The sequence below is a fragment of the Streptomyces sp. MUM 203J genome, from assembly GCF_022414595.1.
Lineage (GTDB): Bacteria > Actinomycetota > Actinomycetes > Streptomycetales > Streptomycetaceae > Streptomyces.
On sequence record NZ_JADWYO010000023.1, the window covers coordinates 1 to 84,552 of the forward strand.

Below are 84,552 nucleotides of genomic sequence, written 5' to 3' on the forward strand. Positions count from 1 at the left end.
GCCCAACGGCCACGGTCCTCGCAACTCCCACAGATCGCGGGTGTTGCGAGGACCGTCAGAACCCAAGACCGGGTGCGGGGGCCCGCCCATGTTCACGAAGTCATGTGAAACATTCTCGGACGGTCACCGCGTCGATGGGGTGAAGGACGACAGCGGGGCGAAGGGGAGGGCATGAGACAGACCCGCACGGAGGAGTTCCTGGAGTTCGCCCACGGGCGGACCGGACAGCTCTTCCGCTCGGCCTGCCTGCTCACCAGCGGCGACAGGCATCTCGCGGAGGACCTCGTGCAGGAGACCCTCGGCCGGATGTACGCCTTGTGGGGCCGGACCGGCCTGTTCGGGCGCACGGCACGGATCGAGAACCCGGCCGCGTACGCGCAGACGGTGCTGGTCCGCACGTTTCTCAGCCACCAGCGACGCCGCTCGGCGGCCGAGCGGCCGGTGGGCGAGCTGCCGGAGTCCGGCCACTCGCCCGCCGCCCGCGACGATCCCGCGCTGCGGGTCGCGCTGCTCGACGCGCTGGCCGAGCTGCCACCGAAGGACCGGGCGGTCATCGTCCTGCGGTACTGGGAGGACCGCAGCATCGAGGAGACCGCGCAGGCCATGAGGGTCAGCTCGGCCGCGGTACGCACCCGGTCGACACGGGCGCTGGCCCGGCTCAGGGAGCGGCTCGGCGGCAGCCTCGTCGAGTACGTCTCCTGCTGAATCGTTCACGCACGTCCGCTCATGAACCGCCTTGGGGGTTCGGTATGTCCACAGACGAGAGGTTCGAGGAGGATCTCATGGCCGCATTGCGCCGCACCGGTGACACGTTCGCGTCCGACGACGGAAACCGACTGGTGACCGGGGGAGTGACCATGGGCCGCCGCCGGGTGGCCGCCCGCCGGGCCGGGGCGATCACCGGTGGTGTGCTGGCCATCGCTCTGGTGAGCGTCGGCGGCGTCTACGCGGTCGGCGCGGTCGGCGGCGGGGCGGGAGGGGCGGGTGACCGGGGGAACGGGGGTTCCTCGGTCGCCGCGCCCGCCGTCCCCACGCCCGGCGGGTCCGCCCGGGCCGACGCGTCCGCCCCGCCCGCCGGGGGCCTGAGCGGCGAGGAACTGGCCGCCGTCTTCGAGAACCTGACGCCCGAGGGCAGGCTGACCGAGCCGGTGACGCGGGGCACCACACACGAACGCGGGCCCCTGGTCAGCGGTGTCTACGACGACGGCAAGGGCAAGGCGGCCGTCAGCATGGGCTTCTACCGCAACGGGCCGGAGGCCCTGGAGTGCCCCGACAAGGTGTTCACCCCGTACGACGCCTGCTCCGTCGAGAAGCTGCCGGGGGACGCGACCCTGATGGTCTTCCAGGGCTATGAGTACCCGGACAAGCGTGAGCCCACCAAGCTGTGGCGGGCCACGTACGCCAAGGACGGCGTCAGCATCGACCTGAGCACCTGGAACGCGCCCGCCGAGAAGGGCGCCCCGGTCTCCCGTACGGACCCGCCGTTCAGCCCGGCGGAGCTGAAGCGGATCGTCACCGCCGAGGAGTGGAAGCCCGTCGTCGCCGCTGTGCCGGACTCGTCCGAGGACCGGGGGACGACCCTTCCCGAGGGGGCCGACCCGGGGAACCGGGACGACGCCGGGAAGCAGGGCGGCTCCGGGGAACAGGACGGCCCTGCGAAGCAGGACGAGCCGGGGAAGCAGGAGGACACCGGGAAGCAGGACGACCCGGGCAAGCCGACCTCTCCCGAGCGTGACTACGCGTTCGACGCGGCCGCCGTCCGGTCCACGTTCCTGTCCCTGCTGCCCGGGGGCCTGGAGGTGACGGCCAAGAGCGAGGACGGCAGCGAGTACGCGTACGCCGTCGTCGACGACGGCAAGGGGGCCACGCTCGTCGAGGTCAACGCCCAGCCGAACATGAAGGACGTCGAGGGCCAGCTCTTCTCCGGCGAGTTCGAAACCCTGCCGGACGGCACCAAGGTGACGCTCCGGCAGAAGCGGGGCGACAAGCCCGGCGAGAAGTGGTGGACCGTCGACACCATGCGGCCCGACGGTTACCGGGTCGTCGTCTCCGCCTGGAACAAGGCCACCGCACACGGCGACCTCACCCGCACCGAGCCCGCGCTGAGCATGGAGCAGCTCAGGGCCATGGCCACCAGCGAGAAGTGGCTGGCGCTGAAGACACCGGCGAACTGACGCCGTACGGAGTCCGCCCAGGCGCCGGTTCCGACGCCTGGGCCGGCGCCTACTTCGCGTCCGAGTAGCGCTGCACCGTCGCCGTCGTGAACGGGAAGCGCACCGGCGTCGTGCCGAACGTGATCCGCCCGGCCAGGTCCCCGGCCGCGCGGATCGCCTCGGCGACCGCCTCCGCCTCTTCCGCGGGACAGTGCACGATCACCTCGTCGTGCTGGAAGAACACCAGCTCCGCCTTCATCCCCGCGGTCGCCCGGCGCAGCGCCGCCAGCATCAGCAGCGCCCAGTCCGCAGCGCTGCCCTGAACCACGAAATTGCGGGTGAACCGCCCCCGCGCGCGGGCGTTCAGCGACGCGTAGCCGGGCGTGTAGCCCTCGCCCCCCTCGTACGGGGAGGCCTCGGGCTCCTGAGGGAGGCCCGCCTCGCCGGACTCGCCCGCGCCCGCCGCCGGGGGGCTGGTCCGGCCCAGCCAGGTGCGGACCAGCCGCCCCTCCTCGCCCGCCCGCGCCGCGTCGTCGACGTACGCCACCGCGCGCGGGAACCGGCGCCGCAGCGCCGCCAGGTTCTTCAGGCCGTCCCCGCTGGTCTGCCCGTAGACCGCGCCCAGCAGCGCCAGCTTCGCCTCCTCCCTGCTGCCCGCGAACGCCCGGTCCGACAGCCGCGTGTACAGATCCCCCGCATGCCCGGCCACCTCCATCAGGCCCGGGTCCCGGGAGACCGCCGCCAGCACGCGCGGCTCCAGCTGGTCGGCGTCCGCCACCACCAGGCGCCAGCCGTCGTCCGCCATGACCGCCCGCCGGATCACCTTCGGGATCTGCAACGCGCCCCCGCCGTTGGTCGTCCAGCGCCCGCTGACCGTGCCCCCCGGCACGTACTCCGGCCGGAACCGCCCGTCCCGCACCCAGTCCTGCAGCCAGCTCCAGCCGTGCGCCGTCCAGATCCGGTACAGCGTCTTGTACGCGAGGAGCGGCTCCACCGCCGGGTGGCCGACCTCCGCCAGCTCCCAGCGCCGGGTCGACCGCAGCCGGACACCCGCCTGCCCGAACGCCTTCACCACGTCCGCCGGGAGATCCGGCCGTACGCGCCGCCCGAACGCCGCCGACACCTCGTCCGCCAGCTCCGCCAGCCGCCGCGGCTCGCCCCCGCCCGCGTACCGCTCGCCCAGCAGCTCCCGCAGCACCTCCCGGTGCACGTCCGCCCGCCAGGGCAGCCCCGCCCGGTGCATCTCCGCCGCCACCAGCGTGCCCGCCGACTCCGCGGCCGTCAGCAGCCCCATCCGCTCCGGGTGCTCCGCCGCCCCGTGCCGCCGCCGCTGGTCGGCGTACACCTCCAGCAGCCCCTCGAACGGCACCCCGGGACCGGACGGCCGCGCCTCGAAGAGCGAGGACTGCGCCCCCGGGTCCGCCGCCCTGGCCGGGGGATCCGGCGGTACGGGACGGTGGTGCAGCCGTGCCCAGGCCGCCGCCGCCGACCGGGGTTCCCCCAGCCGCCCCTCGTGCCCGAGCAGCAGCTGCTCCGCCGCCTCCACGTCGTAACACCGCTCCACCCGCACTCCGCCCGCCAGCAGCCGCGGATACACACCCGCCGTGGCCCGCCACACCCAGCGCCCCACCCCGGGCCGTGAGCGCACCGCCTCCACCAGGTCCGGTTCCACGACCACCGGCCCGGCGGGCAGCCCGTCCCGCCCGAGGGGGACCAGCCGCGCCCCGCCCCCCTCGGCCTCGTCCAGCGCCCAGCGTTCGCTCACGCAGGCGAGTCTCGCACCCGCCACTGACAGCGCCGCCGAGCCGCGATCAGCCCGGCGCGCGGATCACCCGCGCGGGGTCTCCCGGCCGGCCGCCCCGCCGCCTGCGCTCACCCGTGGCCGCCCCGGCCTGCCCGCACGGCGCGCGTGTAGACGTCCAGCGCCGGCTGCGGGGCACGGCCCAGCAGGGCCCGCAGGTCGCCCGGCCGCCCGCTCCCCTCCAGGAAGCCGTGCGCGACGGCCGAGCACGTGCCCACCAGCATCGGCACCTGGAACGGCGCCGCACCCGACGCCGCCACCGCGGCCCGGGCCTCCCCCAGCGCCGCGGGCGTGTACGTCCCCGCCACCGCCGCCGCCAGGTCGGCGCCGCCCAGCGCCACCTCGCCCACCAGCTCGTACACCCGGCCCCCGTGCGGAGCCGGGTCCGACGCGACCCGGAACGCGGCCTCCGCCAGATCCGCCCGCGCCACCGCCGCCAGCCGCCCCTCGCCCAGCGGCGCGGTGATCCGCCCCTCCGAGTCCGGCGCGGCGAGCACGGCCAGCAGCTCGGCGTACAGGCCGTTGCGCAGCACCGTCCACGCCAGCGGCGAGCGGCGCAGCCGCCGCTCGGTCCAGCGATGCGCGAGCGCGTACGGGAGGTGGTCGCCGTCGCCGGACAGGCTCGTGTACACCAGATGCGACACGCCCGCCTTCTCGGCGGCGGAGACGGCGGCCTCGTGGCGGGCCGTGACCGTGTCGTCCTCTCCGTACCCGGCGGAGATCATCAGCAGCGTGTCCACGCCGGCCATGGCCTCGGGCAGGGAGGCCGGGTCGTCGAAGTCCAGCCTGCGGGACCCCGGCAGATCCGGTGACCGCGTCCCCAGGAGAACGTCGTCCCGGCCTGCCGCGTGTTCCGCGACCAGCTGTCCGAGTCCGCCCGAGGCACCGGTGATGAGCAGCATGGATGAGCCCCCCTTGGGTGGTCCTGTTCGCTGCGACCATGGTGGGGGCCGGGGCCACGCGTGCGTAAGGAGGCACATCCATGTCGGTGGGGCACATCGGGGTAACCACGGAGCCGGAGCCGAGCTGCGAGGAGGACTGCGGGATACGGGACGTGCAGGACCGGCTCGGCGACAAGTGGACCGTGTACGTCGTCGTCGAGCTGGCCGGTGGCATCCGGCGCTTCCGGGAACTCCAGCGGCTGGTCCCCGGCATCTCGCAGCGCATGCTGACCCTGACCCTGCGCCGCCTGGAGCGCGACGGGCTGGTCACCAGGACCGTGCACCCCACGGTCCCGCCGCAGGTCGAGTACGAGTTGACGCGGACCGGCCGCAGCATGACCGGGCTCATCAAGGCCCTCGCGGACTGGTCGCTCGCCCACCGCGGCGTCATCGCGGAGGCGCGCCGTGCCTACGACGAACGGCAGGGCGGGGCATGAGCACATCGACGGCCGGGCGGGCCCTGGCCGCCGCCCTGTACGGGGACGACGACGCCTCGCTCGACGCCGGTGCCTCGATGCTCGCCGCCGACCCGGGCGCGGACGCGGAGCTGGCCCGGCACGGGGAGGAGCTGCTCACGCGCGCGTGGCGGCGGGGGTGGCAGCCCGCCGATGTGGTGCGCTGCGTCGGACGGGAGCTGGAGGAGCGTCACGTACGGCTGGTGGCGGCGATGATCCGCGACGAGACGGGTGGGTACGCGCGTCTGCCGCCGCGGTGGCCGGAGCAACTGGAGGCGCTTGCGGCCGTGCCCGGCTGGGCGGCGGACCGGTTCTCCTATGCGACGGGGGTGCTGGAGCTGTACCGGCTGCTCGCCCGGCTGCCCGCGCTGGAACCGGTGGGTCCGGCTCCTGGGGGCGCCCCGGTGGCCGGACCGGTGCCGGGGGAGTCGCGGATGCTGGCCCGCATCCGGGCGCTGCTCGCCAAGGCGGAGGCCACCGGGTACCCGGAGGAGGCCGAGGCGCTCACCGCGAAGGCCCAGGAGCTGATGGCCCGCCACAGTCTGGACGAGGCGGCGCTGGCGGGCGCCGCCGGGCCCCGGGGGGACGAGCCGGGAGCCGTACGGATCGGGGTGGACGCCCCGTACGAGACGGCGAAGGCGATCCTGCTGGACGCGGTCGCGGGCGCGAACCGGTGCCGCGCGGTGTGGAACGAGGGGTTCGGATTCTCGACGGTCGTCGGGTTCGCCTCCGATCTGGAGGCGGTGGAGGTGCTGTACACCTCGCTGCTGGTCCAGGGGGACGCGGCGATGACCAAGGCGGAGGCGGCGCAGAGGGCCGGGGGCCGGAAGCGCACGAAGACGTTCCGGCAGTCGTTCCTGCTGGCGTACGCCCAGCGGCTGGGCGACCGGCTGGCGTCGGCGACGCGTCGGGTCACCGCCGGGGAGCCGACGCTGCTGCCCGTGCTGGCCGCGCGGGACGTGGTGGTCACGGACCATGCGGAGCGGATGTTCCCGGAGACGACGAGGACCCGGGTGCGGGGCGCCACGGACCCGGTCGGCTGGGACCACGGAACAGCCGCGGCCGACCGGGCGCACGTGGCGCCCTCCTGAGGGTTACGCCCCCTGCGTACGGCGGCGGTGACGCCCGGTGCCGACGGCGAACGCCGCGCCCATGGCGAGCGTGACGGCGGTGCCGCCGACCGCCCATGTGGTGGCGGAGTCGGCGCCGGTCTCGGCCGGCTGCCCGCCGACGGCGCTGCCGCTGCTGCCGGTGCGGCTGACCGGCCGGGTGCTGCCGCTGCCGCCGGTGTCTATACGGGAGGGGCTACGGGGTCGGCGGGAGGGCCGGCAGTTCGATGCCGGTCGGGAGGTTCGTGGGCAGGCCCCCCGTCGGGAGGCCCGTGGGCAGGCCGGAGGACGTCTTGGTGAGCGTGTCCTGCGCTCCGCCCTCCCACACCACGACGAGGGCCTTCCCGTCCGCGGAGTCGATCTCACCCTTCGTCCGGCCGCCGGCGTCGCCGTTGTTGCAGGTGAGCTGGAGCATGACGTTCCTGGCCGGCGTGGCTGCGCCCTGGCAGACGGCGCCTTCCGCGACGAGTACGGCCTGGGCGTCGCTGACGGTCAGGACGACGGGCTTGCCGCCCGCGCCCGGGCTCGTGGCCCAGGAGCCCTGGACGTCGCTGAGGCCCACCCCCTCGCTGCCGCTCTCGTCCCCGGCGGAGGCACCGGCCGACGGGGTGGCGGCGCCCTTGCCGGTCTCCCCGTCCCCGTCCGAGCCACAGGCGGTCAGCGCGGCGGCCGAGGCCAGCGCGGTCACGGCCACCGCGCCGTTCCGCAGGCTCTTCCTGACGAGCTCACGCACGATCAAGTCCCCCTTATGGGTTGAAAAGACCGCGCCAAGCTACCAGGGGCGGATTCCGTCCGGGTGGAGCGCGGGTGAGGCCTACCAGGAGGACTTGCGCACACCCGGCAGGAAGCCCGCGTGCGCCGCCTGCCGGAGGCTCACCCGCGACATGCCGAACTTCCGCAGGTGGCCGCGCGGTCGCCCGTCCACACTGTCCCGGTTGCGTACCCGTGTGGGGCTCGCGTCGCGCGGCTGGCGGCGCAACTCGGCCTGTGCGTCGCGGCGTTCTTCCTCCGAAGTGCCCGGGCGGCGGATCAGCTCCTTCAGTTCGGCGCGGCGGGCCGCGTACCGCTCGACGACGGCCTTCCGGTGCTCGTTGCGTGCGATCTTGCTCTTCTTCGCCATCAGACCTTCACCCCGCGTGCGCGGATGCGGGCCACGGCGGCCTCGATGCCGATGCCGTCGACCGTCTTGACGGCCCTGGCGCTGAGCGTGAGGCGGACGTGCCGGCCCTCGCTCGGCAGCCAGTAGCGCTTGCGCTGGATGTTCGGGTCGAAGCGGCGCGACGTGCGCCGGTGCGAGTGCGAGACGCGGTTGCCGAAGCCGGGCCGGGCGCCGGTCAGCTGGCAGTGGGCGGACAAGGGTGACCTACCTCTCCGAGGATTGCTTTGGGAATGGAAACCATTTTCATCTATCTTAGCCGCATGGCCCGCAACGAGCTCCGTCCGATCATCAGACTCCGGTCCACCGCCGGGACCGGCTACACCTACGTCACCCGCAAGAACCGCCGGAACGACCCCGACCGCATGACCCTGCGCAAGTACGACCCGGTCCTCGGCCGGCACGTCGACTTCCGAGAGGAGCGCTGATCTCGCCGATGAAGCCCGGAATCCACCCCCCGTACGGCCCGGTCGTCTTCCGGGACCGGGCGGGCGGCTTCGCCTTCCTCACCCGGTCCACCCTGAGCAGCGACAAGACGATCGAATGGGAGGACGGCCGCACCTACCCCGTCGTCGACGTAGAGATCTCCTCCGCGAGCCACCCCTTCTACACGGGGCACGCGCGCGTGGTGGACACCGCCGGGCGCGTGGAGCGCTTCGAGCGGCGTTACGGACGGCACGAGGCGCGCTGATGCCGTCCGTTCCCCTGTCCGTCGCGATCGTCGGCGGGCTTCACTCCGACGCCCGCCGGGCCGCCGTCGAGCGGCTCCTCGCCACTGTCCCGGGAAGTGTGGCGCTGCATCACGACCTGACGCCCGCAGCCGGGCGCGGCCGGGTCCTGCGTACCGTCCGGGACGCCACCGGCGTGCTCTCCAGCGGTGAGGCGCCACTCGTCAACGACTGCGCGTGCTGCGCCCTGCGCGAGGACCTGGTGCCCGAGCTGGAGCGGCTGGCGGACGCCGGGCTGACCCGGCTCGCGGTCGTCGAGCTGTGGGACTCCGTCGAACCCAGGGCCATGGCCGAGGTGGTGGCCTCCGCCGGACTCGACCTGACCGGGGTCGTCACCGCCGTCGACCCCTCCCTGGTCCTGCCGTACCTCGGCAACGGCGACGACCTGGCGGACGCCGGGCTCGCCGCCGCCCCCGCCGACCAGCGGACCGTCGCGGACACCTGGGCGCGCCAGCTGGAGTACGCGCCCGTGCTCGCCGTCCTGGACACCGGCGACGCCGACGACGAGGACCGCGCGCTGCTCGCCCAGCTCCATCCCACGGCCCGTCACATACCGCTGCCGGACGGTGACCTGGCCGCCGCCGTGCTGGCCGGGTTCGACGTGGCGGCCGCGGCTGCGGCCCAGCACCCGGCCAGCGCCCTGCTCCCGCAGGAGGCCGAGGAGGCCGGTGTCGGCACGTACGTGTGGCGCGGACGGCGCCCGTTCCACCCCGGGCGGCTGTACGCGGCGCTGGAGGACCTGACCTGCGCGGCGGCCCGCAGCAGGGGCCGGTTCTGGCTGGCCGACCGGCCGGACACGCTGCTGCACTGGGACGCCGCCGGGGGCGCCCTGTGCGTGGAGAGCGCCGGGCCGTGGCTGGCCTCCCTGCCGGACGCCGCCTGGGAGATGGTCCCGCCGGTACGGCGCGCCGCGGCGGCCCTGGACTGGGACCCGGAGCACGGGGACCGGGGGCAGCACCTGGTCTTCACCTCGCCCGGAATCGACCGCGAGGGGCTCTCCGAACTGCTCGGCGCATGCCTGCTCACCGACGCCGAGTACGCCGCGGGCCGCACGGCCTGGAAGCGGCTCCCGCCCGCCTTCGACACCCTTCTGGAGGTCTGACCCCATGTCCCCGCGCCGCCCCGCAGAACGGAAGCCCGCCAGGTCCCGCCCCAACCCGCTGGACAGGGCCGGGATCACCTACATCGACTACAAGGACACCGATCTGCTGCGGAAGTTCGTCTCCGACCGGGGCAAGATCCGCAGCCGACGGGTGACCCGGGTCACCGCGCGGCAGCAGCGGCAGATCGCCCGCGCGGTCAAGAACGCCCGGGAGACGGCCCTGCTTCCGTACGCGCCGTCGGCCCGCTGACCGGTCCGGAACCCCTCCCCTCCGGGCCTCAAGGGGCCCTTGTGACCGCCGCCGCGGCCGCAAGGGCCCCTTTTTCCGCTCCCGGGCGGGCGGAGGGATCCACGAGGGCTCCGGACGCGTCTGAGTGGGCGAAGGACCGTAGTCGGAGGAACACCCCCCGTGCACGTGCATCTGCTCATGCATCCGCAGGTGAACGCGACTATGATCGCGAACAGTTGGCACCTGCAACATCACTGACTCATGTAACTCGTGTGACTGGGGGAGCGTCCTGTGCACCACGTGTACAACGGCATGGCAGCCACAGAGATTCACGGGGTCGTCTGGCAGAAGAGCCGGCACAGCAACTCCCAGGGATCCTGTGTGGAGTTCGCCAAACTGCCCGGGGGCGGTGTCGCCGTGCGCAACTCCCGCTTCCCCGAAGGGCCCGCGCTCGTCTACACGCCCGCCGAGATCGAGGCGATGCTGCTGGGCGTGAAGGACGGGGAGTTCGACCACCTGCTGGACGGCTGAGTCCGGACGCGCGTGAACGAGGGGCCCTCGTGCGGAGCCCCTCTTCGTTCGGGCGGGACCTCGGCCGCTATGCCGCGTCCGGCAGCCGGAACATCGCCCAGACCACCTTCCCGTGCAGTGTCCCGGCCAGGGGGTGCCAGCCCCAGCTGTCGCTGAACGACTCCACGAGGAACAGCCCGCGCCCGGACTCCGCCGAGAAGTCGTCCTCGGCGGCTTCCCGCGCCACCGGGCTCTGCGGGCTCGGATCACGGACCGCGCACACCAGCCGCCCCGCCCAGCGCATCAGGTGCAGCCGCACCGGAGGATCGAGCGGGCGGTCTCGCGGCGTGTCGGCCGGCAGCGCGTGCCGCAGGGCGTTCGTGACCAGCTCCGACACGACGAGCGCCACGTCGTCGAACCGGTCACCGAGATTCCACTGCGTCAGGGTCGTGTTCGTGAACTGCCGCGCACCGCGCACGGCCTCGTACCGGGCGGGCAGCGCGCAGGACGCGGAACTGGAGACGGACGCGGCGTCGATCGGAGGAAGCCCCTGCCTTAACGGCGCGAGCATGGTCGATCCATTCGTCCCCATGCGAGGCACTCCCCGGTTTCGCGGCTGTGGTGCTACAACACGAACGGCTACGCAGGTGCGCGAGGACCATGGTTGCGAAATGAGGGGGCGGATGCAAGGGCAGATGCACGTGCACGCGCCCGGACTGTCCGCTCCCGTGACGGTTGCCGACCATATCTTCCTCGGGCCCAACTTGCGGCAGTGGCCGAAGAGTTACTCATTCTGTAATCGTTCGAGTACGGGGTGAAGCGTTTTGGTGGCAGAATCCGTTTCCTCGGGGCTTGGGGGCGCTCCGTCGTACACATCAGCGATGGGGAGGGTGGAAAACGTGAGCGGGAAGGAATCGGGCGGCTCCCTCGTACGCCGCATACTCCTGGGCTCGCAGCTCCGGCGGCTGCGCGAGTCGCGGGGCATCACGCGCGAGGCCGCCGGCTACGCGATCCGCGCGTCCGAATCCAAGATCAGCCGTCTGGAGTTGGGCCGGGTGAGCTTCAAGGCGCGGGACGTCGAGGACCTCCTGACGCTCTACGGGGTCACCGACGGCCAGGAGCGCGAGGCGCTGCTCGGGCTCGTGCGCGAGGCCAACATCGCGGGCTGGTGGCACAGCTACGGCGATGTGCTGCCCGGATGGTTCCAGACGTACATCGGGCTCGAAGGGGCCGCGTCCCTGATCCGCATCTACGAGGTGCAGTTCATCCACGGCCTGCTCCAGACCGAGGCGTACGCGCACGCCGTCGTCACCCGGGGCATGCCCGGCGCGCCCGCCGCCGAGATCGACCGCCGGGTCGCGCTCCGGCTGGAACGCCAGAAGGTGCTGGTCTCCGAGCGCGCCCCGCGATTTCACGCCGTTCTCGACGAGGCCGCGCTGCGCCGCCCGTACGGCGACCGGGCCGTCATGCGGGAGCAGCTGAAGCACCTCATAGAGGTGTCGGAGCGGCCCAACGTCACGCTCCAGGTCATGCCGTTCAGCTACGGCGGGCACGCGGGCGAGAGCGGTGCCTTCACCATGCTGCGCTTCCCGGAGTCGGACCTCTCCGACATCGTCTACCTGGAGCAGCTCACCGGCGCCCTGTACATCGACAAGCGGGAGGAGGTCGCCCAGTACGACACGGCGATGGACCGGCTGTCCGCGGACAGCCCCGGGCCCGAGGAGAGCCGCGACCTGCTCCGCGGGCTCCTCCAGCTCATCTGAGGTCTTCTGTGACAGCCCAACTCGGCTGTCACAGAAGTAGGATGACGTCCCATCACAAATGCGTGAGGCTGCGCCTTCGGAAGGGATGGCATGTCCTACTTCACAGACCTGGCCCAGCAGTACATCGACGGCGAGTGGCGGGCCGGCGGCGGCTCGTGGGACATCATCGACGTCAACCCGTACAACGAGGAGAAGCTCGCCTCCATCACCGTCGCCACGGTCGGCGAGGTGGACCAGGCGTACCGCGCGGCCGAGCGGGCACAGCGCGCCTGGGCGGAGACCAACCCGTACACGCGGCGCGGTGTCTTCGAGCGGGCCCTGCGGCTGATCGAGGAGCGAGAGGCCGAGCTGGCCGAGGCGATCGTCGCGGAGCTGGGCGGCACCCGCACCAAGGCCGGGTTCGAGCTGCACCTGGCCAAGGAGTTCATGCGGGAGGCGATGGGGCTCACCCTGCGGGCCGAGGGGAAGATCCTGCCGTCCCCGATCGACGGCAAGGAGAACCGGGTCTTCCGTACGCCCGTCGGGGTCGTGGGCGTGATCAGCCCGTTCAACTTCCCGTTCCTGCTGTCGGTCAAGTCGGTCGCCCCGGCGCTCGCCCTCGGCAACGGGGTCGTGCTCAAACCGCACCAGAACACCCCGGTCCTCGGCGGCAGCCTGGTCGCGAAGATATTCGAGGACGCGGGGCTGCCGCCCGGCCTGCTCAACGTCGTGATCACCGACATCGCGGAGATCGGGGACGCGCTGCTGGAGCACCCGGTCCCGTCGGTCATCTCCTTCACCGGCTCGGACCGGGTCGGCCGCCACGTCGCCCAGGTGTGCGCCACCCACTTCAAGCGGGCCGTCCTGGAACTGGGCGGCAACAGCGCGCTCATCGTGCTCGACGACGCGGACCTCGACTACGCCGTCGACGCCGCCGTGTTCAGCCGGTTCGTGCACCAGGGGCAGGTGTGCATGGCCGCCAACCGGGTCCTGGTGGACCGCTCCGTGGCCGAGGCCTTCACCGAGAAGTACGTCGCCAAGGTGCGGACCCTGAAGAGCGGCGACCCCGCCGACCCGGCCACCCACATCGGGCCGCTCATCAGCTCCGCCCAGGCCGAGGCCGTCACCGCGGTCGTGGACCAGACGGTGGCGGCGGGCGCGACGGCGCTGGTGCACGGCCGCACCGAGGGGAACGTGGTGTCCCCCAGCGTCCTCACCGACCTGCCGGAGGGCGCCCCCGCCCTGACCCAGGAGATCTTCGGGCCGGTCGCCCTGATCATCCCGTTCGACGGGGACGACGAGGCCGTACGGATCGCGAACGACACCCCGTACGGGCTGAGCGGCGCCGTTCACACCGGGGACGTCGAGCGCGGGGTACGGCTTGCCCACCGGGTGCGGACCGGCATGATCCACATCAATGACGGCACGGTCCACGACGAGCCGATCGTCCCCTTCGGAGGCGAGAAGCACTCGGGTGTCGGCCGGCTGAACGGGGAAGCGACCGTGGACGCCTTCACCACGTACAAGTGGATCTCGATCCAGCGGGGCCGCAGCGGGTTCCCCTTCTGAGGGACGCCACGCGCGGAACTCCGGCCAATGGGGACAGCGACTGGCCTAGTTGGCTCGTACGGTGAGGCAGTCAGAGCGCGGCGGGGGACGCCCGCCGCGCTGCACGGCCGACGGAAGGCGGACACTCATGGCAGGTCTCGTTCCCGCTGAGGCGCACGGCGACGAGCGCGGCGCCCTCCTCTCCTACATCGAGGGCCAGCGTGCCGCCCTCCGTGAGCAGGCGGAGGGGCTCACCGAGGAGCAGGCGGCCCGGCGCACCACGGTCAGCGCGCTGTCCCTGTCCGGGCTGCTGAAGCACGCGTCCGAGGTGGAGCTGGGCTGGCTGCGGATGGCCCAGCAGAAGCCCAACGAGCACCCCGAGCAGGAAGGGTCCAGGGAGAACGGGTTCGCGCTCACCGACGGCGAGACCATCCCGCAGGTGCTGGAGTTCTGGGACGGCGTCACCAAGGAACTGGAGGAGTTCGTCCGCGCACTGCCCAGCCTGGACGAGACGTTCCCGCTGCCCGAGGCGCCCTGGTTCCCCAAGGGCGCGGTCGTCTCCGTGCGGTGGATGCTGCTGCACCTGGTGGAGGAGTTCGCCCGGCACGCCGGGCACGCGGACATCATCCGGGAGTCGCTGGACGGCCGGACCGTGATGTGAGGGCAGGGCCCCTGCCCGTACTCTCGTCAAAGTTGACGAGAAGGTGCGAAGGGACGGGCAGGGGCATGTCTGCGATCCGGCTGCTGGTTCTGGGGGCCGTGCGTCGGCACGGGCGGGCGCACGGCTACCAGGTCCGCAACGACCTGGAGTACTGGGGCGCCCACGAGTGGTCGAACGCCAAGCCGGGCTCGATCTACCACGCGCTCAAGCAGATGGCCAAGCAGGGGCTGCTGCGGGCCCACGAGACCGCGCCCAGCACGGCCGGGGGCCCGCCGCGCACCGAGTACGAGATCACCGAGCAGGGCACGGACGAGTACTTCACACTGCTGCGGAACGCGCTGACCGCGTACGACCAGCGTCCCGACAGCCTCACGGCCGCAGTCGGCTTCCTCGTGGACCTGCCCCGGGAGGAGGCCGTCCGGCTGCTGCGGCAGCGCATCGAGAGCCTGCAGCGGTGGCGTACGGCGGTCCTGGAGGACTACATCCCGGAGGGCGGGCCCGAGCAGCTCGGCCACATCGGGGAGATCATGAACCTGTGGCTCCACCAGGCGGACTCGGGCGCGGCCTGGACGCGCGGGCTGATCTCCCGCATCGAGGCCGGCGCGTACACCTTCGCGGGGGAGGGAGAGCCGTTCGTGGGCGTCCTCGCGGAGGGCGAGCCGAACCCGTACGCGACCGGCGTCCCGCACCCGGGCGACCAGGACTGACGGTTCCCCCCGGGCCCCCTCCCGGAACCGGGGCCCGGCCCCGGACCCCGCAGCCGCTCCACGGGCTCTTCGAGCAGGAGACACCCCGGGGCCGGTCAGTGTCCTACTGGAGTCGGCAGACCGCGAAGGACCAGCTCAACCAGTCCAGGGAAGACGACGAGCGTGAGGTGCGCCAGCAAGCGGCTCAGGTCACCTTCTGGGTTGAGAAACCCCTGGCCTCTTCCTCTTCGGGCCGGATCCCCATGGTCGACCGGCCGCCGGATGCGGCCCCGGCGGGGACACGCCGTTGCTCCTCCTGTCGCCGGGCGTCACCGGCGTAGCGCCGCCGTCAGCATCGGCAGGGCGTGGCGCAGTTCCCTGTGGCCGTAGGTGCCGCTGTGCCCACCTGGATAGATGTGGGTGGTTACGGGTGCGCCCAGGGACGTGAGACGGTCGCGGAGCATCCGTGTCTCCTCACCGCATACGGCTTCGGTGACGGATACGACTCCGTCGTCGGCGAGCGCGACCCATTTCTCGGTGCCGGGGATGTGGGGATCGGGCTCGTCGCCGTCGAGCGGACCGGGCGTCCCGTCACCGGAGGCGAGGTAGACGGGGGTGTGACGTAGCCCCCGGGCGTGATGGTACGGATCCCAGTCGAGCCAGGTCTTCCACTGCTCCCACGGGTCACCGAAGATCGCGTAGCCGTCCACGCCGACGAACTTCGCGCCGGAGAGCCACATCTCCGGGTGCCGGACCGGGTGCACGGGTGCCCCGAAAGCGGCGACGGCGCCGAACAGTCCCGTGACACGAGCGGCCAGTCCCAGGGCACCGAATCCGCCCTGGGACTCGCCGGCCGCCGCCCTGCTGGGCCCGGCGCCGTAGTTCCGCTCCACCAGAGGAACGACTTCACGGAGGAAATAGGTACGTACCTGGGGGGAGCCTCCTTCGCCGTAATTCCACCAGTCGGTCCAGAAGCCGAAGAGCGGCATGCCCGGCATCACCACCAGGACATCACGCAGCTCTGCCAGGTCCTGCACCTTGAACAGGCTTGTCCAGGTTGTGTGGTCGCCGTCTCCGCCCGCGAACAGATAGAGAGTGGGCCAGCGGTCACGGGGGCTGCGCCGGTCCCAGCCGCGCGGTGTGAGCAGAGCCACCGTGCTCCGGCCGCCGAGAGCGGCGGAGTCCATGGTCAGCTCGACCAGCCGGTCGCTCAGGCGGTGTTCGGTAAGGACTCCGCCGGCGGTGCCGGTCGGGGCGGCGGCGCCAAGAAGAGTTCCCGCGCCCAGCAGAAGCCCGGTCGTGAGAGCGGTACGGCGTGTGCGTGCGTGCGACATGTACCGGTTATCGGCCCACGGCGCTGCCGCCTTGACCCGCCCCTTCTGTGGGCGGCCGCGTGGTGCCAAGGGGATCAGAAACAGCCTCTGAGCTTGTTCTTCAAGGCCGGACCGGGCAGTGGCGACATGCGCAGCGGGTCACCAGCCGCCCCGAGCACATCCCATGGCACCGACAGCCTTCCGACGACAGGACTGCACCGGTCACCGCCGACCGGCCGGCTCCTCCAGCCGGTACGGGACCCGTGCGCCCGCGACCTCGTTCTCGGCTGTGCGGACATGCACACCCTGGTCGCCGGCCTGGTTCTGCCCGGCGATGCGTCGATGTACGTCATGAGCGCGCTGGAAACCTCCCGCGAGCTCATCCGGCACGCCTGCTACCGGTACGAGGCGGCCACCGTCGCCGCCACGCATTCCCTCTTCGCCCTGGAGCACGTCCTTGCCGAGCGTCCGGCCATGAACGAACCGCTCCAGAACCTGATCGAGCGGGCCACCGACGCAGGGCTCGTCACGGCTGGACTCGCCGCCGAACTCGAGGCAGCCGACTGCTCCGTGACCCCCTCACGCAGGGCGCCGAGTCAGGTGCCGCCCTCCGCCCGGTCCGGGCCGTCGCAGTGGTGCGTGCCGTCGTCGATGCGGTCTCCCTGCTCCCTCGCCCACCGTCTGCGGCAGGGACGGCGGCCCCGACGTGGGCAGAGCACAGCCCGGAGACGGACTCGCCCGGCTGTGGGAGGACCACCTGCGCGTACCGTTCCCCGACGGTTTCCGCGGCGTGGAATCCGACGGCGTAGATCCGGTCCTCCTGGACGCCGACATCGCCGGCCTCGTGCAGAGGGAGCTGAACGGCGGACTCGACGACAGCGGTATCGCTCATCTCTGGGGGTGCATCACCGACCTCGACAAGATCGTGCCCCTGATCAGCGAGGAGTGCTGCGCCTCCTGCTTCACGAAGCCTCGGACGACGGCCCAGGTCGCAGCAGCGCCCCGGATCCCCGCTAGCCCCTGCGCGCCGGGTCGGCGGTGTGGCCCGGCTGGCCCGCATCCGGCGCGGGCACACGTGCGTGCCGCCCGCGGCGTGCGGTCGGCGCGTCGGCCTCACGCCGCGCCTTCGCCCGGTGCTCCACCACCAGTACGGCGACCACGACCAGCGCGCCCACCGCCGCCAGCGCGAACGTCAGCCCCACCTCACCGCTCGGCGCGAGCAGCGTCCGCTCCTCGTCCTGCCACGGCCACAGGGCCCGCAGCGACCCCGCCATGAGCCCGGTCATCACGACCAGCGTGATGTGGTGGTAGTTCTCCAGCAGCCACTTCAGCAGCTTCACGAACAGCGCGAGCCCGAAGACGCAGCCCAGCGCGAAGGATCCCAGGTAGAGGAAGTCCCGCTCGTTCACGGCGTCGATCGTCGGCTCGTACAGGCCCAGCGTCAGCAGGATGAACGACCCGGACACCCCGGGCAGGACCAGGGCGCAGATCGCCAGCGCCCCGGAGGCCATCACGATCACCGGGTTGGTCGGCACATGGGCGGGCGGCAGCCCCGTCAGCACGAAGCTTCCGGCCGCGACCGCGAGCCCCAGCACGTAGTGCAGCGGCCTCCACCGCTGCCCCGAGCTGGAGTACGGCACCCACAGCGACGCCAGCACCAGACCGAAGAACACCGCGTACGCGAACTGCGGCTCCTCCTTGATGACGGGGGAGAGCAGCTTCGCGGCCAGTACCAGAGCCGCGCCCATGCCGATGAGCAGGGGCACGAGGACGCCCCAGTCGACCTTCCGCACCTCGGCGGCGGCCCGGCTCCCGCCCCGGCCGCGCGGCAGGTCTGCCACGGCCAGCCGAGCGGCGCTCGTCAGATGGCCCGCGCCGCCGATGAGCTTCTCGTACACGCCCGTGATCAGGGCGACCGTGCCGCCGCTGATCCCGGGCACGGCCTCGGCGGTCCCGATCAGGGCACCACGGAACACATTGAAGAACTGGGGGCCGGCCGGCTTGGGCATGGTCTCCCGTTTCTGAGAGTGCGGGTTCGAAGTGAGCAATCATCCTATGGGGTGCTCCTGTCGGATCCCTGTGGGGCGCCCGCCCGCAGCCACGCCCCGTCAGAAGCCCCTCGTCCGCTTCGCCGCGCGGCGCGACGCCGCCGACCCCGGGGCACGGATGAACATGCGGGCCAGCTCGCCTCCCAGGTTCACCCCGATCGCGATGGCCAGAGCCAGCGCCGCAGCCCGCGCCAGCGAGGTGAAGCCCGCGTCCATCCTGCTCTGCGCGATGGCCAGCACGCCGTAGTACATCGCCGAACCCGGCAGCAGCGGACCGATCGCCGCCGTCACGTACACCAGGGACGAGGTGTGCTGGTAGCGGGCCATCAGCTGCCCGAAGAGACCCACCAGCCCGGCCGCGAGCGCCGTCGCCATCACCGCCGAGCCCTCCGCCGTGAAGGTGATCGCCGCGAACACCACCCACGCCACGGCGCCGTTGCACACCGCGAACAGCACCGTGGTCCGCTCCTGCTGGAGCAGGATCGCGAAGCACAGCGACAGCACCATCGCCGCCGCGATCTGCGTCAGGGGCCGCTCCACCAGCTCGACCGAACCCTCCGGGTTCAGCTTCGCGCCGAGCTGCACACCCATGTACAGCGCGGTCAGCACGCCCACCACGATCGCCACGAACAGGTACCCGACCTCCAGCAGCCGCGCCGACGCCGTGATGTAGAAGCCCGTCAGCCCGTCCTGCACGGACGCCACCAGCGCCCGCCCCGGGATCAGCGCGAACAGCCCGCCGGTGATCACCGCCGACGGCCGCAGCCCCGCATGCAGCAGGCTCACCGTCACCCCCAGCGCCGCCGGCGGCACCGCAGCCAGCACGAACTGGTAGAACTCGGGCAGCCCGCGCCCCGCCGCCAGCCACGCCAGCCGGTCGCCCAGCATCGCCCCGGCCGCCGCGATCAGGAACACCGCCACGCCACCGCCCAGCAGCACCGACGCCGCTCCGGCCAGGCCACCCGCCGCCAGCGTCAGCGCCCAGCCCGGATACGGGTGCCGGTTCCGGCGGATCAGTGCCAGCCGCCGGTACGCCTCCTCCAGCGTCACCTCGGAGTCGTCCGCGTTGATGTCGGCGATCAGCTGGTACACCGCGGTCAGCCGGGTGTAGTCCGTGCCGCGCCGCCGCACCGTCCGGCTCACCGTCACCGGGTCGTCCACCAGCGACGGCTGGTGCGTGACCGCCAGCAGCGTGAACGTGACCGTCGGCTCGCAGCGGTCCAGCCCGTACGCGCGGCAGATCGCGAACATCGCCGCCTCGACGTCCTCCGCTCCCTCACCACCCGCGAGCAGCAGCTCCCCGATACGCAGGGTCAGGTCGAGCACACGCGGCACCGCGGGGCCCTCGCCCTCCTCCTGCCGCAGCACCGGCTCCGCCACCGGCCGCTCGTGCACCGGCATCCGCAGCATCGTGCGCATGTGGTCCTGCCAGGGCGCGTCCTTCGCGAGCCGCATCGCCCGTGTGCCCTGCGCGGGCGTGTACGCGGGATGTGCGAAGCGCGTGTCGAAGGCGGCGGACGAGGACGGCGGAGCGAAGGCCGAGCCCTCGGGCTCGTTCGGGGGCTCGGTCGCCAACCCCTCCGGAACCGCGAACTCCGAGGTCGGCTGGTCCTCCTCCGGGAGACCCGGAGGTTCCACACCGGCCGGCGGGGTGAAGGCGCTGTGCGCCTCGTCCGACTGCGGTTTGCGGTCCTCCTCCGGACCGTGCGGCTGCTCGGCCACCACGCGCGCCCTGCCCTTACTCCTGTCGTGTGCTTCCTGTGCGCCCCCCGCATCCCCTCACGCCCCCGTCCGCCCAGTATGAGCACGACGAGTCCCGTATACGAACAGCGGGCGGCGCACCTCACAGGTGCGCCGCCCGCCGCAGAGTCCTGGAACGTGGCTCAGTGAGCCCCGCCCTGCTCCTTCAGGCGCTTGACGGAGGCCTCGATCTCGGCCTCGGCCTCGGCGCGGCCCACCCAGTCCGCGCCCTCGACCGACTTGCCGGGCTCCAGGTCCTTGTAGACCTCGAAGAAGTGCTGGATCTCCAGGCGGTCGAACTCCGGCACGTGCTGGATGTCCCGCAGGTGGTCCATACGCGGGTCGCCGGCCGGGACGCACAGCAGCTTGTCGTCGCCGCCGGCCTCGTCGGTCATCCGGAACATGCCGACGGCGCGGCACTTCACCAGGACGCCCGGGAAGGTCGGCTCGTCCAGGATGACCAGCGCGTCCAGCGGGTCGCCGTCCTCACCCAGGGTGCCCTCGACGAAGCCGTAGTCGGCCGGGTAGACCGTCGACGTGAACAGGTGGCGGTCGAGACGGATGCGACCGGTCTCGTGGTCCACCTCGTACTTGTTCCGCGAACCCTTCGGAATCTCGATGCAGACGTCGAACTCCACGGGTGGCTCCTCCAAGGATCAACACGGTGTCGGGTGAGGGACCGCCGGGATCACTGCGATGTCCGGCGGGTCGTGCTCATGGCCCAGGTCAGTGGTTAAGTGTCCCTCACGCAACCAAGTGATCGCGAAAGGGGCTGGTCAGCCGTGCTGGAGCGGAAGGCCCTGCACCTCGCGGCGGGCTCCACCGCCCTCGGACTGGTGCTGGCCGCCACGGCGGCGGGGCTGGCCGGACCCTGGGACGGGGGCCAGCGTAAGGCCGAGCGGCTCCGCGCCGCCGCACTCGCCCCCACCAGTGGCGCACATCACGAGCCGGACGCCCCCGACGCGAGCCCCGCGCCCGCCGCGGCCCCCGCACCCGCCCCCAGCGCGCCCGAGGTACTCGCCGTGCTGAAGGCCCCCTCGGGCCAGGTCTCCCCGGGCAAGGCCGCCCCCGGACCGGCCCGGGTGCTGGACCCGCTGCTGCGGGACCCCGGCCTGGGCCCGCTCCGCACGGCCGCCGTCGTCGACACGGCCACCGGACGGCAGCTGTACGGCAACGGCGCCACGACCCCGCTGACCCCCGCCTCCACCGTCAAGCTCGTCACCACGGCCGCCGCCCTCTCGGCCCTGGGCCCCGACCACCGGCTCACCACGACCGTGGTGGCCGACCCGGCCCACCCCGGGCACCTCACCCTCGTCGGCGGCGGCGACCCCACACTCACCCGGGCCCGCCTCAAGGCACTGGCCAAGGACACCGCCCGCGCCCTCCCCGCACGGAAGAAGCCGGATGACGGTGGCGAAGGGGCGCCCCGAAAGGTCACCCTCGCGTACGACACGTCCCTGTACTCCGGTCCGGTGCGTCACCCCATCGGCGTCAACGACAACCTCGCCCCCGTGACGGCGCTCATGACCGACGAGGCGCGGCTCGACAAGTCCGTCTCCGGGCCCGCCCCGCGCGCCGCCGACCCGGCCGGTGACACCGCCCGCACGTTCGCCGCACTGCTCAAGGCCCAGGGCGTGCGGGTCACCGGCGCGCCCGCGCAGGCCCGGGCCCCCAAGGGCGCCGGGGAACTGGCCCGCACCCACTCCGCGCCCGTGTCCGCCCTGGTCGAGCGCACCCTCACGTACAGCGACAACGACCTGGCCGAGGCGCTGGCCCGGCACACCGCCCTCGCCACCGGCCACCCGGCGTCCTTCGACGGCGCAGGCAGGGCCCTGCGTGCACAGCTGGCCGCACTCGGCGTTCCGCCGGACGGGGCGCGGTTCCACGACGGCAGCGGCCTGGACCGCCGCAACCGGGTCTCCGCGCGGGTGCTGACCACCGTCCTCACCCGCGCCGCCGACCCGGAGCGCCCCGCCCTGCGGTCCGTCCTCACCGGCCTGCCCGTCGGCGGCTTCACCGGCACACTGAAGACCCGCTACGGGTCCGACTCGCCGGGCGCCGGGCTGGTCCGCGCCAAGACCGGCACGCTGACCGGCGTGAACGCCCTGTCGGGCCTCGCCGTCACCCCGGACGGACGCGTCCTGGCCTTCGCCTTCCTGGCAGCCGACACGCCCTCCCCGTGGAGCGCCCGGCCCGCCCTGGACGCGCTGGCCACCGCGCTCATCGGCCTCTGAGTACCCCTCAGGGGGCCGACGGGCCCCGCACACACGCGTGAAGGGGCTCCCTGCGGCTTCGTCCAGTGCCCTCACCGAAGGGGCCCCGAGCACGTACGGTTGACGCATGACGAGCATCGGTGGTGCGGCAGCTTCGGGGATGGTCGACTGGAACCTCGCGGTGGCGACCGCGACCCGGCTCGTACGGCCCGGGCCCGAGGTGAGCCGGGACGAGGCCCGCCAGGTCGTGGCCGAGCTGAGGCGGCACGCCAAGGCCTCCGAGGAGCACGTCAGGGGCTACACGCGCATGATCCCCGAGGACCAGGAGCGGGTGGACACCCCCGTCCTGGTCGTCGACCGGCCGGGCTGGATCCGCGCCAACGTCGCGGGCTTCCGCGAGCTGCTGAAGCCGCTGCTGGAGAAGATGGCCGAGCGCCGGTCGGGCAACCCCGGGGGAGCCGTCATCGGCGCGGTCGGCGGCAAGGTCACCGGGGTCGAGCTGGGCATGCTGCTGTCCTTCCTCGCCGCCCGGGTCCTGGGCCAGTACGAGACCTTCGCCCCGGCCACCGGCGAACTCCCGGCAGCCCCGAACGGCGGCGGGCGGCTGCTGCTGGTCGCGCCGAACATCGTCCATGTGGAGCGCGAGCTGGCCGTGGACCCGCACGACTTCCGGCTGTGGGTCAGCCTCCACGAGGAGACCCACCGCACCCAGTTCACCGGCGTGCCCTGGCTGCGCGACCACCTCCAGGGAGAGATCCAGGCGTTCCTGGGTGCCACCGAGGTCGACCCGATGACCGTCCTGGAGCGGTTGCGCGAGGCCGCGCAGGCATTCTCCGGCGCCCGGCCGGAGGGCGAGGAGGAGGACGGCGGGCACTCGCTCGTCGAGCTGGTCCAGACGCCCGAGCAGCGGGAGATCCTGGCCCGGCTGACCGCCGTCATGTCCCTGCTCGAAGGGCACGCCGACTACGTGATGGACGGCGTCGGACCGCAGGTCGTGCCGTCCGTCGTCGAGATCCGCGAGAAGTTCCAGCAGCGCCGTGCGCGAGGCGCCTCCCGGCTCGACCTGGCGCTGCGCAAGCTGCTCGGCCTGGACGCCAAACTCCGGCAGTACCGGGACGGCGAGCGGTTCGTGCGGTCCGTGGTGGACCAGGTAGGCATGGACGGCTTCAACCGGGTGTGGACCTCCCCCAACACGCTGCCCACCAAGGCCGAGATCGCCCGGCCCGAGGACTGGGTCGCGCGGGTGCACCGCAAGGCGGACTGAACGGTCGGGGCCCGTCCGGCACCCGGAATATACGATTCCGGTCGGGTCGGGCCGGAGGGACGCCCTTCAATCACCCATCCGAGGGACCGTGGGAGAGGGATAGGCGTGCGATCCTCGGGAAACGACCGGGTTCTGTCACCATTGACGCACGCTGAGTGACGACCTGAGTGACCGAACCCCCCGTTCCGATCGTTAAGACTCCGACCGAGGCACCCCAACTTCCACGAAGGGCACCGGACATGGGTCCCCATCCTGCGGTCGCGGCGATACGCTTGGCGGTTCGCCGCGTACTCCACGACGTACTCAACGAGCACTCCACGACCACCACCGCGGCGGCGGACGGCGGTGAACCCCCGCTCGTGCTGGTCGCCTGCTCCGGCGGCGCCGACTCCATGGCACTCGCCTCCGCACTCGCCTTCGAGGCGCGCAAGCTCGCCGTCCGCGCCGGCGGCATCACCATCGACCACGGCCTCCAGCCCGGCTCCGACCTCCGCGCCGCCGAGGTCGCCTCCCGGCTCGCCGCCCTGCGGCTCGACCCGGTCGAGGCGATCCCCGTCACCGTCGGCCGCGACGGAGGGCCCGAAGCCGCCGCCCGCGACGCCCGCTACGCCGCCCTGGACGAGGCGGCCGAACGGCTGGGCGCCGCCGCCGTGCTGCTCGGGCACACCCGCGACGACCAGGCCGAGACCGTACTGCTCGGCCTCGCCCGCGGCTCCGGCATCCGGTCCCTGTCCGGCATGGCCGCCGTGTCCGGCGCCGCCGACCGCTACCGCCGCCCCTTCCTGCAGCTCGACCGGCAGACCGCCCGCAAGGCGTGCCTGGTCCAGTCCCTGCCCGTCTGGGACGACCCCATGAACGCCGACCCGGCCTACACCCGGTCCCGGCTGCGCCACGAGGGTCTGCCTGCCCTGGAGAAGTCCCTCGGCAAGGGTGTCGTCGAAGCCCTCGCCCGCACCGCGCAGCTCTGCCGCGACGACGCGGACGCCCTCGACACCTGGGCCGCCCAGGCCGACGCGACCGTACGGGACGACGCCGGGCTGCTGGAGTGCGCCAAGCTGTACACGCTGCCGCCCGCCGTGCGCCGCCGGGTCCTGCGCCGCGCCGCCATCGCGGAGGGCGCGCCCGCCGGTTCGCTGTTCGCCCGGCACATCGAGGAACTCGACCGGCTGATCACGAGTTGGCGCGGGCAGGGAGCCATCAATCTGCCCGGCCGGGTCGTCGCGCGGCGGCAGGGTGGCAGACTGGTCATCCGGCAAGGCTGACCGAAGGCCGCCGCAGGCCGCAACGAAAGTGACCCGGGTGAACCAGAACGACATGGGCGCCGACCTCGCGTCGGTGCTCATCACCAAGGAAGAGATCGACGCGAAGCTGGCCGAGCTGGCCGCCAAGATCGATGCCGAGTACGCGGGCAAGGACCTGCTCCTCGTCGGTGTCCTCAAAGGCGCCGTGATGGTGATGGCGGACCTGGCGCGCGCCCTGTCCACCCCCGTCACCATGGACTGGATGGCCGTCTCCTCGTACGGGGCGGGCACCCAGTCCTCGGGTGTCGTCCGGATCCTCAAGGACCTGGACACCGACATCAAGGGCAAGCACGTCCTGATCGTCGAGGACATCATCGACTCGGGGCTGACCCTGTCCTGGCTGCTGTCGAACCTCGGCTCGCGCGAGCCGGCCTCCCTCGAGGTCGTCACCCTGCTCCGCAAGCCCGACGCCGCCAAGGTCGCCATCGACGTGAAGTGGATCGGCTTCGACATCCCGAACGAGTTCGTCGTCGGCTACGGCCTGGACTACGCGGAGAAGTACCGGAACCTGCCGTTCGTCGGGACGCTCGCCCCGCACGTCTACGGCGGCTGATCCGGCGGCTGATCCGGTGGACATGCCCACGGCGGCCCGGGAACCCTGGCCGCCTTCCCGCCGTTGGAGGAGGGGAAGGCGGCCACGGTCGGCGATGCTGGGGTACCGTCCGAAGCACAGCCAATCAACAGCATTCCCCACACCAGTGCTGATCCAGACGGCACCGCTTAGTCTCACAGCAGCACTCACAGCAGCATTTACCTACGGGCAGGAGGGACGGGGCGGCATCGCTCCGTATGGATGGACGTGAAGCGATACTTCCGTGGGCCGGTCATGTGGATCGTGCTGGCCGTCCTCGCCGTGGTCGTGTTGATGCAGGTCGTCGGCTCGGGCAGTGGCTACAAGACGGTGGACACCGGCAAGGTCGTCCAGGCGATCGACAAGAACCAGGTCGACCAGGTCAAGCTGACCACCGGCGACGAACAGATGATCAAGGTCGACCTCAAGGACGGCCAGAAGATCGACGGCAGCGACAAGATCCAGGCGAGCTACATCGGCACGCAGGGATCCGACCTCGCCGCCACGCTGCAGCAGAAGTTCGAGGCGGGTGAGATCGACAAGGGCTACACCGTCTCCCCGACGAAGCAGAGCACCATCGTCTCCGTCCTGCTGTCGCTGCTGCCGTTCGTGCTGATCGTGCTGGTCTTCCTCTTCCTGATGAACCAGATGCAGGGCGGCGGCTCCCGCGTCATGAACTTCGGGAAGTCCAAGGCCAAGCTGATCACCAAGGACACCCCCAAGACCACGTTCTCGGACGTGGCCGGATCCGACGAGGCCGTCGAGGAACTCCACGAGATCAAGGAGTTCCTCCAGGAGCCCGCCAAGTTCCAGGCCGTCGGCGCCAAGATCCCCAAGGGCGTCCTGCTGTACGGCCCGCCCGGAACCGGCAAGACGCTCCTCGCGCGCGCCGTGGCCGGCGAGGCGGGCGTCCCCTTCTACTCGATCTCCGGTTCCGACTTCGTCGAGATGTTCGTCGGTGTCGGCGCCTCCCGGGTCCGCGACCTCTTCGAGCAGGCCAAGGCCAACGCACCAGCGATCGTCTTCGTCGACGAGATCGACGCCGTCGGCCGGCACCGCGGCGCCGGGCTCGGCGGCGGCCACGACGAGCGCGAGCAGACCCTGAACCAGCTCCTCGTCGAGATGGACGGCTTCGACGTGAAGGGCGGCGTCATCCTGATCGCCGCCACGAACCGGCCCGACATCCTCGACCCCGCCCTGCTGCGCCCCGGGCGCTTCGACCGGCAGATCGCCGTCGACCGCCCCGACATGCAGGGCCGTCTGGAGATCCTCAAGGTCCACCAGAAGGGCAAGCCGGTCGCCCCCGACGTCGACCTGCACGCCGTCGCCCGCCGCACCCCGGGCTTCACCGGCGCGGACCTGAGCAACGTCCTCAACGAGGCCGCGCTGCTCACCGCCCGCAGCGACAAGAAGCTCATCGACAACCAGATGCTGGACGAGGCGATCGACCGTGTGGTCGCGGGCCCGCAGAAGCGGACCCGGATCATGTCGGACAAGGAGAAGAAGATCACCGCGTACCACGAGGGCGGACACGCCCTGGTCGCCGCGGCGTCCCCGAACTCCGACCCCGTCCACAAGATCACGATCCTGTCCCGGGGCCGCGCCCTCGGCTACACGATGGTCCTGCCGGACGAGGACAAGTACTCGACCACCCGCAACGAGATGCTCGACCAGCTCGCCTACATGCTGGGCGGGCGGGCCGCCGAGGAACTGGTCTTCCACGACCCGACCACCGGCGCCGCCAACGACATCGAGAAGGCCACCACCACGGCCCGCGCGATGGTCACCCAGTACGGCATGACCGAGCGGCTCGGCGCGATCAAGTTCGGCGGCGACAACACCGAGCCCTTCCTGGGCCGCGAGATGGCGCACCAGCGCGACTACTCCGAAGAGGTCGCCGCGCTGGTCGACGAAGAGGTCAAGAAGCTCATCGAGGCCGCCCACAACGAGGCCTGGGAGATCCTCGTCGAGAACCGCGACGTCCTCGACAACCTGGTCCTCGCCCTCCTGGAGAAGGAGACCCTGGGCAAGGAGGAGATCGCGGAGATCTTCGCCCCGATCGTCAAGCGTCCGTCGCGCCCGGCCTGGACCGGTTCCTCGCGGCGTACGCCGTCGACCCGCCCGCCGGTCCTCTCCCCGAAGGAGCTGGCCCTCACCAACGGCTCGACTCCCTCGACCGCCGCCACGGCGTCCACCACCCCGGTGGACACCACCAAGGCCCCGGAGCCGGCCCCGGCCCCGGAGGAGCGCCCAGAGGTCTGATCTCCCGCCCACGGGCCCGGCTCCCCCCGGCCCCGGAATGCATGCCGCGCCCCCCAGGTTCTAGCCTGTGGGGGCGCGGCATTTCTGCACTTCACGCACGTCAGGTACTTCAGGCAAGACGGAACGAGGCTCACATGATCGACCCGGTGACGCTGGACGGCGAGGGCACGATCGGCGTTTACGACGAGAAGCGCGCCGAGAACGCCGTACGCGAACTGCTCATCGCGGTCGGTGAGGACCCCGACCGCGAGGGCCTGCGCGAGACACCGGCGCGGGTGGCGCGGGCGTACCGGGAACTGTTCGCGGGGCTGTGGCAGAAGCCCGAGGACGTTCTGACGACGACGTTCGACCTGGGGCACGACGAGATGGTGCTCGTGAAGGACATCGAGCTGATGGCCACCTGCGAACATCATCTTCTCCCGTTTCACGGAATTGCCCACATTGGCTACATCCCGGCTGAAACGGGCAAAATCACAGGTCTGTCGAAGCTGGCCCGGCTCGTCGACGTCTTCGCCAGGCGCCCGCAGGTCCAGGAGCGGCTGACGACGCAGATCGCCGACTCGCTCATGGAGATCCTGGAGGCGCGCGGCGCGATCGTGGTCATCGAGGCCGAGCACATGTGCATGTCGCTGCGGGGCGTCCGCAAGCCGGGGGCGAAGACGACGACGTCGGCGGTCCGCGGGCAGCTGCGGGACTCCACGACGCGCGCCGAGGCGATGAGCCTGATAATGGCGAAATAGCAGGACAGAACGGCTGTACGCCCTTGGTGCCCCGTACCCTCTCGGCCAGCGGATCCGATCGCTGACCGAGAGGGCTGTCCGGTACCTGTTGCGGGCTGACCGGCAGGTTCCACAGCTGTCGCCTCGACCCGCACCCTGGCCCACCGGTGAACGGGCAGGTCGCGTGCGAGTCCGGGTGGCGAGGCCCCCTACGCCGTCGTCGTGGAGGCCCCCGGGGGCTCCTCGTCCTCCGGGAGCTTGCAGACGCGCTCCAGGAACAGCGCGGCCGCGACCACCCCGGCACCCGCCAGGACCGCGAGGCCCGCGTAGATCGCCTGGTCGCGGCGGGCCGGGACGTCCAGGAAGCTCAGCAGGAAGACGCCCGCACCGCCGTACATGCCGCTGACGACGGCCGTCACCAGGGCACTGGCCTGGCCGAAGACGACCGCGCGGGCCGCCATCATCGGCTCGACGCCCTTCGCACCGGGGCGGCGCTCGCGCTGGGCCTTCAGCCGGGAGCGCAGGGACAGCGCCGTCGCCAGGAGGACGGCGGCGATCACCGCGAGGACGATCGGCGCGGCCAGAGGCACGCTCGGCAGCGTGCCGAGCGCGTCCCACAGCCGGGCGCCCGCCCAGGACAGGACACCCGCCACGACGAACAGGCCGATCAGTACCTTGACCCGCAGTTGCTTCACCGGTGTCCTTCGCGTGCTCGGAGCGGTAGGTGCCGTACGGACAACGGTCAGTCGGGCAGACGGAGTTCCAGGTCGGCGCGCGGGGTCACGCCCGCCTCGCCCACCGCGGCCAGCAGGTCCGCGACCCGGCCGGCGCCCGGCAGTGTCGCGTCCGGCTCCACGTCCAGCCAGGGCCGCAGCACGAACGCCCGCTCGTGGGCGCGCGGGTGCGGCAGGGTGAGCACCGGGTCGTCGGAGACCCTGTCCGCGTACGCCACGATGTCGACGTCCAGGGTGCGGGCACCCCACCGCTCCTCGCGGACCCGGTCGAACGCCTCCTCCACCGCCTGCGCCCGCTCCAGCAGGCTCGACGGGGGGAGCGTCGTCTTCACGATCACGACCGCGTTCAGGTACGAGGGCTGGGAGCCCGGCTCGACGCCCCAGGGCTCCGTCTCGTACACCGGCGACACGGCCTTCACGCGGAGCCCGGGTGTGTCCTCCAGGGCGTCGATGGCGCCCTGGAGGTTCTCCAGCCGGTTGCCGAGGTTGCCGCCGAGGGACAGGACCGCCCGGCGGGGGTTGGACAGGGTGCTGTCGGCCGCGTCGACCTGCGCCGTGACGGAGGCGGGTACGGGCTGGACCGTCGGGTCGCTGGGCGTGCGGTTCATACGCGGCTCCGGGTGATCGTGACGGTCACGTCGTCGAACGGGACGGTGATCGGGGCGTCCGGCTTGTGGACGCACACTTCCACCTCCTGCACGCCGTCGTGCTTCAGGCACTGCTGGGCGATGCGCTCGGCGAGCGTCTCGATCAGGTCGACCGGCTCGCCCTGGACCACGTCGACGACCTCCTCTGCGACGATGCCGTAGTGCACCGTCTTCGCCAGGTCGTCGTCGGCGGCGGCGGGCCGGGTGTCGAGGCCCAGCACCAGGTCCACGATGAACGTCTGGCCCTCTTCCCGCTCACGGGGGTAGACACCGTGGTGCCCGCGGGCCTTCAGGCCGCGCAGCGCGACACGATCCACGCGAATCACTCCTGCTGTCGTAGGTGGGGCGACACCCGGCCGGGTGCGGTCGGTCCGGTTGTCGCCCGTCGAATCTACCTGCGAGCACTGACACGGCCCGCGCACGGGGCCGCCTCGCGGTCCCTCACGGCCTCGCCTACCCATTCACGGCCGTTACACCGCGTCCTCGCCGGTCTCGTCGTCCTCGTCCTCGTCGGATTCCGCCAGGACGGGTGAACCATGGTGCGACCAGACCTTCCAGCCGTCCGGGGTACGGCGGAACACGTTCGTCGCGACGACCAGCTGCCCCACCAGGGGGCCCAGCTCGGCGCCGTCCTCGGCGGGGCCCCCGCTGAGGATGTTCTCGGTGCAGGTCACCACGGCCGTGTCGGCGGCCACGGACACCTTCACGTCGGTGAGGAAGAACTGGATGTAGTCGGTGTTCGCCATGATCAGCGCGTACGAGCGGAGCACCTCACCGCGGCCGGACAGGACCGGCCAGCCCGGGTGGACACAGGAGATCTCGCCGTACCGCTCGTCCAGCCACAGCCCGGCGACCTCCTCGAAGTCGCCACGCTCCACCGCCTCGTAGAACCCGGTGTTGGCCTGCTCGACCGCCTCGGTGTCGGTGTGCGCCTCGCTCACGAGGCGGCGCCCTCGATGGCTCGGGCAACGCGGACGGCGTCCGCGGTCGCCCGCACCTCGTGCACGCGGACCGCCCAGGCGCCCTCGCGGGCGGCGATCGCGGACACCGCGGCGGTGGCCGCGTCCCGTTCACGCGCGGGTGGCGGGGTGTGGCCCTCGCCGGCCAGGATCCGGCCGAGGAACCGCTTGCGGGACGCGGCGACCAGGAGGGGGCGCCCGAGGGCGCGCAGGGCGTCCATGCGGGCCAGCAGCGCCAGGTCGTGCTCTGCGTGCTTGGCGAAGCCCAGGCCGGGGTCGACGATCAGCCGTTCCGGGGCGATGCCGCCGTCGACCACGGCCTCCACGCGTGCGTGGAGCTCGTTCACGACCTCGGTGACCACGTCGTCGTACACGGCGAGGCTGTTCATGTTCTCGCTGAAGCCGCGCCAGTGCATGACGACGAACGGCACGTCCGTGGCGGCGATGGTGGGGACCATCCGCGGGTCGGCCTGCCCCCCGCTGACGTCGTTGACGAGTACGGCTCCGGCCTCCACGGCCTGCCGGGCGACGGAGGCGCGCATGGTGTCGACGGACACGGTGACACCCTCGGCGGCCAGGCCCCGGACGACGGGGACGACGCGGCGCAGCTCCTCGTCCTCGTCGACCCGGGTGGCGCCGGGCCGGGTCGACTCGCCGCCGACGTCGACCAGGTCGGCTCCCTGGGCGACCAGCTCAAGGCCGTGCTTGACGGCCGCGGTCGTGTCGAACCACCGCCCGCCGTCGGAGAAGGAGTCGGGCGTCACGTTGACGACGCCCATGACCGCGCAGCGGTCCCACTCCGCGATTCCCTGCACCGTGCCCCGTCCACGCAACGTACTCATACCCCCCAGCCTAGGCCCGCCCCGGCGCCCGGGCGGCGCGCGGTCCCGGCCGACGGCTGCTCCCGGCGGGGGCGGGCGGGGGTGCGGCGCTGGGCGGTCCGGGCGTGTGGCCTTCGGCGGGGCCCCGGCCGCAGGGCGGTGCGGGAGCCGGGCTGTGGTGTCTCCGGGATGCGGCGGCGCGTTCTCCCGCGTCGCGGGGCGGGACCGGCTTCCCCGGTGACCTGTCACGGCCCCCGGTGACCCGTCACGGCGTGGCACCCGGGACGAGGGGCGCCTCCCGGGGGTGCGGCGGCGCTTCCCGTCGTACGGCCGGGCGGGAGGCGCGGGCTCGGCGGGCCCGGCCGCGGGGCGGTGCGCCTGCCCGGGGCGCGGTGTCTCCCGGGCCGTGGCGTATCCGGGGGCGTGGCCATGCCTCCCGCGGCGGGGCGGGCGGGGCGCGGGAGGCTGTGCGGTTCTCGGCGGGGCGGCTGTGCGGCGCCGTACGGTGCTGCTCCCGGGGCCCGCGAGGGCGTGGCCGGCGGGCCGGGCGGCGTCCTCCGGTGGCGCGACGCCGCCCGGGGCGGGGAGCGGGCGGAGGAGTGGTCCCCGCGGGCCGGCTACGCGGCGCGCATCTCGTGTTCGGGCGGTGGGGCTGTGATGTGGGCGCAGGGGCGGGCCGTGGGGGTGGTGCGGCGGCGGAAGGGGCGCGGGAGGGCGACGGTCACGAAGCCCTCGGCCTGCATGGCCGCGAAGCCGATGCGGGGCAGTTCCTTGGTGCTGCGGTACACCACGAACCGGGGCTCCCAGCGCGGCTGGAACTTCGCGTTGAACTTGTACAGCGACTCGATCTGGAACCAGCGGGACAGGAAGACCAGCAGGCCACGCCAGACCCGCAGGACCGGCCCGGCGCCCAGCTTCTCGCCGCGCGCGAGGGCGGAGCGGAACATCGCGAAGTTCAGCGACACGCGCGCGACGTCCAGGTGCGGGGAGGCCTGGAGTGCCGCGACGATGAGCAGTTCGTTCATGCCGGGGTCGGCGGAGCGGTCGCGTCGCATGAGGTCCAGGGACATGCCGTCCCGCCCCCACGGCACGAAGTGCAGGACCGCCTTCAGGTCCCCGTACGGCGATGTCTGCGTCGCCTCGTCGGCCTTGTGCGCGGTGGCGATCACGGCGTTCCCGTCGGCGGGGTCCCCGACCCGGCCGAGGGCCATCGAGAAGCCCCGTTCGGTGTCGGTGCCGCGCCAGTCGTCGGCGGCCAGCCGGATCCGCTCCAGCTCGGCGTCCGAGAGGTCACGGACGCGCCGGACCCGGGTCTCGTAGCCGTTCCGCTCGATGCGCTTGACCATCTGGCGCACGTTCCGCATGGCGCGCCCGGAGAGGGAGAAATCCGCGACGTCGACCACCGCCTCGTCCCCGAGTTCCAGCGCGTCGAGTCCGGTCTCACGGGTCCACACGTGTCCGCCGGTCTCGGAGCAGCCCATGACGGCCGGTGTCCAGGAGTGGGCCTTGGCCTCGTCCATGAACCGCTCGATGGCGCCGGGCCAGGCCTCGACGTCCCCGATGGGGTCGCCGCTGGCGAGCATCACGCCGGACACGACGCGGTAGGTGACGGCCGCCTTTCCGCTGGGCGAGAAGACGACGGCCTTGTCGCGGCGGAGCGCGAAGTGGCCGAGCGAGTCGCGTCCGCCGTGCCGGGCGAGCAGTTCCCGCAGCCGCGCCTCGTCGTCCCCGGTGAGCCGGGCGACCGGGTGCTCGGGGCGGAAGGCCAGGTAGATGGTGGTGACGGCGGTCAGCAGGCCCAGTCCGGCGAGTGAGTAGCCGACGGTCCAGGACACGCTGTCGCTGTAGCCGACCGGGCCTTCGGCGCCGACCAGGCCGAGCAGGACGTGCTCCAGCCGTTCGGTGAGGCTCGGGTCACCGATGACCTTGCCGGGGTGGGCGCTCACGATGACCATGCCGAGGGCGATGGAGCCCGCGCCCATCAGGACGAAGTTGGCGAGTGCCCGCCACCGGCCGCGCGGGTCGGGCAGGGCCGCGAACTCCCTGCGGTGGTGCAGCAGCAGGGCCAGCAGGATCAGGGAGAACAGCACGCCGACAACGGAGTGCCGGTAGTAGAACTGGGCTGCCGCGGCGATCGGGAGCACGACGACCGCGGCCCGCCAGGCGCGCCGCTTGTGCCGCTTCAGTCCGTGGGCGAGGAGCAGCAGGACGACCCCGAGGCTGATCGAGACCGCCGCCGACAGCGGACCGAGCGTGCCGGGCAGGACCTCCACCCAGTAGTGGAAGCGGCTGGCCCGGAACCGGGGGAACACCCCGGCGGCGACATCGATGAGACCGATCAGCGTGCAGGCGGTGCCGACGAGCGAGGGCACCTTCTCGGGGCGAGGACCCCGCAGGATCCGGCGCATCCGACTCGGAACCGATGCTGAATTATCCCCATCTACCGTGACAGACATGGCTTCCCGTGGCTCTGCGAGAGGTCGTTGCGTCCCTGAGGGCCCGATCCGTGCCGCCAGGGGCGCGGCCTCGGTGCCGGACAACCGGACTGTGTGCGCCTTCTAGGACGGCAGGTTCGCCGTGCGGGTTCATCGGTCCGCCGGAAAATCTCGCCCCCGGACGTCCTCGGAAGGTCCGCGGAACGTCCTCCGGGCGTCCCCTGCGGCCTCTGCTCTGCTCTCTCTCCCGACCGACTCGACTGGAAAGCTTGACGACACATGGGTCTCACCAGCAACAAGGTTCTGGCCCTGGCCATCCTCGTGGCCGTGGTGTTCTTCGCCGCGACAGTGTGGCTGTGGCCCCGGCTGGCGGGGCGGGGCTGGCGCGCCCTGTCCGGCAGGGTGGGCCTGCTGCTGGGCACTCAGCTGTCGCTGTTCGCGGCGGTCGGCCTGGCCGCCAACAACTACTTCCTGTTCTACGGCTCCTGGGCGGACCTGCTGGGCCGGGAGCAGGAACCGGGCGTTGTCGTCGACCACTCGGCCGCGTCCGGAGTCAGGAACGTCTCCCTGGTGGAGAAGCGGAACCTCGAAGTCCCCGGCGGGCAGCACCCGCAGGTCGGCGGGCAGATCCAGAAGGTCGTCATCTCCGGTGAGGAGTCCGGCATCCGGAGCCCCGCGTACGTGTACCTGCCGCCGGAGTACTTCCAGCCCGCTTACGCGGAGAAGACCTTCCCCGCCTCGGTCGTGCTGACCGGCTACCCGGGCACCGCCGAGAACCTGCTCAAGGGCCTGCGCTACCCGCGCACCGCGTACGAGCAGGCCAAGGCCGGCAGGATGCAGCCGATGATCCTGGTGATGCTGCGTCCCACGGTCGCCCCGCCGCGTGACACCGAGTGTGTCGACGTGCCCGGCGGGCCGCAGACGGAGACGTACTTCGCGAAGGACCTGCCGAAGGCGGTCTCCGCGGCGTACCGGGTCGGCGGCGAGCCGCGGAACTGGGGTTTCATCGGGAACTCGACCGGCGGTTACTGCGCGCTGAAGATCGCCCTGCACCACCCGGAGCAGTTCGCGGCCGGTGCCGGGCTCTCCGCGTACTACAAGGCGGCCGAGGACGTGACGACCGGTGACCTGTTCAAGGGCGACGACTCCCTGCGCAGGCGGGCGGATCTGCTGTGGAGCCTGGACAACCTGCCGCAGGGTGAGTCGTCCTTCCTCGTCACCACGTCGAAGCAGGGGGAGAGCAACCTCCGGGGCACCCTCGACTTCATCGAGAAGGTGAAGTCGCCCGCGCGAGTGTCGTCGATCACGCTGGACAGCGGCGGCCACAACTTCGGCACCTGGAACCGGGAGATCCCGCCGACGCTCGTGTGGATGGGCGGCCGCCTCAGCGCGGCGTGACCACCCGCACGGAGTCCCGCAGGGCCTCGTGCAGCCGCTCCGGGGTGAGCACCCCCAGGTAGCGCCGGTCGCCGCCGGCCTCCGTCACGGCGACCCAGCCCGCGTCGTACTGGAGCATCGTGGAGAACGCCTCCTTGAGGGAGGAGCCCAGCGGCACGCGCGCGTCCATGGACCGGGCCTGCTCGCGGACCGTGCCGCCCGCACCGCGCGTGGCCGGCAGCCAGCCGTACGGGTGCCCCGCCGCGTCCAGCACGACCGCGGGCCCCCCGGACGGGAGCGGGTCGTCCAGCCGTACCGTCGGCGGCTGCTCCAGGTGGGCCTCCTCGACGGGGGTGACCGCCAGTCGCTTCAACGCCCGGTCGGCGCCCACGAACTCCGCGACGTACGGGGTGGCCGGGGAGCCCAGCACGGTCGCGGGCGCGTCGAGCTGTTCGATGCGCCCCTGCCCGTACACGGCCATCCGGTCCCCGAGCCGGACCGCCTCCTCCAGGTCGTGCGTGACGAACAGCACCGTCTTGCGCACCTGGGACTGAAGCCTGAGGAACTCGCTCTGCAGACGTTCCCGTACGACCGGGTCGACCGCGCCGAACGGCTCGTCCATGAGCAGCACCGGCGGGTCGGCGGCCAGGGCCCGCGCCACGCCGACCCGCTGCCGCTGCCCGCCGGACAGCTGGTCGGGGTAGCGGTCCCCGTAGACGGCCGGGTCCAGGCCGACCAGGTCGAGCAGTTCGGCGGCCCGGGCACGGGCCCTGGCCTTCCCCGTACCGAGCAGCCGGGGCACGGTGGCCGTGTTCTCCAGGACCGTGCGGTGCGGGAAGAGCCCCACCTGCTGGATGACGTAGCCGATGCGGCGCCGCAGCTCGACGGGGTCGGTGGCGGTGGTGTCGCGGCCGGCCACGAGGACCCGGCCCGAGGTGGGCTCCTCCAGCCGGTTCACCATCCTCATCGTGGTGGTCTTGCCGCAGCCGGACGGCCCGACGAGGGTGACCAGTTCGCCCTCCGCCACCTCGAACGAGAGGTCGTCGACGGCGGTGGTGCCGTCGGCGTACCTCTTGGTGACGTGTTCGAACCGGATCACTGCTCCCCCTTGTGATGCATGTGTGACGCGTGGTCGCCTGTGGTGCGGCCGGGGCCCATGGTGCCTTGTCGGGGCGCCGGACGGGGAATGTCGGTGCCGGGGCGTAGGGTCTTCCCTCGTCGAACACGACATCGAAGGGCGGGGCCGAGCAACCCGTCCGCCGCGCCTGACCGGGCGTCACGACGGGGAGGGGGAGCACACGTGAGGACGGGGGAAGCCCTCGGCGCCTCGCCGTTGGCCGCCGGTGACGGCTGCCTGGCGGCCAACGACTGGATCTGCGGCGAGTATGTGCGCTCCCGCGCCCAGGAGCTGACCGACGCCACGCTCCAGCATGTGGGGATCACGGTGGCGTCGGTGCTGATCGGTGTCGCGGTCGCCTTCCCGCTGGCCCTGCTGGTGCGGGCCCGCCCCGGGTTCGCGGGGCCGGTGCTGGGGCTCACGACGGTGCTGTACGCGGTGCCGTCGCTGGCCATGTTCTCGCTGCTGCTGCCGGTGTTCGGGCTGTCGGCGGCGCTGGTCGTGACAGGTCTGGTGCTGTACTCGCTGACGATCCTCGTACGGAACATCCTGGCCGGTCTCGCGGCGGTGCCCGAGGAGACGCGCGAGGCGGCCCGGGGGATGGGGTACGGGCCGGGGCGGCTGCTGTGGGAGGTGGAGCTTCCGCTGGCACTGCCCGCGCTGCTGGCGGGGGTGCGGATGGCGACGGTGTCGACGGTCGCCCTGACGACGGTGGGCGCGCTGGTGGACCACGGAGGACTCGGCACACTGATCACGGAGGGGCTGCAGAGCTTCTTCAAGGCGCAGGTGCTGACCGCGTCGGTGCTGTGCGTGCTGCTGGCGATCACCGCCGACCTGCTGCTCCTGGGTGTGCAGCGGCTGCTCACCCCGTGGGCGCGGGCGCGCGGGCGGTCCGGGGCGCGGGTGCGGGGCGCCGGAGAGGCGGTCTGAGCGATGGGTGTGGTGGCGGATGCCTGGGGCTGGCTGACGACCGGGGCCAACTGGCAGGGCGAGTCGGGGGTGTGGCACCGGCTGGGCGAGCACCTCTGGTTCAGCGGGGTTTCGCTGGTCCTGGCGTGCCTGATCGCGCTGCCCGTGGCCTTCCGGCTCGGCCATGTCGGGCGGGGCGGGGCGCTCGCGGTGAACGTGTCGAACGTGGGGCGCGCGGTGCCGACGCTCGCGGTGCTGGTGCTGCTGACGCTGACCCCGCTCGGCCGGTACGGGGCAGTACCGACGGTCGTCGCGCTGGTGCTGTTCGCGGTGCCGCCGCTGCTGACCAACGCGTATCTGGGCATGCGGGAGGTGGACCGGTCGGTGGTGGAGGCGGCGCGCGGCATGGGGATGTCGGGCGGCCAGCTGTTCCGTACGGTCGAGCTTCCGCTGGCCCTGCCGCTGGTGCTGACGGGGCTGCGGCTGGCGGCCGTCCAGGTGATCGCCACTGCGACGCTCGCCGCGATGGCCGGGGAGGGCGGGCTCGGCCGGATCATCACCGCGGGTTTCCACACCTACGACACCGCCCAGGTGTTCGCGGGGGCGCTGCTCGTGGGAGCGCTCGCGCTGCTGGTGGAGGGCGCGCTGGTCGCCGCGAGCCGGATGCTCGCGGCCAACGGACCGAACGGACGGAGACGGACATCGTGAAGACGAACGACGTGACGGCGGAACGCGGGAGCGGTATCCGGCGGCTCGGCAGGCGCGGGCGGTCCGCGGGCGCGGTGCTGGGCGCGCTGGCGCTGGCCGGGACGCTGGGCGCGTGCGGCGGCGAAAGCCTGGAGGAGAGCGCCGGCGGCACGTCCGGGTCCGGTAAGGGCTCGCTCGTCGTGGGCGCCGCGGGCTTCACCGAGTCGAAGGTGCTCGCGGAGCTGTACGCGCAGGTGCTGGCGGACGCCGGGTACGGCACCACCGTCAGAACGGTGGAGAACCGGGAGCTGTACGAACCGTCCTTGGAGAAGGGCGAGATCGACGTCGTACCGGAATATGCGGCTACGCTTGCCGAATTCCTCAACGCGAAGGTGAACGGGCCCAAGGCGCCCGAGGAGAAGCCGGTCGCGTCCAGCGATGTGACGGCCACCGTCACCGCACTGAAGAAGCTGGCCGAGCCGCGTGGTCTGAAGGTCCTTCCGGCGGGTGAGGCGGTTGATCAGAACGCATTCGCGGTGACCAGGGAATTCGCTGACAAGAACAAGCTGAAGACGCTTTCGGATCTCGGCCGTTCCGGGCTGAAGGTCAGGATCGCGGCGGGTGACGAGTGCACCGTGCGGCCGTTCTGCGCGCCCGGACTGAAGTCCGTGTACGGCATCGACGTGGCGGGCATCGACCCCAAGGGCGTCGGCACCCCGCAGTCCAAGCAGGCGGTGAAGGACGGCACCGACCAGATGATGCTGACCACCACCACCGACGCCACACTCGACGCCTTCGGCCTGGTGCTGCTGGGGGACGACAAGAAGCTCCAGAACGCGGACAACGTCCTGCCGGTCGTCAACGCGCGCGACGCGGGCGCGGCGGAGATCGCCACCGCCCTCGGCAAGATCACCAAGACGCTGACCACCGCGGATCTGGTGGAGCTGAACCGGAAGGTGGACGCAGAGCGGGCAAAGCCCACCGATGTGGCGAAGGGCTACCTGGAGGAGAAGGGGCTGATCGGGAAGTAGCCGGAAGAGGGCGGCCGGAGGGGAACCGGGCGGGGAAACGGAACGTGTCGGCAAAACATTGCCGGGCGGACACCCCAGAGTCCCCCTACGCACGGTAAATTTCAGGCCATGCCACGAGGACGCCACCGCCATTCACCTCCCCTGCACCGGCTTCTCCCGCCCACCGCGGTGGGCGGAGCGTCCGTACTGTGCGCCGGCGGCGCCTGGCTCCTGGCCGATCCCCTGGGGCTGCGCCTGCTCGTCGCCGCCGCGGCGGCTGCCGCCGTCACCGGCGCGGTGCTCATGCGGACCTGGGACCGCACCGCCGGCCGCCGGGTCGCGGAACTCACCCGCGCCCGCGCCAGCGACCAGTGGAAGACCGAGGAGCGCATAGCCGAACTGGAGGCCGACCTGGATGAGGCCCGGGAGCTGCGCGCCAGGCTCGACGCGAAACTGCGCGCCAAGCGGGCCGAACTCGCGGGGCTGCGGGGCGAGCACGCCGAGCTGCTGCGCCGGTACGCCACGTCGGAGACCGAGCGGGCCAGCACGCTGGAGGAACGGCGTCAGCTGACGCTCGGGGCGCCGGGGAAGGGCGGGGAGTCCGGGCAGGGTCCGGCCTCCGGTCCGGGCGGCTCCGGGTCCCCGGGCCCGGCTGCCCCGGCTGCCGGTGCGGGCAGGGCCGCGGACGGTCCGGCCGTGGGTGCCGAGCTGGTCGTCGCCTCGGGCAAGCCGACGGCCACCGACTACCTGCGGGCGGCACGGGCGTTGCAGGACCTCGCCCGGAACGCCGCCGCGCAGGAGGCCCGACGGATCGCCGAGGCCGCGCTGAACAAGGCACCCGGCGCCCCCGCTCCCGCCGCCTCCGCGATGCGGCATGTGCCCGCGGCGGCGGCCATCGTGCCGCAGGCCGCCCAGCGCCGCCAGGCGCCCCGGCCCGAGGGGCGCTTCGACTTCTTCGGCATGGAGGACCAGAAGGCGCTGCGCAAGCAGGGCGGCGCCGAGGACGTTCCCGCGCAGGCGCCCAGGGAGCTGGCCGCCAAGCAGCCGGTGGCCGCGATCGAGGCCGTACAGCAGGAGGATCTGGCGGACGTCGTGGGCGAGGAGGCTCTCGCCGCGGCGGACGACCGGCCGCAGCGTCCCCGGGGCGACGAGCACGCCGTCGGGGAGGTCATCGACCTGACCGCGCACGACGAGACCGAACAGCTCGACGTGGCGGAACTGCGGGACGCGGTCAGCTCCTGACGGCGGGAGCGGCCTCCCGGCGGACGCGGCAGGACAAGGGGGAGGCCCGGGCGGCTCAGCGGCGCCCGGGCCTCCCCTTACCCGTACCGCTACTTGTCGATGTCTCCGACGACGAAGAAGAACGAGCCGAGGATCGCGACCATGTCGGACACCAGCGTGCCCGGCAGCAGTTCGGTCAGGACCTGGATGTTGTTGTAGGACGCCGAGCGCAGCTTCAGCCGGTACGGGGTCTTCTCGCCCTTCGACACCAGGTAGTAGCCGTTGATGCCGAGGGGGTTCTCGGTCCAGGCGTACGTGTGGCCCTCGGGCGCCTTGAGGACCTTCGGCAGCCGCTGGTTGACCGGTCCGGGCGGCAGCTCCGCGAGCCGGTCGAGACAGGCGCCGGCCAGTTCCAGGGAGTTGTGCGTCTGCCCCAGCAGGCACTCGAACCGGGCCAGGCAGTCACCCTCCCGGCGGGTGACGACCTCCAGGGTGTCCTGAAGCTCCCCGTACGCGAGGTACGGCTCGTCACGGCGCAGGTCGAAGTCGACCCCCGACGCGCGGGCGATGGGCCCGCTCACCCCGTACGCGTGCGCCAGCTCCGGCGACAGGACGCCCACGCCGCGCGTGCGGCCCCGGAAGATCTCGTTGCCGAGGACCAGCCGGTCGTACACGTCCATGCGGGAACGGGCGGCGGCGACGGCCTCCCGGGCGCGGCCGAGCCATCCGGCGGGGAGGTCCTCCTTGAGGCCGCCGACCCGGTTGAACATGTAGTGCATCCGGCCGCCGGAGATCTCCTCCATCACGTGCTGGAGGTCCTCGCGCTCCCGGAAGGCGTGGAAGATCGGGGTGATCCCGCCCAGTTCGAGCGGGTACGAGCCGAGGAACATCAGATGGTTGAGCACCCGGTTCAGTTCGGCCAGCAAGGTCCGCAGCCAGACGGCCCGCTCCGGGACCTCCATGCCGAGCATCCGCTCGACGGCCATGACGACGCCGAGTTCGTTGGAGAACGCGGACAGCCAGTCGTGCCGGTTGGCCAGCATGATGATCTGCCGGTAGTCACGCGCCTCGAACAGCTTCTCGGCGCCCCGGTGCATGTAGCCGACCACCGGCTCGGCGTGCCGGATCACCTCGCCGTCCAGCACCAGGCGCAGCCGAAGCACCCCATGGGTGGACGGGTGCTGGGGGCCGATGTTCAGCACCATGTCGGTGCTCTCGGCGGCACCTCCGATGCCGACCGTGGTCTCCCTGGGCTGGGTGGTCTCCGTCATGCCGGACAGTATCCCCCGGCGGGGACCTTCTGGAGCAGCCAGGTGAAGTCTCCGAGCCCCCCGCGCGCGGTCAGCTCGGCCGCCTCCCCGGCGGCGGCGAGGGCGCGGACGTAGGCGGCGGGGTCGGCGGAGGCGAGGGCCAGCGGGGGACGTGCCCCGGAGACGCCGAGGTGCCGGAGGGCTTCGTGCTGGGGGACCAGCCCGGCGCCGGGGGCGCCGGGCACACACCCGGCGCCCAGCGGGCCGTATGCCGCCCGGGGGCCGGGATCTCCAGCCCGTCCGGCGGGGGAGAGCGCCGACGGCCCGCCGGTACCCGCGGCGGCACCGGCCGCCGCGCAGGCGTCCAGTGCGACATGAGCGGTGATGTCGCACGTACCGTCCGGTACGGGTGCCACCTCCCGGCCGTTCCGGAACCCGGCGAGCGTGCCGTACGGAGGCCGCGCCCCCGCCCGGTGCGCGTAGTCCACGGCGACCGCCAGTCCCGCCGACACCGTGCGCACCGCCGCCGCCCACGCCTCGTCGCGGGGCCGCCCGATCTCCGCCCGTTCCCCCGGCTCCCGCAGCGGCCACCACCGCCCGAGCCACGCCGCGTCCGCCCCGGTCACCGGTGCTCCCAGCCGCTCGGCGCCGTCCTCCCGCACCTCCACCCGGCGCACCACCCCGGTGTCGTCGACCTGCGCGACGTCCACCGGCACGTTGTCCAGCCACTCGTTCGCGAACAGCAGCCCCCGCACCCCCCGCGGCGGCTGCCGCGTCCACTGCACGCGCGCGTCCAGCCCCTCCGGCCGGGCGGCCCGTTCCACGGCGTACGCCCGTACCCGCAGCCCGGCCGGCACCGCCGCCAGCACGCCCGTCACCAGCTCGCCCCGCCCCGCGCCCACGTCCACGAACGCCACCTCGTCCGTGCCCAGCTCCTGCGCCGTCCGCTCCAGGAGACGCGCCACGGCGCGGGCGAACAGGGGCGAGGCGTGGACGGACGTCCGGAAGTGGCCCGCCGGGCCCTCGGGGCGCAGATAGAAGCCGCCGGGCCCGTACAGCGCGGCCTCCGCGGCCTCCCGCCAGCCCCGCCGGCCGCCGCGTGCGGACACCTCGGGCTTCTCGTCGTTCTCATCCGGCACAGGCACAGTGTCCACCTTGGGGAGTAGGGCTCCTGCCCGGGGATCGCACTCCCGGTTGACCCGTGCACCTGTCCGGCTTCCCTACGCTGGGTTACGTGCAGCGCCTCTACGACTTCCTCCGCCGACACCCCACGGGCGTCGACACCTTCTGGGCCGTGATGCTCTTCGGGCTGGCCGCGGTGACCACGTCCGGCATGCCGGGGAGCTACACCGCGGCCGTCGTCATCGCGCTGCTGCTGTGCCTCGTGGTGGCGCTGCGCCGCCGGGCGCCCGAGCGGATGCTGCTGCTCACAGTGGCGCTGGGGCTCGCCCAGCTGCTGCTGGACGTCGGGGTCAACCCGGCCGACTTCGCGATGCTGGTGATCATCTACACGGTCGCCGCACACGACGGGCCGCGCTGGGCCTCCCGGCTCGCCCTGGCGGGCGGGGTGGCGGCCTCGCCGCTCGCGGCGCTGCGCTGGCCGATGACCGACATGTCCCTGTTCGGGCAGGTGGCCTTCGCGGTCGTCATGACCGTGCCGTTCGTGCTGGCCTGGGTGCTGGGAGACTCGCTGCGCACCCGCCGCGCGTACCTGGCCCAGCTGGAGGAGCGGGCCGCCCGGCTGGAGCGGGAGCGGGAGGCGCAGGCGAAGGTGGCCGTCGCCGCCGAGCGGGCCAGGATCGCCCGCGAGCTGCACGACGTCGTCGCCCACAACGTCTCGGTGATGGTCGTGCAGGCCGACGGCGCCGCCTACGTCCTGGACGCCGCACCCGACCAGGCCCGGCAGGCGCTGGAGACCATCTCCTCCACCGGCCGCCAGGCCCTCGCGGAGATGCGCAGGCTGCTCGGCATCCTGCGGACCGGGGAGCACGAGGAGGCCGGCGAGTACGTGCCGCAGCCGGACGTGCAGCAGATCGAGGACCTGGTCGAGCAGGTACGCAGCTCGGGCATGCCCGTCGACTTCAGGATCGAGGGGGCGCCCCGCCCGCTGCCCAGCGGTGTCGAGCTGACCGCGTACCGCATCGTGCAGGAGGCGCTCACCAACACCCGCAAGCACGGCGGCCCCGACGTCGGTGCCAGTGTCCGGCTGACGTACTTCGACGACGGGCTCGGGCTGCTCGTCGAGGACGACGGGCGTGGTGCGCCGCAGGACATGTACGAGGACGGCGGCGCCGACGGCCGGGGCCACGGACTGATCGGCATGCGTGAACGGGTCGGCATGGTCGGCGGCACACTCGACGCGGGACCACGTCCGGGCGGCGGGTTCCGGATCAGCGCGCTGCTGCCGCTGAAGCCCGCACAGTAGAACGACACTTCAGAGAAGAAACGAGGCCCCAGATGACGATCCGTCTCATGCTGGTCGACGACCAGGTGCTGCTGCGGACAGGCTTCCGCATGGTGCTCGCCGCCCAGCCGGACATGGAGGTCGTCGCGGAGGCCGGCGACGGGGTGGAGGCCCTGGAGGCCCTCCGGTCCACGCCCGTCGACGTGGTCCTGATGGACGTGCGCATGCCGAAACTGGACGGCGTGGAGACCACCCGCCGCATCTGCTCCGAGCCGGACGCGCCGCGGGTGCTGATCCTCACCACCTTCGATCTGGACGAGTACGCCTTCTCCGGGCTGAAGGCGGGCGCCAGCGGCTTCATGCTCAAGGACGTCCCGCCCGCCGAACTGCTCGGCGCCATCCGTTCCGTCCACAGCGGCGACGCCGTCGTGGCCCCGTCCACGACCCGGCGGCTCCTGGACCGCTTCTCCTCCCTGCTGCCGACGAGCCCCGGCCACGAGCCGCAGCACAAGCCCCTGGAACGGCTCACCGACCGCGAACGCGAGGTCATGCTGCTGGTCGCCCAGGGCCTGTCGAACGGCGAGATCGCCGCCCGGCTCGTCCTCTCCGAGGCGACCGTCAAGACCCACGTCGGCCGGATCCTCACCAAGCTGGAGCTGCGCGACCGGGTCCAGGTCGTCGTCCTCGCGTACGAGACCGGCCTGGTCCGGGCGGGCGGCGGCGCCCTTCCCTGATCCGGTGCCCTACCGCAGCACGGTCTCCAGGAAGTCGCCGCCGATCCGGGCGACGGCGCTCACATCGAGCTGGTGCAGCACATAACGGCCCCGGCGCCGGACCGAGACCAGCTCGGCCTTCTTCAGCACCGACAGATGACGGGACACCTCCGGCGCGGTGATCCCGTACGCCTCCGCCAGTTCGCTCGTCGTGTACGCCCCGCGCGCCAACTGTCGGCACAGCCGCATCCGCATCGGGTGGGCCAGCGCCTCCATGCGCCGCTGGAGCAGGTCCACCGACGCGGTGCCGGGCACGCCCTGCACCCCGATCGGATACTGCACGACCGGCCGCCAGCCCCGCGTGGACAGGACCACCAGATGCGGCCACCCGAACCGGGAGGGCAGGAACGTCACCCCGGTCCCGAGCCCGGGGTCCACGGCGGTCGTCCGCCCCTGCAGCATCTTGTCCATATGGATGAGACGGCGCCCGTCCTCCTCCCTCACCGACATCGCCGACGACACCGCGCGCACCGCCTCGTCCAGCCCCTTCCGGCGCAGCAGCCCGGCCTTCTCCCGCGCGTCGGCGGCCAGCGCGGGCTGTAGCCGCCGCCAGGTGTCCGCGAAGAACGCCTTGTCGCAGTCCTCGAACAGCCGCCGCAGCCAGGCCCGTACGCCACCGGGGTCGTCCAGCAGCCGCCGGGTGAAGTCCAGCTGCCGAGGACCCCGGTTGGCGGCCATCTCCAGCGCACGCGCCGGCCGCACCGGCTCGCCGTTCATGTACGAGACGCAGCACACGAACTCCAGAGCCGCCGCGACGAACCGCTCCTCGTCGAGCCGGTCCAGCAGGTCCAGCTCCTCCGCCAGCGTCTCCCCGGGCCGGGGAGGGGTTCCGTGGCCCTCGCGGACGCCGGCATAGGGGAGGAACACGTCGGACATGGTGGCCGTCCACAGGAAGTTCGCCTCGTGCAGCCGCTCGGCCAGGTCCGGCTTCAGCCCCGCGGCGGTGGCCGTCGCCCAGCCGTGCAACCCCGGATGGTGGGCCGGCTCGGCCAGGGTGTGCAGGGCGGCGCCCAGCTCGGCCAGGGGCGAGAGGCCGAACACCAGGCCCTCGGCCGGCAGCCCGGTGATGTCTATCGTCACGCTCACGCCCCCATGGTGGTGCACCTCCTCCCCTCCGGGCGCCCAGTTGACGACCCCCGTCAATCCACGTGCCGCCGCAGCCGCCGCCCGCGCAGCCTGAACTCCGTGAACGTCACCCAGCAGCACCTCCTCGACCTCTACCGCGCCATCACCCTCGACGCCCCCCTTCCGCCCGCCCCGGGCCGACAGGCGCCGCCGGTGTCCCCGTCCCCGTCACCTCTCCGCTCTCACCCGACCCACGAACTCCACGAACCTCGCCGTGGCCTCCTTCACCTCCTCCGCCGTCCACTCCAGCGCAGGTGACGCGACCGTCACCTCCGTGAAGGCGACACCCGGAGGGCCGGCCGGGGCGCCTGCCGACCAGCGGTGGAACAAGGTCGTGCCCGTCTGCTCCGACTGCCGGAGCGCCGCCTCGGTCAGCACCTCCGGCGGATACGGCAGCCACACCTGGAACTGGTGCGTGCGCGGCACCTCGGGCTGAAGCCGGTACCAGGGCACCGCCGCCGTCTCGAACCCCTCCCGCAGCGCCTCCGCGACCACCACGGCGTGTGCCGCGTACCGCGGCAGCCGGGGCAGTTCCCGCTCCAGCCCGGCCAGCGCCGCCAGCGCCGCCGGGAACTGCTGGAACAGACCGCCGCCGTACCGGTGGCGCCACGCCCGTGCCTCCTCCACGAACGACTCGGGTCCCACCAGCGCCGCCCCGGACAGGCCCCCCAGAGACTTGTAGAACGACACGTACACACTGTCCGCGAGCCCCGCGATCTCGCTCAGCTCCCGTCCGAAGTGGGACGTGGTCTCCCACAGCCGCGCACCGTCGAAGTGCACCAGCGCGTCGCGCTCCCGTGCGGCCTCCACCACCTCCGTCAGCTCGTCCCAGCCCGGCAGGACGAACCCCGCGTCCCGCAGCGGCAACTCCAGCATCAGCGTCCCGAACGGCTCGTCCAGCTCCCGTACCTCCTCCGCTGTCGGCAGCCGCGGCTCGCCCGTCGGGTGCACGGTCCGCAGCCCGGCCAGCACGTGCACCGCGTCCCGCTCGTGCACCTCGGGATGCGCCAGCGGATGCAGAGCCACCACCGGGTTGCCGGTCCGCCCCGCCCAGCAGCGCAGCGCCACCTGCTGCGCCATGGTCCCGGTCGGGAAGAACGCCGCCGCCGGGAACCCGAGCAGCCCGGCCACCCGCCGCTCCAGCTCCGCGACGACCCCGTCCCCGTAGATGTCGGCCCGTGCGTCCAGGTCGTACACCTCGCCGGCGGCCGCGGTCAGCTCCGCCAGCCGCTCCCGCAGCGTCACCTCCCTGTATCCCCGTGACAGCGCCCGTCCGGCCGCACGCCACGCCGCGATCCGCCGCCGCTCCCGCGCTTCCCCTTCCTCCTCCGGTTCCCCCTGCTCTTCCCCTTGCCGTTCCTTCTGCTGTTCCCTGCTCTGTTCCTTCCGCTGCTCCTCCCGTGCCGCCGCTTCCGTCGCCCGCCCGGGCTGCGTGTTCTCCGGCATTGCATCAGTCATGCGGCGATCATCCACGTGCCGCATCCCCAGAAGCCCGCGATTATCAGACCGGGTGCCGCGGCCTGTGGACAGCCGGGAAGCCGCGCGAAACGCTGGCGTAGCATGACGAGAAATCGTCCGGTACCCACCGCGGACTGGAACGGAAGGCCGTCACCCCGTGAATCCACCACCAGAACCCCGCCCCGCCCGGCTGAAGGTCGGCGTCGTCGGCGCGGGCAGGGTCGGGCCTGCCCTGGCCGCGTCGTTGCAGCTCGCCGGGCACCGGCCGGTCGCCGTGTCGGGGGTGTCCGACGCCTCGCTGCGGCGCGCGGCCGAGCTGCTGCCGGGGGTGCCGGTCGTACCGCCCGCCCAAGTGCTGGAGCGGGCCGAGCTGGTGCTGCTGACCGTGCCGGACGACGTGCTGCCCGCACTGGTCGCCGGGCTGGCGCAGACCGGGGCGGTGCGGCCCGGGCAGCTGCTCGTGCACACCTCGGGACGTTTCGGGGTGGATGTGCTCGACCCGGTGCGGCGCGTGGGCGGACTGCCGCTGGCGCTGCACCCGGCCATGACGTTCACCGGGACGCGCGTCGACGTGGAGCGGCTGGCCGGGTGCTCCTTCGGGGTCACCGCGCCGGAGGAGCTGCGGCTGGCCGCCGAGGCCCTGGTCATCGAGATGGGCGGCGAGCCCGAGTGGATCGCGGAGGAGGCCCGGCCGCTGTACCACGCGGCGCTGGCCCTGGGCGCGAACCACCTGGTCACCCTGGTCGCCCAGGCCATGGAGCTGCTGCGGGCCGCGGGCGTGGGCGCGCCGGACCGGATGCTGGGCCCGCTGCTCGGCGCCGCGCTCGACAACGCGTTGCGGTCCGGGGACGGTGCCCTGACCGGGCCCGTCGCGCGTGGCGACGCCGGTACGGTCGCCGCGCACGTGGCCGAGCTGCGCAAGCACGCGCCCGGCACCGTCGCGGGGTACCTCGCGATGGCCCGCACCACCGCGGACCGTGCCCTCGCGCAGGGTCTGCTGAAGCCGGAACTCGCGGAGGACCTGCTCGGGGTCCTCGCCGCGGACCCGGCCACCGAAGGACACCCCGGCGGCACCGAGGAACACACCGGCAGCACCGAGGGCCGCGCCGGAGACCGCGGTGACGGACACGGTGACGACCGCGGTGACGAGGACGACGACGGCCCGGAAGGGGGCAGCGGCCGATGAATCAGGCCCCGATGAACCAGGCCCCGCCCGACCAGACGTCAACGCGTCAGACGTCTGCCCGCGCCGAGCGGTCCGCCGCGGCGGCGCCTCGCGGTCCGGCGCTCGTCACCACGCGCGCCGAGCTGGACCGGCTCCTCGACCAGAGCCCCGTCGGCCCGGGCACCGCCCGGACCGTCGCCGTCGTCATGACCATGGGCGCGCTGCACGACGGGCACGCCACTCTGATCCGTACCGCCCGCGAGCACGTCGGGCCCGGGGGCTTCGTCGTCGCCACCGTCTTCGTCAACCCCCTGCAGTTCGGCGCGGGCGAAGACCTCGACCGGTACCCGCGCACACTCGACGCCGACATGGACGTGGCCGCGCGGGCCGGGGCCGACGCCGTGTTCGCCCCGCCCGTCGACGAGGTCTACCCGGGCGGTGAGCCGCAGGTCCGCATCACCGCCGGCCCCATGGGGGAGCGCCTGGAGGGGGCGTCCCGGCCCGGGCACTTCGACGGGATGCTGACCGTCGTCGCCAAACTGCTCCACCTCACCCGCCCGGACGTGGCGTTCTTCGGGCAGAAGGACGCCCAGCAGCTCGCCCTGATCCGCCGCATGGTGCGGGACCTCGACTTCCGCGTCGGGATCGTCGGCGTACCGACCGTGCGGGAGCCGGACGGGCTGGCGCTGTCCAGCCGCAACCGCTACCTGTCCTCAGCTGAGCGCCGCACCGCGCTCGCCCTTTCGGCCGCCCTGTACGCCGCCCGTGACAGGCTCGCCGCCCAGGAGGCCCTGCGCGCGCGTGCCGCCTCGGCGCCCGCCACGCAGAGCCGCGCCGAGGCGCTGTCCCGGCTCGGGGAGTCCCGGGCCGCGGCCGACGCGCACGCGGTGGCGCAGGCGGGCCACGCGGGCGGCGGTGCCGACGCGGTGAGGGCCGCGGCCCTGGCCGTGCTGGACGAGGCCGCGAAGGCCGATCCGCCGCTCTCCCTCGACTACCTGGCCCTCGTCGACCCGTCGGACTTCACCGAGGTGCGCGACGGTCACACCGGTGAGGCGGTCATCGCCGTCGCCGCGCGGATCGGCTCGACCCGGCTCATCGACAACCTGCCCCTGGTCTTCGGCCCCGGCCGCCCGGTGAGTGAGGGCAGCCGCACCCGAAACCGTACTCACGGAGCTTCCGCATGACCGGTACCGGTATACGACTCCAGGCCCCGGCCCCCGGCTGGGCCATCGACGCGGACGTGGTCGTCGTCGGCTCCGGCGTCGCCGGCCTGACCGCCGCTCTGCGCTGCACCGCCGCCGGTCTGCGTACCGTCGTCGTCACCAAGGCCCGGCTGGACGACGGCTCCACCCGGTGGGCCCAGGGCGGTATCGCCGCAGCCCTCGGGGACGGCGACACCCCCGGCCAGCACCTGGACGACACCCTTGTCGCGGGTGCCGGACTGTGTGACGAGGACGCCGTGCGGACCCTGGTCACCGAAGGCCCCGACGCGGTACGGCGGCTGATCGCCACCGGTGCCCGGTTCGACACCGACGCGCAGGGCACCATCGAACTCACCCGCGAGGGCGGCCACCACCGCCGCCGCATCGCCCACGCGGGCGGCGACGCGACCGGCGCCGAGATCTCCCGGGCCCTCGTCGAGGCGGTCCGCGAAGGGGCCGTCCGCACCGTCGAGAACGCGCTGGTGCTCGACCTGCTCACCGACGCCGCGGGCCGCACCGCCGGCGTCACCCTGCACGTCATGGGCGAGGGCCAGCACGACGGCGTCGGCGCCGTCCACGCGCCCGCCGTGGTCCTCGCCACCGGCGGCATGGGCCAGGTGTTCTCCGCGACCACCAACCCGGCCGTCTCCACCGGCGACGGCGTCGCGCTCGCGCTGCGCGCCGGGGCCGAGGTCAGCGACCTGGAGTTCGTCCAGTTCCATCCCACGGTCCTGTTCCTCGGCCGGGACGCACAGGGCCAGCAGCCGCTGGTCTCCGAAGCGGTACGCGGAGAGGGCGCCCACCTGGTCGACGGAGAGGGCGTCCGCTTCATGGTGGGCCAGCACGAGCTGGCCGAACTGGCGCCGCGCGACATCGTCGCCAAGGGCATCATGCGCCGCATGCGCGAACAGGGCGCCGACCACATGTTCCTGGACGCCCGGCACTTCGGCGCCGACATGTGGGAGTCCCGCTTCCCGACGATCCTCGCCGCCTGCCGCACCCACGGCTACGACCCGGTTACCGAGCCCATCCCGGTCGCGCCCGCCGCCCACTACGCCTCCGGCGGCGTCCGCACCGATCTGCGCGGCCGGACGACCGTACCGGGCCTCTACGCGTGCGGGGAGGTGGCCTGTACCGGTGTCCACGGCGCGAACCGGCTCGCCTCCAACAGCCTCCTGGAAGGCCTGGTCTTCGCGGAGCGCATCGCGGACGACATCGCCGCCCACCGCGGACGGGCGGGCAGCCCTGTGCCGCACCCGGCTCCCCGCGCGCTGCCGCTGCTGGACCCGGCGGCCCGCCCGCGCCTCCAGCACGTGATGGCGACCGGCGCCGGAGTGCTGCGCTCCGCCACCAGCCTGGCCGACGCGGCCGAGCAGCTCGACGCCGTCCACCGTGACGCGGTCGCCGGGAACGGCGAGTACAAGGCAGCCGAGCCCGGCGTCGAGTCCTGGGAGACCACCAACCTGCTGTGCGTGGCCCGGGTCCTGGTCGCCGCCGCCCGCCGCCGCGAGGAGACCCGTGGCTGCCACTGGCGCGAGGACCACCCCGAGAGCGACGACTCCGCCTGGCGCCGCCATCTCGTCGTACGCCTCAACCCGGACCGGACCCTGGACGTCCGCGCCACCGACACCCACCACTTCCCCCCGACGACCACCGAGACGACAGCCGAAGCACCGACCGCCGGCGAGACGTCCGTCCTCGAGACGGCCGCCGTCGACGCCCCCAGGGAGCCGTGACCATGAGTACGCCCGAAGAACGCCCCGAGCCCGTGGACGTGCCCCTCATCAGCCTCACCCAGGAGGGCGAGGGCGGATCCTGCGGCGACGGCTGCGGCTGCGCGGCGGGGGACGGCGAGGAGGTGTACGAGTGCGGGCTCGACCCCGCGCTGGCCGCGCTCCTCGCGGACGCCGGACTCGACCCCGTACTCGTCGAGGACATCGCGTACCGGGCCGTCGAGGAGGACCTTGACGGCGGCGTCGACGTGACGACCGTCGCGACCGTGCCCGAGGACGCCGCCACCACGGCCGACTTCACCGCGCGTGAGGCGGGCGTCGTCGCCGGTCTCCACATCGCGGAGGCGGTCCTCTCCATCGTCTGCACCCACGAGTTCGAGGTCGAGCGGCACGTCGCCGACGGCGACCGCGTCCGGGCCGGACAGAAGCTGCTGTCGGTCACCACCCGCACCCGCGACCTGCTGACCGGCGAGCGCAGCGCGCTCAACATCCTGTGCCGTCTCTCCGGCATCGCCACCGCCACGCGCGCGTGGGCGGACGCGCTGGAGGGCTACAAGGCGAAGGTCCGCGACACGCGCAAGACGACGCCCGCGCTGCGTGCCCTGGAGAAGTACGCGGTCCGCTGCGGCGGCGGTGTCAACCACCGGTTCTCCCTCTCCGACGCCGCGCTGGTCAAGGACAACCACGTCATCGCTGCGGGCGGCGTCGCGCAGGCGTTCAAGGCCGTGCGGGACCAGTTCCCCGACGTTCCGATCGAGGTCGAGGTGGACACCCTCCACCAGGTGCGCGAGGTGCTGGACGCGGGCGCGGACCTGATCCTCCTGGACAACTTCACGCCCCTGGAGACCGAGGAGGCCGTCACTCTCGTCGCGGGCCGCGCGGTGCTGGAGTCCTCGGGCCGCCTCACCCTGGAGAACGCCGCCGCGTACGCCGCGACCGGCGTCGACTACCTGGCCGTGGGCGCCCTCACCCACTCCTCCCCGATCCTGGACATCGGTCTCGATCTCCGAGAGGCGCAGGGCTGATGCTTCTCACCATCGACGTCGGCAACACCCACACCGTCCTCGGCCTGTTCGACGGCGAGGAGATCGTCGAGCACTGGCGGATCTCCACGGACGCCCGCCGCACCGCAGACGAACTGGCGGTGCTCCTGCAGGGCCTGATGGGCATGCACCCGCTGCTCGGGGACGAGCTGGGCGACGGCATCGAGGGCATCGCCATCTGCTCCACGGTCCCGTCCGTGCTGCACGAGCTGCGCGAGGTGACCCGCCGGTACTACGGCGACGTCCCGGCGGTGCTCGTCGAGCCCGGCATCAAGACCGGTGTGCCGGTACTGACCGACCACCCCAAGGAGGTCGGCGCGGACCGGATCATCAACTCGGCGGCCGCGGTCGAGCTGTACGGCGGGCCTGCGATCGTCGTGGACTTCGGCACGGCGACGACGTTCGACGCGGTCAGCTCGCGCGGGGAGTACGTGGGCGGGGTCATCGCGCCCGGCATCGAGATCTCGGTCGAGGCGCTGGGGGTGCGGGGCGCCCAGCTGCGCAAGATCGAGGTGACCCGGCCGCGTGGGGTGATCGGCAAGAACACCGTCGAGGCGATGCAGTCCGGCATCGTCTACGGCTTCGCCGGGCAGGTGGACGGGGTCGTCCACCGCATGCGGCAGGAACTGGTCGGGCCGGACGGCGACCCGTCCGACGTCACGGTCATCGCGACGGGCGGGCTGGCGCCGATGGTTCTCGGGGAGTCCGAACTGATCGACGAGCACGAGCCGTGGCTCACGCTGATCGGCCTGCGCCTGGTGTACGAACGCAACGTCAGCCGTATGTAGGAGCGGGCTCCCGTCCTCCGCCGGCGTCCGGGTCGCCCGCTCCGGCGGGACGAGCGCTCAGGTGGCTCCCCGAGGGGGGCGCCGCACCCGCCGGGTACGGCGCGGGCCCGTGTTCCCCGGCCACAGGGCGGGCTCCGCCAGGCCTGCCGGTTCCTTCCCGAGCGCGGTCCGCGCAGGGGTCCCGGACGAGTCCCGTGCCCGCAGCGGGCGCGGCCGTTCGCCGCGCCGGGTCGGCGTTCCAGGAAAAATGCGACATGAGCCCCTATTGTCGGATTATGCCCACGCCATACGGATCACGAGGCGGCCTGGCGTTCAGCGCGGACGAGGTGCGTGTCCTGCGCTGCGCCCTGGGACACGCCCTGCACCCGACACCGCTCGACGACCAGGACGTCCGGGACTGCCTGCGCCTCGCCGACGCCGTGGACGACGCGGCCCGCGAGGGCCGGAGGCTGCGGGCCTTCGTCCTGGCCGACCTGGCCCGCTACCGCGCCTCCCTCCCGGGCGCCGCCACCGGGTATCTGGAACTGCTCCAGGACGCCCTGGCCGCCGGGTACGACCCGCTGCCGGACGACCTGGCCGCCCTGCGCACCCTGCGTGGCACACCCGTCGGTGCCGCCCTGCTGGCCCGCTGCCAGATGCTGGCCGAGCGGTCGGTGCGGGCCCGCCTGGCGGGCCGCCCGGCAGGTGCGCGCACCGCCGCCATCCCGGCGCCCGCGAGCCCGCGCACCCGCCTGTACGTCCTCCAGGGCGGCCGTGGCAGCGGCGGCGAGGAGCCCAAGCGGCCCCCGCGCCCACAGCCGCCCAAGCCCTCGGCGCCCGCTCCCGCCCAGCGCCCGGTGCCCAAGCCGTCCGAGGTCTTCCCGCCCCGCAGGCGACCCGCCCCGGGGCCGCCCCCGCCGGAGAAGCGGGCGGCCGGGTAGCTACTCTGGACGCCATGGACTACGTATCCGCGCTCCTGCCCCCTGTGGTGATGGCGATCTTCTTCACCGCGCTCGTCGTCACGATCGTGAAGAGCCAGGGCGGCCCCAACAAGGCCAAGGAGGACGCGGCCGTGGACGCCGCGTTCGCGCGAGCGGAGGCGGCGCGTCAGGCCGACGGCTCGGTGGAACCCGGCAAGGCCTGATCCCGGCACCGCGACCGCACATCAAGGGCGTACGGCGACATTCGTCGCGGTACGCCCTTTTTGTCACCATAATCAGCCCCTTGATGCATCAATGGCCGTTCGCTCGGGGATCTCCCACTATGGTGACGACGTGCCCCGTCAATTGGGAGAACTCGAAGACGCCGTCATGACGCGCGTCTGGCAATGGAACCGGCCCGTCACCGTCCGGGAAGTCCTCGAGGATCTCCAGAAGGAACGCTCCATCGCCTACACCACGGTCATGACCGTGCTGGACAACCTTCACCAGAAGGGCTGGGTGCGCCGGGAAGTCGTCGGCCGCGCCTATCGCTATACGGCTGTGTCGACCCGTGCGGCCTACTCGGCCGCACTGATGAACGAAGCCTGGTCCCAGAGCGACAACCCTGCCGCCGCACTCATCGCCTTCTTCGGCATGATGTCGCCGGAGCAGCGGGAAGCGCTGAACGACGCCATCCGCATCGTGCAGCGGGACGCGCAGGAAGAACCTCCGGAAGGCGCTGTTCAGAGCCGCCCGGAACAGCCGGAACCCGGGACGGAACAGCGCGTGGAACCCGGGACGGAACACCCCGAGGAACCGGGGACGGAACCGCGCGCGGAACACGATCGGGAACGTTCCCCGGAACGTCGTCGGGAACCCGTTCCCCCGGAACCGGAAGAACCGGCCGATCAGCCCATGCCCGGGGCATCTCCGGAAGCATCCCCCACGCCTTCCCGGGCTCCTTCAGGCGGTCCCGCGAGCAAACCCTCCCGCGGCGGCCGGGCCCCGCGCGCCGGCCTCTCCGGTAAGGGCGGCGACAGCGGAACGGGTACGGAGCGATAGCGTTCCCAGCCATGCCGCCCACGTCATCAGAGCCGACGCCGTCCGACCCGACGTCCCCCGGACCGGCCTCCCCTTCCGCCGCCCCTGCCGCGAACGGCACGAAAACGGTCACCGTCCGCCGCGCGCGCACCGGTGACGTACCGGCAGTGCGGCGTCTCGTCGATCCGTACGTCTCCCACGGCATCCTCCTCGACAAAGCGACCGTCACCCTTTACGAGGACATCCAGGAGTTCTGGGTCGCGGAACGGGACGAGGACGCCACGGTCGTCGGTTGCGGAGCCCTCCACGTGATGTGGGAGGATCTCGCGGAAGTGCGCACCCTCGCCGTAGACCCGGACTTCAAGGGCGCCGGCGTCGGGCATCAGGTGCTGGACAAGTTGCTGCACACTGCCCGCTGGCTCGGGGTGCGCCGGGTTTTCTGCCTGACCTTCGAAGTGGACTTCTTCGCCAAGCACGGCTTCGTCGAGATCGGGGAGACGCCGGTAGCCGGAGATGTGTACGCCGAGCTGCTCCGTTCCTATGACGAGGGTGTCGCGGAGTTCCTGGGTCTCGAACGAGTGAAGCCGAACACCCTGGGTAACAGCCGGATGCTTCTGCATCTGTGACCCGACCGCACGCCCCGATCCCTATGTCCGAATCGCGTATGTTTCCCAGGGCGTCGGGCATCTCAACCCTCCCCAGGGGTTTGTGTTTTCCGGGGAAAAGCGGTTTCCTTTCCGCGTACTGCATTTTCGATGAAAGGAAATCCGGTGGCGCAGAAGGTTCAGGTCCTTCTTGTCGACGACCTCGACGGCGGCGAGGCGGACGAGACGGTGACGTTCGCTCTGGACGGCAAGACCTACGAGATCGACCTCACCACCGCCAACGCGGACAAGCTGCGCGGTCTGCTGGAGCCGTACACCAAGAGCGGCCGGCGCACCGGTGGCCGTTCCGCCGGCGGCCGCGGCAAGGGCCGCGCCGTCTCGGTCGGCAGTCCGGACACGGCGAAGATCCGCGCCTGGGCCAAGGAGAACGGCTACAACGTGAACGACCGCGGTCGCGTCCCGGCGGAGATCAAGCAGGCCTACGAGAACGCCAACCGCTGAGCGGTCGCCCCCTGACGCGGGTGGCGCGCGGCCAGCAGCCGGTGCCGGTGGCACTCCGCCGCCGCCACGGCGACCAGCCGCACCAGCCCCGGACCCTCGGAGCCGTACCCCGTGCGCGCCGGGTGTCCTGGGGGCCCTGGCGACGACGGGCCCGGGAGCGCAGGCATCCCCGGGAGCGTCGGCTCCACCTCGCGCCCCGGTACGGGTGCCCGCAGCCATACGGCGGCGCCGGGCACGCCGGGTCCGTCCCATCCTGGGGGAGTAGGCGCGGGAATCCGGCGGTCCGCACCCCGGACGGCCAGGTCGAGTCCGACGCCGTTCCACTCGAGCCAGTCGAGCAGCCCGGGCAGCTCCTCGGCGCTGCCCGCGGCCACGAGCAGCCACAGCCGCCCGTGGCAGCCCGAGAGGGCGACCGGGCCCTGTCCGCCGGGCAGGCGGCGCAGCGTCGCCAGACCTGCCGGGGCCGGCAGGTCCAGGACGTCGAACCGCAGCCCGGTCGCGAGCTGTGCCGAGGCCGGGTACGGCGCCGGTCCCGCAGCCGGGCCGTCGTCGGCGGTGGCCCAGCCCAACCGGTACTCGTACCACCGGGCGACGTCGCGGACGTGCGTGCGTACCGCTCCGTCGGGAGCCGGGCGGGGGGCTGGGACGGTGAAGGCCATGCTCCGGGAACTCCCCGAACGCCCCGAGGGTTACGCACAGTGGACAAGTCGTCGCTGGATGTGAGCAGTTCGGAGGGGTGCGGAGGCATCCGGCAGCGCAAGGATGTTCGCCCGTAGCTGAGGCGACGGGGGTGTGCGGCATGGACTGTCACCGCTTACGGGTAAGACATTCCTAGTGGGGAGGGGCGACACGCTGGTGTGAACGTCTGGACGTTCGCCATCGGCGTACTGCGGGTCCGGGTATCTGCCTGGCCTGCGGGAACATCGTCTCGCACCATCGGGTTGGAGCAGTTGTCGGCGTTCGGGGTCAGGAGGCCATCGAGGGTGTCGGCAGTTGGAATGAGCGGTCCCCGCTTGCGGGACTAAGCTGCGGAAGGACAGGGAGGGGACCGACCCCTTACTGCCTGACCGCTCTGAGGAGCGATTAACGATGTTCGAGAGGTTCACCGACCGCGCGCGGCGGGTTGTCGTCCTGGCTCAGGAAGAAGCCCGGATGCTCAACCACAACTACATCGGCACCGAGCACATCCTCCTGGGCCTGATCCACGAGGGTGAGGGTGTCGCCGCTAAGGCCCTGGAGAGCCTCGGGATTTCGCTCGAGGCGGTCCGCCAGCAGGTGGAGGAGATCATCGGCCAGGGCCAGCAGGCCCCCTCCGGTCACATCCCCTTCACACCCCGTGCCAAGAAGGTGCTGGAGCTGTCGCTCCGGGAGGCCCTTCAGCTCGGCCACAACTACATCGGCACCGAGCACATCCTGCTCGGACTGATCCGCGAGGGCGAGGGCGTCGCCGCCCAGGTCCTGGTGAAGCTGGGTGCCGACCTCAACCGGGTGCGGCAGCAGGTGATCCAGCTGCTCTCCGGTTACTCCACGGGCAAGGAGACCGCCACCGCCGGCGGTCCCGCCGAGGGCACGCCCTCGACGTCCCTGGTCCTCGACCAGTTCGGCCGGAACCTCACCCAGGCCGCCCGTGAGTCCAAGCTCGACCCGGTCATCGGGCGCGAGAAGGAGATCGAGCGGGTCATGCAGGTGCTGTCCCGCCGTACCAAGAACAACCCGGTCCTCATCGGTGAGCCCGGCGTCGGCAAGACGGCGGTCGTCGAGGGCCTGGCGCAGGCCATCGTCAAGGGCGAGGTGCCCGAGACCCTCAAGGACAAGCACCTCTACACCCTGGACCTGGGCGCGCTCGTCGCCGGTTCCCGGTACCGCGGTGACTTCGAGGAGCGCCTCAAGAAGGTGCTCAAGGAGATCCGCACCCGCGGCGACATCATCCTGTTCATCGACGAGCTGCACACCCTCGTGGGTGCGGGTGCCGCCGAGGGCGCCATCGACGCGGCGTCCATCCTGAAGCCGATGCTCGCCCGCGGCGAGCTCCAGACCATCGGCGCCACGACGCTCGACGAGTACCGCAAGTACCTGGAGAAGGACGCGGCCCTGGAGCGCCGCTTCCAGCCCATCCAGGTCGCGGAGCCGTCGCTGCCGCACACCATCGAGATCCTCAAGGGTCTGCGCGACCGGTACGAGGCCCACCACCGGGTGTCCATCACCGACGAGGCCCTCGTGCAGGCGGCCACCCTGGCCGACCGGTACATCTCGGACCGCTTCCTGCCGGACAAGGCGATCGACCTGATCGACGAGGCCGGTTCCCGGATGCGTATCCGCCGGATGACCGCGCCGCCGGACCTCCGCGAGTTCGACGAGAAGATCGCCGGTGTCCGCCGCGACAAGGAGTCCGCGATCGACGCGCAGGACTTCGAGAAGGCCGCCTCGCTCCGCGACAAGGAGAAGCAGCTCCTCGCGGCGAAGGCCAAGCGGGAGAAGGAGTGGAAGGCCGGCGACATGGACGTCGTCGCGGAGGTCGACGGCGAGCTGATCGCCGAGGTCCTCGCGACCGCCACCGGCATCCCGGTGTTCAAGCTGACGGAGGAGGAGTCCTCCCGGCTGCTGCGCATGGAGGACGAGCTCCACAAGCGCGTCATCGGCCAGGAAGACGCCATCAAGGCCCTGTCGCAGGCCATCCGCCGTACCCGCGCCGGTCTGAAGGACCCGAAGCGTCCCGGTGGCTCGTTCATCTTCGCCGGCCCGTCCGGCGTCGGTAAGACCGAGCTGTCCAAGACGCTCGCGGAGTTCCTCTTCGGTGACGAGGACGCGATGATCTCCCTCGACATGTCGGAGTTCAGCGAGAAGCACACCGTCTCGCGGCTCTTCGGCTCCCCGCCCGGATACGTGGGCTACGAGGAGGGCGGCCAGCTCACCGAGAAGGTCCGCCGCAAGCCGTTCTCCGTCGTCCTCTTCGACGAGGTCGAGAAGGCCCACCCCGACATCTTCAACTCCCTGCTCCAGATCCTGGAGGACGGTCGCCTGACCGACTCCCAGGGCCGGGTCGTGGACTTCAAGAACACGGTCATCATCATGACGACCAACCTCGGGACCCGGGACATCTCCAAGGGCTTCAACCTGGGCTTCGCCGCCCAGGGCGACGTGAAGACCGGGTACGAGCGGATGAAGGCCAAGGTCAACGAGGAGCTGAAGCAGCACTTCCGCCCCGAGTTCCTGAACCGCGTCGACGACACCGTGGTGTTCCACCAGCTCAGCCAGGAAGACATCATCCAGATCGTCGACCTGATGATCGCCAAGGTGGACGAGCGGCTCAAGGACCGCGACATGGGCATCGAGCTGAGCCAGGACGCGAAGATCCTGCTGGCCAAGCGCGGTTACGACCCGGTGCTCGGCGCCCGACCGCTGCGCCGGACCATCCAGCGCGAGATCGAGGATGTGCTCTCCGAGAAGATCCTCTTCGGTGAGCTGCGTCCCGGCCACATCGTGGTCGTGGACACCGAGGGCGAGGGTGAGGAGAAGAAGTTCACCTTCCGAGGCGAGGAGAAGTCCGCGCTCCCGGACGTGCCGCCGATCGAGGCGGCCGGCGGGGCGGGCCCCAACCTGTCCAAGGACGCGTAGCCGCGACGGTGCCGCGCCGGGCGTGAGCCCGTGACCGTGGGGTGCCCCCTCGGACCGGATATCCGGTCCGAGGGGGCACTTTCATGTCCGGGCCCGGGGCCCTTCCCCGGCTCCCCGCACGGTGACCTGGGCCACCCGGACGCGAAGCGGCGGACAGGGGTTGCGTGACAAGCCGCACAGGGCATTTCGGACGTACTAGGGAGAATAGTGAGATCACCGGGCCGGGAGTGCCGGATGCGGCAGGTTCCCCGGGTGGTCCGGCGCGGTAGCGGGGATGCCGCCGCAGGTTGTGCGGGTGGCGGGAGGCGGGCGCCTTGGAGGGTGTGGGTGCTAGCCCCTTTTGGGTGCATATAAGTGGAGGTGTGGGGCTCGGCCCCCGTCGTCAAGCGGCCGCGTCACATCGGGCGAACTACGACATCATGTCGTAGACGGGGGTGTTTGAGGCGGAGAGGGTGAAGCCGGTACCAAGGATGACCAGACGCCCGGCGCAATGAGCGTGAACGTCGCTCGCGCCGGGTCCCTTGTTGTCCGGAACCCGGAGGTTTCCCCCGTATGTCGCTGCGTGCCAAGCATTCCGCCCGTACCACCGTCGTCGCCCTCGCCGCCGCCGGCATCGGGGCCGCGACGGTGGTCGGAGCCGGTGCCACGGCCGCCGCCGCGGCCGAGGCGCGGGTCGCCCCGCTCACCGTGTCCACCTCGGCCGCCGTCGCCGCGCAGGCCGAGACCATCGCGAAGGCCGCGGAGGCGCAGTCCGCCGCCGCCGCGAAGGCCGCCGCCGTGAAGGCCGCGGCTGCCAAGGCCGCCGCCGCGAAGAAGGCCGCCGCCGCCAAGGCCGTCGACTGGGTCAAGCCCGTCACCGGCTACAAGCTGACCGCCGGTTACAACCAGGGCGGCGCCATGTGGACGAACAAGCACTCGGGCCAGGACTTCGCCGTCCCGGTCGGCACGCCCGTCAAGGCCGTGCACGGCGGCACCGTCGTGAAGGCCGGCCCCAACGGGGGCGGTGACGGTCCCGCGTACGGCAACGCGATCGTCGTCAAGCACGCCAACGGCACGTACTCGCAGTACGCCCACCTGTCCAAGATCAACGTGAAGCCGGGCGCGAAGGTCAAGACCGGCCAGGTCATCGCCCTCTCCGGCAACACCGGCAACTCCTCCGGCCCGCACCTGCACTTCGAGATCCGTACGACCCCGAACTACGGCTCCTCGGTGAACCCGGCGGCGTTCCTGCGCACCGAGGGCGTGCTGATCTGACCCGGTCGGCCTCCTGGGGTCACCCCTTGCCGGGGAACGTCAGGACCGGGAAGCTTCCCGTGTTCGTCGGGGCGTGTTCGGGAAGCCACAGGACCGCGATGGCGCCCCCGGCCTCCTCTTCCGCGGCCCGGCCCTCCGGCGCCGCGTTGCGGAAGGTGAGCCGGGCGCCCAGTACCCGGGCCTGACCCGCCGCGATCGTCAGCCCCAGCCCGTGGCCGGCGCCCGCCCGGTCGCTGGCACCGGTACGGAAGCGGCTCGGCCCCTCGCGCAACAGCGCCTCCGGGAACCCGGGGCCGTGGTCGCGGACCCGCAGGACCCGCCCCTCCACCGTCACCTCGACGGGGCCCCGTCCGTACTTCGCGGCGTTGGTCAGAAGGTTGCCGAGGATCCGTTCCAGGCGCCGCGGGTCGGTGTTCACCCACGACTCGTGCACCACCCGCACCTCGGCGTCCGGATTCAGCACCGTCACCCGGCGGCTGACGAACTCGCCCAGGGCGATCTCCTGAAGCTCGGCCCGTTCGGACGCGCTGTCCAGCCGCGCCACCTCCAGGACGTCCTCCACCAGGGTCCGCATCGCCCGCGCCCTGTCCCGTACCAGCTCGGTCGGGCGGCCGGGCGGCAGCAGTTCGGCGGCCGTGAGCAGCCCCGTCACCGGGGTGCGCAGTTCGTGCGCGATATCGGCGGTGACCCGGCGTTCCGCCTCGATCCGTTCGTTCAACGCGTCCGTCAGCGCGTCGATGGCCCGGGCCAGCTCGTCCGTCTCGTCCCGTACGACTCCGCCGATGGCCTCCCTGACCCGGACGTCGGTGTTGCCCTGCGCGACCTTCCCGGCGGCGGTGGCCGCCTTGCGCAGACGGCGGGAGAGCCGGGCGCCGATCAGCACCCCGAGCGCGGAGCCGCCGAAGACGACGGAGACCGAGCCGACGGTCAGCGCCTCGTCGAGCCGCTTCATGATCGTCGCGCTGCGGTCGGGGTACGGGTTGTGGAGCGACAGCACCTCGCCGTTGCCCAGCGGCACCGCCGCCCAGATCTCCGGCGCCTCGCGGCCTGCCTTGGGCTGCACGTACGTCGCGTACCGCCGCTCCTGCATCAGCCTGTGCAGCTCGGGCGGCAGGCCGGAGTCGTTGAGCTTCGCGCCCCACTTGGGCTTCTGGTCCTTGGGCTTGGACAGCTCGTACCAGCGCTGGGCCAGCTTGAGCCGCTCCAGCTGCACGTCACGGGCACTGTCCAGCATGGAGACGCGTGCGGCGTTGTGGACGATCAGACTGAGCGTGACCGCGACCAGGGCGCCCACGGCCGCGATGGCGATGGCGATCTTCCATCGCACACCGGTGCGGAGGGCGGGCTGCTTCATGGGGTGGGGTCCTGTCGTGGGCGGCGGGGTGGCGCGCTGCCGGGCCGGGGCGGCGGCCCCGGGGGATGCGGCAGGGGCGATGTGACAAGGGTCCTGTCGCGGACGGCGGGGCGGCGGAGGGAGCACCGACCCGGCCCGCGCGGCCCGGGGGCACGGCAGAGGGCCGGCCTGGACTGCGGTGTCCGCAGAGGCCGCCCGCGCGGTGCGCCCCGGCCCGCACGGCGCGTACGCGTGTCAGGGCTTGAGCTTGTAGCCGAAGCCGCGGACCGTTTCGACGCGGTCCTGGCCGATCTTGGCACGCAGCCGCTGCACATGGACGTCCACGACCCGGGTGTCGCCGCCCCAGCCGTAGTCCCAGACCCGCTCCAGCAGCTTGTCCCGCGACAGCACCGTGCCCGGCGCGGAAGAGAACTCCAGCAGCAGCCGCATCTCCGTCGGCGTCACCGCCACCGGGGCTCCCGCTCTGCGGACCTCCATGCCCTCCGTGTCGACCTCCAGGTCGCCGAAGACCAGCAGCCCGCGCTCGGCCTGCCCGCGCCCTGCCGGGTCCGGGTTCTCCGGGCCGCCGGCGTGCCCGAAGCGGCGCAGCACCGCCCGGATCCGGGCGACCAGCACGGCACCGTCGAACGGCTTCGTGACGTAGTCGTCCGCGCCCGCCTCCAGGCCCAGCACCACGTCGATCGAGTCGGCCCGCGCCGACAGCATGATCACCGGCACGGTCGACTCGTCGCGGATCCGGCGGCACAGGCTCACCCCGTCCATGCCGGGCAGCATCACGTCCAGCAGCGCGATGTCCGGCCGGTCCGCCCGGAACGACTCCAGCCCGGACAGCCCGTCCGGCATCGCCGTCACCGTGAAGCCGTCCCGCTCCAGGGCGAGCTGGGTGGCCTCCCGGATGACGTCGTCGTCCTCGACGAACAGCACATGAGTCTCCGCCATGCCGTGTTCTCTCCCGCCGTCAGTTCCCGTCCGGGGCGGTCGGCACGGGACCGCCGAGGTCGCCGCCGACCGCCTTGTTGTACTCGGTCTGCACGAGGTCGTGCTGGGTGAACCTGTCGCTCGTCCACCTGAAGGTGATCACATCCTCCCCGGAGGGATAGGCGACAGGGTCGTCCCGCTCGTACCGCTGCTTGGTGACGATCAGGTCGCCGCGGTCGATCGTCGAGTAGACGGCGGGCTCCTCCAGCGTGAAGACGTTCTCGTAGCCGCGCTCGCCATCCTCGCTCGGGCGGTACACGTACGTTCCAATCCCGACGGCGTCGCCGCAGGTCAGGACGTTCACGACGACATCGGGCGCGCCGGTGTCGGTGAGGTTCCCGTATGAGGTGTCGACCGGGTAGACATCGGCGGCGCACGGCTTCAGGTCGGCCTTGACGCGGTCGCTGACCTTCGGGTCGTCCTTGATGAGCCGTACCGCGTCGACCCGCTTCAGCGTCGGGGAGGCGGACGCGGCGGGGACCGGGGCGGCCATGCCGGGGGCGCCCTGGTCGGTCGGGGCGGGGCCCGCGTCACGGGCGCCGGTGCCGCCGGTGGAGCATGCGGCGGTCGCGAGCAGTCCGAGGGCGGCGAGCCCGGCCGCCATCGCGCCGGACCCCACCGTCCACATCCGTCGCCGCGCCGGTGCGCTCCGCGGACCGCCGGCTCCCGGGCTGAACGGCTCCGAGCCGTGCGGCTCAGCCGCGCCGCGCGAGCCGCGAGACCGGGCGAAGCCCGCCGTCGGCACGCGCCCCCCGAGGCGAGGGAGTCCGGCTCCGCCGGGCACGGCGCCCAAGACGGTGGCCGGGCGGGGCGTGTCCGGGTCCGTGCCGCCGGTGCGGCCGTCGGCGGGCAGGGAGGATCCGCCCTGCCCGCCGACGGATCCGGGTGCCCCGCCGCTGCGCGCACCCGCGGCGAGGCCACGCATGCCCGCGGGAGCGGCCCCGCAGCCGGAGCCGTGGCCTCCCGGACGCGTGCCGTCGCACCCCGGTGCGGAACCGTCGGCCGCCGCGCCCGAGGGCCCCGGGCCCTGAGGGCCGGGGCCCTCGTCGAGGCCGTCGCCGTTCTCGCGTCTGCCGTTCAGGCCGCGCACCGCTCCTGCTCCCGTCCGTAACGACGTCCGTTCGTACGCTCCCCACGCACCGCGCGGGACACGGGCAGCGCCCGCACCGTGCCCATCGGGCGGCCCGCGCGCTCCGGTGCGCCCTGGGCCGGAACGCGGGGCCGGGCCTGGGCCGGAACGCGGGGCTGGGCCTGGGCCGGAACGCGGGGCCGGGCCTGGGCCGGAACGCGGGGCTGGGCACGGTTCTGTGACCGTTCCTCGTCCCGCGACCGCTCCTTCGCCTTCGCCACCAGCGCCGAGTGCGCCGCGTACGAGTCGATGCTCCGGCTCTCCAGCTCGTGGCGCAGACGGGCCAGCGCCCGGTGCAGCGTGCTCTTCACCGTACCGGTCGACATGCCGAGTGCCGCCGCCGTCTCCTCGGTGCTCATCTGCTCCCAGTGCCGCAGCACGACGACGCTGCGCTGCTTCGGTGCCAGCACCTTCAGTACGTCCATCAGCAGCGCCCGGTCCGCGTGCTGCTCGGTCGCGTCGTCGACGGACGCGTCCGGCAGCTGCTCGGTGGGCACCTCCTCCAGCTTGCGGGCCCGCCACCACTCGGTACGGGTGTTGATCATGACTCGCCGCAGGTACGCGTCCGCGAGGTTCTTGTCGGCGATGCCGTCCCAGCGCCCGTACGTCCGCGCCAGCGCCGTCTGCAGCAGGTCCTGCGCGTCCACAGGGTCCGGCACCAGCCGCCGGGCGCTGCGCAGCAGGGCGTCGTGCCGAGCGCGTACGTACTCCTCGAATCCGAGCGCCTCGTCGTGCGACATCCCGAACCGCCTCCGTTCCCCGTGACCCCGTGTACCTGCCGGTCAGCAGGCCTTCGCTTCTCTGGTGTCAGTCCCCTTGAGCCAGGCTTCGTGAGGCCCTGCTCGCTGACACCACGAGAAACTACGGAGGTGTTGTCACGGGGCTGTCCGCACCACCCCTCGGCGGACGCACGGCTACCCATCGGTTGTGTAACGAGCCTGTCCGGACCCGTGCACAAACCGTGCGGGTCAGCTCCCCGGCAGCTGGTACAGCCCGTCTGCCAGCGGTTCCACCAGCCCGTCCGCCACCAGCCCGTCCAGGGCCCGCGCACGCTGCACCGGTTCGTCCCACACCACGTCCAGCGCTGCCTGCGGCACGGGCCCGGCCGCGTCCCGCAGCACGGCCAGCAGCCGCCCCCGCACCTGGCGGTCGGTTCCCGCGTAGCTCTGGCCGCGCCGGGGCGGGCCGTCGTGCGCGGGCTTCCCGGCCAGCCGCCAGGCGCATTCCCGGGCGATCGGGCAGCGCCCGCAGTCCTCGTTCCTGGCCGTGCACACCAGAGCGCCCAGCTCCATGGACGCCGCCGCCCAGCGCGCCGCTGCCGCCTCGTCGTCCGGCAGCAGGGCACGGGCGAGACGCCGCTCGGCGGCGGTGGTCGCGTTCGGCGGGTACTGCACCCCGGTCACCGCCCGCGCGAACACCCGCCGCACGTTCGTGTCCAGCACGGGGTGCCGCTGCCCGTACGCGAACGACGCCACCGCCGCGGCCGTGTACTCCCCGATCCCGGGCAGCGCCAGCAGCTGTGCGTGCTCCTTCGGCACGTCGCCGCCGTGCCGCTCCGTTATCGCGACGGCCGCGCCGTGCAGGCGCAGTGCCCGGCGCGGGTAGCCGAGCCGCCCCCACGCACGGACCGCCTCACCGGGCGCCTCGGCTGCCAGGGCGGCGGGCCGGGGCCAGCGCGCGAGCCACTGCTCGTACACGGGCCGGACCCGGCTGACGGGGGTCTGCTGGAGCATGAACTCGCTGACCATCACACCCCAGGCCCCGGCGTCCGGGCGGCGCCAGGGCAGATCGCGGGCGTGCGCCTCGAACCAGGCGAGGACGGGGGAGTGGAGCAGTTCCCCGTCGGGCCCCGTGTCGGCGGGCGCGGGGGAGACGGGGCTGTCGGGCGCGGAAGGAGTCTCGGTCGCAGTCATCGCAGTCCGATCCTGACACGTTCCGCCGACGAAACCGGCGCGCTCAGCCCCCGTGCCGGTACGGCTCCCCGTGGTGTCCCCAGTCGTCCTGAGGGGACCGGCCGGGCTCCTGCCACTGCTGCGTCCCGCCTCCCTGGCCCGCGTACGGGTCGTCATGGGGGCTGTGCGGGGCGTCGTACGGGTCCTGGACCGTGTACGGGGCCGGGTCGGCCTGCGGGGCCCGGACGGCGGGCTGCCCGTAGTGCCCGTACTGATCGGGCTGCCCGTAGTGCCCGTACTGATCGGGCTGCCCGTAGTGCCCGTACTGCTGGTGCTGGCCGTACCCGTGCCGGCCGTACTGCTCGTGCTGTCCGTACCGGGGCTCGGCCGGAGCCGCGGCCTGCCAGTCCTGGTGGTGGCTGTACTCCGGTTCCGGGGCGGCCGGGGCATAGCCCGCGCGGGGGGCCTGAGGGGCCGTGGCCTGCCGCTCGTCCCGCTCCGGCCTCCGGCCGGTCGCCGCGCGCTCGGCCTCACCCGCCCCCGCGAGCCAGTTCGCCGCGCCCGAGCCGCTCGTCCGCATCGCCTCCACCAGCTTCGCCGTCGGCCCCGTCAGCAGCCGTACGAACAGCGCCACCGACAGCGCACCCACGACCAGGCCGGCCGCCACGTCGTGCGGGTAGTGCACGCCCACGAACACCCGAGAGAACGCCATCACCACCGCCAGAGGCATCGTCAGCCACGCGATCCGCCGCCAGGCCAGCGCCAGCGCCATGGCGAACGCGCCCGCGATGGCCGAGTGATTGCTGGGGAAGGACCAGTCCCCGTACACCGGGCACTCCGCGATCGAGGCGGCGGCGCCCACCACGGCCCGGCACGGCCGCTCCTCCTGCACGAACGTCTTCAGCACCTCGCTCACGACATATCCGAAGGCCGTCGCCACCGGGACCAGCGCGGCGAGCGCCATCGTCCGCGCCCCGGCCGGGCGGGCCCGCCACCACACGACGACACCCAGCGCGACGAACAGGAACAGCCCGGCGTCCGTGCCGATCTCGGTGAAGGTGTGCACCCACGGGGGCGTGCCGTGCGCGAAGTCGGTGATGGCGCGGTACAGGTCCTCACTCATGACCACGGACGGTACATGGCCCCCGTAACTCGCGGTTCACCCGCCGCCCACCTCCCCGTCAGCCGCCCGGGGCCGTCGGCCGGAACAGATGTGATGATCGGCAGAAGTTGGCGCAGGGGCGGCGGGTGGGGCGGGAGTTGGGGCGGATCTCTCGTAGAGTTTCCGCGTGGGATCTCTGCGCAATCCGGTCGGGCCGCTCCCCTCCTCCATCTACTGGCGACGGAGGGCCATCGCTGCGGGGCTGATCCTGCTGCTCATGGCACTGATCGTCTGGTTCGTCAGTTCGGGTGACGGCGATCCGCAGAAGGGCAGCGGCGGCGCGAGCGCCTCCTCGCCCGCACCGTCCATCACCCCAGGGCCCAAACCGTCCGGCCCCGCCATCAGCAGCGGCCCGGGCAACGCGAGCGGCAACGGGGGCGCGGACGGCGGCGACGGCGGCACGGGCGGGAGCGCGGGCCCCGGTGACGGCGGCACCGGCTCCGGCTCGGACGGCTCGGGCGCCGACTCCGGTGCGGGGTCCACCACTTCGGGCGCGGGAGCCTCGGGCTCCGGTGCGGGACCGGGCTCCGGTACGGCCGCCGGGCACCGGGTTCCCGCGGACTCTTCGCTCCCCGACTGCGCGGCCGGTGCTCTCCGGTTGACACTGGAGAGCACGAAGGTGTCGTACGAGCCCGAGGAGAAGCCCGAGTTCCGGATCGTCGCCGGCAACAGCTCGGCCACCACCTGCAAGACCGATCTCGGCCCGGCCGCGGCGGTGTTGACGATCAGTGACGACTCCGACGAGGAGATCTGGTCCTCGAAGGACTGCCCCGACGGCACCGGCGCCCTGTGGGTGTCGGTCCCGGCGGGCGGCACCGTCACCCAGACCGTCGAGTGGGACCGGCGCCCCAGTGACGCCGACAGGTGCGACACCCCGTCCAAGCGGTCCGCCGAACCCGGCACGTACCTGGCGGAGCTGACCGCCCCGGGCCAGAAGATCCAGCGGGCGTCGATCACGCTGGCGAAGGACTGAGGCGGCCCGCAGGGGGCGTTCCCCGCCCCGTGCTCCCCCGGACCGGGGTGTCGCACCCGCCGCCCCTCCGGCAGCTCAAGCGCCGGAGGGACCGAGCCCGGCGGGTCGGCATCCTCGGCCCGCCCGGGGGCCGAGAGCCGTCCCGGGGGGTGCCCCTCGGGAGCGGAGATCGGCGGAGCGGTCGAAGGGGTCGGGGGTGAAGCCCCTGTTCCCGGGGGCCCGCCGCGCGTCCGCCACCGGGTACAGCCGGGAAGGCCCCGGCACACCTCGGTGTCTGACTGCGAACCGGTCACAGGGAGGTGTGCGGGTGAGCTGCATCTCGGGCGAGACGGCGGGTCATGAGGATGATCATTGACCACTTGGCCATGGCTTCGTGGTGAGCGGGCAGGCGCTCGTGGTGTCACATGCGCGTAGGCCCGCCCTTTGACGCTCGGGGCCGTCTGCGCAGGTCAGCGACGGATTGCGCGCCCCGGGAACGCGAACGCCCCGCCTGATGTGGCGGGGCGTTGAGGTGCTTGGGGCCCGGTCGGCGGGCCGCGCGTCAGTCGGCGGACTCGCCACCCTCGGGACCGTCGGCGGGTGGCTGGTCGACGACGAAGGAACCCATTCCAGGCTCGGTGTACACGAAGCCGTCCGCGCGCAACTGCCGATGCACCTTCTGTGCGGTGACGTTGGCGATGTTGAACTCCCCTTGGAGCTGCACGACGCTCGGCACCCGTGTTCCGGGCGGGTAGGTCCCGTCCTTGATTCGGGCGCTGATGATCTCGTGCACCTGTCGCCACCTGGGGCGATTGTCGGCTAGCTCCATGTAGCGCAGCGTAGGTAGCCATGTTCTGATCTGGCGATCGGTCGTACGCCATATCGCGCTGTGTCAGGGTGTGGCATGGTGGACCTAGCAGAGACCCCCGCGACGGGTGGAGCCGTCCGGGGGCGTGGCCAACCTGAATGGAGCAGGTCGACATGACAGACCCTATCTGCCGGATCGCTGAATGGCTCCGGCTGGTGTTCGCGCCCGGTTCCGGCCGGCGGCGGGCGGGTGCCCGCCCGACCACGGCGGCTCCCACCGCACAGCCCCAGAGCCCCCGTACCTCGTACGGGCGGGTTGCGCAGTTCGGCCCGGGGTGGGGCTGGACCGCGCGTCCCCGGCCCCCGTACGGGCTGCGCGGGACGTTCGACGGCGACACGCTCGTCCTGGTCCGGCCGTACCTGGTCGCTCACGAGGAGCGGCAGGAGCGGGCGCGTCAGCGGCGGCGGTGCCTGGCGCTCGTGATGGCGGCGGACTTCGGTATCGACCTTGACCGGCGCGTCCTGCACGGGGTGTCCCGGTGAGCGCGCATCTGAAGCGGGTGGAGCCGCTGGGGACGGAGCCGTGCGGGGTGCGGCGCCCGGGGTGGGAGCGGCCGGGGCCCGGTCGTCACCGCCTGCCGTGCATCCTGCCCGCCGGGCATGAGGGTGAGCACCGGGACGCGTTCGCGCAGACGTGGGCGGCCCCGGTCCCGTGCGGGGCGCGGCGGTCCGGGTGGGAGAGGCCCGGTCCCGGTCGTCACCGCTTGCCGTGTGTCCTCCCCGCCGGGCACGAGGGCGGGCACCGGGACACGCTCGGGCAGACGTGGGCGGCCCCGGTCGAGACCGGACAGGCCGCGCCGACCGGTGAGCGGCGCCCGGCGCGGCGGCGCCCGGTCCGTATGTGCGTGGAGTGCCACCGGATCACGGACGCGCCGGTTGTCGTCTCTGAGGTGCACCAGAACAGCGGGCCCGGGTTCAACGTGTACGCGTGCCCTGACTGCGCGTCGCACTTCCCGCCTGTGCCCGACGCGCTCGACCTGCTCAACGGGTGGCACCGACGCCCCCGGGACGGCGACCGGTGAGCGGGCGCCGCCCGACGCGGGTGGAGGCGTGGGCGGAGATGGACCGTACCGGGAAGTCCGGGGCGTGCGTGATGGGTGAGTGCGGTTACTGCACGCCTCCGCTGGACGTGTACGTGACGCCGCGCGGGCGACCGGTCGTCGGCCCGCCGGTCATCTCGATCCGGTGCACGTGCGCCTGTCACCGAGGACGTTCCGTGCGGCGGCAGGTGATCACCGTGTAGACCGGCCGTCCGCCCCGCTTCCCTTCCCCCAGGCGGGCGGGGCGGGCGGCCCCTGACAGCCTCCCGCGCCCGGCGTCCATGGCCCCCTTCGGCCGGGCACGGGAGGCACCCAACGGCCCCCGGGAATCGCTCCCGGGGGCCGTTGCTCTGCCCGCTCTACTCGTCGGCCCTTCCCCGCCGGGCACGCACCGCGCGCCGCTCGGCGTCGCGTCGTCACGACCCTGCCCCTGTCTCGTCGACGATGCACCGCCCGAGCTGGGCCATGGCACGGGGGGTGAGTCCCAGTGCCGCACCCGCGTGCCGGGCTTCCTGCACCTGCCACGCGGACGCCTCACCCGCGAGGATCGCGGCCTCGTACACGATCAGCAAACGCGACCGTGCCGCGCGCCGTGTCGTCCCACTGAACTCCGTCCGGACCGTAAGAGAGAGAAAGACCTGGAACCGACCACGACCTCACTGCCTGCCGCACCTCAGCTCTGGGCCGCACACCCCTGCACGGTTGCTGGTTCTCAGTCAGGCACTCAGACGTACCGCTCCAGGATGGACGACTCCGCCAGCCGCGACAGCCCCTCGCGCACGCTCCGCGCCCGCAGTTCACCGACCCCGTCGACGGCCTGGAGGTCGTCCACGCTCGCGGCGAGCAGCTTCTGCAGACCGCCGAAGTGCTCCACGAGCCGCTCGATGATCGCCCCCGGCAGCCGCGGCACCTTGGCCAGCAGCCGGTAGCCGCGAGGCGACACCGCCGAGTCGAGGGTCTCGGGCGAACCGCTGTAGCCGAGCGCCCGCGCGACGGTCGCCAGGTCCAGCAGTTCGGGGTGCGACAGTCCGTCCAGTTCGGTGAGCGCCTCGGCGACCGTGCGGGACCGCTTCGCGGTCGGCTCGGGCACGTAGTCCCGGACGACCAGCTCCCGCTCGGGCTCGACCCCCGCGATCAGCTCGTCGAGCTGGAGCGCGAGGAGGCGGCCGTCGGTACCGAGCTCGACGACGTACTCGGCGATCTCGGTCGCGATCCGGCGGACCATCTCCAGCCGCTGCGCGACCGCTGACACGTCCCGGACGGTGACCAGGTCCTCGATCTCCAGCGCGGACAGCGTGCCGGCCACCTCGTCCAGCCGGAGCTTGTACCGCTCCAGCGTCGCGAGCGCCTGGTTGGCGCGCGACAGGATGGCGGCGGACTCCTCCAGGACGCGGCGTTCACCGTCCACGTACAGGGCGATCAGCCGCATCGACTGCGACACGGAGATCACGGGGAACCCGCAGCTCTTGGACACCCGGTCGGCGGTGCGGTGCCGGGTGCCGGTCTCCTCGGTCCGGATCGACGCGTCGGGCACCAGCTGGACGCCGGCGCGGAGGATCTTGGTGATGTCCTTGTCGACGATGAGCGCGCCGTCGAGCTTGCACAGCTCGCGCAGGCGGGTCGCGGTGAACTCCACGTCCAGCACGAAGCCGCCGGTGCACATCGACTCGACCGTCTTGTCCATGCCGACGACGATGAGACCGCCCGTGTTGCCACGGAGGACGCGCTCCAGGCCGTCACGCAGCGCGGTGCCGGGGGCGACCGCGCTCAGGGACGCGCGCATCAGCGCTTCGTTGCCGGAGCCTCCGCCGGACTTTCCGGGCGTTGATGCCCGGTCGTTGGCTGCCACTGCACTCCTCCGGCTCGTACGGATGGGCGAGACCAGGGCAAAGTCTAGCGACCCACCCTTCCCCGCTGCGGGCAGTCGGGAGCGCCGCGGCTTCGCGCACCCGGGCCCCGCCCCCGGGCCCCCCGTCGTCGCGGCTTCGCCGCCCGTCCCCGGACGCCCCCGGGCCCTTCGGCCAGCGGGGCCCCGCTGGCTGGATCAGCCCTCCCGCGCCGCCCGGCGCGACCGCGGCAGCACCCGCAGTGCCTCGCCCACGTCCGCGACCTCCTGCACCCGCATCCCCGCAGGGACCCGCCCCGGGTCCGACGGGACCAGAGCGTGCGTGAAGCCCAGCCGATGCGCCTCGGCCAGCCGCCGCTGCACCCCCGTCACGCGCCGGACCTCACCCGCCAGCCCCACCTCCCCGATCGCGACCAGGTTCTTCGGCAGGGGCGTGTCGGACGCGGCCGAGGCGAGAGCCAGCGCGACCGCCAGATCGGCCGCGGGCTCCGAGAGCTTCACGCCGCCCACCGTCGCACTGTAGATGTCCCGCTTCCCGAGCGCGCTGATCCGCCCCCGCTGTTCCAGGACCGCCAGCATCATCGAGACGCGGGACGTCTCCAGGCCGGACGTCGTGCGGCGCGGCGAGGGGATCTGCGAGTCGACCGTCAGCGCCTGCACCTCCGCCACCAGGGGCCGACGCCCCTCCAGCGTCACCGTCAGACACGTGCCCGGCACGGGCTCGTCGCGCCGGGTCAGGAACAGTCCGCTCGGGTCGGCCAGGCCCGTGATCCCCTCGTCGTGCAGCTCGAAGCAGCCGACCTCGTCCGTCGCCCCGTACCGGTTCTTCACGCCCCGCACCAGCCGCAGCCGGGCATGCCGGTCGCCCTCGAAGTGCAGCACCACGTCCACCAGGTGCTCCAGCAGCCGCGGCCCCGCGATCGCGCCGTCCTTCGTGACATGGCCCACCAGCAGCGTCGCCATGCCCCGCTCCTTGGACGCCCGGATCAGCGCGCCCGCCACCTCCCGCACCTGTGCCATACCGCCCGGCGCCCCGTCGATCTCCGGCGACGCGACCGTCTGCACGGAGTCCAGGATCAGCAGGGACGGCTTCACCGCGTCCAGGTGGCCCAGCACCGCCGACAGGTCCGTCTCGGCGGCCAGATAGAGATGATCGTGCAGCGCGCCGATCCGGTCCGCCCGGAGCCGTACCTGGCTCGCGGACTCCTCACCGGTCACATAGAGCGTCGGGTGCGCCTCGCCCGCCGCCTTCGCCGCCACGTCCAGCAGCAGCGTCGACTTGCCGACCCCGGGCTCGCCCGCCAGCAGCACCACCGCGCCCGGTACGAGGCCGCCGCCCAGCACCCGGTCCAGTTCGTCGACGCCGGTCGTGCGGGCCGTGGCCTGCCTGCCGTCCACCTGTGCGATCGGCACCGCCGCCGCCGACACCCGGCCCGCCGCCGTGGTCCGGACCGCGGGCGCGCCGTACTCCTGGACCGTGCCCCACGCCTGGCACTCGGGGCAGCGGCCGAGCCACTTCACCGTCGTCCAGCCGCACTCGGTGCAGCGGAACGACGGCCTTTCCTTGGTCGACTTCGTACGGGCAGCCATGCGCCACACCGTAGCGGTGACCACTGACACCGTCCGCCCCGGCGGCCGGGCGGCCCGCCCGGGGTGACCCCTATATCCGCGATCACCGCTCGAAACCAAGAACGGCGGCGCTCTTTCGAGGGACACGTTCACCCGTAAGGCTTAAAACTGAAGGAGGGGCGCGAAGAGTGTGCCTTCGGACCCCTACGGTCGCCGGGTGACGAGCAGCAGGCTGGAACCCCCTACGCACACCACCGGCGCACACCGGGCACAGCGCCGTGCGCCCCGGAGCGGGGACCGGACGCTCGCGCAGAGCCCGCCGGCCCGGTACGAGCCCTATCTCGACGGCCTGTTCACCTACTGCCTGTCCGTGCTCTGCGACCACGGTAAGGCGACCGCCGTCCTCGGGGACACGCTCGCCGTCGCGGAGCGCCAGAACCACCGCTGCCCCGCCGACGACTCCGGGCGCAGGGCGTGGCTGTACGCCCTCGCGCGCTGGGCCTGTCTACGGGAGCTGGCGGAGCAGCGGCGGCGACGGCAGGGCGCGCACGCGGTCCGCCAGGCCGCCGCCACGCAGCGCACCACCCGGCAGCCCCACCAGGGCGGCGACGGCTCGTCTCCCGAGGGGAGCGACGAGCACCGCCGGGAGCTGGCCCGGCTCGCCTGGCCGGAGGCCGCCGGCACCACTCCCGAGCAGCGCGAGGCCCTGGAGCTGGCAGTACGCCACCAGCTGGGCGCCCCCGAGGTGGCCGCCGTGCTCGGCATGGCCCCGCAGGCCGCCCGCGAGCTGCTGTCCGCCGCCGCCTGCGAGGTGGAACGCACCCGCGCCGCGCTCGCGGTCGTCGACACCGGCTCCTGCCCGGCGGTGGCCCGCCTCGCGGGCGATCGCCGGATGCTGCTGTCGGCGGCGCTGCGCCGCGAGCTGGTCCGGCACGTCGACGACTGCCCCCTGTGCCGCCGGATCGCGGAGCGCGCCGAGGCCGCCGGGCCCTGGCCGGGGGCCACGGTCACCCCGGACACGCTGCCGCTGGTGGAGGCGCCGCGTTCGGAGGCGTACACGGCGATGGCGCACACGCCGCGCGCGCGGACCGGCGGTCCCCGCTTCGGGCGGGACGGCTTCCCGCTGGACCCGAAGGACCACGCGGCCCGCCGCGACCGGATGCGGGCGCGGGCGGTGACCACCACGGTCGTCGCGACCGTCATCGCCGCGCCGGTCCTCGCCCTGTGGGCGGCCTACCGGAGCGACCAGGCGACCACCGCGCACGGCACCGACGACCCGTCGGTCAGCGCCGCCGACGAGAACGGCGCCCTGGCGGCGGGCCGCCCCGGCCGCCGTACGTACGAGAACGCGGGCAACGCCCAGCCGGGCGGCGAGAACCCCCGTTTCCGCACCCCCAGCCAGGCACCGGACGTGACCGTGGAGGTGATCAGTCCCGGCGCCGCCACGGCCGCCACCGGCCCCGGCCGCGTCACCCTCGCCGCCCAGCCGTACGGGGACACCACGATGCTCACGCTCAGCGCGTCCGGCGGCGCTCCCGTCCACTGGTCCCTGTGGAGCGACGCGCCCTGGCTGTACGCGAGCAAGGCGTCCGGCACGCTGGAACCCGGGCAGACCGAGAAGGTGTACGTCTCCGTGAACCAGGCCGGGCAGCCGCGCGGCGCCTGGAGCGCGCGGGTCGGGGTGAACCCCTCGGGCGCGGTCGTCAGCATCGAGGGCCAGGGCCCCAAGCGGCCGTCCGCACAGCGCCCGCCGGGCCGGACCGCGAAGCCGGACCCGAGGCCCTCGGCCCCGTCCGGCCCGCCGGGCCAGGGCGACGACCGTCCGACCCGGCCTCCGGCGTCGTCCCCGCCGCCGTCCTCGAAGCCCTCCGACCCGAGCCCCGCCCCGGACCCGGACCCGGACCCGGAGCCGAGTACGGATCCGACGCCGCCGCCCGCCACCGAGCCGCCCGCCACCAGCGCACCCCCGCCGGCCGGCGGTCCTCCGCCCGCCTCGTCGCCCCCGGCGTCCGGCGACCACGGCGAGGACCCCGGAAGCGGGGGCTCGCCGTCGCCGGAGGACGACTGAGACGTTCTGCCCGACGCCCTGGAGCGGACCCGGTGCCTCAGGCCACCGGGTCCGCCGGATGCGGGGCCACCAGCGGCAGCTGCGAGGCCAGCCGCGCCTCGCACAGCTCCACGAGTACGTCGTACGCCGCCTTGCCCATCAGTTCCTTCAGCTCCGGGCGGTACGTCACGTACACCGGCTCCCCGGCGCCGTGTGCCGACGTGGCCGAGGTGCACCACCAGTGCAGGTCGTGTCCGCCCGCGCCCCAGCCCCGGCGGTCGTACTCGCCGATGGACACCTGGAGGACCTTCGTGTCATCAGGCCGTTCGATCCAGTCGTACGTCCGGCGCACCGGAAGCTGCCAGCACACGTCGGGTTTCGTCTCCAGCGGCTCCCGGCCCTCCCGCAGCGCCAGGATGTGCAGCGCGCACCCGGAGCCGCCCTCGAAGCCGGGCCGGTTCTGGAAGATGCACGAACCCTGCCAGCGGCGGGTCTGCCGGTCGCCGTCCTCGTCGAGCTGCACCCAGCCCGTCTCCGTACCGACGTCGTGGAACTGCCACAGCTCCGGCGTGAGCCTCGCCACGTGTGAGGCGACCCGCTTCTCGTCGTCCTCGTCGGAGAAGTGAGCGCCCAGCGTGCAGCAGCCGTCGTCCGCCCGGCCCGCCTGGATGCCCTGGCAGCCGCTGCCGAAGACGCAGCTCCAGCGGGAGGTCAGCCAGGTCAGGTCGCAGCGGAAGACCTGGTCCTCGTCGGCCGGGTCGGGAAACTCCACCCACGCGCGCGGGAAGTCCAGCCCCTTCTCGTCGGGCACACGCTGCTTCTTGGCACTCTTGCCGGAACCGGCTTTGCCCGGCTTGGCGTCTTTCGTCTTTGGCACACCCCCAGCGTAGGCGCAGCGTCTCGGCCAGGGGCAGTAGCGTTCGGGGCATGAGACTCGGAGTCCTCGACGTCGGTTCGAACACGGTGCACCTGCTGGTCATGGACGCGCACCCGGGCGCCCGCCCGCTGCCCGCCCACTCGCACAAGGCGGAGCTGCGCCTGGCCGAACTCCTCGACGCGCACGGCGCCGTCAGCGACGACGGCGTGGAGCGGCTCGTCACGATCATCGGGGACGCCCTGCACACCGCCGAGGAGAAGGGCTGCGAGGACGTCCTGCCGTTCGCGACCTCCGCGATCCGCGACGCCTCCAACGCCGACGCCGTGCTCCAGCGGGTCAGGGAGGAGACCGGCATCGACCTCCAGGTCCTCTCCGGTGAGGAGGAGGCCCGGCTCACCTTCCTCGCCGCGCGCCGCTGGTTCGGCTGGTCGGCCGGCAGGCTGCTGCTCCTGGACATCGGAGGCGGCTCACTGGAGGTCGCGTACGGCATCGACGAGGAGCCCGACGCGGCGGTGTCCCTGCCGCTCGGCGCGGGGCGGCTCACCGCCGGCTGGCTGCCGGGCGACCCGCCGGACCCGGCCGACGTGAAGGCGCTGCGCCGCCATGTGCGGGCGGCCATAGCGCGGACGGTCGGGGAGTTCGCGCGGTTCGGGAAGCCCGACCACGTGGTGGCCACGTCCAAGACCTTCAAGCAGCTCGCCCGGATCGCCGGGGCGCCCGGGTCGGGTGAGGGGCTGTACGTCGAGCGGGTGCTGAGTCGTGCGTCACTTGAGGGATGGGTGCCGAAGCTGGCGTCCATGACGGCGGAGCAGCGCCGCGCACTGCCCGGCGTGTCGGTGGGCCGGGCCGGTCAGCTCCTGGCCGGGGCGCTGGTCGCGGAGGGGGCGATGGACCTGTTCGGGGTGGACGAGCTGGAGATCTGCCCGTGGGCGCTGCGGGAGGGCGTCATCCTGCGACGGCTGGACCACCTGCCCGAGTGACGGGGCCAAACCGTACGCTGTCCCTCGTGGCAGATCCGGCTGAACCGATCGAAGCGCCGTCCCGGGCGGCCCTCCCCGAGGTGCCCGAGGTGAAGGTCGCCCTGTCGACGGCCTCCGTCTACCCCGAGTCGACGGCGACCGCCTTCGAGGTGGCCGGCCGGCTCGGCTACGACGGCGTCGAGGTCATGGTGTGGACCGACCCGGTCAGCCAGGACCTGGAGGCGCTGCGCCGGCTCTCCGACTACCACCGGGTCCCGGTCCTCGCCGTCCACGCCCCCTGCCTGCTGATCACCCAGCGGGTCTGGTCCACCGACCCCTGGGTGAAGCTCCAGCGGGCCCGGTCGGCGGCCGAGAAGCTCGGCGCGTCCACCGTCGTCGTCCACCCCCCGTTCCGCTGGCAGCGCCAGTACGCGCGGGACTTCGTGACCGGCATCTGGCGGATGGCCGAGGAGACGGACGTACGGTTCGCCGTCGAGAACATGTACCCGTGGCGCTACCGCGACCGGGAGATGCTCGCGTACGCCCCCGAGTGGGACGTCACCAAGGACGACTACCGCCACTACACGATCGACCTGTCCCACACCGCCACCGCCCGCACCGACGCGCTCGCGATGGCGTCCCGGATGGGCGGCCGGCTCGGGCACATCCACCTCGCGGACGGGCGGGGTTCCGGCAAGGACGAGCACCTGGTGCCGGGGCGCGGCACACAGCCCTGCGCGGAGCTGCTGGGGCAGCTGGCCCGTACCGGCTTCGACGGGCATGTCGTCATCGAGGTCAACACCCGGCGTGCCATGTCCGCCGCCGAACGCGAGGCCGACCTGGCGGAGGCCCTGGACTTCACCCGCCGCCACCTGGCGGGGGCGGCGCGGATCCGATGACGGGCGGCACCTCCGGGGCGCCACGCGCGCGCAGGGGGCGCGGACGGCCGTCCGCCGCCGACCGCGCCGACGGGCCGGGCGCCCGCGAGCGGATCCTTGAGGCTGCCCGTACGGAGTTCGCGGAGCGCGGCTACGACAAGACGTCGGTACGGGGCATCGCCAAGGCCGCCGGGGTGGACGCGGCGCTCGTGCACCACTACTTCGGCACCAAGGACGAGATGTTCGCGGCGGCCGTCGAGATGTCCTTCGAGCCCGCGATGGTGATCCCGGCCGTGCTCGGACAGGGCCCGGAGGGTGTCGGGGAACGGCTGGCCCGCTTCTTCCTGGGCGTGTGGGAGAACCCGGCGACCCGCGCGCCGCTGCTGGCGGTCGTACGGTCGGCGCTCACCCACGAGGCGGCCGCGAAGGTGCTGCGGGGCTTCGTGCTGCGGCGGCTCCTGGAGCGGGTGGCGGGGGAGCTGGCCGTGCCGGACCCGGAGTTCCGGGCGGAGCTGGCGGCCTCGCACATGATCGGGATCGCGATCATGCGGTACGTGATCCAGGTGGAGCCGCTGGCGACGGCGGACCCGGAGGAGATCGTGGCGATGGTGGCACCGACGCTCCAGCGCTATCTGGCGGAGGCGTGAGCCTGAGGTGCGCGCCGGGCCGGGGAATGACCGGCAGGTGAGTCGGCTGTCCCGCTATCCGGACAACCTGTCCAGAACGTGGAGCGGCGGCGTACGCTCGTAGGAGCCAGACCTGTCTGATGAGGAGCGAGCGACGATGCCCGAGCTGAGGTCCCGCACTGTCACCCACGGCCGCAACATGGCGGGCGCCCGCGCCCTTATGCGCGCCTCCGGTGTAGCGGGCGAGGACATCGGCCGCAAGCCCGTCATCGCCGTGGCCAACTCCTTCACCGAGTTCGTGCCCGGTCACACCCACCTCCAGCCGGTCGGCCGGATCGTCAGCGAGGCCATCAAGGCCGCCGGGGCGATCCCGCGCGAGTTCAACACGATCGCGGTCGACGACGGCATCGCCATGGGCCACGGAGGGATGCTCTACTCCCTCCCCTCCCGCGACCTGATCGCGGACAGCGTGGAGTACATGGTCGAGGCGCACTGCGCCGACGCACTGATCTGCATCTCCAACTGCGACAAGATCACGCCCGGCATGCTGATGGCGGCACTGCGCCTCGACATCCCGACGGTCTTCGTCTCCGGCGGCCCCATGGAGTCGGGCCGCGCGACGCTCGTCGACGGCACCGTCCGCACGCTGGACCTGGTGGACGCCATCAGCGACGCGGTGAACGACAAGGTGTCGGACGAGGACATCCTCCGTATCGAGGAGAACGCCTGTCCGACCTGCGGCTCCTGCTCCGGGATGTTCACCGCCAACTCGATGAACTGCCTCACGGAGGCCATCGGTCTGTCGCTGCCCGGCAACGGCTCGGTCCTGGCCACGCACACCGCGCGCAGGGCGCTGTACGAGAACGCGGGCCGCACGGTCGTCGAACTGACGAAGCGCTACTACGAGCAGGACGACGAGACGGTCCTGCCGCGCTCCATCGCCTCGTTCGCGGCGTTCGAGAACGCGATGGCGCTGGACATCGCGATGGGCGGCTCGACGAACACGATCCTGCACCTGCTGGCCGCCGCCCAGGAGGCGGGCGTTCCGTTCGGCCTGGAGGAGATCGACGCGGTGTCCCGCCGGGTCCCGTGCCTGGCGAAGGTCGCCCCGAACGTCGGCAAGGACCGCACGTACTACATGGAGGACGTGCACCGCGCGGGAGGTATCCCGGCGCTGCTGGGCGAGCTGCACCGGGCGGGCCTGCTGAACGAGGACGTGTGGGCGGTGCACAGCCCGTCCCTCGCGGACTGGCTGAAGACCTGGGACGTGCGCGGCGGCTCCCCGTCGCCGGAGGCGCTGGAACTGTGGCACGCGGCGCCGGGCTGCAAGCGCTCGGCGGAGGCCTTCTCCCAGTCGGAGCGCTGGGAGGCCCTCGACGAGGACGCGGAGGGCGGCTGTATCCGCTCGGCCGAGCACGCGTACTCCAAGGACGGCGGCCTCGCGGTCCTCAGGGGCAACCTGGCGGTCGACGGCTGCGTCGTGAAGACGGCGGGTGTCGACGAGTCCATCTGGACCTTCGAGGGCCCGGCGGTCGTCTGCGAGTCGCAGGATGAGGCCGTCGAGAAGATCCTCAACAAGCAGGTCACGCACGGAGACGTGGTCGTCATCCGCTACGAGGGCCCCAAGGGCGGCCCCGGCATGCAGGAGATGCTCTACCCGACGTCCTTCCTGAAGGGCCGGGGCCTCGGCAAGACCTGTGCGCTCATCACCGACGGCCGCTTCTCGGGCGGCACGTCCGGCCTGTCGATCGGCCACGCCTCACCGGAGGCGGCGAGCGGCGGAACCATCGCCCTGGTCGAGGACGGCGACCGCATCCGCATCGACATCCCGAACCGCACCATCGAGCTGCTCGTCGACGAGCCCACCCTGGCCACGCGGCGCGAGGCCCTGAACGGCCGCTACGCCCCCGAGTCCCGCGACCGCAAGGTCTCGGCGGCCCTGCGCGCGTACGCGGCGATGGCGACCAGCGCGGACCGGGGCGCGGTGCGGGACGTGACCCTCCTCCCGTAACGCGGCACCGCGCCGCCCGGGGGTACGCCCTCGGGGCATGTCCGAGGACGGGTTCCCCCGGGCTCCGCGAGCAAGGGGGCACCCCCAAGGCGGGAGGCGGGAGGCCGACGGCGGAGCCGCGCACCGGTACCGAGGGAAGGGGCCGGGGCAGCGGCGGAGCACGGCCCTACCAGCCCGCGGGCTCCGTCCCGCTCACCCCGCGCACCGACCCGTCCGGCGCCGCCGCGAACACCCGGTCCCCCGCGACCACCGGGGCCGGCAGCATCGCCGCCACACCCCCGGCCCCCATCCGCGCGGCGCTCTGCCCCGCGGGAGTCCCCGCGCCCGCGTCCACCGCGAGCAACCGCCCGTCCCCCGCCGACAGCAGTACGAACCCACCTGCCGCCACCGGCCGGGACACGCGTGCCGCACCCGTCTCGAACCGCCACAGCTCCCTCTCACCCGGGCCCACATCGACGGCCGCGAGCGATCCACCGGTCCCCACGACGTACACGGTCTCCCCGTCCACCGTCGCCTGGGCCTGGTCCGCGGGCGCGGACAGCGGAACCCGCCGCACACTCCGGCCGCCGGTGCCGAGCCGCACCACCGCGTCGACGAACTGCTCCCGGTCGGCCGACAGCAGCACCAGCCCCTCACCCCCGCCCGTCGTCTGCACGGGCGTCAGCGCCCCCCGTACCCGATGGGCCCACCGCACCGTCCCGTCCCCCGGGTCCACCGCGCTGACCACCGTCGACGCCCCGTCGGCCGCCACCGCCGCCGCGAACAGCAGCTCCCCGTCCCCGCCCGCCACCCACTGGGCCCCGCCGGCGACCGGCCGCCCACTCCACCGCTCGGCACCGTCCGTCCCGTCCAGCGCCCGCGCCCGCCCGTCGGCCCCCACCACGAGCACACCGCCGTCCACGGGCACGACCTGCGCGTACGAGGCGAGGTCCACGCCCCACCGGACGTCACCGCTCCCGGGGTCGAGTGCCTCCAGCCGGGCGGCGTCGAGCGCGGTGACCCCGGGGCTCACGACGAACACCACCCCGCCGGCCACGAACAGCTCAGCGCTCTCCGTGGCTCCGGCAGCCCCCTGGGCCCCACCCGGCACGGCCCACTGCCGCGCCCCGTCCACCTGACGCAGCCGCGCGGCCTTCACCCCCGGGGCCGCGCAGTAGAGCGCCTCCTCCCCGCCCGCCACGCACACCGGCGGCCGGCCTCCGGCAGCGCTCGCGCCCTCCAGCCGGACCTCCCACGGGGCGAACGGCTCCGCCTCCGCCGCAGGCCCCGCCGAGCGCCCCGCGCCCGGCCCCGGCGCCGTCCCGCCCACCGCCACGACACCCCCCGCGACGCCCAGCGCCAGCGCGACAGCACCCGCGACCCGCATGTGCCGCACCCACCACCGCACCGGCGCGCGCCGCCCTTCCCGCACCGGCTTCCCCACCGCCGTGGTCACCGCCCGCCGCTGCTCCGGCACCCGCGCCGCGCCGCCCTCCAGCCGCAGAGCCGTCATCAGCTCCTCCGGCGTCGGCCGCTCCCCGGGCTCCTTCGCCAGGCACCGCCGGAGCAGTGGAACCAGCTCCTCCGGGACCCCCGCCAGATCCGGCTCGCTGTGCACCACCTGGTACGCCACGATGTACGGGCTGTTCGAGTCGAACGGTCCCCGCCCGGTCGCCGCGTGCACCAGCACCGCACCCATGGCGAACACGTCGGCGGCGGGCCCGACCTCCCGGGGCCGCTGGAACTGCTCCGGCGCCATGAAGGGCGGTGAGCCGATCAGCTTCCCGGTCTCCGTCCGCACATCGCTGTCGGTGGGCCGCGAGATGCCGAAGTCGATGACGCGCGGTCCGTCGGCCGCCAGCAGGACGTTGCTCGGCTTGAGATCGCGGTGGACGACGCCCGCCCGGTGGATGTCCCGCAGCGCCTCCGCCAGCCCCGCGCCCAGCCTGCGCAGCTCGACGCCGTCCAAGGGCCCGTTCCGCTTCACCCGTTCAGACAGGGTCGGCCCGTCGATGAACAGCGTCGCCATCCAGGGCCGCAGGTCTTCCGGAGCGGCGTCCACGACCGGCGCGGTGAAAGCCCCGCTGACCCGCCTCGCGGCGCTGACCTCCTGCCGGAAACGGGCCCTGAACTCGGGTTCCGCCGCGTGCTCGCGGTGCACGACCTTCACGGCGAGGCGCAGCCCGGAGTCCGAGGCCGCCAGCCGTACGACTCCCATGCCACCGGACCCGAGGACCTCACCGAGCCGGTACCGCCCGGCGTACTCGGGTTCCGGCCGTTCTTCCGGATGTTCCGCTTCCGGTACGGGCCCGGTGCTGCGCAGCGGCGGCATCGTCCACCCCCGTAAATGCTCCCGCGACGCACGGAGCCTAGTCGATGATGCGTGCGACGCCGGTATGGCTTGTTAGCCTCCGTGCATCGTGGCGCCCGCAGGGGGTGGGCGCCTCACCAGGGGGAGGTCGGCCATGACGGCCAGCTCGGTCAAGCGCTACCCGGTGGCACCGGGCGTCCGGCTCAACGTCCGCAGCGGCCCGGGCACGCAGTACGGCATCGTGAAGGTGCTGCCCGAGGGCGTGAGCGTGCCGGTGAACTGCCAGACGACCGGCACCTGGGTCACCGGCACGTACGGCACCACGAACATCTGGGACAACATAGGCAACGGCCAGTTCGTCTCGGACGCGTACCTGTACACGGGCAGCGACGGCTACGTGGCGTCCCGCTGCGCCTGACCGTGTCGGGGGCGGGCAGGCGATAATCGCCCCGTGAACAAGAAGCCGAACGCGAAGCCGGACACGAACGCACCCGGTCCGCAGCCCGAGCCCCTCCGCTTCTTCGGCACGACCTGGGTCGCGCACGACAGGGGCTACGGTCTGCGGCGCGCGGCCGTCGCCGCCGGCTCCCTGACGGCCGCGGTCGCCGGAGTGTTCGTGCTGCGCCTGGCGTACGAGGGCCTGGCCATCGCCCAGGTGGGCGGCTTCGTCAACGGCCTGGTCCTGGCCATGTTCGCCATCTGCACGGCGATGGCCTTCCGCAAGACCTGGGAGGGCTTCACCCGCCGACCCGCCGACCCGTCCCAGGAGGACGCCCTGCGCGGCCTGAAGGCCATCGGCTTCGTCGGCTCCCTCCTCGCCTACTTCCTCCGCTCCCTCCGAGAGGCCCCCGGCGAACACCTGCTCCGCACGGAGTACGAGGCGGCGGCGTCCCGCCACAAGTCCCGCCGTGCCTCCCGCACGGGCAACCCGGCAGCCCGCAGGAACCGCCGCTGACCCGTCCCCCACCACCACGCGCCGGTACCCGCCCGCCGCCGGTCCGCCGCGGCTCCCGCCGACCGCCGGCGCGTCCCGCCCGCCCCGCCCACGGC

General features: G+C 72.8%; 82 protein-coding genes. 48 read left to right on the forward strand and 34 right to left on the reverse strand.

Translation table 11 applies throughout. From position 1 onward, the window contains the following. Window positions 1-171: 171 nt before the first annotated feature. Entirely contained in the window at window positions 172-705 is a 534-nt protein-coding gene (locus I3F58_RS14250) for a SigE family RNA polymerase sigma factor (RefSeq protein WP_240108824.1), read from the forward strand. 77 nt (window positions 706-782) lie between these two features. Continuing rightward, entirely contained in the window at window positions 783-2,174 is a 1,392-nt protein-coding gene (locus I3F58_RS14255; protein ID WP_240108826.1) for a hypothetical protein, read from the forward strand. 49 nt (window positions 2,175-2,223) lie between these two features. Here the strand turns inward: I3F58_RS14255 and I3F58_RS14260 are convergent, their stop codons facing one another. Together I3F58_RS14260 and I3F58_RS14265 are read right to left on the reverse strand one after the other, a co-directional pair. After that, window positions 2,224-3,918 (reverse strand): bifunctional 3'-5' exonuclease/DNA polymerase, encoded by a 1,695-nt coding sequence (locus tag I3F58_RS14260; protein WP_240108828.1) that lies wholly within the window; start codon window positions 3,916-3,918, stop codon window positions 2,224-2,226. Between the two features lie 107 nt (window positions 3,919-4,025). Beyond that, a complete protein-coding gene (locus I3F58_RS14265; protein WP_240108830.1) occupies window positions 4,026-4,856 on the reverse strand; it encodes an NAD(P)H-binding protein in 831 nt (276 codons plus the stop codon). Between the two features lie 80 nt (window positions 4,857-4,936). Here I3F58_RS14265 and I3F58_RS14270 point away from each other — a divergent pair, with 80 nt between their 5' ends. Continuing rightward, entirely contained in the window at window positions 4,937-5,332 is a 396-nt protein-coding gene (locus I3F58_RS14270) for a helix-turn-helix domain-containing protein (RefSeq protein WP_240108833.1), read from the forward strand. Continuing rightward, on the forward strand, window positions 5,329-6,441 hold the full coding sequence (locus tag I3F58_RS14275; protein ID WP_240108835.1) for a DUF2786 domain-containing protein: 1,113 nt from the start codon (window positions 5,329-5,331) through the stop codon (window positions 6,439-6,441). Before I3F58_RS14270 ends, I3F58_RS14275 begins: the two co-directional genes overlap by 4 nt. Window positions 6,442-6,655: 214 nt before the next feature. Here I3F58_RS14275 and I3F58_RS14280 read toward each other — a convergent pair whose 3' ends face one another. The 3 genes from I3F58_RS14280 to rpmB form a co-directional block, all read right to left on the reverse strand. After that, window positions 6,656-7,192 carry a hypothetical protein gene (locus I3F58_RS14280; protein ID WP_240108838.1) on the reverse strand — a complete coding sequence of 179 codons (537 nt, stop codon included), beginning with the start codon at window positions 7,190-7,192 and terminating at the stop codon, window positions 6,656-6,658. Window positions 7,193-7,273: 81 nt separating this feature from the next. Continuing rightward, window positions 7,274-7,579 carry a 30S ribosomal protein S14 gene (gene rpsN, locus I3F58_RS14285; RefSeq protein ID WP_240108840.1) on the reverse strand — a complete coding sequence of 102 codons (306 nt, stop codon included), beginning with the start codon at window positions 7,577-7,579 and terminating at the stop codon, window positions 7,274-7,276. Further along, window positions 7,579-7,815 (reverse strand): 50S ribosomal protein L28, encoded by a 237-nt coding sequence (gene rpmB, locus I3F58_RS14290; protein ID WP_240108842.1) that lies wholly within the window; start codon window positions 7,813-7,815, stop codon window positions 7,579-7,581. Before rpmB ends, rpsN begins: the two co-directional genes overlap by 1 nt. A 63-nt stretch (window positions 7,816-7,878) precedes the next feature. On the opposite strand from rpmB, the gene rpmG reads away from it, so the two are divergent. The 5 genes from rpmG (at window position 7,879) to I3F58_RS14315 (ending at window position 10,205) form a co-directional block, all read left to right on the forward strand. Then, window positions 7,879-8,043 carry a 50S ribosomal protein L33 gene (gene rpmG / locus I3F58_RS14295; protein WP_240108844.1) on the forward strand — a complete coding sequence of 55 codons (165 nt, stop codon included), beginning with the start codon at window positions 7,879-7,881 and terminating at the stop codon, window positions 8,041-8,043. A gap of 8 nt (window positions 8,044-8,051) precedes the next feature. Continuing rightward, on the forward strand, window positions 8,052-8,306 hold the full coding sequence (locus tag I3F58_RS14300) for a type B 50S ribosomal protein L31 (RefSeq protein ID WP_240108846.1): 255 nt from the start codon (window positions 8,052-8,054) through the stop codon (window positions 8,304-8,306). Further along, a complete protein-coding gene (locus I3F58_RS14305) occupies window positions 8,306-9,445 on the forward strand; it encodes a GTP-binding protein (protein WP_240108847.1) in 1,140 nt (379 codons plus the stop codon). Before I3F58_RS14300 ends, I3F58_RS14305 begins: the two co-directional genes overlap by 1 nt. 4 nt (window positions 9,446-9,449) lie before the next feature. Next, entirely contained in the window at window positions 9,450-9,695 is a 246-nt protein-coding gene (gene rpsR, locus I3F58_RS14310; RefSeq protein WP_240108849.1) for a 30S ribosomal protein S18, read from the forward strand. Between the two features lie 270 nt (window positions 9,696-9,965). Then, window positions 9,966-10,205, forward strand: coding sequence for a DUF397 domain-containing protein (locus I3F58_RS14315; protein ID WP_240108851.1), 240 nt, complete (start codon window positions 9,966-9,968; stop codon window positions 10,203-10,205). 67 nt (window positions 10,206-10,272) lie between these two features. On the opposite strand, the gene I3F58_RS14320 is transcribed toward I3F58_RS14315, so the two are convergent. After that, a complete protein-coding gene (locus I3F58_RS14320; protein ID WP_240108859.1) occupies window positions 10,273-10,776 on the reverse strand; it encodes an ATP-binding protein in 504 nt (167 codons plus the stop codon). A 289-nt stretch (window positions 10,777-11,065) separates the two neighbouring features. Here I3F58_RS14320 and I3F58_RS14325 point away from each other — a divergent pair, with 289 nt between their 5' ends. The 4 genes from I3F58_RS14325 to I3F58_RS14340 all read left to right on the forward strand — a co-directional run bounded on the left by I3F58_RS14325 (window position 11,066) and on the right by I3F58_RS14340 (window position 14,842). Beyond that, the gene (locus I3F58_RS14325) at window positions 11,066-11,947 is read left to right on the forward strand and encodes a helix-turn-helix transcriptional regulator (RefSeq protein ID WP_240108860.1); all 882 of its coding nucleotides are present in this window, start codon (window positions 11,066-11,068) and stop codon (window positions 11,945-11,947) included. 90 nt (window positions 11,948-12,037) lie between these two features. Further along, entirely contained in the window at window positions 12,038-13,495 is a 1,458-nt protein-coding gene (locus I3F58_RS14330; protein WP_240108862.1) for an aldehyde dehydrogenase family protein, read from the forward strand. A 127-nt stretch (window positions 13,496-13,622) separates the two neighbouring features. Further along, window positions 13,623-14,135, forward strand: a complete 513-nt coding sequence (locus I3F58_RS14335) for a DinB family protein (RefSeq protein ID WP_240108864.1) — start codon at window positions 13,623-13,625, stop codon at window positions 14,133-14,135. Between the two features lie 65 nt (window positions 14,136-14,200). Continuing rightward, on the forward strand, window positions 14,201-14,842 hold the full coding sequence (locus I3F58_RS14340; RefSeq protein WP_240108866.1) for a PadR family transcriptional regulator: 642 nt from the start codon (window positions 14,201-14,203) through the stop codon (window positions 14,840-14,842). Window positions 14,843-15,150: 308 nt separating this feature from the next. Here the strand turns inward: I3F58_RS14340 and I3F58_RS14345 are convergent, their stop codons facing one another. The 4 genes from I3F58_RS14345 to I3F58_RS14360 all read right to left on the reverse strand — a co-directional run bounded on the left by I3F58_RS14345 (window position 15,151) and on the right by I3F58_RS14360 (window position 20,560). Continuing rightward, window positions 15,151-16,155 carry an alpha/beta hydrolase family protein gene (locus I3F58_RS14345; protein ID WP_240108867.1) on the reverse strand — a complete coding sequence of 335 codons (1,005 nt, stop codon included), beginning with the start codon at window positions 16,153-16,155 and terminating at the stop codon, window positions 15,151-15,153. A 992-nt stretch (window positions 16,156-17,147) separates the two neighbouring features. Beyond that, window positions 17,148-18,143 carry a DUF368 domain-containing protein gene (locus tag I3F58_RS14350; RefSeq protein ID WP_240108869.1) on the reverse strand — a complete coding sequence of 332 codons (996 nt, stop codon included), beginning with the start codon at window positions 18,141-18,143 and terminating at the stop codon, window positions 17,148-17,150. A gap of 99 nt (window positions 18,144-18,242) precedes the next feature. Next, the gene (locus I3F58_RS14355; protein ID WP_374207970.1) at window positions 18,243-19,904 is read right to left on the reverse strand and encodes a threonine/serine exporter ThrE family protein; all 1,662 of its coding nucleotides are present in this window, start codon (window positions 19,902-19,904) and stop codon (window positions 18,243-18,245) included. Between the two features lie 161 nt (window positions 19,905-20,065). Then, a complete protein-coding gene (locus I3F58_RS14360; protein WP_240108872.1) occupies window positions 20,066-20,560 on the reverse strand; it encodes an inorganic diphosphatase in 495 nt (164 codons plus the stop codon). A gap of 144 nt (window positions 20,561-20,704) precedes the next feature. Here I3F58_RS14360 and dacB point away from each other — a divergent pair, with 144 nt between their 5' ends. The 6 genes from dacB (at window position 20,705) to folE (ending at window position 28,273) form a co-directional block, all read left to right on the forward strand. After that, window positions 20,705-22,156 carry a D-alanyl-D-alanine carboxypeptidase/D-alanyl-D-alanine-endopeptidase gene (dacB, locus tag I3F58_RS14365; protein WP_240108874.1) on the forward strand — a complete coding sequence of 484 codons (1,452 nt, stop codon included), beginning with the start codon at window positions 20,705-20,707 and terminating at the stop codon, window positions 22,154-22,156. Between the two features lie 106 nt (window positions 22,157-22,262). After that, complete coding sequence (locus tag I3F58_RS14370; RefSeq protein ID WP_240108876.1) at window positions 22,263-23,399, forward strand: zinc-dependent metalloprotease; 1,137 nt, start codon at window positions 22,263-22,265, stop codon at window positions 23,397-23,399. A 239-nt stretch (window positions 23,400-23,638) separates the two neighbouring features. Then, window positions 23,639-24,661 (forward strand): tRNA lysidine(34) synthetase TilS, encoded by a 1,023-nt coding sequence (tilS, locus tag I3F58_RS14375; RefSeq protein ID WP_240108877.1) that lies wholly within the window; start codon window positions 23,639-23,641, stop codon window positions 24,659-24,661. Window positions 24,662-24,713: 52 nt separating this feature from the next. Further along, window positions 24,714-25,253, forward strand: coding sequence for a hypoxanthine phosphoribosyltransferase (gene hpt / locus I3F58_RS14380; RefSeq protein WP_240108968.1), 540 nt, complete (start codon window positions 24,714-24,716; stop codon window positions 25,251-25,253). A 240-nt stretch (window positions 25,254-25,493) separates the two neighbouring features. Continuing rightward, the gene (gene ftsH, locus I3F58_RS14385) at window positions 25,494-27,533 is read left to right on the forward strand and encodes an ATP-dependent zinc metalloprotease FtsH (protein WP_240108879.1); all 2,040 of its coding nucleotides are present in this window, start codon (window positions 25,494-25,496) and stop codon (window positions 27,531-27,533) included. A 134-nt stretch (window positions 27,534-27,667) separates the two neighbouring features. Continuing rightward, window positions 27,668-28,273, forward strand: coding sequence for a GTP cyclohydrolase I FolE (gene folE / locus I3F58_RS14390; protein WP_240108881.1), 606 nt, complete (start codon window positions 27,668-27,670; stop codon window positions 28,271-28,273). Window positions 28,274-28,461: 188 nt separating this feature from the next. Here folE and I3F58_RS14395 read toward each other — a convergent pair whose 3' ends face one another. From I3F58_RS14395 to I3F58_RS14420, 6 genes are all read right to left on the reverse strand, one after another. Then, window positions 28,462-28,947 (reverse strand): DUF3180 domain-containing protein, encoded by a 486-nt coding sequence (locus tag I3F58_RS14395; RefSeq protein WP_240108882.1) that lies wholly within the window; start codon window positions 28,945-28,947, stop codon window positions 28,462-28,464. Between the two features lie 47 nt (window positions 28,948-28,994). Continuing rightward, window positions 28,995-29,594: a 2-amino-4-hydroxy-6-hydroxymethyldihydropteridine diphosphokinase gene (gene folK, locus I3F58_RS14400; protein ID WP_240108883.1), complete on the reverse strand. Its 600-nt coding sequence runs from the start codon at window positions 29,592-29,594 to the stop codon at window positions 28,995-28,997. Beyond that, window positions 29,591-29,950: a dihydroneopterin aldolase gene (gene folB / locus I3F58_RS14405; RefSeq protein ID WP_240108885.1), complete on the reverse strand. Its 360-nt coding sequence runs from the start codon at window positions 29,948-29,950 to the stop codon at window positions 29,591-29,593. The genes folK and folB overlap by 4 nt, the downstream gene beginning before the upstream one ends. A 153-nt stretch (window positions 29,951-30,103) precedes the next feature. Beyond that, a complete protein-coding gene (locus I3F58_RS14410; protein WP_240108887.1) occupies window positions 30,104-30,574 on the reverse strand; it encodes a nuclear transport factor 2 family protein in 471 nt (156 codons plus the stop codon). Beyond that, on the reverse strand, window positions 30,571-31,434 hold the full coding sequence (gene folP / locus I3F58_RS14415) for a dihydropteroate synthase (protein WP_240108890.1): 864 nt from the start codon (window positions 31,432-31,434) through the stop codon (window positions 30,571-30,573). Before folP ends, I3F58_RS14410 begins: the two co-directional genes overlap by 4 nt. A 596-nt stretch (window positions 31,435-32,030) precedes the next feature. Beyond that, window positions 32,031-33,869: a transglutaminaseTgpA domain-containing protein gene (locus tag I3F58_RS14420; RefSeq protein ID WP_240108892.1), complete on the reverse strand. Its 1,839-nt coding sequence runs from the start codon at window positions 33,867-33,869 to the stop codon at window positions 32,031-32,033. Window positions 33,870-34,127: 258 nt separating this feature from the next. On the opposite strand from I3F58_RS14420, the gene I3F58_RS14425 reads away from it, so the two are divergent. Further along, complete coding sequence (locus I3F58_RS14425; protein WP_240108894.1) at window positions 34,128-35,246, forward strand: esterase family protein; 1,119 nt, start codon at window positions 34,128-34,130, stop codon at window positions 35,244-35,246. Here I3F58_RS14425 and I3F58_RS14430 read toward each other — a convergent pair. Then, window positions 35,233-36,324 carry an ABC transporter ATP-binding protein gene (locus I3F58_RS14430; RefSeq protein WP_240108896.1) on the reverse strand — a complete coding sequence of 364 codons (1,092 nt, stop codon included), beginning with the start codon at window positions 36,322-36,324 and terminating at the stop codon, window positions 35,233-35,235. The genes I3F58_RS14425 and I3F58_RS14430 overlap by 14 nt on opposite strands. A 201-nt stretch (window positions 36,325-36,525) precedes the next feature. On the opposite strand from I3F58_RS14430, the gene I3F58_RS14435 reads away from it, so the two are divergent. The 4 genes from I3F58_RS14435 to I3F58_RS14450 all read left to right on the forward strand — a co-directional run bounded on the left by I3F58_RS14435 (window position 36,526) and on the right by I3F58_RS14450 (window position 40,190). Continuing rightward, window positions 36,526-37,272, forward strand: coding sequence for an ABC transporter permease (locus I3F58_RS14435; RefSeq protein ID WP_240108898.1), 747 nt, complete (start codon window positions 36,526-36,528; stop codon window positions 37,270-37,272). A 3-nt stretch (window positions 37,273-37,275) separates the two neighbouring features. Beyond that, window positions 37,276-37,959 carry an ABC transporter permease gene (locus I3F58_RS14440; protein ID WP_240108901.1) on the forward strand — a complete coding sequence of 228 codons (684 nt, stop codon included), beginning with the start codon at window positions 37,276-37,278 and terminating at the stop codon, window positions 37,957-37,959. A 35-nt stretch (window positions 37,960-37,994) separates the two neighbouring features. Continuing rightward, window positions 37,995-38,969: an ABC transporter substrate-binding protein gene (locus tag I3F58_RS14445; protein ID WP_240108975.1), complete on the forward strand. Its 975-nt coding sequence runs from the start codon at window positions 37,995-37,997 to the stop codon at window positions 38,967-38,969. Window positions 38,970-39,077: 108 nt separating this feature from the next. Next, window positions 39,078-40,190: a hypothetical protein gene (locus I3F58_RS14450; RefSeq protein WP_240108903.1), complete on the forward strand. Its 1,113-nt coding sequence runs from the start codon at window positions 39,078-39,080 to the stop codon at window positions 40,188-40,190. Between the two features lie 89 nt (window positions 40,191-40,279). On the opposite strand, the gene I3F58_RS14455 is transcribed toward I3F58_RS14450, so the two are convergent. Continuing rightward, window positions 40,280-41,440, reverse strand: a complete 1,161-nt coding sequence (locus I3F58_RS14455; RefSeq protein ID WP_240108904.1) for an NADH-quinone oxidoreductase subunit D — start codon at window positions 41,438-41,440, stop codon at window positions 40,280-40,282. Then, a complete protein-coding gene (locus tag I3F58_RS14460; RefSeq protein WP_240108977.1) occupies window positions 41,437-42,558 on the reverse strand; it encodes an SAM-dependent methyltransferase in 1,122 nt (373 codons plus the stop codon). Before I3F58_RS14460 ends, I3F58_RS14455 begins: the two co-directional genes overlap by 4 nt. Before the next feature lie 95 nt (window positions 42,559-42,653). Between I3F58_RS14460 and I3F58_RS14465 the strand changes: the two genes are divergently transcribed. Then, complete coding sequence (locus I3F58_RS14465) at window positions 42,654-43,844, forward strand: sensor histidine kinase (RefSeq protein ID WP_240108905.1); 1,191 nt, start codon at window positions 42,654-42,656, stop codon at window positions 43,842-43,844. Between the two features lie 32 nt (window positions 43,845-43,876). Beyond that, window positions 43,877-44,557, forward strand: coding sequence for a response regulator transcription factor (locus tag I3F58_RS14470; RefSeq protein ID WP_240108908.1), 681 nt, complete (start codon window positions 43,877-43,879; stop codon window positions 44,555-44,557). A 9-nt stretch (window positions 44,558-44,566) separates the two neighbouring features. On the opposite strand, the gene I3F58_RS14475 is transcribed toward I3F58_RS14470, so the two are convergent. Then, on the reverse strand, window positions 44,567-45,676 hold the full coding sequence (locus I3F58_RS14475; RefSeq protein WP_240108979.1) for a DUF5937 family protein: 1,110 nt from the start codon (window positions 45,674-45,676) through the stop codon (window positions 44,567-44,569). 213 nt (window positions 45,677-45,889) lie between these two features. Further along, window positions 45,890-47,179, reverse strand: a complete 1,290-nt coding sequence (locus I3F58_RS14480; RefSeq protein ID WP_240108910.1) for a low specificity L-threonine aldolase — start codon at window positions 47,177-47,179, stop codon at window positions 45,890-45,892. Window positions 47,180-47,336: 157 nt separating this feature from the next. Here I3F58_RS14480 and I3F58_RS14485 point away from each other — a divergent pair, with 157 nt between their 5' ends. The 10 genes from I3F58_RS14485 to I3F58_RS14530 all read left to right on the forward strand — a co-directional run bounded on the left by I3F58_RS14485 (window position 47,337) and on the right by I3F58_RS14530 (window position 56,156). Further along, window positions 47,337-48,365, forward strand: coding sequence for a Rossmann-like and DUF2520 domain-containing protein (locus tag I3F58_RS14485; RefSeq protein WP_240108912.1), 1,029 nt, complete (start codon window positions 47,337-47,339; stop codon window positions 48,363-48,365). Next, window positions 48,362-49,528: a pantoate--beta-alanine ligase gene (panC, locus tag I3F58_RS14490; RefSeq protein ID WP_240108914.1), complete on the forward strand. Its 1,167-nt coding sequence runs from the start codon at window positions 48,362-48,364 to the stop codon at window positions 49,526-49,528. Before I3F58_RS14485 ends, panC begins: the two co-directional genes overlap by 4 nt. Next, window positions 49,525-51,282 carry an L-aspartate oxidase gene (locus I3F58_RS14495; protein ID WP_240108916.1) on the forward strand — a complete coding sequence of 586 codons (1,758 nt, stop codon included), beginning with the start codon at window positions 49,525-49,527 and terminating at the stop codon, window positions 51,280-51,282. Before panC ends, I3F58_RS14495 begins: the two co-directional genes overlap by 4 nt. A 2-nt stretch (window positions 51,283-51,284) precedes the next feature. Continuing rightward, window positions 51,285-52,304: a carboxylating nicotinate-nucleotide diphosphorylase gene (nadC, locus tag I3F58_RS14500; protein WP_240108918.1), complete on the forward strand. Its 1,020-nt coding sequence runs from the start codon at window positions 51,285-51,287 to the stop codon at window positions 52,302-52,304. Beyond that, complete coding sequence (locus I3F58_RS14505) at window positions 52,304-53,110, forward strand: type III pantothenate kinase (RefSeq protein WP_240108919.1); 807 nt, start codon at window positions 52,304-52,306, stop codon at window positions 53,108-53,110. The genes nadC and I3F58_RS14505 overlap by 1 nt, the downstream gene beginning before the upstream one ends. A 305-nt stretch (window positions 53,111-53,415) precedes the next feature. Further along, window positions 53,416-54,030, forward strand: coding sequence for a hypothetical protein (locus I3F58_RS14510; RefSeq protein ID WP_240108982.1), 615 nt, complete (start codon window positions 53,416-53,418; stop codon window positions 54,028-54,030). A gap of 14 nt (window positions 54,031-54,044) precedes the next feature. After that, window positions 54,045-54,233: a hypothetical protein gene (locus tag I3F58_RS14515; protein WP_240108921.1), complete on the forward strand. Its 189-nt coding sequence runs from the start codon at window positions 54,045-54,047 to the stop codon at window positions 54,231-54,233. A gap of 130 nt (window positions 54,234-54,363) precedes the next feature. Further along, on the forward strand, window positions 54,364-55,071 hold the full coding sequence (locus tag I3F58_RS14520; RefSeq protein ID WP_374207971.1) for a BlaI/MecI/CopY family transcriptional regulator: 708 nt from the start codon (window positions 54,364-54,366) through the stop codon (window positions 55,069-55,071). Window positions 55,072-55,082: 11 nt separating this feature from the next. Next, entirely contained in the window at window positions 55,083-55,676 is a 594-nt protein-coding gene (locus I3F58_RS14525) for an amino-acid N-acetyltransferase (protein WP_240108923.1), read from the forward strand. 144 nt (window positions 55,677-55,820) lie between these two features. Continuing rightward, entirely contained in the window at window positions 55,821-56,156 is a 336-nt protein-coding gene (locus tag I3F58_RS14530) for an Lsr2 family protein (RefSeq protein ID WP_240108924.1), read from the forward strand. Here the strand turns inward: I3F58_RS14530 and I3F58_RS14535 are convergent. Continuing rightward, the gene (locus I3F58_RS14535) at window positions 56,135-56,815 is read right to left on the reverse strand and encodes an SCO3374 family protein (protein WP_240108926.1); all 681 of its coding nucleotides are present in this window, start codon (window positions 56,813-56,815) and stop codon (window positions 56,135-56,137) included. The two genes, I3F58_RS14530 and I3F58_RS14535, sit on opposite strands and share 22 nt — an antisense overlap. A gap of 430 nt (window positions 56,816-57,245) precedes the next feature. Here I3F58_RS14535 and I3F58_RS14540 point away from each other — a divergent pair, with 430 nt between their 5' ends. Then, window positions 57,246-59,771 (forward strand): ATP-dependent Clp protease ATP-binding subunit, encoded by a 2,526-nt coding sequence (locus tag I3F58_RS14540; protein WP_240108929.1) that lies wholly within the window; start codon window positions 57,246-57,248, stop codon window positions 59,769-59,771. A gap of 552 nt (window positions 59,772-60,323) precedes the next feature. Then, window positions 60,324-61,025, forward strand: a complete 702-nt coding sequence (locus I3F58_RS14545; protein ID WP_240108931.1) for a M23 family metallopeptidase — start codon at window positions 60,324-60,326, stop codon at window positions 61,023-61,025. A gap of 19 nt (window positions 61,026-61,044) precedes the next feature. On the opposite strand, the gene cseC is transcribed toward I3F58_RS14545, so the two are convergent. From cseC to I3F58_RS14575, 6 genes are all read right to left on the reverse strand, one after another. After that, complete coding sequence (gene cseC, locus I3F58_RS14550) at window positions 61,045-62,379, reverse strand: two-component system sensor histidine kinase CseC (RefSeq protein ID WP_240108933.1); 1,335 nt, start codon at window positions 62,377-62,379, stop codon at window positions 61,045-61,047. A 234-nt stretch (window positions 62,380-62,613) separates the two neighbouring features. Next, window positions 62,614-63,318, reverse strand: a complete 705-nt coding sequence (cseB, locus tag I3F58_RS14555) for a two-component system response regulator CseB (RefSeq protein ID WP_240108935.1) — start codon at window positions 63,316-63,318, stop codon at window positions 62,614-62,616. 19 nt (window positions 63,319-63,337) lie between these two features. Continuing rightward, on the reverse strand, window positions 63,338-63,985 hold the full coding sequence (locus tag I3F58_RS14560) for a hypothetical protein (RefSeq protein ID WP_240108937.1): 648 nt from the start codon (window positions 63,983-63,985) through the stop codon (window positions 63,338-63,340). Window positions 63,986-64,434: 449 nt separating this feature from the next. Then, the gene (locus tag I3F58_RS29805; RefSeq protein ID WP_374207972.1) at window positions 64,435-65,226 is read right to left on the reverse strand and encodes a SigE family RNA polymerase sigma factor; all 792 of its coding nucleotides are present in this window, start codon (window positions 65,224-65,226) and stop codon (window positions 64,435-64,437) included. 228 nt (window positions 65,227-65,454) lie between these two features. Beyond that, entirely contained in the window at window positions 65,455-66,399 is a 945-nt protein-coding gene (locus I3F58_RS14570; protein WP_275678519.1) for an A/G-specific adenine glycosylase, read from the reverse strand. 43 nt (window positions 66,400-66,442) lie between these two features. Continuing rightward, window positions 66,443-67,501: a phosphatase PAP2 family protein gene (locus I3F58_RS14575; protein WP_240108939.1), complete on the reverse strand. Its 1,059-nt coding sequence runs from the start codon at window positions 67,499-67,501 to the stop codon at window positions 66,443-66,445. 166 nt (window positions 67,502-67,667) lie between these two features. Between I3F58_RS14575 and I3F58_RS14580 the strand changes: the two genes are divergently transcribed. Beyond that, window positions 67,668-68,513: a hypothetical protein gene (locus I3F58_RS14580; RefSeq protein WP_240108941.1), complete on the forward strand. Its 846-nt coding sequence runs from the start codon at window positions 67,668-67,670 to the stop codon at window positions 68,511-68,513. Between the two features lie 541 nt (window positions 68,514-69,054). Here I3F58_RS14580 and I3F58_RS14585 read toward each other — a convergent pair. Next, on the reverse strand, window positions 69,055-69,321 hold the full coding sequence (locus I3F58_RS14585; RefSeq protein WP_240108943.1) for a GntR family transcriptional regulator: 267 nt from the start codon (window positions 69,319-69,321) through the stop codon (window positions 69,055-69,057). 152 nt (window positions 69,322-69,473) lie between these two features. Between I3F58_RS14585 and I3F58_RS14590 the strand changes: the two genes are divergently transcribed. Both I3F58_RS14590 and I3F58_RS14595 read left to right on the forward strand, forming a co-directional pair. Next, the gene (locus tag I3F58_RS14590; RefSeq protein ID WP_240108945.1) at window positions 69,474-69,842 is read left to right on the forward strand and encodes a hypothetical protein; all 369 of its coding nucleotides are present in this window, start codon (window positions 69,474-69,476) and stop codon (window positions 69,840-69,842) included. Between the two features lie 221 nt (window positions 69,843-70,063). Continuing rightward, a complete protein-coding gene (locus tag I3F58_RS14595; RefSeq protein WP_240108947.1) occupies window positions 70,064-70,381 on the forward strand; it encodes a hypothetical protein in 318 nt (105 codons plus the stop codon). Window positions 70,382-70,815: 434 nt separating this feature from the next. On the opposite strand, the gene I3F58_RS14600 is transcribed toward I3F58_RS14595, so the two are convergent. The 3 genes from I3F58_RS14600 to radA all read right to left on the reverse strand — a co-directional run bounded on the left by I3F58_RS14600 (window position 70,816) and on the right by radA (window position 73,835). Then, window positions 70,816-70,971 (reverse strand): hypothetical protein, encoded by a 156-nt coding sequence (locus tag I3F58_RS14600; RefSeq protein ID WP_240108948.1) that lies wholly within the window; start codon window positions 70,969-70,971, stop codon window positions 70,816-70,818. Window positions 70,972-71,123: 152 nt separating this feature from the next. Beyond that, window positions 71,124-72,248 carry a DNA integrity scanning diadenylate cyclase DisA gene (disA, locus tag I3F58_RS14605; RefSeq protein WP_240108950.1) on the reverse strand — a complete coding sequence of 375 codons (1,125 nt, stop codon included), beginning with the start codon at window positions 72,246-72,248 and terminating at the stop codon, window positions 71,124-71,126. Window positions 72,249-72,443: 195 nt separating this feature from the next. Further along, a complete protein-coding gene (radA, locus tag I3F58_RS14610) occupies window positions 72,444-73,835 on the reverse strand; it encodes a DNA repair protein RadA (protein WP_240108952.1) in 1,392 nt (463 codons plus the stop codon). A 196-nt stretch (window positions 73,836-74,031) separates the two neighbouring features. On the opposite strand from radA, the gene I3F58_RS14615 reads away from it, so the two are divergent. Beyond that, complete coding sequence (locus tag I3F58_RS14615) at window positions 74,032-75,882, forward strand: hypothetical protein (protein WP_240108954.1); 1,851 nt, start codon at window positions 74,032-74,034, stop codon at window positions 75,880-75,882. 37 nt (window positions 75,883-75,919) lie between these two features. On the opposite strand, the gene I3F58_RS14620 is transcribed toward I3F58_RS14615, so the two are convergent. Then, on the reverse strand, window positions 75,920-76,738 hold the full coding sequence (locus I3F58_RS14620; protein ID WP_240108957.1) for a hypothetical protein: 819 nt from the start codon (window positions 76,736-76,738) through the stop codon (window positions 75,920-75,922). 50 nt (window positions 76,739-76,788) lie between these two features. Here I3F58_RS14620 and I3F58_RS14625 point away from each other — a divergent pair, with 50 nt between their 5' ends. The 4 genes from I3F58_RS14625 to ilvD all read left to right on the forward strand — a co-directional run bounded on the left by I3F58_RS14625 (window position 76,789) and on the right by ilvD (window position 81,212). Then, window positions 76,789-77,718, forward strand: a complete 930-nt coding sequence (locus I3F58_RS14625) for a Ppx/GppA phosphatase family protein (protein ID WP_240108958.1) — start codon at window positions 76,789-76,791, stop codon at window positions 77,716-77,718. An 80-nt stretch (window positions 77,719-77,798) separates the two neighbouring features. Next, window positions 77,799-78,596, forward strand: coding sequence for a sugar phosphate isomerase/epimerase (locus tag I3F58_RS14630; protein ID WP_240108986.1), 798 nt, complete (start codon window positions 77,799-77,801; stop codon window positions 78,594-78,596). Next, on the forward strand, window positions 78,593-79,222 hold the full coding sequence (locus I3F58_RS14635; RefSeq protein ID WP_240108960.1) for a TetR/AcrR family transcriptional regulator: 630 nt from the start codon (window positions 78,593-78,595) through the stop codon (window positions 79,220-79,222). Before I3F58_RS14630 ends, I3F58_RS14635 begins: the two co-directional genes overlap by 4 nt. Window positions 79,223-79,358: 136 nt before the next feature. Next, a complete protein-coding gene (gene ilvD, locus I3F58_RS14640) occupies window positions 79,359-81,212 on the forward strand; it encodes a dihydroxy-acid dehydratase (protein ID WP_240108963.1) in 1,854 nt (617 codons plus the stop codon). 166 nt (window positions 81,213-81,378) lie between these two features. Here the strand turns inward: ilvD and I3F58_RS14645 are convergent, their stop codons facing one another. After that, window positions 81,379-83,523: a protein kinase gene (locus tag I3F58_RS14645; protein WP_240108964.1), complete on the reverse strand. Its 2,145-nt coding sequence runs from the start codon at window positions 83,521-83,523 to the stop codon at window positions 81,379-81,381. A gap of 133 nt (window positions 83,524-83,656) precedes the next feature. Here I3F58_RS14645 and I3F58_RS14650 point away from each other — a divergent pair, with 133 nt between their 5' ends. Beyond that, complete coding sequence (locus I3F58_RS14650) at window positions 83,657-83,920, forward strand: peptidase (protein WP_240108965.1); 264 nt, start codon at window positions 83,657-83,659, stop codon at window positions 83,918-83,920. Between the two features lie 33 nt (window positions 83,921-83,953). Then, window positions 83,954-84,457, forward strand: a complete 504-nt coding sequence (locus I3F58_RS14655) for a hypothetical protein (RefSeq protein WP_240108966.1) — start codon at window positions 83,954-83,956, stop codon at window positions 84,455-84,457. The last annotated feature ends 95 nt before the right edge of the window (window positions 84,458-84,552 follow it).

What these genes read in the sequence shown, in the direction of transcription:
- I3F58_RS14250 (WP_240108824.1), top strand. Translation starts at nt 172, where the DNA reads ATGAGACAGACCCGCACGGAGGAGTTCCTGGAGTTCGCCCACGGGCGG.
- I3F58_RS14255 (WP_240108826.1), top strand. Translation starts at nt 783, where the DNA reads ATGGCCGCATTGCGCCGCACCGGTGACACGTTCGCGTCCGACGACGGA.
- I3F58_RS14265 (WP_240108830.1), bottom strand. Translation starts at nt 4,856, where the DNA reads ATGCTGCTCATCACCGGTGCCTCGGGCGGACTCGGACAGCTGGTCGCG.
- I3F58_RS14270 (WP_240108833.1), top strand. Translation starts at nt 4,937, where the DNA reads ATGTCGGTGGGGCACATCGGGGTAACCACGGAGCCGGAGCCGAGCTGC.
- I3F58_RS14275 (WP_240108835.1), top strand. Translation starts at nt 5,329, where the DNA reads ATGAGCACATCGACGGCCGGGCGGGCCCTGGCCGCCGCCCTGTACGGG.
- rpsN (WP_240108840.1), bottom strand. Translation starts at nt 7,579, where the DNA reads ATGGCGAAGAAGAGCAAGATCGCACGCAACGAGCACCGGAAGGCCGTC.
- rpmG (WP_240108844.1), top strand. Translation starts at nt 7,879, where the DNA reads ATGGCCCGCAACGAGCTCCGTCCGATCATCAGACTCCGGTCCACCGCC.
- I3F58_RS14300 (WP_240108846.1), top strand. Translation starts at nt 8,052, where the DNA reads ATGAAGCCCGGAATCCACCCCCCGTACGGCCCGGTCGTCTTCCGGGAC.
- I3F58_RS14305 (WP_240108847.1), top strand. Translation starts at nt 8,306, where the DNA reads ATGCCGTCCGTTCCCCTGTCCGTCGCGATCGTCGGCGGGCTTCACTCC.
- rpsR (WP_240108849.1), top strand. Translation starts at nt 9,450, where the DNA reads ATGTCCCCGCGCCGCCCCGCAGAACGGAAGCCCGCCAGGTCCCGCCCC.
- I3F58_RS14320 (WP_240108859.1), bottom strand. Translation starts at nt 10,776, where the DNA reads ATGGGGACGAATGGATCGACCATGCTCGCGCCGTTAAGGCAGGGGCTT.
- I3F58_RS14325 (WP_240108860.1), top strand. Translation starts at nt 11,066, where the DNA reads ATGGGGAGGGTGGAAAACGTGAGCGGGAAGGAATCGGGCGGCTCCCTC.
- I3F58_RS14330 (WP_240108862.1), top strand. Translation starts at nt 12,038, where the DNA reads ATGTCCTACTTCACAGACCTGGCCCAGCAGTACATCGACGGCGAGTGG.
- I3F58_RS14335 (WP_240108864.1), top strand. Translation starts at nt 13,623, where the DNA reads ATGGCAGGTCTCGTTCCCGCTGAGGCGCACGGCGACGAGCGCGGCGCC.
- I3F58_RS14340 (WP_240108866.1), top strand. Translation starts at nt 14,201, where the DNA reads ATGTCTGCGATCCGGCTGCTGGTTCTGGGGGCCGTGCGTCGGCACGGG.
- I3F58_RS14345 (WP_240108867.1), bottom strand. Translation starts at nt 16,155, where the DNA reads ATGTCGCACGCACGCACACGCCGTACCGCTCTCACGACCGGGCTTCTG.
- I3F58_RS14350 (WP_240108869.1), bottom strand. Translation starts at nt 18,143, where the DNA reads ATGCCCAAGCCGGCCGGCCCCCAGTTCTTCAATGTGTTCCGTGGTGCC.
- I3F58_RS14370 (WP_240108876.1), top strand. Translation starts at nt 22,263, where the DNA reads ATGACGAGCATCGGTGGTGCGGCAGCTTCGGGGATGGTCGACTGGAAC.
- tilS (WP_240108877.1), top strand. Translation starts at nt 23,639, where the DNA reads ATGGGTCCCCATCCTGCGGTCGCGGCGATACGCTTGGCGGTTCGCCGC.
- hpt (WP_240108968.1), top strand. Translation starts at nt 24,714, where the DNA reads ATGGGCGCCGACCTCGCGTCGGTGCTCATCACCAAGGAAGAGATCGAC.
- ftsH (WP_240108879.1), top strand. Translation starts at nt 25,494, where the DNA reads ATGGACGTGAAGCGATACTTCCGTGGGCCGGTCATGTGGATCGTGCTG.
- folE (WP_240108881.1), top strand. Translation starts at nt 27,668, where the DNA reads ATGATCGACCCGGTGACGCTGGACGGCGAGGGCACGATCGGCGTTTAC.
- folK (WP_240108883.1), bottom strand. Translation starts at nt 29,594, where the DNA reads ATGAACCGCACGCCCAGCGACCCGACGGTCCAGCCCGTACCCGCCTCC.
- folP (WP_240108890.1), bottom strand. Translation starts at nt 31,434, where the DNA reads ATGAGTACGTTGCGTGGACGGGGCACGGTGCAGGGAATCGCGGAGTGG.
- I3F58_RS14420 (WP_240108892.1), bottom strand. Translation starts at nt 33,869, where the DNA reads ATGTCTGTCACGGTAGATGGGGATAATTCAGCATCGGTTCCGAGTCGG.
- I3F58_RS14425 (WP_240108894.1), top strand. Translation starts at nt 34,128, where the DNA reads ATGGGTCTCACCAGCAACAAGGTTCTGGCCCTGGCCATCCTCGTGGCC.
- I3F58_RS14440 (WP_240108901.1), top strand. Translation starts at nt 37,276, where the DNA reads ATGGGTGTGGTGGCGGATGCCTGGGGCTGGCTGACGACCGGGGCCAAC.
- I3F58_RS14450 (WP_240108903.1), top strand. Translation starts at nt 39,078, where the DNA reads ATGCCACGAGGACGCCACCGCCATTCACCTCCCCTGCACCGGCTTCTC.
- I3F58_RS14455 (WP_240108904.1), bottom strand. Translation starts at nt 41,440, where the DNA reads ATGACGGAGACCACCCAGCCCAGGGAGACCACGGTCGGCATCGGAGGT.
- I3F58_RS14470 (WP_240108908.1), top strand. Translation starts at nt 43,877, where the DNA reads ATGACGATCCGTCTCATGCTGGTCGACGACCAGGTGCTGCTGCGGACA.
- I3F58_RS14480 (WP_240108910.1), bottom strand. Translation starts at nt 47,179, where the DNA reads ATGACTGATGCAATGCCGGAGAACACGCAGCCCGGGCGGGCGACGGAA.
- panC (WP_240108914.1), top strand. Translation starts at nt 48,362, where the DNA reads ATGAATCAGGCCCCGATGAACCAGGCCCCGCCCGACCAGACGTCAACG.
- I3F58_RS14495 (WP_240108916.1), top strand. Translation starts at nt 49,525, where the DNA reads ATGACCGGTACCGGTATACGACTCCAGGCCCCGGCCCCCGGCTGGGCC.
- nadC (WP_240108918.1), top strand. Translation starts at nt 51,285, where the DNA reads ATGAGTACGCCCGAAGAACGCCCCGAGCCCGTGGACGTGCCCCTCATC.
- I3F58_RS14505 (WP_240108919.1), top strand. Translation starts at nt 52,304, where the DNA reads ATGCTTCTCACCATCGACGTCGGCAACACCCACACCGTCCTCGGCCTG.
- I3F58_RS14515 (WP_240108921.1), top strand. Translation starts at nt 54,045, where the DNA reads ATGGACTACGTATCCGCGCTCCTGCCCCCTGTGGTGATGGCGATCTTC.
- I3F58_RS14525 (WP_240108923.1), top strand. Translation starts at nt 55,083, where the DNA reads ATGCCGCCCACGTCATCAGAGCCGACGCCGTCCGACCCGACGTCCCCC.
- I3F58_RS14535 (WP_240108926.1), bottom strand. Translation starts at nt 56,815, where the DNA reads ATGGCCTTCACCGTCCCAGCCCCCCGCCCGGCTCCCGACGGAGCGGTA.
- I3F58_RS14540 (WP_240108929.1), top strand. Translation starts at nt 57,246, where the DNA reads ATGTTCGAGAGGTTCACCGACCGCGCGCGGCGGGTTGTCGTCCTGGCT.
- I3F58_RS14545 (WP_240108931.1), top strand. Translation starts at nt 60,324, where the DNA reads ATGTCGCTGCGTGCCAAGCATTCCGCCCGTACCACCGTCGTCGCCCTC.
- cseC (WP_240108933.1), bottom strand. Translation starts at nt 62,379, where the DNA reads ATGAAGCAGCCCGCCCTCCGCACCGGTGTGCGATGGAAGATCGCCATC.
- cseB (WP_240108935.1), bottom strand. Translation starts at nt 63,318, where the DNA reads ATGGCGGAGACTCATGTGCTGTTCGTCGAGGACGACGACGTCATCCGG.
- I3F58_RS14560 (WP_240108937.1), bottom strand. Translation starts at nt 63,985, where the DNA reads ATGTGGACGGTGGGGTCCGGCGCGATGGCGGCCGGGCTCGCCGCCCTC.
- I3F58_RS29805 (WP_374207972.1), bottom strand. Translation starts at nt 65,226, where the DNA reads ATGTCGCACGACGAGGCGCTCGGATTCGAGGAGTACGTACGCGCTCGG.
- I3F58_RS14570 (WP_275678519.1), bottom strand. Translation starts at nt 66,399, where the DNA reads ATGACTGCGACCGAGACTCCTTCCGCGCCCGACAGCCCCGTCTCCCCC.
- I3F58_RS14575 (WP_240108939.1), bottom strand. Translation starts at nt 67,501, where the DNA reads ATGAGTGAGGACCTGTACCGCGCCATCACCGACTTCGCGCACGGCACG.
- I3F58_RS14585 (WP_240108943.1), bottom strand. Translation starts at nt 69,321, where the DNA reads ATGGAGCTAGCCGACAATCGCCCCAGGTGGCGACAGGTGCACGAGATC.
- I3F58_RS14590 (WP_240108945.1), top strand. Translation starts at nt 69,474, where the DNA reads ATGACAGACCCTATCTGCCGGATCGCTGAATGGCTCCGGCTGGTGTTC.
- radA (WP_240108952.1), bottom strand. Translation starts at nt 73,835, where the DNA reads ATGGCTGCCCGTACGAAGTCGACCAAGGAAAGGCCGTCGTTCCGCTGC.
- I3F58_RS14625 (WP_240108958.1), top strand. Translation starts at nt 76,789, where the DNA reads ATGAGACTCGGAGTCCTCGACGTCGGTTCGAACACGGTGCACCTGCTG.
- I3F58_RS14635 (WP_240108960.1), top strand. Translation starts at nt 78,593, where the DNA reads ATGACGGGCGGCACCTCCGGGGCGCCACGCGCGCGCAGGGGGCGCGGA.
- ilvD (WP_240108963.1), top strand. Translation starts at nt 79,359, where the DNA reads ATGCCCGAGCTGAGGTCCCGCACTGTCACCCACGGCCGCAACATGGCG.
- I3F58_RS14645 (WP_240108964.1), bottom strand. Translation starts at nt 83,523, where the DNA reads ATGCCGCCGCTGCGCAGCACCGGGCCCGTACCGGAAGCGGAACATCCG.
- I3F58_RS14650 (WP_240108965.1), top strand. Translation starts at nt 83,657, where the DNA reads ATGACGGCCAGCTCGGTCAAGCGCTACCCGGTGGCACCGGGCGTCCGG.